Below are 115,343 nucleotides of genomic sequence, written 5' to 3'. Positions count from 1 at the left end.
ACTATAACGTAAAGCTATAGGACGTCATGCAGAACGGTTTCCCCAATATTCGCCACATGCGCGTTTTCCTCGAGGCTGCGGCTACTGGATCCGTGTCCCACGCCGCTGAGCGGTGCCACTTGTCCCAACCCGCGGCAACACAGGCCATCACCCGACTGGAATCCGACCTGGGTGCCGCGCTCTTGATACGCCGACGTCAACAGTTCTCACTCACCGAATGCGGGATTGCCTTCCAGAAACGGGCAACATCGGCTCTCGCGCACCTTGAAACCGGGGCCCGTGCTGCCCTGCGCGCAGCTGGTGCAACGCGCCGCCGTCGCCCTTCTTTTGAACGCGCCGTCACTGCGGCCCAACTGCGCACATTGATCGCCATCGCCAATAGCGGTAGCTTCACAGTTGCGGCGCGCAATCTGGATCTGTCACAACCAACCGTCCACCGCGCTGCCCGCAGCCTCGAAGCGCAAGCTGAAATGACGTTCTTCACCGCCCGCCCCTCCGGGGTCGCGCTCACTCCGGCCGCGGAATCATTTGTTCTGGGGGCCAAGCTGGCACAGGCCGAAATCAGGCAAGGGATTGAGGAGATCAGCCGCGCACAAGGCAAGGACAAAGGCACTTTCCTCCTTGGCAGCCTGCCGCTGGCCCGCACAACAATCGTGCCCCGTGCGATACACGCGATGGTCAGCGACAATGATGGCATCCAGATCCGCGTTATCGACGGTCGCTATCTGGAGCTTTTACGCTCTTTGCGAGAGGGCGACCTTGATTGCCTTATTGGCGCGCTGCGCGATCCACCTCCCGCCGACGACGTGCATCAGGAATTCCTTTTCCGCGATGCGCTCGCCATTGTCGCGCACCCTTCTCACCCCTTGGCGCAACGCCCATCCGCCACGCTTCAGGATACGCTGGCCTACCCATGGATTGCCCCTCCGCGTGAAACACCCGGCGGACAATTTCTGTTTGAAACGTTGCGTATTGAAGATCGCGAACAAACCCCTGTACGCATTGTATCTTCATCGATGGTCATGTTGCGCAGCATCCTGGCCGAAGGCCCATACGTGTCTGTCGTGTCACGCCACCAGATCAGCGTCGACGAAAACTTGGGCATGATCACCCCTCTGAACATCCCCTTGACCGGCCACCACCGCGACATTGGCCTAACTTATCGCAAGGGATGGCACCCCACAAAAACACAAGCCCAGTTCATTGAATTCCTGCAAAAATTCAGCACCGTTTCCGAAGAAGGTCCACACTGAAATCGCCACCAACATAGCTTTTTTCAATGCTGATCTGGTGAATTGAATTGGCACAACATGAACCCTCGGTGATAGGCTCGACCTGACCAACGGCAAGAAAATAGAACGTCGCCAACCAAGGAGAAGCGCCCATGGGCATGGACAAGGACTATGAGGACATACCCGGTACGTTCGTCTTCGATGCCGACCGGGGCCGCGAAGGGTATCACCTCAATCAATTCTGCATCTCGTTACGTCTGCAAGAGAACCGCGATACCTTCAACACAAACGAAGAGAGCTACCTTGACGCCTATCCAATGACCGCGGAACAGCGCGCCGCCGTGCTCAATCGCGAATGGAACCGTTTGCTCGAACTTGGCGGCAACATTTATTACACCAGCAAACTCGCCGCGAATGACGGGATCAATTTTCAGGACCTCGCGGGCATCATGACCGGTATGGGCCGCGAGGCATACAGAGACATGATGCTGCATGGCGGTCGCTCTCCCGAGGGCAACCGCTATCAAAGCGAATGGGACAAAAAGGAAAACGACTGATGGCACGTATCACAGCAGGAGTCGGGTGCAGCCATGTACCCGCCATTGGTGTCGCCATGGACAGCGGCATCACCGAACAGCCTTATTGGGAACCCGTCTTCGAAGGCTTTGAAAAGTCCCGCGAATGGATGAAGGACCAAAAGGCAGACGTGATTTTTCTGGTCTATAATGACCACTGCACAGTGTTTGATGCATCCTGCATCCCCACCTTCGCCTTGGGCTGTGCGGCAGAATTTGCCCCTGCCGACGAAGGATGGGGTCCGCGACCGGTACCCGTTGTCAAAAACCACCAGAAACTGGCCAGCCACATCGCCCAATCGCTGATCCTTGACGAATTTGACATCACCATCATGAACGAGATGGAGGTCGATCACGGCCTGACCGTGCCCATGTCGGTCATGTTTGGCGACAAGGGGCCAGACGATAAATGGCCCGTGCTGGTCGTGCCGCTTTGTGTGAACGTCGTGCAATACCCCGCCCCAACTGGTAATCGCTGTTACAACCTTGGCAAAGCTGTGCGCCGCGCGGTTGAGAGCTTTGACGAAGACCTGAACGTTGTGATCTTTGGCACCGGTGGCATGAGCCACCAACTGCAATACAAACGCGCTGGTCTCATTAACAAAGAATGGGACACCGATTTCCTGAACCGACTGACAACCGATCCTGTCAGCCTGTCGCAAATGCCCCACGTGGAATACCTGCGCGAGGCCGGTTCCGAGGGAGTCGAAATGGTCATGTGGCACGTTATGCGCGGCGCACTGGATGACGACGTGACCGAAGTGCATCGCCACTATCATGTGCCCGCCTCAAACACGGCTGTGGGACACATCATTCTTGAAAACAAAACAAGCTAACGGGGGCAATGATGAGACTTTGCGTAGCAGGCGCTTATGGTGCGTTCGGGTTGAAACATTTGGATGCGCTGGCCGCTATCGACGACGTATCGGTTACCTCGGTCATGGGGCCAACCCAATCCAAGATCGAAGCGCTCGCCAATGAACGCGGCATTGGACACGCTTCAACCTCGCTGGAAGACTGCCTTGCTCGCGACGATGTCGATGCCGTCATTCTCGCCACACCCACCCAGATCCACGCTGAGCAGGCCGTCGCCTGTATGCGCGCTGGCAAACCGGTGCTGATAGAAATCCCTATGGCGGATTCACTGGCCGACAGCCGGATGATCTGTGACGTGCAAAGAGAAACCGGCGTTTTGGCTATGGCCGGTCAGGTCCGCCGCTTTAACCCATCCCACCAATGGATACAGAACAAGATCGCAGCGGGTGAACTCAAAATCCAGCAGATGGACGTGCAAACTTATTTTTTCCGACGCTCCAACATGAATGCCAAGGGTGAGCCACGCAGCTGGACAGACCACCTGCTTTGGCACCATGCCTGCCACACTGTTGACCTGTTCCAATACCAAACCGGCGAAACCGCCTCGGAATGCTTCGGCCTTCAGGGGCCACCGCACCCGGAACTGGGCATCGCAATGGACATGGCGATTGGCATGAAAACTCCACAAGGCGCGATCTGTACCCTATCGCTCAGTTTTAACAATGACGGCCCGTTTGGGACGTTCTTCCGATACATTTGCGACAACGGCACATATATCGCCCGCTATGATGACCTTTACGACGGCTCGGAAAACCCGATCGACCTCAGCGACGTCGCCGTGTCCAACAATGGCATCGAGCTGATCGACCGCGAATTCATCACCGCTATCCAGGAAGGCCGCGAACCTAATGGCACAGTGCACGACGTGCTGGCCGCGATGGAAACGCTGGATCGCATCGAAAAAAGCTTTTCGTAGCCTTCCCCCATCCCCAAACCAAACCGCCATGTGCTCGCATGGCGGTTTTTGGCGTATCGACCGTGCTCACAGCACTGTTCATTGACCCGACTCAGGCTGGCTTCCTAAACTGAACCCATGGCTGCACCGGGTCAGCCCCACAATGATGGAGGCCAAAAAATGCACCCCGCTCTCAGAACGCGCCACCGTTTCGTGGTTCACGCAACTCTGGCATTTACCAAAGCTGACAATGCCCTGCGACTTGCCCAGCGCGAAACCCGCGCGCTTATGCCAGACATAACATCCGCAAAGGTGCGCCTGATTGGTCACCCCGGCTCTCGGATGCGCCGCCTATACGACGACCGGAACCGCGCACTGGAACGGATGCAGGTCGCCTATCTCAAGCTCGACCGTGCACGCAGCCGTCTAAACACCCAAAATGCGGATCTCTTTGCCTGAAAAAGCACCGGTTTTCACCCCATTACCTGGCTGCAACAGGCGCGCGCGCATAATCTTCTGCGCTCACATGCTCGAGCCAGTCAGCGGCCCGCCCATTAAGCTTTTCCTGCATCGCTAGATGCACCATACCCGTGTCTGGACCAGCCCCATGCCAATGTTCCTCACCGGGTGGAATCCAGACCGTATCGCCAGCCCGAATGACACGTGGTGCGGCACCGCGCGAACAAACTAGCCCAGCGCCCGATACCACATGTAATGTCTGCCCTAACGGATGCGTATGCCACGCCGTCCTCGCGCACGGCTCAAACGTCACCCACAATGCGTTCAGGCGGGCGGGCTCTGGTGCGTCCACAATAGGGTTCTGCCAGACACGACCGGCAAAATAATCGCTGTTTGCCAACTGACTCGCCCGGCTTCCCGCTTCAAAGATATCCATTGGCACCTCCCCCTCCGATGAATGCCCTCACATTCACTCTGCCATTCGTGCGGATGTAAACACTTCATTTTTGATCGCGACTGCAATTGGTTCCACGCAAATCTTAGACACAGCCACTTTGCGGAACAGGTTCCAGCATAAGTGATAAAGTGAAAGCACAGCGCGACTGGGACAGTTCAATCGAGATTGAGCACTCAGCCTATTGACCTTTCACTTCATTTCGTTAGAGAAGTCGCACATTCTCGAACTGGCCATTCCTTGGCCATCGAAAAAGGGAAGAAGGCCTCAATAGCTCAGCTGGTAGAGCAGGTCCTTCGTAAGGACAAGGTCGGGGGTTCGAGTCCCTCTTGAGGCACCATACTTCCCATCTAATATACTGAAATTGCTGCATAAAAACGAATTACTGTTTCGCGCATCCCCTGAATTGTCCCCCGAATATTCAACGCTACCATTAAAGCCTGTTAGTGCTGTTTGGTGCCGTATCGCCTGCAACCCCCGGTCACTGCCTTGCCGTGAAGTTGCACGGGCAATCTCTTAATATTTTCAAAATCATATTTATGAATATGTTTTCCTGTTAAGCGCTCCCTCAGAGTTCACGGTTTGGCAGGGGGTAGCGTGCTACACGTGCTACATGTGCTACATGGGTGGCGGCCCGTAGGTAAGGGAGGCACTTCAATCTTCACGGCCACAGACCAAGGACCGATGAAGGGCCAACATTTCAAATTTCCACAAAATGGGTTTTTGGGCTAGGCTCTGGACTCATAACCAAAACAACACCGCTGCCGCGAGGCTTGCAATTTTCCTTGGAAGTTTGAGGCTGCGCTAACCTTGAGGAGCAGACTTGCTTCGATCCAAATGGAAGGACCGAAAAGTCCCGCAACTCGGTCATAGCCGTTGGCAGTTCAAACGGCCAGCTCGAAGAAAAACGAAAATTAAAGCGGGCGCAAATCCGAAAGGCTCTTCTTCATTCAAATGCTATTGTGATTGGAATACTGCCAATGACTTCTTCTAGTCGTGTCGCTCGCTGGCTTCGATCAAACCGACTGTTGTCATTCAAGCCATTGCCAATCAATTTAACGATTTCCGGAGAGCCTGCAAACTTTGAATGGCTGCCGGAACTGGAGTTGCTGACCTTGGTTAGATCAATGGCGATGACCCCAAGCGTGGCGAGCTCGTCAATATTAGACGCACCCACGCGTGGCACTCCCCCAGCTATTTTTCGAGAAATGCTCAAAGCGCTGTCATCTCCAGATAACAGCACAAAAAATCGGTCGAATTTTGTGTCAATTTGCTCCAACTGTGAGCGGAACAAGTCCATATCAATATCAGGTGAAGCCAGGATAATGGTTTGAAGCCTACCTTGGGCATTGAACCTGCCCGTCTGGGCTGAGTCTTTCATCGCTTCCATGGTGAGAAACGCGCCCATAGAATGCGCAAAAATGTCGTATCCTTCCGCATTTGTTCGGGCCATGATCGAACTTATTTCGGGAAGCCTTGGCCGAGCGACCAAGGCGCTGTTCAAATCGTAGACGTATCGTGTAAGGCGCGCGGCTGATGCCCAATCAAACAGTACTGGCACACCCTGAAACCCGCTGTCCTCAACAAACTGCGCCAACCTAAGAACTGCGTCACTGGTTGTATTGTTGTAACCATGAACAAAGAAGAGGATATCCCTTTGCCCTCTGGGGATTTTGCGCAGCTCTCTGTTCACAGAGTCAATGAAGGCTTGCTCACTTGCGTAGATGGTGGGTTCGACAACGGCAAACTCCGTTCTTGGATCAGGCGGTAACCTTTTTGGGCGTTCCAACTCACCAACGACGTGCGTAGGTGGAATGGAAACCTGCACAGACGCCAACCCCAGTTCAGGGGCACGCCGATCCGAGTATAGGGCCCCAACGGTTTCTGTTTCTTGCCGCGTAGTCATCAGGAATACTTTTTGTTTTTTCGCGGCTTCAACCGAACCTACAGGCACATTGGGATTGTCCACTCCGATCAGCTCCGGTGGCGGCGAACACGCGACCAACAAAAGCGTCGTCGTCAAGCAAACGAAAAATCGAATGATTTTCATAGTATTCTTGTCCCTCGCTTGAACTAACCAAAGAGCTCGTATCGTTGTAAACAACGTACACAAATTAACAAATCTGGGCATGGCTACCTTGACATAGGGCAATGTCCGATAATCTCTTTGCGACCCTTACAGACATAACATCGTCGGAATTTAATGCCGCCTTGGGGCTCATCACGGTCATCTGACTCTTTTTATCGGATGACTGGATCGCGATGGATAGCGGCCCTTGCGATGGTCGATTCCATTCACCCATTTAACGTGATTCATGTGCGACAGGAGGATTGTCCATGTCGCATCTGTTTTGGCTCGACCAAGAGCGTCTCAACCGCATCAAGCACATGTTCCCAAAGCAACGTGGTGTTGCTCGTGCTGACGACCGAAAGGTTCTCAGTGGCATCATCCATGTCATTCGCAATGGCTTGCGCTGGCGAGACGCTCCATCAGACTATGGGCCACATAAGACGCTATACAACCGATGGGCGCGATGGTCCCAGATGGGCGTCTTTGCACGGATCCTGACCGAATTGGCCGCTAAAGGCGATGCTACAGGCACACTAATGATCGATGCGACCCACCTGAAAACCCATAGAACAGCGTCCAGCATGGGGCTTAAAAAAGGGGGCGTGGTCGCCTGATTGGCCGCACCAAGGGTGGGCTGAACTCGAAACTCCATGCCGTTACCGATGCGGTGGGTCGTCCCATCCAACTATTTCTGACTGCGGGGAATGTCAGCGATTACATCGGCGCACCGGCGCTCTTACCCTCACTGCCTGCTGCCGATTGGATGCTGGCGGATCGCGGCTATGACGCCGATTGGTTCCGTGAGGGCTTGAAAGAAAAGAGGATCAAACCCTGCATCCCATCTCGGCGGAACCGCAAAGACGCCATCCAACATGACACCAAGATTTATCGAAGCCGTCACCAGATTGAGAACATGTTCGGACGGCTGAAGGATTGGCGCAGGGTCGCGACCCGCTACGACAGATGCCCTATAATCTTCCTGTCTGCCATCGCCCTCGCGGCAGCGGTGTTGTTTTGGTTATGAGTCCAGAGCCTAACAAATTCTCAAAAGCTCAATAATAATTCTGGGACTTTTATTCGTTGTGATTTGGTGGCCATTTGGTTTTGCGCCGGAAGAGAGGTAACAAGCGCCAAGTGGATAACTGACCGATTGCGTTTGGCCGTTTCCAGTACAGCCACGATTGACGCCGGTTCTATCTGTGAGAACCCTTCAGAAACCATAAAGTCGGCATCAAACATGAAAGCTATTCCACAGTCCGGTTTGCAAAAATGAGCGGTTGAAACCCCGTTGCCAGCCGCCCATTGCAATTTCAAGCGGGAGAGCCTCATAGCTTAGAAGCGGTCCCCCCTAGATTTCTAAGAGGTTTTGATTGGCCTATAGTGTGTCTCAATCGGCTTTTGGCACCGCCTCATAATTGAATTCAAAACCCACGACAAAAGCAGATGAGGGACCCTCAAGGCGCACGAGCAATTCACACGGTGCAGATAACAAAAGACAATCCAAATAGCCGAGTTCAGTGCACCCGTCAGGCCATGACACTTTCAACTGATCATCAAGGCCAACAATTGCTGTATTGGCCCAAGGACAAAATACAGATGTCTCGCCTGTTCACTCGAGTCTAAAGACAATGTGATGCACAAAGTTTCGATTTGTCATTACATTTAGATCCAAGGTCCCACCGCTGATCAAAGTCGCATCGACATCGGCATCGGCGCGGAAACCAAGTAATGTGTCGCCATGTTTCAGCAACTTCTGATTTTTTGGGGAAAATGTAAGAGAAATTCCCGACCCATCCATAACGTGCAATGTGCGATCAACTTGGTCGAAAAGGGAAAACGGCCCATTTTCGTTTACCAAAGCAATGGACAAACGCCATTGGAATTAATCCAGACTAGCTTCAGGTGAAAAAATGGCGATTTGCCGCGATACTCCACCACCGTTTTTTCCACCGAGTCGTCTGACATTCTTTAGACCTCAGAATTTCGCTTTTCATCCAAGGATACCTGGAAGCCGCAGATTATGCTCTTTGGCGCATTCTATTGCGTCATCGTATCCTGCATCAGCGTGGCGCCAAACGCCGCTCGCCGGATCATTCCACAGGACGCGCTCTAGTCGCTTTGCGGCCTGCGGTGTACCGTCTGCACAAATTACCACACCAGAATGCTGTGAAAAGCCCATGCCAACTCCACCGCCATGATGCAGACTGACCCAAGTTGCACCGGAAGCCGTATTAACCAGCGCATTTAGAAGCGGCCAATCACTGACCGCATCGGAACCGTCCTTCATGGACTCGGTTTCTCGGTTTGGTGACGCGACAGAGCCGGAATCCAGATGGTCGCGGCCGATCACCACCGGGGCTTTCAATTCGTCATTGGCCACCATTTCGTTGAAAGCCAGACCGGCACGATGTCGGTCTCCCAAACCGATCCAGCAGATGCGGGCTGGCAAGCCTTGAAACGCAATACGTTCTTGCGCCATATCTAGCCAATTGTGCAGATGCTTGTTGTCGGGAAACAATTCTTTCATCTTGGTGTCTGTTTTGGCGATATCCTCGGGATCGCCAGACAATGCGGCCCATCGGAATGGACCTATGCCGCGACAAAACAACGGCCGAATATAGGCTGGCACAAACCCTGGGAAATCAAAAGCATTCTCCAGCCCTTCCTCCAGCGCCATCTGACGAATGTTATTACCATAATCCACTGTTGGAATACCCATCGCATGGAAGTTGCACATGGCCTCGACTTGTACTTTCATACTGCGCCGCGCCGCCGCCTCCACTTCTTTTGGCGCGCTCTCTCGCCTTTCCTTCCACTGCGCCATAGTCCACCCCTGAGGCAGGTAGCCATTTATGGGATCATGTGCACTGGTTTGGTCGGTCACGATGTCGGGTCGAATGCCGCCTTCTTCGGTGCGTTTTACCAATTCGGGAAATACATCCGCAGCATTGCCCAAAAGCCCCACAGATTTTGCTTCACCGGCCTTTGTCCAGCGCGCAATCATCTCAAGGGCTTCATCCAGTGTATCGGCCTTTTCATCAAGGTATTTGGTGCGCAGCCGGAACTCGATGCTCTCGGGATTACACTCAACAGCGAGACACGAGGCACCAGCGAAGACTGCTGCCAGTGGTTGAGCCCCACCCATTCCGCCAAGTCCGCCGGTGAGAATCCATTTCCCCGTCAGATTTCCGTTGTAGTGTTGACGGCCCGCTTCGGCAAATGTCTCATACGTGCCCTGCACGATTCCTTGGGTCCCAATATAAATCCAGGAACCTGCGGTCATTTGCCCGTACATCATCAGGCCCTTTTTATCGAGCTCGTTAAAGTGATCCCAATTCGCCCAGTTCGGAACGAGGTTTGAATTTGCGATCAATACGCGTGGTGCATCACTATGAGTTTTGACCACAGCAACCGGCTTGCCAGACTGGACAAGCAGAGTTTCATCGTCTTCCAAGTCTCTAAGCGTATCGACAATGAGGTCAAAATCTTTCCAAGTCCGCGCAGCACGGCCGATGCCGCCATAGACCACCAGTTCATGCGGATTTTCAGCGACATCTGGATGCAAATTGTTCATCAACATGCGCATCGGTGCCTCTGTCAGCCAGCTCTTAGCAGAGATTTCAGGACCGGTTGGTGGAAACACATCTCGAATATTGTGGCGCGGTTGATTCATCTCCATCTCCTCAGGCTTGTAATGCGCCGCTGAGCGCTATGTCTTTAATTTCATTTAGAATATCCCTGAGAACCACGCGAAGAGGTCCGGCAAGATCCTCGCGGTAGAGCCAAGGAGACGACTCGATCATGTAGGCGGATTGAGCCAATTCCATTTGGATGGCATGTTGGCCCGCTTCGGGGCGACCGTAATGCCGGGTGGTCCAGCCGCCTTTGAAACGGCCATTTAAAACTGTGTCAAATCCCTCCGCTGCGCCGCAACCCCGAGACACCGCATCTTCAATAGAACGTGCGCATGTGGTCCCATTGTTGGTGCCGATGCTGAACACAGGCAGAGTACCTTCAAATAGAAAGGGGATTTTTGAACGTATTGAATGACAGTCAAATAGTATGGCGACACCATGTTTTGCACGCACTCTGTCCAGTTCTGCTGCAAGAGCCATATGATATGGCACATGATACGCTTCGCGACGGTCCAGGATTTCTTCATCAGACGGCGCCTGCCCGCTTGCCCAGATAGACGCCCCATCAAAATCTGTCAGCGGGCATAGGTTCGTCGTGTTTTGTCCTGGGTAAAGCGACGCACCTTCCGGATCGCGGTTGGCGTCTATCACATAACGATGCACATTGGAGCGCACCACAGTAGCGCTCTCTAGCAGGCCTTCATAAAGACGCGTGATGTGCCAATCCGTGTCATCAAGCCCCTGCCCCAACGGATTTAACCGTGCAAAAATATGGTCAGGAACCCACGTTCCACCGTGAGGCTGACCAAGCACAATGGGGCCATCGCCGCGCTCGACTTCGAAGGTTTTCAAGTGTCCAACTCCGGCAAGGCAACACCACTGATCCAAGTCAATTCCACGGAACCAACAAGCCGCGCAGCGGCTTCGAGGTCGGGTGCCAAATACCGATCCTCTCCCAATGTATCGACACTCTGACGAAGCCGTTTCAGAACCAGCTGCAGTGGTTCGCTCGTGGTGAGCGGCATTCGAAATTCAACACCCTGTGCGCCACACAACAACTCGACGCCAAGGATGTAGTTCAGGTTCTCAACCATTCGCGTCAATCGACGCGCTCCATGTGCGGCCATCGAAACATGGTCTTCCTGGTTGGCGCTGGTTGGGGTGGAGTCCGTGACGCACGGGTTAGCAAGATGTTTGTTCTCACTCATCAATGCTGCCGTGGTTACTTCGGCGATCATCAATCCAGAGTTTAAGCCAGGATCACTTGCTAGGAATGGCGGGAGATCAAAGCTCAAGGCCGGGTCGACCATCAAGGCAATGCGCCTTTGACTGATCGCACCAATTTCCGAAAGCGCCAATGCGATCATGTCCGCTGCAAACCCGACGGGCTCTGCGTGGAAGTTGCCGCCAGAAACAATCAAATCTGAATCTGTCAGAACAAGGGGGTTATCCGTGGCTGCGTTGGCTTCAATCTGCAACGTGAATGCTGCCTGCCTGAGAACATCCATTGCGGCACCCGTCACCTGAGGCTGACAACGAATGCAATATGGATCCTGTACGCGGCTGTCGCCTTCGCGGTGGCTTTCACGAATGACCGAACCGTCGAGAACTGCGCGCATCGCGGAGGCGGCCTCAATTTGTCCGCGTTGACCACGCAATGCGTGAATCTCCGGGTGAAGTGGCGCTGTCGAACCCATGATCGCGTCGGTCGACATGGCGGAAATAACAAGTGCGTTTTGCGCAGCGCGCCATGCCTGAAACAACCCGGCCAGTCCGAAAGCTGTGGAAAACTGGGTACCATTGATAAACGCCAGACCTTCTTTTGGGCCCAATGCAATCGGCGTGAGACCAGCGCGATCCAAAGCTTGAGCACCGGGGAGTATCTCCCCTTCAAACTCAGCTTGACCCTCTCCGATTACGACTGCGGTCATATGCGCTAATGGCGCCAAATCCCCCGAAGCACCAACAGATCCCTGACTTGGAATGACCGGAATGACTCCCTTTGCAAGCATGTCTTGCAAAAGTTCAATGTATTCCCACCGTACTCCGGATGCACCCCGCCCAAAGCTCAGAAGCTTTAGAGTCATCATGAGGCGCACTAAATGCGTTGGAATTTTTGCACCGACTCCGCAGCAATGACTCAAGATCAAATTGCGCTGCAGAGTGGCCGTATCTTCCTTGGCGATTTTCATTGACGCAAGTTTTCCGAAGCCCGTGTTCACACCGTAAACCGGCGCCTCGCCCGATGCGGCAACCGCGATGCACTTAGCGGCGTCTTCGACTTGGGGTCGACAGTCCTTGTTCAGGCGAATGGGTGTTCCATCCCAATAGACTTCCGCCAAATGTGACAGGGTCACCGCGCCTGGAGTAAGGTCAAGCGTCGTCATGCGCGGCCTCCAAAAAAGCGTGTGAATAGAGAGTTAAACCCAATCCGATAAGACAGCTCAGCTGGATGGTCTACATCCCATACCGCAAGATCAGCCCGCATTCCGGCCGCAAGTGATCCACAGTCACTAAGACCAAGCGCCTTCGCCGCGTTTTTAGTGACCCCTGCTAAAGCTTCCTCCGGTGTCATTCGGAAAAGTGTGCAGCCCATGTTCATTGTCAAAAGCAAAGACGTAAGCGGCGAAGAACCCGGGTTTGAATCTGTGGCCAAGGCCATCGGAACACGGTTCAAGCGCAAAAGATCAATTGGCGGCTGCTGCGTCTCGCGAAGTGTGTAAAAGGCCCCCGGTAATATGACCGCAGTTGTTCCAGCCTTCGCCATGGCTTTCACGCCTTGTTCGTCCAGATATTCAATGTGATCCGCACTTAGCGCACCATAACTTGCAGCAAGCTTGGCACCGCCAAGATTGGAAAGCTGCTCTGCATGCAATTTAACTGGCAAGCCAAGTTTTTTTGCGGCATCAAATACACGTGCGATTTGGTTTGGTTGAAATGCGATGCCTTCGCAAAATCCATCGACAGCGTCCACCAGATCCTCGGCATGCGCTGCAAGAAGTGTGGGAATACAAACCTCATCGATATAGTGATCGCTTTGGTTTGCCATCTCAAGCGGAAGCGCATGGGCCCCTAGGAACGTTGTCACAACTTTGACTGGCCGTTCCTTTTCGATCTGGCGCGCTGCACGCAGCATGCGCAATTCTGTGTCCTTGTCCAACCCGTACCCTGATTTGATTTCAAGAACGCTAACTCCCTCCGCAATCAAAGCATCTACGCGCGGCAATGCCTCTGCGACCAGGTCACTCTCCGAAGCGGCACGTGTCGCGTTGACGGTCGAGACAATGCCACCCCCTGACCTTGCGATTTCTTCATAGGATGCTCCGTTCAAACGCATCTCAAATTCTTGGGCACGATTTCCACCTGCAACGATATGTGTGTGACAGTCGATGAAACCCGGTGTGATTAGTCGCCCTTCCAGATTCACCTCGCTGAGGTGAGAAAACTCAACTGGAATTTCATTATCGACGCCTACCCAAGAAATCCGGCTGCCATCAATCGCAATTGCCCCGTGCTCGATCAAACCGTACGGCGCAGTCCCAATTTGGGTCGCCAACTTCGCATTTCTAAGAAGCACCTGCGTTTACCCTTGTAAAAATTATACAAAAATGTTTTATGTCTGCTCATAATAATATGTCAAGCGGTAACTGAGATGACCACAACCATCTGGGCAGACCAAATTCTAACGGCGGAAGGGTGGCGCCACCACGTCAACATAGACATTGCTGATGACGGTCGTATCAATGGCATCCGTCCTGGCGCGCCTGAAAATAATAATCGTGTTTCGGTTCTACTTCCTGCTCCGGCCAACAGTCACAGCCACGCATTTCAGCGCGCAATGGCGGGTTTGACGGAACGGCGCGGAAAAAACTCAACCGACAGTTTCTGGACCTGGCGCAACCTAATGTACCAGTTCCTGGACAGAATTAACCCAGACCAGCTTCAATCGATTGCCGCGCTTGTCCAATTGGAAATGTTGGAAGCCGGGTTTGCGACCAACGTCGAATTTCACTACCTGCACCATCAGATCGGCGGCGCGCCTTATAACAGGATCAGTGAAATGGCGGATCGCATCATTGCCGCCGCAGCCCACAGCGGCATTGGTCTAACGCTCTTGCCCGTGCAGTATCAATATGGCGGCTGCGATCAGCGCCCTCTAAATCGAGGCCAACTTCGATTTGGAAACGACCCGGAAAGATACGCAAATCTCGTCACGACCGCGCGTGAAACTCTGGCGGAATTGCCTGCGGACTCCACAATCGGTGTCGCACCGCACAGCCTTAGGGCTGTTTCCCCTGATCAGCTTGTACAGACCGCGGCACTTTTGCCCGATAGTCCGATCCACATCCATATCGCAGAGCAAATTGCCGAAGTCGAAGAGGTCAAGGAAGCCCTGGGCGCGCGCCCTGTCGAATGGGCTTTGGCAAATCTCGACCTAAACAAACGTTGGTGCATGATTCATGCCACCCAAATGCTGCCTCACGAGACAACAGGGCTTGCCTCGACCGGAGTGGTTGCGGGCCTCTGCCCAATTACAGAAGCCTCGCTTGGTGACGGTATTTTTGATGGCGTGCGCTGGATGAACTCCCAAGGCAAAATATCCATTGGTTCTGACAGCAATATCATAATTTCTTTGGCGGAAGAAATGCGCGTCCTTGATACAACGCAACGCTTGCGTGACAAAACGCGCGCGGCTTTAGCCACAGATAACCACTCTACAGGACGCAGAATTTTTTCGAGTATCTGCGAAGGCGGCGCCCTGGCGGCAGGCCGCGGGTCTGGGCAAATTGCGGTTGGGCAATGGGCGGACCTGGTTGCTCTCGACATGCAGCACAGGAATCTATTTGGATTGCGGGAAGACACCATACTTGATGCATTCGCATTCACCGGTGACTCCAGCATGGTACAAGACGTGTGGTCAGCCGGGCGCCATATGGTCCGCGGCGGGCAACACATTCACCGTGACGAAATTATTGCGAGTTACAAAAAAGCAGTGTCAGAACTGCGGGATTTCTCATGATCAATACTTCGTGGTCATCCGATGACCACGTTGGAATGTCATTCGGACATATGTAATGGCATCGCCACGCCACCAGGTTGATCGTTCCGCCAAAAACAGTGGATCGCCCACCGCGCAATCCAAGTAGCTTGCCAGTTCCTTGTCAGCTGCGGTCGCTGAGAAGCTGATTTCTGCATCAGAATAAGGCACAGCTTCAATCAACCATTCATTTGGCCCAGTTTTTGTAAAATCAGCATCGGCCGCGTGCGGCAACGCTGCCAAGTTGATCCAGCGATCTTCGAATTGATATGGGTTGTTGTCTCCATAATGTACGCAAGTGACATGAAGGGCGAGTGCCCCAATGTCCAAATTCATCCGCGCGCGTAGCCAGTCCGGTGCTTTATTGACCTTTTGACCCACCACGGCATGACGGTATATTTGGCCCTGGCTTTCAATTTCCTTACGTACAATTGGAATTTCAAACTGCGCGCGCCGAACTGGCGACGCCAATACCCGCGTCCCGGCTTTGCGTCTGCGTTCCACCAGACCCTCTTCCGCGAGCTCCCGAACAGCCCTATTCACCGTCGCGCGAGCGCACCCGAATTCAACGGCGAGATCTATCTCGTTGGGGATCAATTCGCCGGGTTTCCAAACCCCTTCGACAATTCGATCACGTATGATCTCTTTGACTTCCCGAAACGCCGCTTTCAGCAAAATGCACAGTCCTCAGTCTTTTGATTTAACAGTATCATGTTTTCAATATGCATGATCATAATTCATGATCTGAAGGTTATGCACCAGCAGTGTCTTTGACTTTCGCAAAGAGGACAGCAGGGATTGGATTTTCAATCACTGGGTCAGCCCTCTTAATCCTAACAAGTAGCGTCTGCCGATGCTACGGTACCAGCTGCAAGGATTGGTCTGGTGATAGCCGTCCTCTCGGCAAAGTCAGCACGATTTTCATAGAATTGTTACTTTAGATACTTGTCCCGGGTATATCCAAACTAAGACATAGGAAAAGTCGTCCCTACCAGATCAACTTCCAGCTCATCCGTACGAAATTATGGCGTTCAAGTCGAAGCCGACGCAATTCCGAAAAATACAGCTGTTGCTGTCAGGTTGCCCATAAAGAATTGAGCGATTGGTATGTGCAGTGATTTTAGTTCAACCCGGCTGGTTGAAATCCTGCCCCTTTTTTAGCAAGTAATTTAGGACGATACACGTCATTCAAAGTATCGAGATTGATGAAACAGGTCTTCCTTTGGTTATTGCTCTCTGCCCGTCTTCACGGGCCTTCGGGTTGATGAACCGTTTTTGAATTGAAGGTTCTGTTTCGGTTTCTGTTCAAGATCATGTGGCGGCTTGATGATGCAAGCGCCGTTTCTGGATCGTCTGTTTTCTGACCTCCACTCCCCTCTTAATGAATTTTGGCACCTTGTGCTTGATACACATCTGAGGGCTTCAGATTGTTCTGGCCTCTTTTGTTGGATGAAACGCAAAGGGGCTTGTGGGTTTTCTTGCTGCGCGGTTTTCCAGTCCACCTCAATAGCTACCAGCGCAATAGCTTGAAGGCATCAGCCATCAGCCGTTCTATGGTCGTGCCCGCTCAATCGCAAAAACAAGGGCGACCCCGCAAGCCGCCCTCCATTTCAATTCACAACGCCAGTGACTTAGTAACTATATTCGCCGTAAATCCGGCTCAGGTCGCCACCCCAATCGCCGTGATAATGATCCAGCAACTCGTCCGCAGGTACTTTTCCGCTCTCCACGCTTTCCTTTAGCGCGTTCAGAAAATGTGTCTCATCCGGCACCAGCCCGCCGGCCCCGGCCTGACCGCGCGCTTTCAACCCCGCTTCAGAAATCGCCACAACCTCCCGTGCGAGATCATGCATATTGATATTACCAACCTGCGCCTGCAACGCCTGTTCTGACGCTGCCACCCGCAACGCCTCGCGCGTTTCAGCGTCCCAGCCTTTGGCCAGGTCCCACGCCGCATCCAGCGACGACTGATCATACATCAGCCCCACCCAGAATGCGGGTAGCGCACACAAACGCCGCCATGGGCCGCCATCAGCGCCGCGCATCTCCATGTATTTCTTGATCCGCGCCTCAGGGAAGGCCGTCGTCAGATGGTCCGCCCAGTCGCTCAGCGTTGGTGTCTCGCCGGGTAGCGCAGGCAATTCACCCTTCAGGAAATCGCGAAACGACATACCCAGCGCGTTAATGTATTTGCCATCGCGATAGACAAAATACATCGGCACATCGAGCGCATATTGTACCCATGCCTCAAACCCAAAGCCGTCTTCGAACACAAACGGCAACATGCCGGTGCGCGCATCGTCAAGATTGCGCCACACGAGCCCGCGTGTCGATTTCACCCCATTGGGCTTGCCATCCAGAAACGGTGAATTTGCAAACAGCGCATTGGCAACCGGCTGCAATGCCAACGCCACGCGCAGCTTTTGCACCATGTCCGCCTCGGACGCGAAATCAAGGTTCACCTGCACCGTACAGGTACGATACATCATGACTTTGCCCATGGTCCCAACCCGGTCCATGTATTCCGTCATCAGCTTGTAACGCCCCTTTGGCATCACCGGCATCTGCTCATGGCTCCACTCCGGTGCCGCGCCCAGGCCGATAAACTTCACACCGATCTTGTCGGCGATGTCCTTTACATCCGACAGGTGTTGATTCACTTCATCACAGGTCTGATGGATGTTTTCCAGCGGTGCGCCAGATAACTCCAGCTGCCCACCCGGTTCCAACGACACGTTCGCGCCGTCTTTTTCCAGCCCGATCAGCTTGCCGCCCTCTTCCAGCGGTGCCCAGCCGTGCCCATCGCGTAGCCCTTCAAGCACCGCAAGGATCGAGCGCTCGCCCTCATAAGGCAGTGGTTTGTGCGTGTCTTTGCAATAACCAAACTTCTCGTGCTCGGTGCCAATGCGCCAGTCTTCACGTGGTTTGCACCCGCTTTCGAGATATTCAGCCAACTGATCGTGATGTTCAATCGGTCCGCCGCCGGACTGTGGGATGGACATGCTTTTTGCTCCGATCCAAGGATGTCAAGTTTGGCAGTGGTGATCCCAATTCAGGTCCATGTCAATCCATGCCGCTTCAATGCAACAACATGCCCGGTTTCTGCCAGATCACAACCGAGTGATTGGGCCGGGCCTTGAGTTTGGCCAGCATGGCTTCTGTCTTTAACCCCGGCAAAGTGGCAAAGGCGTCAAACAGCCCGTCCGCACCTTCTGCATTAACGGGGATCTGCAAGGGTTGCACACCGGCCTGTGTCAGCACCCAAACCGCTGGGCGCGACCCGCCGTCCAGCTCCAGGCGCATCAGATCTGCCATCGCCACCGATCCGCCATTCAGCGGCCCGTAGTACGTTACTTCGCCCTCGTCCACCTGCACCACACCGGGTCCACCGCGCCCTGAACGGAACCGCCCCCGCTGGATGCCAGTCAAGATCAGCACCACCCCTACCGCGATCAGCGCAAAGCCCAGCCATTGCAGCAACCCAAATCCGCTGGCCCACCAAAACCCGAGCACAGCCACCGCGCCGCCAATCAGAACTTCGCGCCATTGCATCAGCGCCGCACGCGCTTCGGGCCGAATAAAACTCATCCCGCATTCCCCCTTATCTCCGGTAGCTGATCGTGCAAGACTTCCAGCCGCGTCAGCGCCGACTTCAACCCTTCGCCAGTGCGCCCCTCACTCTTCAGCCGCCGCAAAAACTGCTCCGCGACAAAGAACGCAAACAGCTCGGTTTGCTCATCGTCTGGCAAAATCTGACCAACATCAAACGCCATCACATCATCCGCATCCAACCCCAGCGGCCCCGGCGCGCCAGCGCGATACATGCTAGCTGCCACCAAAAACCGCGCCGCCATCCGCGCCAATGGCAACGAATGCCCGCCCTGTATGTCAAACGCCCAAACAGTGTCCTGATCGATGTTCAGATTGACCGGCGCAAAATCCCCATGCGCCTTGGCGTGGCTCTTTGACTGCCCTCTATGCCGCAAGCCAATCGCCATCATGCGATCCAGCGTTGATTGAAACAATTTCTCGCCGCCTTCGGGCACGCGCCCATCACCTTCCCCGGCCCGCCGCGCAATTTTGCGCCCCCAGAACGGGCGCATTTCCGTGCGCAACGGGGCCACCTTGGCCAGCCAATCGCCACAGCGAGCCATGACCCTTGATCGCTCAGACCGGTTATCTGTTTTCAAGGCAACGCTCACCTTTTGCCCAGGCGCATGGCCCAGTATTAGTGTCTTGGTCTGCGGCAACGCAGCCAAAAACGGAACAGCGCGCGCCGCACCACCCGGCAACGCCTCTGCCAAAAACGCCAATTCCGCCTCTGTATCGCTCAACTTCTGTGTCGCGTCATCGGTTAGCAACTGCTTAAAAACCGCCGCCTTTCCCTGAAATCGCCCCGCAAACACTCTCACCTCGCGCCCAGCCTTTAAAACATCGCCAACTTCACCTGCCCCCGGCCCAAAGCGCGCGTCCACCTCCTGAAAAATCTCCCGCGCTGCCGTGGCCGCGCTCAGCAAATCGCCAAGCTTCACGCCCGCACCTCTTGCTCTGTGTCAAAAAAAATCATGCCAAATGCGCCGCAATTCTCAAATCCAACAGCCCGATAGGCCGCCGCCGCCGCAGCGTTCGCGGCAAATAAAATCGCAAGAGACACGCCGCGCTTTCGCGCTTCACTCAGGTGCAACGCAACCGCTTTGCGTGCATATCCACGGCCTCTCAAATGAGCCGGGGTATAAACGCCGCCAATCTGAACCGCGCTGGCAGCCTGCGCATTGAACCCGGTCATTGCCACGGGCTCACCATTTGATGTCAAAACTCTGTGCGTATCACCCTCAATGTATCTGGTGATGTCATCGCGTGCCACATGCACCGGGTCGCCCGCTGGCAATCCCGGAACCTCCGCCAAATATTGCGCCCGCCACGCCTCTACGGTCTCCCGTGGTGCGTCACCAATAGGGATCAAGGAAACATCGTCGCAATCAGGCATTCGCAGGGCGTCCAGCGCCAGTTCGAACAGTGGTTCCCGAGCAATGGACGCATCGGCACGGCCGCTCAATCCGGTTGCCGATAGAAACGCCTCGACTTGTGTTGCATCACCACTGCACCCGGTCACATCACGCCCGTTCAAAATCGACTTGGCCGCGCGCCACTCTGCGTCGTTCAATCCCGGCGCTTGTAAAAGCACCATGCCGCCATTGGTGATCCCCAAAATGCCACGCAGTTCCCCCAACATCCACAGCGAGGTCGCCCTTGGTGCCACACCGCCAAGACCGTATTGCTCCAGATTTCCCAACAAAAACATCGATGTCTGAATGTGTGACCTCAGGAAAGCCAGCGCCGAGGCCAAATCACGCTCTTGAACCGGGCGCCACGTCATCGCCAATCCCCCAACGCCTGTTGCCACAGGGTCATCGCCGCCACAGCTGCCGTATCCGCACGCAGAATACGTGGCCCCAAACTCACAATATGCGCAAAGGGCAAAGCCTTCAGGCGCGCGCGCTCCTCTGGCGAAAACCCACCTTCCGGCCCGATCAATATCGCCCACGGCCCAGCTCCTTGGCCCTCACGGGCCGCCTCGCTCGCGAAGACGCCCGACAAGGCGGAGGAGCTGCCCACCTCCGCCTCATCACAAAACATCAGCTGCCGCCCCTCAGGCCAATCCGCCAAAACGCGATCCAGCTTTTGCAGCGCCGTGACCTCGGGAACATAAGTCCCGCCGCACTGCTCTGCCGCCTCGACGGCATGTGCCTGCAACCGATCCTGCCGGATACGCTCAGAATTGGTAAACACCGTCTGCACTGGCATAATTCGCGCGGCCCCCATCTCTGCGGCCTTCTCGACGATAAAGTCTGTGCGCGCCTTCTTGATCGGTGCAAACAACAGCCACAGGTCGGGCGGCATCTGCAACGGCTTGACCTGTGCCTCGCACGCCAACACGCCTGCACGTTTGCCCGCCTGCACCACTTCACAGCGCCACGCCCCATCGTGCCCGTTAAACAGCTCGACAAAATCTCCAACACCCAACCGCATGACCCCAAACAGGTAATGCGCCTGATCCCGCTCCAGAGGAATGGTTTGCCCTTCCCCCAGCGGGTGCTCTACAAACAGCCTGACTTTTGCATCTTTCATGGAACCCTACATATGTCCGGGACGCCCTCAACGCCAGAGCCGAACTCCACCCCAGCTGGTCAGGTTTCCGACGCCGTAAAAGGCAATTGGGTCGACCACCTCGCCCCCGCCGCCACGCGCCCCTACCTGCGCCTGTCCCGCGCCGACCGACCAATCGGCACATGGCTCCTGTTACTTCCATGTTGGATGGGCCTCGGCCTTGCGATGCTTTCAGATGGCCGCGCCTCGTGGCACGACCTATGGATCTTCATCGGCTGCGCTTTTGGCGCTTTCCTGATGCGCGGCGCAGGGTGCACTTGGAACGACATCACCGACCGCGACATTGACGCCAAAGTTGAACGCACGCGCTCACGGCCGATCCCCTCGGGCCAAGTGAGCACAAAACAAGCCGCTATATGGATGGGAGCACAAGCGTTTGTGGCCTTTGGCATCCTGCTCACCTTCAACTTCAATGCCATCCTGCTGGGGTTTCTGTCGCTCCTGCCCGTCGCAGTCTATCCTTTTGCCAAACGCTTTACGTGGTGGCCGCAGGTCTTTCTTGGTATCGCCTTCAACTGGGGCGCCCTGCTTGCTTGGACGGCCCATACTGGCGCGCTCTCCCTGCCCGCTGTCGTGCTATACGCCGCGGGCATCGCGTGGACGCTGTTCTATGACACAATCTATGCCCACCAGGATACCGAGGATGACGCTCTGATTGGGGTCAAATCCACCGCCCGACTCTTCGCCGACAAAACGTCGGACTGGCTTCAAATCTTCCTCATTGCCACAGTAGGCCTTATGGGGCTGGCCATTATCATGGCCACCCTGCACCGCAGCCCGCTGTCGCTTGGTGTCGCGCTCTTTGGCGCGATGGCCATGGGGTGGCACATGCAATGGCAATTGCGCCGTCTGGACATCACTATGCCCGGCATCTGCATGATGCTGTTTCGCGCCAATCGCGACACTGGCTTACTGCCCTTGCTGTTTTTCGCCACCGCGTGGTTCCTGTGATTGCAAGCCGCGCCCGCGCGTCGTATCAACCCTGAACCACTTGCCAGAGCTAAACCGACTGTATGCGACTATCCTCACTGCTCATCGTCTTTGCGACCTTCGCAACAGCCGCCCTCCTCAGCCTGGTCACCGCCAGCCTGTCTGCTGACCTGATTGAGGACAGCGCAGAGCGCTCGGTCAAACGTGACCTTGACGACAAGGGCATGCAATGGGCCGAAGTCTACGCCGAAGGTCTTCAGGTCTTTCTTGCGGGCATCGCCCCGTCCGAGGCTGAACGCTTTCGCGCCATCTCCAGCGCAGGGGGCATCGTAGATGCGGCCCGCGTGATCGACAATATGCAGGTCGAAGCCACCGCCGATATCGCACCCCCAAGGTTCTCAATTGAAATTCTGCGCAATGACGCTGGGATCTCCCTCATTGGCCTCATCCCCGAAACCTCGGACCGTGGCGCAATCGTAGACAAGATGATTGAAATCGCTGGACGGCCAAACGTAACCGATCTTTTGGAAACCGCCGAATATGACGCGCCAGATGGCTGGCCGGACGCGCTCACATTTGCACTACGGGCCCTTGATGATCTGCCTCGTGCCAAAATCTCTGTGCAATCCGGCGCGGTCAGCATCACCGCCATGGCTGACAGCCCCGAAGATCGGCGCGACCTCGAAAGCGCACTCTTGCGCGGCACTCCAAAGGACATGCGCCTGGACCTCAATATCTCAGCACCACGCCCGGTGATCACCCCGTTTACGTTACGCTTTGTCATCGATGATAACGGCCCCCGGTTTGATGCCTGCTCTGCGGATACCGAACGCACCCGCGTACGCATCTTGACCGCGGCAAACGCCGCAGGTCTCGAGGGTGGCGCTGTTTGCACGCTTGGGCTTGGCGTTCCCACGCCCCGCTGGGCTGACGCTGTTGAAATTGGCCTCAAGGGACTTGCCGAACTTGGCGGCGGCACCATCACCTTTTCAGATTCCGAAGTCACACTTGTCGCTCAACTCGGCACAGATCAAGCCCTGTTCGATAAAGTTGTAGGCGAACTCGAAAGTGGCCTGCCACAGGTGTTCGCCCTGCACTCGACACTGCCAGCGCCAATCGAAGAAGACGATACCGAATCCACTATTCCCGAGTTCATCGCAACCCTCAGCCCCGAAGGGCTTGTTCAATTACGGGGTCGACTGCCCAACGATCTGGCTCGCAACACTACCGCCAGCTATGCCCGTGCGCGCTTTGGGGGCAACGCTGTGCACATGGCCGCGCGGTTGGACGACACGTTGCCAGCTTCTTGGCCGGTTCGTGTGATGGCCGGGCTCGATGCGCTGGCTCGGCTGCACAACGGCGTCCTCAATATCACACCTGACAGCATGTCCATTGCCGGACGCACCGGCAACACCGACGCAAACGCAGAAATCGCACGACTGCTTTCTGAAAAACTGTCGCAAACCGATCAATACGCCATCGACGTGATCTATGTCGAAGAGCTTGATCCGTTGGCTGCCCTACCCACCCCCGAAGAATGCATCGCTGCCCTGCAAAGCATTCAGAACGATCAGAAAATCGTCTTCGAGCCGGGGTCTGGCACCCTCGACCCCAGCGCCAAACCCATCATCGATGCCATTGCCGCACGCCTACAGGAATGCCCAGACCTGCGCGTCGAAATCCAAGGGCACACCGACAGCCAGGGTCGCGAGTCGATGAACCAGGCCCTCAGCCAGACGCGTGCCCAAGCTGTTCTCAACGCCCTACAAGATCGCCGCATCCTGACCTCCGGCATCACCGCCACAGGCTATGGCGAAAGCCAACCCATAGCAGACAACGACACCGCGGATGGCCGCGAGGCTAACCGCCGGATCGAATTTGTGCTGATCGGACCGGAAAAGGGCCCGCAACAGGCCACTGAAGCGGCCACCGAGGGTGCCACAGACGCGACCGCCGATGACGCGGGTAGCGCGGAAGAGGCCGCCGCCGACCCCGACGCAACAACACCCGACACAGAAGAAGAGGCCGCCGCCTCCGATGCGGACGATGGCGACCAGCCCCAAGACAACGCCGAAACCACTGGCGAGGAGACAACCCCAAATGACACGAACTGAGTTCATCCTCACCACAGCCGTGATCCTCTTTGTTGCCTTCTGCATGGGCTGGTTTGCCAACTGGCTGGTGCACCGCTTTACTCGCGTGGCACAATCGGACGTCGACGAACTGGAACGCATGGGACAGGAATTACATGAGGCCGAAGAAACCCGCGATCAGGCCATCACCTACCTGCAACAGCGTGAGGCCGAGCTGACCAATCAACTCACCCAGACCGAGGCCGAACTCTCCGCCGCTATGGACGGCCTGCGCGATGCCCGCCACGAGGCCGAAGAACTGCGCGCCTATATCGAACGCGTGAACCAAGGTTAACCGGTGCTACTTGGACACAGCAATTTGATCGCGCGGTATATCTCAACAAATCTAGCAAGCCGCCCTTTGCCACAAGCCAGTTCAGAACTCGCCTGACGACAAAAAACTCTCCTTTGGGTCAGGCTGCCAACACCAATACACGTCCTTGCTCGCCAGGTATCTTTTCGACCATAGCGGTCAGTAATTCCAGACCGTCCCATCCTGCAATCGCACCACAGGATGGCTGCCGGGCTTGTAACTATAGCGGGCTGCTTCTCCCTCGTCGAAATCAACGCCTAGACCAGGCGCGTCACTGACGAAAAACATCCCACCGCGCATCTCATGCTCCGATGGAAAAAGAGCCGCGCATTCCGGTGTTCCCAAAACCAAGTATTCCTGAATGCCAAAATTGGGCGCCCAGACGTTCAAATGCGCTTGCGCCGCCATTGAAATTGGCGAATGGCTGGGCGCGCCGTGGAACCCTGTGCGAACGTGATGCAAACCTGCCAGATCCACGATGCGTTTAGAATGCGTAATCCCACCAGCATAGGTTACCGCGATCCGGATGAAGTCGATTAGCTCGTTTTCAATCAGCTTGTTGCAATCCCAGATGGAGTTAAAAACTTCACCAATTGCAATCGGCGTGGTCGAGTGCTGTCGGATCATTTTCAGCGCGTTCTGGTCTTCTGCCGGTGTTGGGTCCTCTAGCCAATACAACCCGACTGGCTCAACCGCCTTGGCAAAGCTTGCAGCCTCACGTGGGGACAGGCGGTGGTGCACGTCATGTAAGATATTGAGCTCTGGACCAAAATGTGCTCGGACCTCGGCCAACGCATCCGGCATAAATCGCATGTATCGTTCAGTCTCCCAGATTTCGGTTTTTGGCTTTATCCCGCTGAAGTCTGTGATGTATTCTTGGCCGGCACTGGGCTGCTCTGGAACAGCATAACTTGCCGACGGCATTCCCGGAATGCCGCACTGAACACGTACGGCTTTGTACCCTTGTTCAACGTAACTAGCGACAGATTCAATAAGGTCAGGCAAATCCGCGCCAGTTGCGTGTGCATACGTCAATGCGCCTTCGCGGCTCTTGCCTCCGAGCAATTGATAGACCGGCATACGCGCCAGTTTGCCCTTTATGTCCCAAAGCGCCATGTCGATGGCACCGAATGCGGCCATCGCAATGGGCCCTCTGCGAAAATAGGCACCGCGATAAAAGAACTGCCAAATATCCTCGCTGTTGCGCGGATCCATCCCGATCAGATTTGGTATCAAGTAATCTTTGAGGTACGCGGCGGGCAAAGTTTCACGATTGTTCAGCGTTGCGTCGCCCAAACCATAAACACCTTGATCCGTTTCGATCTTAAGCGTCACATAGTTTTTGCCTGGACCTCCAACAAATACTTTTGCATCAGTGATTTTCATGGCGCGACCTCCTGTGTCACGGGCGCTCGATATCCACCCAGGTGTCCGAACGGCGAATTACGTCGATGATATTTTGAAAGCGGCACCCTTGGGCAAATGTCGGATAACCGGGAACAGCTTCACCACAGATGTCGCGCGTAAAGAGGTTCGTAATTACGTGCCAGCACTGCTCCGTTTCGCCAAGTTCTGGCGGGACAGAGCTTGCCAAATCGGCTGGTACTGGCTTCATTTCCCAAGCGACCCCATCATGCAGGAAAAGCGCTCCGGACCCATAATGTCCTTTTAGAAAGATCGCGCCTTCCGTTCCATAAACGGCAATGTGGTCATCATGAAAACGCGGCACCAGCCCGCCGTGCTTGAACAGGACCGAGACCGGCTTCAGAGCTAGTTTGCTCTGCATGCGGGCCATAACGGTATATGACCATTCGACATTGCTCTCCCCCCAATCTAATGACGGATCATTCAAGTCTTCTGGTATGAAATCGCGCCGCGTCGTAAAGTCATGCACCCCTTCGACAATTGGGGCCTTGCCCATGTCATCGCGCACATCACCGCAAATCTGTATTGCGCCGCCTTGGATCAAAGTCTCAGCAATCGCAAGAGAATGTGTGAAATTGTTGTTTAGCCGTCCGCCGCCATCTTCGGCACGATGCGACCACCCGAATGGAATGCCCCGTTCAAGGTGGAAATGCGAGATGCTCTCAACTTCCGTCGGCGATCCGATCGCCCCTTGTGCAATCAATCTCTTGGCGTGCTGAACACTTGGTGTGTACTGAAAACTGGCGGCGTAGGCGGTTTTGATACCTCGTTCTTCTGCCATCTCCCGAAGTCTTGACGCCGAGCAGCCATCAATCGCCAATGGTTTGTCGCAAAAGACGTGGCAACCAGCCGCGATCGCTTGGCTGACTTGCTCAAAATGCGCGCCGCCCGGCGTTGCGATCGACACGACATCCGGTTTCAATTTGCTCAGTGCTTCCGCCCAATTTGTACCGCTGAATGGGATGCCGAGTCGCGCCGTGATATCCCGTGCGACATGCTCGTTGCGGCCGACCATGCCGACAACTTCGGCCCCCGCTGCCCGAAACGCTTGCGTGTGCCCTCGTCCGGCAAACCCGGTCCCGGCAACTAGAACCCTCAATCGTCTCATTGCAATTCCCTAACGAGCCAACCAGCCGCCATCCACGGGCAACGTAATGCCGGTGACATAGCGCGCTGCGGGCGAGGCAAGAAACGTCACCGCTCCGGCAATATCCGTGGGTTCAGCCCACCGCCCGACGGGAATACGTTCAAGGATGGCCCTGTTGCGTTCCGGATCAGCGCGCAAAGCGTCCGTATTGTTGCTAACGACATAGCCCGGCGCCACAGCGTTCACCGTGATCCCGCTCGCTGACCACTCGTTGGACAGCGTTTTGGTCAAGCCTGCCACACCACTTTTAGAAGCAGTATATGACGGGATGCGAATTCCGCCTTGAAACGACAACAACGAAGCGATGTTGATAATGCTGCCCCCTTGCTTTGCCTCCAATCGTGCCCTTGCAAAAGCTTGCGAGAGAAAGAATACAACTTTCAGATTGATATCCATGACTGCATCCCAGTCTTCTTCCGAAAAGTCGAGACTGTCCGCGCGCCGGATCACTCCGGCGTTATTGACCAGCGTGTCGATTGGACCATGCGCTGCTTCGGCCTCAGCAAACGCAGCGGTTGCTCCGGCAACGCTGCCCAAATCCACCTGAACTGCACTGCCGCTGCCGCCAACACCAGCAATCCGGGCCAATGTGTCATCCATTGATGACCGCCCAACGGCAATGACATGCGCGCCATGTTGCGCCAAATCCACGGCGATCGCCTGTCCGATCCCGGTGTTTGCACCGGTTACGAACGCACGCGATCCGGCCACCGAAAACCGGCTCATCTTAGATCCTCCATCGCGACCATGTCGACGTCGGTATAGTCAACATTGTCCCCCGCCATGGCCCATATGAAAGCATAAGAAGACGTCCCTGCCCCACAGTGAATAGACCACGGTGGCGACAAAACGGCCTGCTCGTTGCGGACGATCATGTGACGGGTTTCATCCGGTTCACCCATCAGATGTACGACGTTTTGGTCTTCAGGCAAATCGAGGTACAGATACGCCTCGCTGCGGCGCTCATGGTAGTGTGCCGGCATGGTGTTCCAAACGGAACCGGTGCCAAGCTTCGTCATGCCCATGACAATCTGACAACTTTCCATAACCGCCGGATGCACAAACTGATATATGATGCGCTCGTTGCTGGTGTCGCGCCCACCAAGCGGCACCAGAACAGCGTCTTCAATTGTGACCAAACGTGCAGGAATTTCCCGATGCGCCGGTGCGGAAATAATATAGAAATGCGCGTCCGCTCCACTCAACGTGACGGAACCTGACCCCATCCCGAGGTAGAGCATGTCGCAGCGCCCCATCTCATAGCTAGAGCCGCCAGCTTCAACAGTGCCTGATGTGCCCAGATTGACAAGAACTGCTTCGCGCCGATCCAACCAAGAGGGCGTCCCGGTCTGATCAACCGCGTCGATAACCAACGGTCCCGTTTTGGGCGTCGCCCCACCCACGATCATGCGATCATATTGCGAATATGTCAGGCACACTTCGTCGTCCTGAAACAGATCATCAATCAGGAACTCAGCACGCAGTTCGCTAGTGTTCATCGTCTTGGCATGGCGCGGATCAATGGCGCGCCTTAGGTTCGATTTTAGCATCATGTCCTCCTACGATGCGATTGCATTCAATCACAGCGGTCAAGCTGCGACATCCGCATGTTTCCATTCACCGCGCCACAGGCGCTTATGGAATGGCCAGAATTTCAAAAGTTCCTCGGCAAGTATGATCGACAGAACCCAGAGCGCTGAGACATCGAAAACCAGAACGGCAAGCGCAGTTGCCGGGACTCGGAATAGCCACTGGGACCAGACAAAAATGTGCATGACATAAATCGTGTCGCCGCTGGCCCGCAGAGTGTTCCCGCAGATTGCGTTAGTGGTGCGCGGAAACGTCGTCAGCAGCAGGATCGGCAAAAAGCTAAAAAGCGTCTGGCGCGTATCGTCCGAAAGTTCGGAATAGAGCGTGTCTACGGACAACGCCAAAGCGACAAATACGGCCGCCACCACTCCCGCCGCCACAAATGCGCCCCGCCAGGCATGCGACAGAAAACGATCCAACGTTTCCTCTGACGCGCGTTCCCCCAACAACTGGGCAACAATGATACCGGTGGCCTGTGTCCATTGTATACTGATTTGACCGATAACCATGCTCCACGGCGCGATCAATGTAAGCGCCGCAAAATCGTTCAGACGCATATTCGCGAAAATCAACGTGCAAACATGGGTGGCAACAGTTGCACTGATAAATGTGGCCGCGATTGGTAATGCAAAGACGATGTGCCTCCAGAGGGTCATGGACAGGCTGCCATTACGCCACCCATGCACTTTTCGCAGCCAACCGTCGATCACCTGTAACTTCACGACAAAAAACGCAACTTGCACCAGAATTGCGATGACACTTCCCATCGCCGCCCCAACAACACCCAATGCTGGCATGCCAAGATACCCATGAATCAGCACAACGCTTGCCAAAACGTTGATCGGCACGGACAAACAGTAGCCATACAGCGGTAGACGTGTGCGACCGCACCCGTTGAAATAGCTGGACAGACACTGACCAACAGTCTCGAGCAGTATGACGAGCGAAAACACAGCAAGATAGGACCAAGCCTCGGCCGCAATATCATCACTTGGCGCGAGTGCGATAATCAGGTTTTCGCCAAAAGCAAAAATGAAACCCAAACCGAAGATGCCAATTGAAAGGCTGACAAACAAACCTGAGACCAACACAGATTTTTGAAAGACAGGTTCATGCGCACCAAAGACTTGCGCGGTCCGAATTTGCATTGCATGGGAAAATGCAAAAATCACCCCTAACGCAATGCCTCCAATCGCCGCTGCAAGGCCCATTGCGGCAAGCGATTGCTCTCCCAAAGAGGATACCAACCAACCATCAATAACGATTGTTCCATGAAGGAACACCGCCTTTAGGGTCATCGGCCACGCAAGAAGCAGCACCTGACCAGCGCCCGGAACCGCACTGCGCTCGTCTTTCAGGGTAGATGCATGCATAAACTGGATTCCGGACGTTCCAAACGAACAACTTGACAATGACGCGCGTGAAAACCGCCCGCCGTGCTTTAGGTGGCTGAATTCTCGAAATAGTTGGCATTTGTCACCGAAATCCGCTCGATAGTCTCATCGAGCCGCGACAGATGAGCCATACCATGCCGGACTGCGCTCTCGCCATCATGCGCCTTCACCGCATCGGCAATCGCCCAGTGGTCGGCTACCAGGTCCGGCATTCGCTGTTCCTTTTCAAGCCCGAGCATACACAGACGGTCTATTTTGGCTTTTTCTTCCAGAATCACATCAAATGCATAATTTGCTTTGGCAATTTCACAGAGTGTCTTGTGAAATTGGTAATCCAGCTTACCAAAGGCATCCACATCCTTGGCGACTACCGCTTGATCTTGCAGCTTGAGCACCGCTTCTAGTTGCTTGGTGGCAGGCTCATCACACAAATCGGCTGCCCTAAGGAGCACCTCCTTTTCAATCGCAGCCCGTACGAACCGCGACTTCTCAATCTCCCGCATCGAAAATCGACGGACTTCTGTAGCACGCTGAGGGCGGATCAGCAAAAGGTCTAGGTTCGCAAGTCGACTAAATGCATCGCGCACGGGTTGGCGCGACACGCCAAAGCGCGCAGCAATTTCGGCCTCCGAAATCCGATCACCCGGCTTCAACTGAAGTGTCAAAATCTGATCATTCAAAAAATCAAACACATCATCGACGCTGGTGCGCCGCTCGCTTGGAACCGTTGCCTGTACCATCTCAAAACTCCTCTCGAGTCATTACTGGAATTATCGATACACGAATTCTAACTAGTATACCAGACTAGTATTCCAGTAAAGTTACTAGTATACCAGTTGCATCGCTGATTCGCCGACTGACTTTGGTCGGGCAGCAATTTGGTCATTGGGAGGGGACTATGTCCGGAGTGAATCTTAACGGAATTGTCAAAGCATACGGCACGTTACAGGTCGTCCACGGCATTGATCTAACAGTCAAAGAAAAGGAATTTGTCGTCCTTGTTGGACCGTCCGGATGTGGAAAATCGACCACGCTTCGTATGATTGCGGGGCTGGAAGATATCACTGCCGGCGAGCTTACTATCCATGACCGCGTTATGAATCGGGTCGCGCCCAAGGACAGGGATGTCGCGATGGTTTTTCAGAACTACGCGCTCTACCCCCACCTCAACGTGGCCGACAATATGGCGTTTGGCCTGCGCATTCGCAAAATGCCCAAGGACGAGATCAAGACAACTATTTCAGAAGTCGCCGAAATACTTGGTCTGACGGAATATCTAGAGCGTCGCCCCGCAGACCTTTCTGGCGGCCAACGACAGCGCGTCGCGATGGGCCGTGCCATTGTGCGCCACCCCAAAGTTTTTCTCTTCGATGAGCCTCTTTCCAATCTGGACGCAAAGCTGCGCACGCAGATGCGCGCTGAAATCAAACGGCTTCATAAACGCTTGGGCGTCACTTCAGTGTACGTCACCCACGATCAGGTCGAGGCAATGACTCTCGCAGACCGCATCGTCGTAATGAACGACGGCGCAATCGAGCAAGTCGGCACTCCAATGGAACTGTTCAACAATCCAGCCAACACCTTTGTAGCAGGCTTTCTCGGGTCCCCGCCAATGAACCAGATGAAGGGCACTCTCACCGAAACAGGTGCAAAAGTAGGTGACTCCGAAATCCGTCTAATCGGCGCCTCGGGTGCACAGGCCGGACGTGACGTGATTGTAGGCGTCCGCCCCGAGCATGTCAGCCTCACGGCGGGTGAACAGACGTCTTCTTTGCCAATTGCACTGGATCTGGTTGAACCCCTCGGTTCCGAAGCCCTGCTCCACGCGCGCCATGGCGACGAAAACCTAATTTTTAAAGCCGAAACCCACGGTGACATAGATGGCCTGTCTGGTGTCGGTGAAGTGCACGTTCCCGCGCATTTGGTCAAACTGTTTGACGCCGAAACCGGTCGCGCTCTGAATTTGGGGGCGTGAACAGATGGCAGACGAACACACTTCGGGTGGCCAGCCCATCGAAAACACCGTCATCGAGGCTCGCGAGGCACAGCGTCCAATACAGTCTGATGGCCGCTGGACCAGACTATACGATCACGTGAAACGCGAATGGCAGATTTATCTGATGCTGCTGCCCACGATCGTCTGGTTCCTCGTTTTCCTCTACAAGCCAATGTACGGGCTGCAAATCGCCTTTAAGGATTACTCGATCTTCCGCGGTGTTGCAGGCAGTCCATGGGTCGGACTGGAGCATTTCCAGACTCTATTTACCAACGATCAATTCCTGCGAGCCGTCTCGAACACAATCAAGATCAGCTTTCTGAACCTGATGTTTGGATTTCCGGCACCGATCATCCTTGCGCTTATGTTCAACGAGGTGCTGCATGCGTCCTACAAACGAACAGCACAAACCATCGTCTATCTGCCACACTTCATTTCTTCCGTGATCATCGCTGGTATCGTAATCACAGCCTTTTCGCCCACCGCTGGTATCGTCAATACGATCATGGGATGGTTCGGGCTCGATCCAGTGTACTTCCTGACCCAGCCTGAATGGTTCCGGCCCATCTTTGTGGGAACAGGTATCTGGCAGGAAGCAGGCTTTGGTTCGATTGTCTTTCTGGCTGCAATCGCCGGTGTGAACCCGTCGCTTTACGAAAGCGCTGTCGTTGATGGTGCCAATCGCTGGCAGATGATGTGGAAGATCACCGTTCCATCAATCCTTCCTACGATCCTGATCATGCTGATCATTCGCATCGGGAACGTGATGGAAGTGTCATTTGAACTGGTCATCCTGCTCTATCAACCGGCGACTTACGAAACCGCCGACGTGGTCAACACGTGGATCTATCGGCAGGGCCTTCAGTCTGGCCAGTACGACCTCGCCGCCGCGGGTGGCCTGTTCAATGCCGTGGTCGCCTTTGTCCTCGTTATGACCGCAAACACTCTGTCGCGCCGCTTCTCGCGCACGTCGCTCTGGTAGGGGGAGAAGACCCATGATGAATTGGAACCTCTATTCACGCGGCGACAAACTCTTCGCCATCGTTGTGTCCATCCTGATCGGCATGTTCACCATCGCCACACTCTACCCGTTTATCTATATCGCGGCGGTGTCGTTCAGTTCGGGCTTTGCGGCACAGGCAGGTAAGGTTGTTTTAACCCCCATTGATGCCACGCTTGAGGCATACGGTTACATCCTGGTCGACCCACAGTTCTGGGTCTCGTACCGCAACACGTTCATCTACACGATCGGCGGGACGATCATGAGCTTGCTGTTCATTATTCCGGGGGCCTACGCGCTGTCGCGTCCACAGCTCAAGGGACGGCGATACTTCAATCTCTTTATTGCCTTCACGATGTGGTTTAACGCAGGGCTGATCCCATTCTTCCTGAACATGCGGGACTTGAACTTGCTGGACAGCATGTTTGGCATTATCCTGGCATTCGCTGTCAACGCATTCAACATCATCCTGTTGCGCAACTTCTTCGAGGCCATCCCGCAGAGTTTCGAAGAAGCTGCTCGGATGGACGGCGCAAATGACTTCCAGGTTTTGTGGAAAGTTTTTGTGCCGCTCTCCAAGCCCGCAATTGCCACGATCACGCTGTTCTGCATCGTCTCTCGCTGGAATGGCTTCTTTTGGGCAATGGTTTTGCTGCAAAGCGAAGACAAGATCCCGCTTCAGGTCTTCCTGCGCCATACGATCTCAAACCTAAGCGACAATGACGAATTTGCCATGGTGCAGACCGATGCGGCGTTCAGCGCCGAAACCGTCACCGCCGCGATCATCGTCTGTTCGATTATCCCGGTGCTGATCGTCTACCCGTTCATCCAGAAATACTTCGAGAAGGGCATCCTTCTTGGTGGTGTCAAAGAATAATTACGAAATCGCAAAAGGGGAGGAGAACCAATGCGTAAACTAACTCTAACGGCGGCATTGCTTGCGGGGAGCGCAATCACGACGCCCGTCTTCGCAGACGGCCATCTCAAGATCGTCGAAGGCGATCCGCTGGAACTGACGATCCAAATGAATCACGCCCGCTATCCAGTTTACAAAGAAGACTGGCCCGTGGAACAACAAGCTCGGGAATGGACCAACATCCACCTTAAGGACGTGACCGTCGGCGCCAACATGCGCACGGATGAAAACACCGGCAAAACCGAGGCGCTCAACCTCATGCTTGCAGGTGGGAACATCCCTGACATCGTAGGGTCCAGCCGGATCAAGGATTTCGTGAACCAATATGGTCCAGAAGGCGCATTTCTGCCGCTCAATGATCTGATTGCGGAACATGCCCCAAACCTGCAGGCATATTTTGCGGAACGCCCTGAAATCGCCGCCGCGATTTCGGCTGCGGACGGCAACATGTATTACATCCCCTATCTGCCGGACGGAAAATATGGGCGGGCCTACTGGATCCGCACCGATTGGCTCGATGCTCTCGGTCTTGAAGTCCCTCAAACCGTTGAGGAATTTGAAGCTGCATTGCGCGCCTTCAAGACACAAGACCCCAATGGCAACGGCCTCGCCGACGAAGTTCCCTACTTCGCTCGCCAATGGCCCGAGCTCATCCGTCTGGTCACTCTTTGGGACGGTCGCTCGTCCGGTTCTGACACATATCACGACTTCTATGTCGACAATGGCGAGCTCCGTCACCCCTACGCGGGCGAAGGTTATCGCGAAGGTATCAAGAACCTTGCCCGCTGGTATGCAGACGGCTTGATTGACGCAGAGATCTTCACCCGGGGCAGCTCAGCGCGTGACTTTCTGTTGTCGGAAAACCTTGGTGGTGCAACCCATGACTGGTTTGCCTCAACGTCCGGCTACAACCGTCTTTCTTCAGAGATCGAAGGCTTCGAGTTCAAGGCAATGGCACCGCCAGCATCAGTCTCTGGTAAGCGCATCGAGGAACACCGGCGCATCCCGATCAAACCTGACGGATGGGCCATCGGGTACACCAACGAACACCCCGTCGAAACCATCAAATATTTCGACTTCTGGTTCACCGAAGAAGGGCGTCGACTGGCGAACTTTGGTGTCGAGGGCGAGCAGTATGAAATGGTCGACGGCAAAGCGATCTTCAAACAAGAATTCCTCGATGCGGGGCCTGTAAACCGGTCACTGTATCAGGTTGGGTCACAGCTTCAGGGTCGTGGGTATTTTCAGGACTATGGCTATGAAATCCAATGGTCGAACGAGTTCGCCCTCGAAGGTATCGCGCTCTATGACGAAGGCGATTACCTGATCGATCAGTTTCTGGGCGTAGCATTCGACGCCGAAGAGCAGAAAGTATACGACAAGTACTGGGGTACGATCCGCGACTACATGCTGGAACGCCAGCAAGGGTGGATTCTGGGCAACGGTGATGTCGAAGCCGATTGGGACGCGTACATGGCTCAGCTCGAGAAACTCGGTTTGAGCGACGTCTTGGCCGTGATGCAGTCAGCCTACAACCGCCAATACTCTAAGTAAGCCAACTCGTTCGGGGGCGGCTGCAAATACCGCCCCCGGCAATCCAGATATTCTCAGGGAAACAAAGAACCGATGCCGGCAACTGCACTTCCATTGCTTGATGAACCCAAAGCAGGCCGTCTGACCATCCAATATGGTCCGGATGCTGAAACGGAGGTCGTCGAGAATCCTCCTCGGTTTACGTGGATTCCCGTGATCGACGATGGCGCAACTTATGTGTTGCGCGTGTCAAGTGATCCTGACTTTCCCAAATCCAAGACGCAGATTTTCGAGGATCTGCCCTTAAACTTTTTCACCCCCGACAAAGTGCTACCCGCAGGAGAATACCACTGGTCCTACGCTACTTGGGACAAGGAGGTTGGAGCGCCCTCCAGCACTTGGAGCAGCACGCGTACATTCTCGGTCGCTGTCGGGCTGGCAGAAACCCCACTTCCATCACGCAACGACCGTCTCGCCAACGTCACAACTGATCATCCTCGCCTGTGGATGACACAGGATCGACTGGCAGGATTTTGTAAAGCCGTGAAAGAAAACCCCGAGCATTGTAGTTGGGCAAATTTTTACGAGAAATCGGTCCTGCCGTGGATGGACAGACCAATTACGACCGAACCTGCAGGTTACCCTGACCACAAGCGTACGGCTCCGGTCTGGCGGCAGACTTATATCGATCTGCAAGAAGTGTGGTATGCAATTCGCCACCTCGCCATCGGCGGCAAGGTCACAAACAACCCAGAAATGACGGCGCGTGCCAAAGATTGGCTTCTGGAAGTCGCGAGCTGGGATCCGATGGGCGTTACTTCACGTGCCTATACCGATGAGTGGGCCTATCGCGTCTGCAACGCGCTCGCATGGGGCTATGATTGGCTTTATGACGACTTAACTGAAGAGGAACGTGTCAAGGTGCGCGCGCCCCTTCTGGAACGCACACGCGACATCGCCGAACACGCCATTCTGAACGCCAAAATTCACTTATTCCCTTATGACAGCCACGCCGTGCGCTCAGTTTCGCTCTCAATCGTTCCGGCCTGTATTGCCCTCTTGGGCGACGACGAGGATGACGAGGCCCGCGACTGGCTCAATTACAGCATCGAATTCCTGTCCACGGTCTACTCCCCATGGGGCGACAGCGATGGCGGTTGGGCCGAGGGTACGAATTACTGGATGATGGGCATCGCCTATCTGATCGACACAGCGAACCGTTTGAAATCCTATACAGGAATCGACCTTTACGCGCGTCCCTTCTTGCAAAACACCGGAGATTTTCCGTTGTTCTGCAAGGCTCCGAATACACGTCGCGCAACATTTGGCGACGACAGTACTCAGGGCGATCTGCCCGGTATTAAAACCGGACTGAACATGCGTCAGTTCGCCGGTGCAACTGGTAAAGGCGAATACCAGTGGTATTGCGACGAAAACCTGCGCCTAAACCCCGGCACCGAGGGCGCATTCTACAATTGGGGTTGGTGGGACACGAATTTCGACGAACTTGTCTTTCAAACGGACTTCCCGGTTGTCGAAGCAACACCACCTGAAGGCGGAATGCGACACTTCGAAGGGATCGGGTGGGTCGGCGTTCAGCACGCAATGAACGACCCTGACAACCACATACAGTTCGTCTTCAAGTCGTCCAAATTTGGATCCGTTAGCCACAGCCACGGCGACCAAAATGCGTTTTGCCTCGCCGCCTATGGTGAGGATTTGGCGATCCAATCGGGGCACTATGTGGCATTCAATTCGACGATGCACCGTAAATGGCGGCGGCAGACCAGATCCAAAAACGCCATCCTGATCAATGGCAATGGCCAATACGCGGAAACGGACAAATCCAGGGCACTGTCTGCAACTGGCAGAATCCTCACTGCCGAACAGCGCGACGACCACGTTTTCATCCATGGCGATGCAACCCCAGCCTACCAAAGCCTGTCCCCCGAAGTCACCCGTGCAGAGCGCGAAGTGTATTTCGTTCGCAACTCCTATTTCGTGATCGTCGACAAGGTAGACGCCAAAACCCCGGTGACCGTTGAATGGCTGCTGCACGCCAACAATCGGTTTGAACTCGGCAAATCTTCGTTTCGATATACAGGCGAACGAGCTGGGTTTTATGGGCAAGTGGTTTGGTCAGAAGGTGGTAAACCAGACATCACACAGGAAACCGGTTTTCCAGATGTCGATCCGGCGGATTATGAAGGCCTGCCAGTCAGCACGTTTCTGACTGCAAAATACCCCGCAGCCACCCGCCACCGGATTGCCACGCTGCTGGTGCCCTACAAGCTCGACCAGCCCAAGCGCGTTTTCAACTTCATGGATGATCAGGGCTATGACGCCGATCTCTATTTCACCGACGCCGATGAGAACACCTTCAAAGTCGTACTCAAGAAACTGGCAAATACATAATCAGACCACGCTAAACGCGCGGCATTCAATATAGGAAGGACGACTATGAAACTAGCAGGAAAAACGGCCATCATCACTGGCGGTGGCCGGGATATCGGAGCGGCAGTTGCCATCAAACTGGCATCTGAAGGTGCCAATATTGCGATCAACTATTTTGCCAGCTCAACGGGTGCCGACGCGACCGTCGCCAAAATCGAGGCCGCAGGCGGACGTGCGATTGCCATCCAGGGAGACCTCAAAAAGGAAGAAGATGTAAACGCCTTGGTGGCAAAAACCGTCGAAACATTTGGCGGCGTCGACGTGCTTGTGAACAACGCGGGCGGGTTGGTTGCGCGTAAGACAGTTGCCGAAATGTCTCTGTCGCATTGGGAAGAGGTTATGACCCTCAATCTTACCAGCACCTTCCTGATGACCAAAGCATGCCTTGCCCACATGACCAGCGGTGCAATTGTCAACCTTGCCAGCCAAGCTGGACGCGATGGTGGCGGTCCGGGTGCAATTCCATACGCGACGTCCAAAGGCGCCGTGATGACCATGACCCGCGGCTTGGCCAAGGAGCTCGGCCCGGACATTCGCGTCAACGCGCTTTGCCCCGGCATGATCGACACCGATTTCCACAATATCCATACACCAGACGCCGGACGACGCGGCTTTGAAGCCAATGCACCACTCAAACGGCAAGGTCAGGTAGACGACGCGGCGAACCTCGTCCTTTTCCTCGCCTGTGATGACAGCGCGTTCATCACTGGTACAAATATCGACATCAACGGCGGGATGCTGTTCTCATAAACGGAGGGGCCAATGTCCGAATTTCCAATTGTTTCAAGCGGTGAGAAGGTCACACGTCAGGTTCTGTCCGATCATCCAGACCTGATGGTTGTTGCCTTTCGGTTTGACGCCAAAGGTGCCGAGGGTGCCTTGCACAATCATCCGCACGTGCAATCGACCTACGTCGAAAGTGGGCGGTTTCGCTTCACTTTGGGCGACGAAGAACGCGAGGTCGGCCCCGGAGACAGCTTTGTAATACCATCGGGGATGACCCACGGGTGCATCTGCCTTGAGGCAGGGATGCTGGTGGATTGCTTCACACCCCGCCGCGACGATTTCCTTTAGACTGGATTCTCAAAGATATGCGCATTCTTGCAATTGGCGAGTGTATGGCTGAACTGGCTCCAAACGACACCCCCGGAGAATTCCGGCTGGGGTTTGCAGGCGATACATTCAACACGGCTTGGTATTTGGCGCAATGTGCGCCCGATATTTCCGTGTCCTACCTTACGGCCGTTGGCCGCGACAGCATCTCTGCGGACCTGACACAGTTTCTGCGTGAAAGTGGGGTGAATGACAGCTTCGTGCAGACGGTTCCAGACCGCAGCATTGGCCTGTACCTGATCTCTCTAAACAACGGAGAGCGCAGCTTTTCCTACTGGCGCGACCAGTCTGCCGCGCGCACCTTGGCTGATGACCCGGTGAAACTCCGTGACGCAATGCTGGAAAATGACGTGATCTATTTTTCAGGCATTACTCTCGCAATACTTGATACCAAACCACGTGAGCACTTTTTTGCAGCTCTCCGCGAGGCGCGACAGTTGGGCAAGATCGTCATGTTTGACCCAAACTTGCGCCCACGCCTTTGGCCCTCCGAAAGCGTTATGACAGACACAATCATGATGGGGGCAAACGTCGCCGATATCGCGCTACCCTCGTTCGAAGATGAAAACAGTTTTTTTGGAGATGCGAGTCCACTCGAAACGGCTCAGCGGTATGCACGCGCAGGCGTCACAACCACCATTGTCAAAAATGGTGCCGAACCAGTGATCTTCCTGGAGGGCGAAACCAGTGGTGAAGTCAATGTGCAGCCTGTAAAAGAGCTGATCGATAGCACGGCCGCAGGCGATAGCTTCAACGCAGGGATCTTGGCTGGACATGTTTCTGGCTCCAGCTTGCCCGACGGTATCGCCTATGCGTGCCGTCTGTCGCGGCAAGTCGTTCAGCAAAGAGGCGCGCTCGTACCAATAGATTTTTCCCCCATCGCCATGACACAACGTTCCTAAGGACACACGGACATGCCCAACCCGCCAGACGCCAACACGATCGCCGTCTCACCAGACGCGATGGCACAGCTGAAAAACGCGAGTACGGCATCTGTTGCCACGCTGCTTTACAAGCGTGGCTTTCACAACGCCTATATTCAGGGGGTCGCACCACTGTCCACAGACACACCGACAATGGTCGGGCCCGCTTATACACTGCGCTATATTCCTGCACGACCAGACACTGACCCACTCGATGCCTTCCGAGAACCGGACCACCCTCAACGTGTTGCCGTCGAAGAGTGCCCGAGAGGATCAATCTTGGTCATGGATTGTCGCCAGGACGCGTCCGCCGCCTCAGCTGGTTCCATTCTCCTAACGAGGTGCCAGATGCGCGGCGTTGGAGGTGTCGTAACGGATGGAGGCATCCGCGACGCGCGTGGTGCTGCCGCACTGGAAATGCCAGTGTTTGCGGCCAAGGCGTCTGCCCCTACAAACCTAACCAAACATCATGCCGTCGACATCCAACTACCGATTTCCTGCGGCGGCGTAGCGATCTATCCTGGCGACATCATAATGGGCGACTCCGACGGTGTCATGGTCATCCCACGTTCTCTGGCTGATGAAGTGGCCCACGAAACAGTCGGAATGGAGCAATTCGAAGCGTTTGTCCTCGAAGAGGTCAATTCCGGCGCGTCTATCCGCGGCCTCTACCCGCCAACCGACCCGGAAACGCTCGTCCGCTTCGACGCGTGGAAGGCGAATCAATCAATCGAATGATCGTGTTGTGATTCCGGGCGAACTCTAGCGGTTAGAACAGCCTTCAACCCTGATTTGTAACGCCCGGCAGTTCAAACTTTGTTTCTACGCAACCGCAAAAATCGGCACCCCGTGATCAGGTAGTTGTATCCACCAAATTGCGCCATCGACGCGCATAGCTTGCAAGCTCACCGCGCGGGCTATGCACACGGGCGCCGGCAACGTCAGGCGCCTTCGCCTCCGTAAGCAGCATCGCTGCGCCTACGCTGGTTCCGGTTCTAGAACTCGCAATCGCTATTCCATCGGGCCGTATCTCCGCGAGCATATCCAAATAATCGGCATTCTGGGCAAAGGGGCCTTCGATGATGGTTTTTCCCTTACCACCGGCAAGCCGCAGGCAAACATCGGTCATCATCGCAAGATACAGAGACAACGCATATATGCGCTGGCCATCTGAGGCGGGCGGGCCGTTCCACCGCATATCCCGCCCTGAAAATGGCCCACTGCTTGTCACCACGGACGGGAGAAGCATAATCTCGTTTGCGAGCACTGTTGCCCGGTCCCCTGACGTTGGTGTGACCTCTGCCCCCGCCCGCATGACCTCGTATTCCCGCCCGCCCATGAAACGGGCAGAGGGAACCGGCGTACCATATGCGTTTACGTTCACCAAAGTGTCCCGGTCGCTGTCTAACTGCCTTGAAGTACCACCGACCGCCATACAAACGACCCATGTTCCGGTAGACACCACCGAAAAGGCCCCAACATTTTGATTAAGATGCGGCACAAGCGACGCGTTGCTATCATGGATCCCACAGGCCACGGGCGTGCCGGGCTGCATCCCCGTGACCTCGCAGATATCGGGTTTTAACCAGCCCAAAACGTCAGATGCGCTTTGAGCTGGTGCCAACTTCTCTGAAATTCCAAGGCGCGAAACAAGCGACGAGGGCCGACCCTCCCATGGGTTCCAAAGGTCAGTATGGCACCCAAGGGATGTCACGTCACAGGCCAGTTTCCCAGTCAACTGGTATCCCCAATACTGCGGGTAAGTAATGATGTGCTTGGTGCGCGCCATCAAAGTTGGATCGTTCTCAAACAACCAATGCAATTGTGCGCCAACGTTGAGACCACCAGCCAATCGGGGGGATCCTGTTTCGGCAAAATCGGGACGCAACCGATCATATTCTGCCACAAGGGAATCTGGGCCATCGTGCTCGTAGTCAAGCATGGCCGTGGCCAGTGAACCATCCTCCTGCAACAAGACAATCGAAGCACCGTGGGTTGTGACCGAGATGGCGTCTACGCCATATTCGGCGTGAAATACCTTTAGATTTCGCAGAAAAAACGCCCAATGGCCTTGAAGATCAAAATGTGGATAAGGCGGTGTTGACCTAACATCATTTGGACGTGTCACCACTGCGATTTCCGTCATGGACAGCCCATCAACCAATGCAAGCTTGGCGTTGGTCTTGCCAACATCAATCACCGCGATATTGTTTCGGGTCGCAACCGGGTGTGTCATGGCAAGTGAAACACTTGCTCTAAGTCGACCACAACCGGGCTGTTGTCGGGATTGGTGTCCATGATATCGGCCATATGTGCCCACCAGCGCTTGACGATCGGATGATCCGGCAATTCATACATAGAATGATTGCTTGTCCGCCTAAGGACTCCAAACAGCTGCCGCGTGTCGGCATGATAGTGGATCGAATAATCCTCTATCCCGGCATCCTTCAGCAGCGCACTTAGCTCTGGCCATATCTCATCGTGGCGCCTTTTATATTCGTCTAGTTTTCCTGCGTGCAGGGTCATGCAAAACGCAAACTTCTCCATTGGCCTACACCGTCCGTTTTCGCCAAATGGCCCAAAGACGCGGCAACGCGATTACACCGATCAGCAGCAGTCCAATAAAGATCGACATGACAATGCCTGGAACGTTCAGCAAGCCAAGCCCAAATGTCACAAGCCCCATGACAAAAGCAGCGATCACCACTCCGGGGATTGACCCAGAGCCGCCCAAAATATTGATCCCTCCCAATACAACCATTGTGACTATTTCAAGCTCCATGCCTGACGCAATTGAGGGACGCGTGGACCCCAGCCGTGATGTCAGGCACACCGCCGCAAGACCTGACATCAGGCCAGTCATCAGGAACAGTACAAATTTCACCCGATCCACACGAATGCCCGAGAACAATGCACCGGTCGCGTTGTTGCCAATGGCATAGACCATGCGGCCAAAATTGGTCTTATGCAGCAAGATGCCAAAGAAAATCGCCAACAGCACAAAAATAACGAATTCAACGGAAATCACCCAAAACGCGTAACCTTGACCGAACCACGCGAAACTGGCCGGGTATCTTGTAAATGCGCCGTCACCAAGAATGATATAGCTTACACCACGAAACAGGCTCATGGTGCCGATTGTCACAACGATGGATGGCAGGCCAAGTCGGGTAACTAACGCCCCATTAAATGCCCCACACAAAAGCCCGGTCGTCAACCCAACCAACACCAAAACAGGTGTTCCCGCCCCCATTTGCATGGCCAGCCCCATAACGGTAGAGCTGAGCGCAATGATTGACGCGACCGAAAGGTCGATCTCGCCCGCGATGATCAACATCGCCATGGCAAAGGCAATCATCGCCTTTTCAGTGAAATTGAACGTCGCGTCTGACAGGTTCCACGCGTCAAGAAAATAGGGCGACGCGAATGCGTTGAACACAAATACCGCGACCGCCACAGCGAGCAGAAGACTTTCCCAGCCAACTAGATGGGCATAAAGTGAAGGTCGCAGGCGATCAGGAACATGACGGGTTTGGGTGTCGGCATGGCTCATTGTGCGTGCTCCGCAGATTTCAGGATGACCCGGCCCTTTGAACGGCCTGATTTGGCATTAAATGCAACTGCTACGATTATGGCAGCTCCTGATATCGCGAGCTGCCAAAAAGGTGAAATATCAACCACCGGTAGAGCATTTTTGACAACGCCCAGAAACAGCGCGCCCAACAGCGTACCAAAAACCGTGCCCGCACCGCCTGCAATCGAGACACCGCCAATCACACAGGCCGCAACAACGTCGAGCTCAAAACCACCGGCAATGTCGACATAGGCCACTGAATACCGTGCGACCCACAAATACCCAGTAAGACCAGCCAACGTGCCGGATATCACAAAGGCGTAAAACTGCGTCTTACCCACGTCTATACCCGTATATACCGCAGCATGTGGGTTACCTCCGACGGCATAAATGGCCCGCCCCATGGTCGAGCGCGCCATGACCACCATCATTATCAAGGCGACAATAATCCCAATCCAGCCAAGCACCGGCATTCCTAAGATCTCGTTGCGCGGAAACCCGGTGAAATGCGGGCTCATTTCATGCGCATTGATCCACTTGCCTTCGGTCAACAGGAAAATAATGCCCCGGAAAATCGTCATCGTGCCCAGCGTCACGACAATTGGCGGAATGCTCAGTTTCCAAACAAGGATGCCGTTGATCGCGCCCAGCGCTGCGCCCAAAATCAACGCGACGACAAGGATAACAACCATCGGCAAGCCGGGCATAGCCACATTGATCATGGCGCAAACCATACCCGTCAATGCAAGGTTCGCGGCGACCGATAAGTCGATACAGCGGGTCAGAATGACAACCATCTGGCCCATAGCCAAAATCATCAATGGCGACGTATCAGTGAACACTGAAACAAGGTTGGTTGGGGTGACAAAACCCGGAAAACGGGTCGCAATCACGGTTGTCAGCGCTAAAATGGCGCCGAAAAGTATGGCTTCCCGCGATTTCAGAGCACTCATGCCAAGCCTCCTTCAACGTTTATGCCAACCGCATGTCGCACCAATGTCTCTGGGCTGAGCGCGTCATCTTGCAACTCGGCCACCATGCGCCCCTCGCGCATTACAATTACCCGATCCGACATTCCCAAAATTTCGGGGATTTCCGAACTAACCATAATCACGGACAACCCCTGAGCAGCCAATTCAGACATAAAATCATGCACTGCAGCCTTAGAGCCGATGTCGATGCCCTTTGTTGGTTCATCAAGTATGATCACACGCGGTTTCGTCGCCAACCACTTGGCGATAACCACCTTCTGCTGGTTTCCTCCAGACAGCGCTCCGACATGCGTGTCCAGCGAAGCGGCCCGCAAATCGAGCCGCTCTGTATACTCACGCGCAAGGGCAAACTCTTCAGCAAGACGGATGAAACCATCTCGCGACGTCTTTTTCAGGGACGGCAAGGTTACGTTTTGAAAAATGGGCATATCCAGAATCGTACCCTGCCTGCCTCGATCCTCGGGTACATAGACAATACCAGCCTCAACCGCCGCAGCCGGAGACCGAATGACAGATACTCTTCCATCAATACTAACTTTACCTTTCGACGGACGGGTGATCCCGATCAATGACTGCATGAACTCCGATCGCCCGGCACCAACAAGGCCATAAAACCCCAGAATCTCTCCTCGCCGCAGAGAAAAACTTATGTTCTCGAACTCGGTCGGATGACTATATTCCGCAACTGTCAGAACCTCTTCGCCAATCTCTGCACGGCGTTTTGGAAACAGCTGATCTACAGCGCGCCCCACCATCATCTGAACCAGGTCTGCCTCTTCGACGTTCGCCATTTTGCCCTCTCCGACAAATTGCCCATCTCTAAAAACCGTGTATCGGTCGGCAATGCGAAAAATTTCGTCAAACTTGTGCGATATGAACAGGATGGCCTTGCCTTGTGCTTTGAGCGTTTCGACAAGTTCATACAGTTCCTCGATTTCGGTCTGGCTGAGCGCGGCTGTTGGCTCATCCATAATGACAACGCGCGCGTCAACAGACAGGGCGCGTGCAATCGCCACCAGATGACGCGATGCGATCCCAAGATCCTTTAGCTTCGCGCCCGCACTGATCTTGGCGCCAATCGACTCTAGAATTTGTGCGGTCTTCTCGATCATCAATTTTGTGTCGATCAGACCAAACCGACCCTTGGGCGCGTGCCCGATAAATACATTCTCCGCGACCGACAGTTCGTCAAACAACACAGTTTCCTGATGTATCGCCGTCACACCAGCATCGGCAGCATCCTGTGGAGTGGAAAAAGAGATCGCCATACCATCTAGCAGGATTTGCCCGCCTTCGGGTTGGTAGATCCCTGTCAGCGTCTTGACCACCGTCGATTTGCCAGCGCCGTTTTCACCGATCAACGCAGTGACTTCACCAGCGTGAAGCTCTAGTCGAACGTTGTCCAATGCTTTGACACCCGGAAATGTCTTGATGATGCCATCCAGCCTTAGGACAACGCCTTGATCTGCGTTCACCGGATTTGTTGATTTGCGAGGTTCCATATGTGTTCCCTCTCGAGCACGCACGCCAGGTGTGATGGGTCCAGTCGGGCTCGGGGCGGCAACATTTTCGCCGCCCCATACGACGAGAGGTGTTTAAAAGATACTCTTGAAAGCGTCGATGTTGCTCGCGTCATAGACAAACGGGTCGGCCATCGCAGCAGAGTTCGTTTCGTCCAGCGTAATCGCACCCATGCGCCCAATTGAAATTTCGGCGCCCGGTTCTGCGGTCGCAGCTTCGGTTGCCAATTGATGGGCCAGCATCGTTGCTGAATACCCCAGATCAATCGGGTTCCAGATCGCAAAGGACTTGGACGCGCCGCTTTCAATGGCCCCCGCCATTTCCGAAGGCAAACCAAGCCCAGTTACATTAACTTGACCAATCTTGCCCGCATCAGCCACAGCCTGCGCAGCAGCAACGATACCAACCGACGTTGGCGCAATGATGGCGTCGAGCTCAGGGTGTGACTGCATAAGGCCGGTGGCTTCGCGATACGACTTGTCTGCCAGATCATCGCCATACACGGTCGAAACAACCTCTATGCCCGGGTAGTTGCCCATCACCTTGTTCATTTCGTCGATCCAGATGTTCTGGTTGGTTGATGTCGTTGTTGCCGACAAAACCGCAACCTCACCACCATCCGGAAGATGATCTGCGGCCAACTTGATAATCATGTTGCCGATCAAAGCGTTAGACGAAGGATTCAGGTGCGCCTGACGTCCCGCTTCGGCCACCCCAGAATCCCAGGAAATCACGGTGATGCCACGTTGCATTGCCTTTTTAAGCGTTGGAACCAGCGCGTCTGTGTCGTTGGCAGAAACGGCAATTGCATCAACACGCTGGGCGATCAACGAGTTAATCACTTCGATCTGACCCTCTGCTGTTGTGTCGGTTGGCCCGGTGTAAATGATCTCGACACCGCCTAGCTCCTTGGCCGCTTCTTCAGCACCTTCGGCGGCGGCCTCAAAGAACCCTATCCCCAGCGCCTTAACGACCAGTGCGATGCGCATGTCTTCGGCTGCTGCGGGTCCGGTGAACAATCCCGCAGCGACAGCCACGGATGTCATGAGTTTGGTAAATTTCATCGGGTTTCCTCCCTGGTTTCCCTAAATTCACGGCTCACCGTCCCCTATTGGATGACTACGATACCGCCTCTTGCTTCGAGGCGCCGACCGGCACCACGATAAGTTTGATATCCGCCGCTTCCACCATTGCGGCCGCGCGGTCGCTGATCCCTTCATCTGTGATCAAAACATCGATGTCCTTGAGCGGGCACAGCACGAGGCTAGAGCGCGCCTCGAATTTGCTGGAGTCGACCAGCAACACCAATTCGTCGGCCTGTCCGATCAACTTTTGCTCGGCTTGGATGATCAAGGGATCCCCCTCCATCACTCCCAGCGGCCCCACCCCTTGCGCGCCCATGAACATACGGCGGGCATAAAAATTGCGCGTAACGTCGTTGTCGAACGGCGAAAGCACAATATTTTGCTCGCGATAGATCACACCGCCCGAAATCAAAACGGTATTCTTCGAGTTCTTCAGCAGGTGCTCAGCAATTGGGAACGAATTTGTAAAAACCTGAAGCCGGTGAGCCGACAAAGGGTGCACCATCTGAAACGTCGTGGTGCCACCGTTAATGATGATCGGCTCGCCCTCTTCGCACATTTCAACCGCCTTGCGCGCAATTGCTTGCTTTTGAGGGTTATTGATCGCTTCATTCACCGCAAACGGACGTCCGGCGAGGCTTGGGAACTGATTGGGATGCAGAGCCTCCGCCCCACCGCGCACACGCCGTAGTTTATTGCTTTCGTGTAGTGCAGAGATATCCCGGCGAACCGTCGCTTCAGAGGCCCCTGTCATACTGCACAGCTCTACAACCGTCGCAACTGGACGGTCCTGAACTGCGGACAGAATGATCCTGTGGCGTTCCTTCTCGTGCATTACTTTCCTCCCGTTGATGTTGTTGATGCCGCATTAAAATGATCACTGTCAATCATTATTTGTCATTACCACTCATTTTCGCTCCCATTATGATTCATATTGACCGTTTATGATTGACATTCTGTCACACCTCATCCAGTCTCTGACCAAATCTGATTGAATTATCTGCGGATAGGGAGGAGATCTCAATGCTAACCGAAGCAAACCGTCTGGTTTCACTGTGGGACGAGGCCAAAGCAGCCGGAATGAGCGAACCCGAGAAGCTTTTGTACCGCTCGAATCTGCTTGGATCTGACAAGCGCGTGACCAACTACGGAGGTGGCAATACGTCTGCCAAAGTCCGGCAGGCGGATCCACTAACTGGAACTGACGTCGAAGTGCTTTGGGTCAAGGGCTCCGGCGGTGACGTCGGCTCGATTAAGATGGACGGTTTCTCAACGCTTTACATGGACAAACTGCGCGCCCTTAAAACCAAGTACCGAAGCGTTGGGTTCGAAGATGAGATGGTCGGATATCTCCCGCATTGCACATTCAACTTAAACCCACGCGCCGCATCTATCGACACACCGCTTCATGCTTATGTGCCCAAAGTACATGTCGACCACATGCACCCCGATGCCATCATTGCTATTGCAGCCTCCAAGGACAGCAAGGCCATGACCAAAGAGATTTTTGGCGGCGATATTGGCTGGCTTCCCTGGAAAAAGCCTGGCTACGAACTGGGTTTGTGGCTTGAGGAATTTTGCATTGCGAACCCAAATGCTAAGGGTGTCGTTCTCGAATCCCACGGGCTTTTCACTTGGCATGACGATGCACAGGCGTGTTACGAGTTAACACTTGAGATCATCAACAAGGCGATCAGTTACTTCGAGAAAAATTCGGTCGATCTCCCCGCGTTTGGCGGGCAGATTCATGAGAGCCTTTCTGCTGTTACCCGCCGCAATATCGCTGCGAAACTCATGCCCGCAATCCGTGGGTTTGTTTCGGGACAACAGCACATGGTTGGCAACTTTGTTGACTCCGATACCGTGCTCGAATTTGTGAACTCTCGGGAAATGCGTCCATTGGCGGCACTTGGCACTTCTTGTCCAGACCACTTCCTTCGCACCAAAATATGTCCCTTAGTCATCGATTTTGATCCGTCCAAGAACAACCTGGATGAGGTCTTAAGCGGCTTGGAGGCGCAGATCGCAACTTACCGAGATGGTTATGCGGCGTATTATGATCGCTGCAAACACGACGACAGCCCGGCCCTGCGTGATCCCAACGCGGTGGTCTACTTGGTCCCCGGTGTTGGAATGATCACATTTGCCGGGGATCGCGCAACGGCGCGTATCTCGGGCGAGTTCTACACTAATGCGATCAACGTTATGCGCGGCTCCTCGGCCGTGTCCGAGTATTGCGGCTTGCCTGAGCAGGAGGCATTCGACATCGAATACTGGCTCCTGGAAGAGGCAAAGTTGCAACGAATGCCAAAACCCAAAAGCCTTGCGGGACATGTGGCGCTAGTCACCGGCGGTGCCGGAGGAATAGGCGCAGCCACTGCTGAGCGTTACCTTGCAGAGGGGGCCTGTGTGATGCTCGCGGATATCAATGCCGAAGGTCTCGTTGCAACACACAATGATCTCGCGGATCGCTATGGCGTGGACGCCGTTCGCACCGTCCTGATGAATGTCACCGATGAAGCCGCTGTGGCAGCAGCATACGCGCATACCGCTGTTGAATTTGGCGGCGTTGACATCCTCGTCTCAAATGCTGGAATTGCTACTTCGGCCCCCATCGAAGACACATCTCTTGATCTTTGGAACCAGAACATGGACATCCTGTCCACCGGCTATTTCCTTGTATCACGCGAAGCATTCAAGCTGATGCGCATTCAAAAAATGGGAGGATCGGTCGTGTTCGTAGCCTCTAAGAATGGCCTTGCCGCATCGCCAAACGCAGCTGCGTACTGCACGGCCAAAGCTTCTGAGATCCACCTTGCGCGTTGTCTGGCTCTGGAGGGCGCCGAAGCCGGCATCCGCGTAAATGTAGTGAACCCTGACGCGGTATTACGCGGCTCGAAAATATGGGAAGGTGATTGGCTTGACCAACGAGCGGACACCTATGGTACCAACAAAGAGGGCCTCGAAGAAATGTATCGCAATCGTTCGATGTTGAAACGCTCCGTTTTCCCAGAAGACATCGCGGAGGCTGCCTACTTTTTTGCCTCCGACAAATCAGCAAAATCGACGGGCAACATTCTGAACGTCGATGCAGGTAACGTACAGGCGTTCACACGCTAGAGCTTGACCAACGTGCCCGCCGATTGCCGGCGCGGGTCACCGGGGAGGACAAAATGATTCATCAAACTGTAATCGAAGCTCACAACGCGAAGCACGCCAAGGACCTGGAAACCGACTTTGCTTGCCTTGCAGAGAAACTCGACCGACGGGGTGTCGATATCAATGAGCTCGTGAATCGTGCGCAAGGTTTCGGCGTCGCGATACCTTCATGGGGAACTGGCACGGGCGGCACACGTTTTGCACGGTTTCCCGGAGATGGCGAACCCGCCACGATCTTGGATAAGCTCGATGACTGTGGAGTCATCCACAAGCTGACACGGTCTGCTCCTTCCGTCTCTCTACACATTCCCTGGGACAAGGCCGACCCAACCGATTTGCTGGCCAAGGCAGAGCAGCACGAATTGTCCTTCGACGCGATGAACTCGAACACATTCCAAGATCAACCGGATCAGGCCTTCTCTTACAAGTTCGGCTCGCTTTCCCACACCGATGCCGCGACACGCGCACAGGCGGTGGAACACAATCTGGAGTGCATCGAGATCGGTCAGAAAATCGGCTCCAAGGCGCTGACGGTCTGGGTTGGGGATGGCGCCAACTTTCCCGGGCAGACCCACATGGGGCGACAATTCGAACGCTATCTTTCGTCGATGAAATCCATTTACGCGGGGCTCCCAGAGGACTGGCGGTTATTCTCGGAACACAAGATCTACGAACCAGCATTCTACTCGACAGTTGTTCAGGATTGGGGCACTTCGCTATTGACCGCGCAAGAACTCGGCGAAAAAGCCATGTGTCTGGTCGATCTCGGACACCATGCACCGAATGTGAATATCGAAATGATCGTGTCACGCCTTGTTCGCGCGAACAAGCTCGGTGGTTTCCACTTCAACGATAGCAAATATGGCGACGATGACCTCGACAGCGGCACCATTGACCCCTACCGCTTGTTCCTTGTCTGGAACGAGCTAGTCGACGCCGAAGACACGCCTGGGTTAGATTTGGCGCATATGATCGACCAGTCACACAACGTCACGGACCCGATCGAAAGCCTGATGGTGTCGGCTATCGAAATTCAACGCGCCTACATTCAGGCCAGCCTGGTCGATCGTATTGCATTGGCTGGATACCAAGATGAAAATGATGCGCTTATGGCATCGGCAACACTAAGGCATGCATTCCGAACAGACGTGGACCCGATCCTGGCCAAGGCACGTCAACGTTCAGGCGGGGCGATCTCTCCAATCGCCGCCTACCGCGCCTCGGGCTACCGGGCACAAATTGCCGCAAGCCGCCCCAAGTCAAGCGGCTCCGGCGGAGGAATAATCTAGGGGCGGAACACTTCCGTGCCTACAAAGCTATGCACTTCACAGTTCATCAACAGGATTGGTGACGTGTACGCTTTAGACTGGCTAAGAAGCGCGCAGATTACCAACTCTGGAACGCTCCTTTCCAAACGTTCCACCGCGCAACAGGTCTCTAGAACCTCCAACCTTACGGGCATTTGCATTAGCTACCGTCGGCATAGTCTGATTATGGAACCCGACGCAAAAACGCCTAATGAGTAGGAAACGGCCCCAGTTGTACCAACCGTTCGCTCTCACGCTCGCGTCCACAATGGCGAAAAATCGCAAGAATAGGGCTGGCCCGAGCTCGCCCAAGCGAACGAACCTAAGCACACGCTTAGCTTTGCGTAGTTTTCCCCACCGGAGGCTTTTTTGCCGCACCTCCGATCAGACTCGTGACCACACTGATTTTTCAACGCCGCAAAGTCGTCCCACTCGAAGGCGCATGGGTTGCAGCAACGTCAACATAAGTGTTTGCCGCGTGAGTTTCGGCAACGGATGCTCCGGTTGCAGTCCATTAAACAGCCATTGATGTACGAAACGTTTGAATGAATTTGTCCGCGAACCGCTCCGACGACCGGATGAACAGGCAGCGATGTGGTGTTATCTCAAAGGCTCTCGGCAGCCTTTCGTTGCCAACTGATCACCAACTCAGTGCACCGATATACGCAGCCACAAAATCAGCATAAGCTTGCACACAGAATAGCGATTGCGCCCGCCCCAATCGCCGGGTTTGCAGCTTTCGACTGCCTATACCTCGATTGCGAAACAAATACACGATACCACTGGCACCCTAATAACGGGTCACCAACAGGTTGCCTACCTACCACTCATCAAGCTCGGGCCAGTCGCGCTCAGCGTGACAAAGCCCGCACCTGCGCAAAGGACAAAAGCTTACGACTCTTCTCGTCCCACACATGCAACTTGGCATAGGCCAGGCTCTCGCGGATGGTCATGCGGTTGCTGTCTTCCAGCTCCACATGATCCTTCAACACCTCTGGCAGGCGGTAAAACGGGATACGGCTATACAGATGGTGCACGTGGTGAATGCCGATATTGGCGCTAAACCACTGCAACACCGACGGCATCACGTAATGTGAGCTGCCATGCAGCGCTGCGTCATGCACCTGCCAGTTTTCATCCTGATCCCACTGGGTATTCTCAAACTGATGCTGCACGTAAAACAACCACATCCCCAACGTCGCCGCGATCAACGTGCTGGGCACAAAGATCAGCAACAATGGCATCAATCCACCAAAGTACCAAACGGTGCCCAAAATCACGACCAGTGCGAGGTTGGTGCTCATCGCGCTCACCCAATAGCGTCGCTGCGACGTGAGCCCCAGCGGCAGGCGATTTTGAAGAAAGAACAGATATCCCGGCGCAAAACCAAATAGCATCAACGGGTGACGGTAAATGCGATATTGCAACCGCCCCATCGGTGTCAAAGCTTCATACTCCGCCACGGTTAGCGTCATAATATCGCCCATGCCCCGCCGGCTCAGATTACCCGCGCCGCTGTGATGCTCCGAATGAGTGCGGCGCCAGACATCATACGGCGTCAACGTCACCACACCCAGTACACGACCAACCCAGTCGCTGACCTTGCGGTTACTGAAAAACGATCCATGGCCGCAATCGTGCTGGATCGTGAACAAGCGAAGCAAAAATGCCGCGTTCAGGATCGACAGCCCCAGCGCCACCCAAGGGCTTAGCGACAATGACCACCACGCCAGCGCCCAAATTGCCAGAAACGGCCCCGCCGTAATCGCCAGCTCAAACACACTGCGCCAGATATCCGGCTCGCGGTACTTGGCCAAGACCACCACCCAATCCTTAGGCGCCATCGCGCGGGTCGCGTTCGGGATCGGGTCAATTTTAGGGATCATGCTCTGGCGCTCATTTTAGGGGTTGGCAATCCGGTTAAACGACCCCACCAGTTAAGCAAGCGAAATATTGAAATCGGGTGAAAACATTCGCGTGTGAACCCATTTTCGCACCCTATCGTGGCGTCACTTGGTCGTTCAGCGCGCGCAATCTCCATCCGGCCACCGCCAAACCCCGGCACTGATGGAATACCGACGTCATACCGGCGCGTTGCCGACATGCCGATTCCATCCAAAAATCAGCATTAAACTCATGCCCAAACCACCCCTACCAGCGGGTCAGCGCGTCTTCATCTTCGTCCTTGGCTGCAACCCAATCCGCGCCATCGCGACTGATTTCTTTCTTCCAGAAAGGCGCGCGCGATTTCAGATAGTCCATCAGATATTCGGCTGCTTCAAATGCATCTTTGCGATGCGGTGCGGCCGTGGCAACCATCATAATCATGTCTCCCGGCGCCAGCGGCCCGTGCCTGTGGATGACGAGAACATCACCCAGACTCCAACGTGCCAGCGCCTCGCGCGCGATCTTTTCCAGCGCCCGTTCGGTCATGCCCGGATAGTGCTCGATCTCCATACAATCGAGATCGCCTCGCGCCAGATCCCGCACTACTCCTGTAAAAGTAACAATCGCGCCCATGTTATTGTGGCCGCTTGCAAATTTCTTTGCCTCATCACCCAGATCAAACGGTTCGGACTGTACCAGAATGCGCATTCTACCCTCCGGTCATGGGCGGGAAAAAGGCCACTTCACGCGCGCCCCTGATCGACGCGTCAAAGTCGGTCAACTCCTGATCGACAGCCACCCGCAGTGCACTCAGATCGCCAAAAGCCACCGCATATCGCTCTTCGCGCGCCTTCAACTCTTCCACCAGCTCTGACACGGTTGCCGCCTCTGTCTCCACCGCTTCTTTAGGCAGTCCAATGCGTTCGCGCACCCAGGCAAAATACAGCACATCCATCGCCATCAATCCTTCAAATGCGGGCGGGCCTTAAGCAGATAGTCCACCCCTGTCACCGCCGTCAGCAGCGCCGCAACCCATAACAGCACTATCCCGACCCACCCGGTCCAGACCATGCCGGCGTGTTTCCAGATAAGCCCTTGGAAATCCTCAATTTCTCCCAACATCACTTGATCGACCATCGCCTGATCCATGCCCCATGCGGACATGCCCAGATAGTGTTCGAATACCCCTTGGGCGAACAAAAACGCGATCGCCACCATCTGTGTCGCGGTCTTCCATTTGGCGAGTTTTGTAACCTTCAGTGTGCCCGCTACGTCACCCAGAAACTCGCGCAATCCGGATACAAACACTTCGCGAAACAGGATCACCGTCGCCGGGAGCACCAACCAAGGCGACATCGACGAATAGCCCACGATCACCATCAGCGCGACCACAACCATGGCCTTATCCGCAATCGGATCGATCATGGCTCCCATGCGCGTCTCCTGTCCCCAGGCGCGCGCCAGATAGCCGTCAAACCAATCGGTCACAGCCGCCAACAGGAACAGACACAAAGCGAACCAATCCGCATAAGGCCTTGTGAAATAAAGAAACATCACGGCCACCATTGGTGCCGCAACCAACCGCAAAACAGAGAGTATATTGGGAATATTCCAGGTCATACCGCCTTCCTATCCGAACCCACCCGGCGAGGAAAGCCCGCAAGGGCTTGAGGAGCGCGCTTACTTACCCTCATGGAAATAATCATAAATCGTCTCGGCCAACGCACCTGATATTCCGTCCACCGCTTTGAGATCGGCAAGGTTGGCCCGCGATACCGCTTTGGCCGATCCAAAATGCGCCAACAGCGCCCGTTTTCGCGTTGCGCCCACGCCCGGCACATCATCAAGCGGCGTCGCGCCAATCGCTTTGGCCCGCTTGGCCCGGTGTGTACCAATCGCAAACCGGTGCGCCTCATCCCGCATCCGTTGCACAAAATACAGCACCGGATCATTGCGCCGCAGCGCCATAACCCGCTGCCCGACCCTGTGAAATTCTTCTTTACCGTGGTCCCGATCCACGCCCTTGGCCACGCCCACCATCGGGATATCCTCGACACCCCATTCACGCATAATCTCGGCCACCGCAGAAACCTGTCCGGCACCGCCGTCAATCAGCAACAGATCAGGCCACATACCCTGCTCGCGATCCGGATCTTCCTTCAACAGCCGCTTGAACCTTCTCGCAAGCACCTCCTTCATCATACCAAAGTCATCCCCCGGCGTCAGGTCATCCCCCTTGATGTTGAACTTGCGATAACTGTTTTTCATGAACCCCTCTGGCCCCGCAACAATCATCCCGCCAACAGCATTCGTTCCCTGAATGTGGCTGTTATCGTAGACCTCGATCCGCTTCGGTGGCGCGTCCAGATCAAACGCTTCTGCCAACCCTTTCAACAGCTTGGCCTGCGTCGCCGTCTCACTCATCTTTCGCGCTAGGCTTTCTCGCGCATTGCGCGCCGCCCCCGCCATCAACTCGGCCTTTTCGCCCCGCTGCGGCACCAGAATCTCCACCTTGCGCCCCAGCTTACCGCCCAACGCTTCGGCCATCAGATCGGCATTCTCGATTGGATGGCTCAAGATCAGCTGTCGCGCCGGGTCTTTGGTGTCGTAAAACTGCCCGATAAACGCCTCCAGCACCTCTGCTTCGTCAATCTCCGCCCCAACCCGTGGATAAAAATCGCGGTTGCCCCAGTTCTGGTGCGCCCGAATAAAAAACACCTGCACACAGGCTTGCCCCTTATCCATATGCAGCGCGATCACATCCGCCTCGGCCACCCCACGCGGGTTGATGCCCTGAGCCGTCTGCACACTGGTCAACGCCTTGATACGGTCCCGCAACGATGCCGCCTGCTCAAACTCCATCGCATCCGAAGCGGCTTGCATCTGTTTGGCCAACGTTTCCTGGATCTGGGTCGAACGCCCTGACAGGAACCTCTCAGCATCGCCCACACTCTCGGCATAGGCGTCTTCGGAAATCTTACCCACACAAGGCCCGGAACACCGCTTGATCTGATAAAGCAGGCACGGGCGCGACCGGCTCTCGAACATCGAATCCGAACAATTGCGCAGCAGGAAAACCTTCTGCAACTGGCTTAATGTCCGGTTCACCGCCCCCGCACTTGCAAACGGACCGTAATAGTGTCCCTTCTCCTTTTTCGCACCACGGTGTTTTTTGATTTGCGGAAATCCGTGGGTCCGGCTGACCAGAATATTGGGAAAGCTTTTGTCGTCCCGCAGAAGCACGTTGTATTTCGGCTTAAGCTGCTTGATTAGATTCTGCTCCAGCAACAGCGCTTCGGTTTCGGTCTTTGTCGTCAAAAACATCATCGAAGCGGTTTCCGAGATCATCCGTTCGATCCGCCCCGAATGCCCCCCCGGACGGGCATAGTTTGACACCCGTGCCCGCAGATTGCGTGCCTTACCGACGTACAAGACACGCGCCTGTTCATCCAGCATTCTGTAGACGCCGGGCGATCCGTCCAACGTCTTAAGATAGCTTTGAATACATGCGTAACCGGTTACGGTTTTGATGGCGTCTGGTTCATCTGCTGTCATGGTTATCCGAGATATGATTCTTTTGGCTTCGCTGCAATCTCCCGACAAAATTCGCAAGACAAAACAAATCCACGGAACATGTGGATAAGTCGGTAGATATCTTTGAGAGAACAGCGTTTTTCCGTTATTTTTGACCCACTTCGTTAATATGCCTAAATTTTAGGCGTAAATGTAATTCCTTGATTCTAAACTATATTTTATTATCTCGTCGACAAAGCGTTGAAAACATTAACAAAAACGCAACAGTTTGGTAACGGATTTGTTAAAGGTGCAAAACTTGCACGACATAGGTTGGTTTTGATTGGTTTTCTTTCCGTGACGGTAACCATGCATACCACCGCATGCCGGGAATTTGACCGTCACTCCACACCCTGAATATCTGGGGTTCTCCATCCCAAGTGTTGCCCGCCGTCGACACAAATCAACTGCCCTGTTACGGCCTTGGCATCCAACAAATACCCCAGCGCCGCAACAATATCGTCCGGGTCAGATCCGCGCCCCAGCACCGTATTGGTGCGCTGTCCGGCAAAATGCGCCGCGCTCTGGCGCGCGCCTATCAATGTTGGCCCCGGGCCAATCGCATTGACCCTGATATGTGGCGCCAATCCTTGCGCCGCGGTCTGGGTCAACGCCCACAGGCCCATTTTGGCAATCGTGTATGTCGAAAACTCTGGCGTCAGCTTGCGCACACGCTGATCCAGCATGTTCACGACCAATCCCACTGCCACCGGCTCGCCATTGGCATCAACCTCGGCCGTCAATCCCTGCTGCGCCATCGCCTGTGTCAGCACATATGGTGCGCGCAGGTTGCTGCCGATATGACGGTCCCAGCTTTCACGCGTTGCCGTCTCGATCCGGTCATACTCAAACACAGAGGCATTGTTTACCAGACAGGTAATTGGCCCGCCCAGCCCATCAACCGCCGCTCCAAACAACTCCTGACTGTCCGCTTCCTGCACCAGATCCGCTTGCACCGTAATTGCCTTACGCCCCAGCGCACGAATATCCTCGGCAGTTTGTTCGGCCTCGTCCTGTGATCCGGCATAATGCACCGCAACATCATGGCCACGCTCCGCGAGGTACAACGCCATCGCGCGCCCCAGCCGCTTGCTCGCTCCGGTCACCAGTGCACGCCGCATCAGCCGCCTCCTATGTCAGAACCACCAGAATATAGGTCAGGTACATCACTGTCAGTGCAATACCCCAACGCCGGGTAATATCCTGTTTCAGGAACACAAACGGCACGATCAGAATGGACGCGCCCAACATCACCCACAGATCAAATTCAAGAAACTCTGGATCAACCGGGATTGGATGCACCAACGACGTAATGCCGATAATGGCCAGCAGGTTGAACATGTTCGACCCGATCACATTGCCCAGTGCTACATCGGCCTGCCTGCGCAACGCCGCCATCACCGTCGTGGCCAGCTCTGGCAGCGACGTGCCCAGCGCAATCAGCGTCAGCCCGATCACCGTGTCTGACACGCCATACCTGCGCGCGATCACCTCGGCATTGTCGACCATCAGGTCCGCGCCCAATGGCAACCCGATCAACCCCAGCACCATGAACAACCCGATCCGCCACCACGGCATATCCGGGTCCGCGCCCTCGACTTCTTCTTCTTCCGCTGCCAATGCCTTGGCATCGCGCCGATGGCATCGCGCCTGATAGAACGCGTCTCCCAATACAATCGACAAGGCCGCCAACAGGATCACGCCCGACCAGAACGTAAACACCCCCTGAAACGCCAGCGCGATAAACAATAACGACGCGGCAATCATAAACAAATAAGTACGGCGCGAATTGCAATGGCTCGTGTGCAGCGTCGCCAGTATCGCCGGCACACCCAGCACCAGCAGAATATTGGCCGTGTTAGATCCAACGACATTGCCCATCGCAATGCCCGGCGCATCTTTCATCGCTGCTTGCAGAGAGATTAAAAGCTCAGGTGCAGACGTACCAAAGGCAACAATCGTCAGCGACACAATCAGTGCCGGAATACCAACGCGCAGCGACAGGTTTACCGCGCCGCGCACCAGCGCATCCCCTGCCAAAAGCAGAATGATCAGCCCCAAAGATACCAGAAGCCATTCCATGGCTACCCCTTGCCTTTCTGACAGGGACAAGGCCCTTTGCCGATCCGATACCGCCCGCAAGAGGGGCATTTCGCCGATTGCAACCGTTTCTGCCCCGGATAGCGCAGCTTGCCGAACATCGCCAGCACGGCCATACCGATCAGGAAAAAGGAGACAATCTTTACAATCACGTCAGAGGCCAAAACGCGCGTATTCCGCCCGTTCCTCAATTCCGGCAATTGCATCCTGCGCCAGCGTTGCACCAAATCGCTGCCAGACCGGGCGCTTCAAACCATAACGACGCAGCTTGACGTCCTTGCCGAACTTCTCTTTCAGCACAGGCGTTATATGGCCCAGCCCGTCAATCAGGCCCAGCTTTTCAGCTTCGCGCCCCACCCAGACTTCACCAGTAAAAAGCTCTGGCACCGTGTCCAGCTTGTCCCCGCGCCGCGCCTTCACATGCCGGATAAAACTTGCGTGGATCTGCTCCAGTAAAGCGGTCAATCGTTTCACATCTTCAGGCTTTTCAGGCTTGAACGGGTCCATCATCGACTTCGACTTGCCTGCGGTGTGAACACGGCGTTCCAGCCCCTGACGAGACAGGAAAACATGCGCGCCAAACCCGGCGGAAATCACGCCAATCGAGCCGACAATCGAACTGTCATCGGCGTAGATCTCATCCGCCGCCGCCGCCAGCCAATAGCCACCAGATGCCGCCACGTCTTCAACAAAGGCAAATACCGGCACATCGTTTTCCGCGGCCAGCCGTCTGATCCGTGCCCCAATCAGCGAGGATTGAACGGGGCTACCCCCCGGTGAATTGATCTCCAGCGCCACCGCCAAGGGTTTTCCCTTGCGAAAGGCGCGCTCCAGAACAGGGCCCAAGGCCTGATCACTCAACTGTCCGCGCGCTCCAGCACCGATCACGCCAGACAGGCGTACCACGGCCACCGTAGGCGGCGTTTTCATAAACGGGATCCATCGCTTCATGTTGACGCATGTAGAATGCCTGCCCCCCTTTAACAAGGCAGGCCCCTTAGGAAAGACATCAACTGTCAACAAAAACCCACAGGCGAGGACGCCCGCACGGGCGGAGGAGCCCGTCCGGCCAAGATCCTGTCCCTAGCCGCGAATGCGCCAACCGGTCCGGAAAATCCACCACACGGCCGCCAAACACAGCGCCGTGAAGCCCGCAATCGCCAACAGGCTCAGCGCAATTGGCACATCCGCCACCCCAAAAAACGACCACCGGAACCCCGAAATCAGATAGACCACTGGATTAAACAGCGTGATGCTCTGCCATATCGGTGGTAGCATCGAAATCGAATAGAACGACCCGCCCAAAAACACCAATGGCGTGACCACCAACAGCGGGATCAGCTGCAACTGCTCAAAGCTTTGTGCCCAGATGCCAATAATGAACCCGAACAACGAAAAGCTCAGACAAGTCAGCACCAGAAAAGAGATCATCGCCACAGGGTGCAAAATCTGAACGTCAACGAACAATGCCGCTGTGCCCAGAATGACCAATCCAATGAACAATGCTTTGGTGGCCGCCGCACCGACAAACCCCAGCACGATTTCCAGAAAGTTCACTGGCGCAGACAACAATTCATAGATCGTGCCGATAAACTTCGGAAAATATATCCCGAACGAGGCATTGGTTATCGCCTGCGTCATCACCGACAACATAATCAACCCCGGCACGATAAAAGCGCCATAGCTTACGCCTTCCACTTCGTTAATCCGGCTGCCAATCGCTGCGCCAAAAACCACAAAATAGAGCGACGTGGAAATCACCGGCGAAATGAAGCTTTGCGCGATGGTACGAAAGAAACGCGCCATTTCCGTAACATAGATTACCCGGATAGCAGCCCAATTCATGCCGCGCCCTCCTTGACCAGGCCGACGAAGATTTCTTCAAGGCTCGATTGTTCGGTTTGAATATCAGTCAATGTGATCCCTGCGGACGCCAAATCACCCAGTAACCGTGTGATCCCAGTGCGTTCGCCGCGCGTGTCATAGGTATATCTCAGAGCCTGCCCATCCTCGACAAGTTCCAAATTGTATTCCACCAATACATCAGGAACGGCAGACAGCTTGTCTTGCAGATCAATCTGCAAACGTTTCTGCCCCAGCCGCGCCATCAGCTCGGCTTTTTCTTCTACCAGCAACAGTTGCCCGCTGCTGATCACGCCAATCCGGTCGGCAATCGCCTCGGCCTCTTCGATATAGTGCGTGGTCAGAATAATCGTCGTGCCCAGCTCTTTCAGTTCGGCGACAATGTCCCACATGTCTTTGCGAAGTTCGACATCCACACCCGCCGTCGGCTCGTCCAGAAACAACACCTCTGGTTCATGGCTCAGCGCCTTGGCGATCAGAACCCTGCGTTTCATGCCGCCGGACAACTCAACGACCCGCGCATCCCGTTTTTCCCACAGCGACAGTTGGCGCAGAATGCGCTCAATCAGCGCAGGATTGCGCGGCTTTCCAAACAATCCGCGCGAAAAAGCAACCGTGTCTTTAACCTTGCTGAAGGGCTCCAGATTAATCTCTTGAGGCACCAATCCAATCAAACGGCGGGCATCCCGATATTGGGTAACAACATCATGACCGCCCACCAACACAGATCCCGAGCCGGGATTGGTAATGCCACAGATCGTTGAAATCAGCGTGGTCTTTCCTGCGCCATTGGGCCCCAAGAGAGCAAGAATCTCACCCTTTTTGATCGAAAGGTTCACGCCTTTCAGCGCTTCGAACCCGCCAGCATAGGTTTTCCGCAAATCGCGAATCTCGACAATGTTGTCCATAAGCGCCTCGTCTATTCGGAGGCCGCGAACCTAACAGCCTCGCTTGCAATGCCAAGGACATTTTCGAGAGTGTGCGCTGTGCATCTATGCACCGCGCCAGATCACCCCCCGGTCAGTCGCTTAAACAGCCCTTTCTTTTCGCCTTCCCTGGCGTTTTCGTCGGCAGCATCTGTCTCCGCTGGCCCCTCCAGCGTTTCTTGCAGATTTGCAAAAAACTGATCCGCCATTTTTTTGGAAAACCCATCAATCAACCGCGAACCCAACTGCGCAAGCTTACCGCCCACCTTGGCGTCCACTTCGTAACTCAATAGCGTACCCACTTCGCTTGGCGTCAGTGTCACGTCTGCGCCGCCCTTGGCAAAACCGGCAGCGCCGCCCTTACCTTCACCGCTCAGCGTCAGGCTCTCGCCCTCCACGATATTAGACAATGTCACCTGGCCTTTGAATGTGGCCTTTACCGGCCCGACCTTCTGGGTCACGGTGGCTTCGAACCCATCTTCTGCGTTACCGGTGACTGACTGCGCGCCGGGCACACAAGCCTTCAGGACATCCGCACTCAACAGCGCGGCCCACACCTCAGCGACGGGGGCCGCAATATCTTTCTGATCACTCATCTGCATCGCCGGGAACTCCTCTGACCTGAACTCGCGACACCTTAGTTTCACAGGTGTCTCAAAACAACCAGACCAATGTCGGACTGCCACCTTGACCTCGCCGCGCTCGCGGTTTCAATTCGTGCCACACTACTTCAGGAGTCGCCCCCATGTCCCTTATCACCCAATCTGACATCGACACGTTTCAGACCGACGGGGTCGTTCTGATCAAAGGCTTGTTCGCGGATCATGTGGACACCCTACGCGCCGGGATCGACCGGAACATGGCATCACCCGGCCCCTATGCCTCCAACAACGACAAAGCGGGCGAAACCGGACGTTTCTTTGACGATTATTGCAACTGGCAGGCCATCCCGGAATTCAAGGACGTCATCACCAATTCCCCCGCTGCCAAAGTCGCCGCCCAACTGATGCAATCGAAAACAGTCCAGCTTTTTCATGACCACGTTCTTGTAAAAGAGCCCGGCACCTCAATGGCCACGCCGTGGCACACGGATGGCCCCTATTACTTTGTCGAGGGCACCCAGACGGTCAGTTTCTGGTCCCCGCTTGATCCGGTCACAGACGCGGCCCTGCGTTGTGTCGCCGGGTCGCACCGCTGGGAAAAACCCGTCTTGCCCACACGCTGGGTCAGCGAAGAAAGCTTCTTTCCGAACGAAGACGAGTACATGCCTATCCCCGATCCCGACGCCGAAGGCATGCGTGTTGTTGAATGGGCGATGGAACCGGGCGATGCCGTTGCCTTCAATTACAACATCCTGCACGGCGCACGTGGCAACACGTCAACCACCCGGCGACGCGCCTTCTCGTTGCGCCTTTTGGGCGACGACGCGCGTTATGTCGAACGTCCGGGCCCGACATCTCCGCCTTTTCCGGGTCACGACATGACACCCGGACAAAGACTGCGCGAAGACTGGTTCCCTATGCTGTGACGCGATCGCGTCCGCGCATAAAAAAGCGCGCTTCACCAGAAGCGCGCTCAAATTCTTGCATCAAATCCAGTTCAGCCTTTGTTCAACTGGTCCTTGACCAGCGGGCCGACCTTGCCAAAATCCATCTGACCGGTGAATTTTGACTTCAGCGCACCCATCACCTTCCCCATATCACGGATCGAACTTGCGCCAACCTCGGCAATCGCATCTGCCACGGCCTTAACAACCTCGTCTTCAGACAACTGCTTGGGCAGGAATTCTTCGATCACGCCAATCTCTGAAATCTCGCGCTCAGCCAGGTCCAACCGCCCGCCTTCTTCATAGGTCCGCGCGCTTTCCTGTCGTTGCTTGACCATCTTTGCCAAGATACTCAGGATTTCCGCGTCATCCACTCCGGTGCGGTCCTCGCCATGCGAACGCGCCGCGATATCGCGGTCTTTGATTGCCGCCATAATCAGCCGCAACGTCGACAACCGATTAGCCGCCCTGTCGCGCATTGCCTGTTTCAACGCTGTATTGATTTCGTCTCGCAGTGTCATTTGCTCCACCATCCGCTGTGGCAATTATTGTCGAACACAAGGAACGGACCATAGTCTTACCTGCCCCCGTGCGCAACCGTTACCGTTACCATCAGTGAACCGACGAAACGACGTTCAAGCCGCGCAGCATGGCTTGACGCTGATCGCGGCTCGACATAGGTACCTTGCAATTTGTCAGCCGGAGAGTCGCCCCATGGCCCAAGAGCCCCAATCCCACCCAACAGCTTGTCTCGCCCTAGCCGATGGAACGCTGTTTTACGGCCGCGGATTTGGCGCAACCGGCGACACCGTCGCAGAGCTGTGTTTCAATACGGCCATGACCGGGTATCAGGAAATCATGACCGATCCGTCTTACGCCGGACAGGTTGTCACCTTCACCTTCCCCCATATCGGCAACACAGGCGTCACGCCCGAAGATGACGAAACGGGCGATCCCGTTGCCGAGGGCATGGTGGTCAAATGGGACCCGACCGAGCCCAGCAACTGGCGCTCGGTGGACACGCTCTCAAACTGGCTGGCCGCACGTGGTCGCATCGCGATCGGTGGCGTTGACACCCGCCGCCTGACCCGCGCAATCCGTCAACAGGGTGCCCCCCACGTAGCCCTTGCCCATGATCCTGACGGAAAATTTGATACCGAAGCCCTCGTGGCCAAGGCACGCGCCTTTTCCGGCCTCGAAGGTCTCGATCTGGCCAAGGACGTAACCTGTGCGCAGTCCTATCGCTGGGATGAAATGCGTTGGGCTTGGCCAGATGGCTACGCGCGTCAGGAAAACCCCAAACACAAGGTGGTCGCCGTCGATTTCGGTGCCAAGCGCAACATCCTGCGCTGCCTTGCGTCGGCAGGCTGTGACGTCACCGTGCTACCCGCCACGGCAACGGCCCAAGAGGTGCTGGCCCATAATCCCGACGGTGTGTTCCTCTCCAACGGTCCCGGTGATCCGGCGGCAACGGGCGAATACGCCGTTCCAATGATCAAAGATGTGCTCAAGGCTGATCTGCCCGTCTTTGGTATCTGCCTCGGACATCAGATGCTGGCCCTCGCTCTGGGCGGCAAGACTGTCAAAATGAACCACGGCCACCACGGGGCCAATCACCCTGTCAAAGATAACGAAACCGGCAAGGTTGAGATCACATCGATGAACCACGGGTTTGCCGTCGACAGCCAAACCCTGCCCGACGGCGTTCAGGAAACCCACGTTTCGCTGTTTGATGGGTCCAACTGTGGTATCCGCATTGCCGACAAACCGGTCTTTTCGGTACAACACCACCCCGAGGCAAGCCCCGGCCCGCAGGACAGCTTCTACCTGTTTGAAAAATTTGCGCGCTATATGGATGAACGCGCCGGATAAACGGCTAAAATTCACTAGCCCCGTAAACCTTTATTAACACGCCGTTAACTTACCCGCCCCATACTCTCTCTCACGAGACTTTGAGGCGGGTAAGTGGAATGAACGACCCGGTACTGCGCATTTCGCAAGCCGAGGCTGTTCCCCAGCCCGATGTTCCGGTCGATCTTGGCCGGGCGCTGATCGAACGTAACCTGATTACGCCGTGGCAACTCTTCTACGCGCTGCGCTGTAAACGCAGCTGGGACGCTACATTGCCCGAAATCCTGCTATCTCGTGGCTGGATTTCTGCTGAGGACCTGTCACGTGCCCTGTGCCAGCAATACAGTGCCCGCCCGATTGATCTACAGCTTGATCCTCCGAACCCGACACTGATCAACCTGTTATCTCCCGAATTTTGCCTCAAACATTCGATCCTGCCTTGGGCGCGCGTCAGCGACATGTTTGTGCTCGTCACGGCCCGCCCGGAACGCATGGAAACCGTGCGCCCGGCTTTGCCGCCGGAAATGCGCGACGCCCTGATTGTCGTTGCTTCCGAAGATCAATTGCGCGACTACATCACCAACACCTGCAAACCTCACCTGACCAAAATGGCAGAAACCCGCGTCGACCAAGTGTTCAGTTGCCGGGGCTGGGACCGTCGTAACCACACGCGTACGATCTGCGTCATTCTGCTGACTCTATCATTGCTTTTGGCTGGCATTTTTGCCCCGATGTCGCTGCTTGCTGCCTTGATGGTGTGGGCGCTGTTGTCGTTGTTTGTGGCAACATTGATGAAGGGCACTGCCTTTGTGCTGCACCTGCTGCACCGGCACGATCCGCCAACGCCCCCCATGCCGCCAAACAGCCGCCTGCCCCGAATCTCGGTTCTGGTACCGCTATACCGCGAAACCGAAATCGCTCAGGCGTTGATCCGGCGACTAACCCGCCTCACCTATCCGCGCGCCCTTCTGGATGTGGTACTTGTGCTTGAGGAGAAAGACACCCTAACCCGGCAAACCGTCGCGGAAACACGCCTTCCCAAATGGATGCGTGTGATCAAGGTACCTTCGGGCTCCGGGCTCACCACCAAACCACGCGCGCTGAACTATGCGCTCGATTATTGCAAAGGTGACATTATTGGCATCTGGGACGCCGAAGATGCCCCTGCCCGCGACCAGCTGGAACAGGTCGCGCGCCACTTTGCACACGCCGACCCCAATGTCGCCTGCGTTCAGGGCGTGCTCGATTACTACAACCCCTACACCAACTGGCTCTCGCGCTGCTTTACCATCGAATACTCCACCTGGTTCCGGATTGTCCTACCGGGCCTCGCGCGCCTCGGCCTTGCCATTCCGCTGGGCGGAACCACCCTGTTCCTGCGCCGCGCGGCCATTGAACATGTCGGGGGTTGGGATGCCCACAACGTTACCGAAGACGCCGATCTTGGATACCGGCTGGCGCGTTTCGGCTATCGCACCGAACTCATGCGCACCGTCACTCAGGAAGAGGCCAACTGCCATCCCATCGCATGGGTCCGCCAACGATCACGATGGCTCAAAGGGTTCATGGTCACCTACCTCGTCCACATGCGCCGCCCACGCCAGCTCTGGCGCGACCTCGGCCCGCGAAAATTCATCGGCTTTCACATGGTCTTCATGACCACCCTGACCCAATTTGTGCTGGCCCCCCTAATCTGGAGCTTTTGGGGCGCGGCCTTTGGGCTGCAACATCCGTTAACCAACCACGTTGGCCCGCACGCAATTGCCATTGCAGGTTTTCTTCTGATTTGCGCTGGCATCCTCAGTTCGGCCATCGCTCTCACCTCAGTCATGGGGCAAGGCCGCGAACGGCTATACCCGTGGGTACTGACCATGACCCTTTACTTTCCACTGGCAACAGTTGCCGCCTACAAAGCACTGATCGAACTGCTGGTTGCGCCGTATTACTGGGACAAACCCGCCCACGGCAAAACGGCAGAGGCGACTGAAACTGCTCCCTCAACGCCTGAAACCAACAGGCTGTCTTAGCTATCATTTTCCTGCTTCAATCGCGTCACAAATGCCTGACTGATGTGGTCCCTCAATGCGTTATAGGCCCCATCCTCGTCTCGCGCTGAAACGGCATCTACAATCGCCTGATGCTCCACCAATGTCACCGCGCCGCGCCCCTCTACGGCAATCGACGTTGTCGCCATCAGCGCCATAGAGCGATGCACCAGATCCAGCTGTTGCACCAAATAGCGGTTATGCGAGGCCAAATGGATCTGTTTGTGAAACCGCCGGTTGGTGCGCGCCAAAGCCACTGGGTCGTTAACCAGCTTCTGGTCATCATCCACCATATCCTGCAACACGCGCACCTCTTCGCGAGTCGCATGTCGCGCCGCCAATCGCGCCGCCAGCCCCTCCAGCTCGGTGCGCACCACATAAAGCTCTGCCATCTGGTTGTGATCCAGCGACGACACAATCAGGCTCCTCCCATCCCGCGCCAACAGGCTCTGTGTTTCCAGCCGTTGTAACGCCTCTCGGATGGGTGTGCGCGACACGCCAAACCGCTCCGCCAGATCGCTCTCCACCAGCCGATCACCGGGTTTGTAAACACCCACATCAATGGCTTCGAGGATCAGCGTATAGGCGTCCTTGTTGGTTGATTTCACTTGGGCCATATCCGGCGTCTCCCTGTCGCGATGCAGGCCAGCATTACGTGACGGCACCAATCATGCAACCCCATTGGACAACGCTTAAAGCGTAAATATCCTCCCAAACACCCCATTGTCCCCCCCGCGCACAGTCCCTAATGTGCGCCCATGCCAAAACAGTCCTTTGCACATGTCAAAACCTGGGTGTTCGACCTCGACAACACCCTTTACCCGCCCCACGCGCGCCTGTTTGACCAGATCGAAGTGCGCATGACCGATTATGTGATGCAGGCACTTGGCGTTTCCCGACCCGAGGCTGACCACCTGCGCCAGCACTATTGGCGCACCCACGGCACCACCCTCGCTGGATTAATGCGCGAACATGATGTGGATCCCACGCCTTACCTCGTGGATGTGCACGACATCTCGCTCGACCATCTTGAGCCTGACCCCCATCTCGCCGCGCAAATCCGCGCATTACCGGGTCGCGCCATCGTCTACACCAACGGAACCGCACCCTACGCCGAGCGGGTGCTGGCCGCGCGCGGGCTCTCAAACTTGTTTGACGCGGTTTACGGCGTCGAACACGCGGATTTCCTGCCCAAACCCGAACGCGCGGCGTTCGAGGCGATCTTTGCGCGCGACGGTGTTACCACCGAATCCGCTGCAATGTTCGAAGATGACCCGCGCAACCTCAAAGCGCCACACGACATGGGAATGCGCACCGTACACGTCGCCCCCGACCGGTTGGATGCGGATCACATCCACCACCACACCGACGACCTGCCGGATTTTCTGACCAAATTGACCTGACACTTGCCTCTTTACGTCTTTGGTTGCGACAACCTGCCCAATTAAAGATGTACGGCAAATACCTATTTAAAGTTTCAGGAACAGCAAACCGCTCTCCTATCTCCTGCAACCACCGTCCGCCACATCCCGGCGCGGCGCCGCAAAAGGTGCACAAAAATGAGCCTTGGCCAAGCCTCCACTTCCTCTGCCCCACCTGACACCGACGACTCGTCAACCGTGTTCTGGATCTATGCCGTGCTCGCCGCTGTTGTGGTCGCGTGGGGTTCAGCAATTTTTGTCTTTGGTGTTCCCGGTCTCTACATCCCTGCCGTCGCGCTGGTGCCCTTGATCTGGACTGTTCTGATCATCATCACCCGCGGCTGACATCCACTCAAGGGGCGACAAATCGCGCCCCTTCCAACCTCCCGCCAAGGCGACTAATGTCCCCAATCAGGAGGCACCGCCCTATGAACATCACTCATGTCGACATCCTGATTTCCGGCGGCGGCATTGCTGGCCTCACCGCCGCAGCGGCCTTTGCAGCAGCAGGGTTCAGCGTGCAATGTGTCGACCCCACGTCGCCTGTGACCGAGCGTGACACGGCCGGTGCAGACCTGCGCACCACCGCCTTTCTGCAACCCGCGCGTGCCCTGCTCGAAGAGGCCGGCCTCTGGTCCCGCCTCGCCAATCACGCCGCTCCGCTTCAGATCATGCGCATCGTCGATGCAGGCGGCGAGGTTCCCGAACCTCGGATCATCAAAGATTTCGAAGCCGCGGACATCTCCGACCAGCCCTTTGGCTGGAACCTGCCCAACTGGCTGCTGCGCCGCGAAATGCTGGCGCGGCTGGAATCCCTCGCCAATGTTGACCTGCGGCTGGGAGTTGCCACTAAATCCCTCTTCACCCGCACGAACGAGGCTCGTGTCACTCTGTCTGACGGCAGCCAGACTCGCGCCAAACTTGTCATTGCAGCCGATGGCCGGAATTCGCCCATGCGAGAGGCCGCCGGGATAAACGTGCAAACCACCCGCTACGGGCAAAAGGCGCTCGCGCTCGCCGTCACCCACCCAATCCCGCATTGCAATGTCTCAACCGAGATCCACCGCTCTGGCGGCCCATTCACATTGGTGCCCCTGCCCGACTACGAAGGCAAGCCGTCATCCGCACTGGTATGGATGGAGCGCGGACCGCGCGCCAAAGAGCTGTTCGAGATGGACGTCGCAGCATTTGAAGACGAAATGACAATACGCGGCTGTTCGCTTTTCGGCCCCCTCTCGCTGGCCTCGCGCCGCACGATCTGGCCGATCATCTCGCAATCCGCTGAACGCCTGTCCGGTGAACGCCTCGCCTTGGTGGCAGAGGCCGCCCATGTCGTGCCCCCCATTGGAGCCCAGGGACTCAATATGAGCTTGGGCGACATGCGTGTCCTGCTCGATCTGGCCAAGGCAAATCCCGCGCAGCTTGGCGATGCCGCAATGCTCGACAGCTACCATCGCAAACGCTTTACCGAGGTCAAACTCCGGGTCAAAGGCATCGACCTTTTGAACCGCACCTCGATGGTGTCCGCCCAACCTTTGCGCGACGCGCGCGCAATGGGCCTCAATGCGCTCTACTCGATGGCCCCGGTGCGCAAGACCCTCATGCAAATGGGACTCGGCGCGCGGTAACGCGTGGCTGGAAAAGATAACGCCCAGCCATTGGCCGGGCGTTATCCTTAACACTTTTTGTCTGACGTTAACCAAAGCATCCGCGCCAAAACCACACCGACGCAATACCGACAGAATACCGACGTAATACCGAAGTGCCATTTCAGGCGGCTTGGTGGATTAACTTTGGTTAATCCAGCACCTTATCCAACACAGTTTTCAACCGCCCAACGGTGCCTTCGACATCATAAAGCTTGTCCAACCCAAACAACCCAAGCCGAAACGTCATGAACCCTTCAGGCTCATCACAGGCCAGCGGCACACCTGCGGCAATCTGCATACCTTCGGCGGCAAACTTGCTGCCGTTCTGCACACCGGGATCAGCGGTATAGCTTACCACCACGCCCGGCGCGCCAAAACCATCCGCCGCGACCGATTGAATACCTTTTTCTTTCAAAAGGTTACGAACAGAATTGCCCAGCTCCCACTGTGCATCACGCAAGCGATCAAAGCCGTATTCCTTGGTCTCAACCATCGTGTCCCGGAACGCGCGCAGCGCATCCGTCGGCATCGTCGCGTGATATGCGTGGCCACCATTTTCATAGGCTTGCATGATCGAATGCCACTTTTTGAGGTCAATCGCAAAGCTGTCAGAACTGGTTTCTTCCAGCTTTTCCATTGCCTTGGCTGACAGCATTACTAACCCGGCACTGGGCGAGGCCGACCACCCCTTCTGAGGTGCGGAGCACAGCACATCCACACCCAGTTTTTTCATATCAATCCAGGCGCAACCGCTTGCAATGCAATCCAAAACCATCAGCGCACCAACTTCATGCGCCGCCTTTGCCATTGCAGCGATATACTCGTCTGGCAGAATCACACCAGCGCTGGTCTCTACATGCGGGGCGAAAACCACATCCGGCTTAACTTCCTGAATCTTAGCGACAACTTCCTCAATCGGAGCAGGCGCAAACGGAGCCGTAACGCCGTTTCCTGTCTGGCGCGCCTTCATCACGGTGCTCTCAGCAGCAAAGCTGCCCGCTTCAAAGATCTGGCTCCAGCGGTATGAGAACCACCCGTTGCGCACCACGAGCGACTTAGCGTCTCGCGCAAACTGACGGGCCACAGATTCCATACCATAGGTCCCGCCACCGGGCACCAAGACAACGGCATCCGCCTTGTAGACGTCTTTCAACATGCCCGAAATATCGCGCATAACCTCTTGAAATGCCTTAGACATATGGTTCAGGGATCGGTCAGTGAAGACAACCGAAAATTCATCCAACCCACCGGGGTCAATGCTGCTTACCATGGGTAACTCCTTGTTCACCGGCCAATGGCTAGCCCGAACCGTCACATAATGCAAAGCTCTAAGGTAGGTCGGACAAATTTGTCCGACTTACAAAGGTCCCGGTCGTCGCTCTTCACTCAGCAAAACATTCGCATCCACGTTACCGACACCCGGCAAAGTCATTATCCGTCGCCGCAACACCCGCTCGAAATCCGGAATATCCCGCGCCGTCACCCGCAATCGATAATCATACATACCAAGCACATGCTCCACCGTTTGCACCTCAGGAATCGCCGTCACCGCGCGCTCAAAATCTTCCAATGAAACCTGACCCTTAGTGGCCAGCTTCACCCCCAGAAACACCGTTACCCCAAAGCCCAGCTTCTCCGCATCCAGCTCCAAACGCTGCCCGGAGATGACGCCATTTTCATGCAACCGTTTGATGCGCCGCCAAGCCGCTGGCTGACTCAGCCCAAGACGCCGCCCCAACGTACCAGCATTCAATGTTGCATCCTCGCGAAGCGCCAGCAAAAGCCCGCGATCTTTTTCATCCAGCTCAATCATATTGGCAAAGTTTCATTCGATTTGATCCGCGCCACATGCATCAGCGCTTCAATATCGGCCATGTGTGGCAGGGTCAGGATTCGGCTGCGATAGATTTCCTGATAATGCGCCATGTCCCGAGCAATCACTGACAAACGCACGTCCACCTGACCCAGAAACGTTTGAATCTCCAGCACCTCAGGGATCTCGCGGGCCGCAGCAATAAAATCATCAAACGCCCGGCTCTGAGTTTTGTCCAATGTAATCCGCAGGCTAACCTCGACCGCATAACCCAGCTCCTGCCAGTCGACAACAATCCGCCGCCCCCGCAAAACGCCCTCGCTGCGCAATTTATCAACCCGCCGCGTCAGTCTGGACGACGTCAGGCCCAGCCGATCCGCCAAATCGGGAATCGACTGTTCCGGGTCGGCCTGCATGTGCCGTAGAATGCGTCTATCAAGATCATCAAGCATGAAGAGTTCAATAATACAACATTTCACGAATGAATAGCGCGGTTTTCATGAAATTTTCGCCCAGAACGCATCTCGCGTTTATACGACAGCTCACTATTATCGCGTCCAGACATTCCAAACGGAGGACCGCGACATGCGCGTTTACTACGATCGCGATTGCGACATCAACCTGATCAAAGACAAGAAAGTGGCCATCCTGGGCTACGGCTCCCAAGGCCACGCCCACGCTCTGAACCTGCGTGATTCCGGTGCCAAGAACCTCGTCGTCGCCCTGCGCGAAGGCTCAGCATCGGCCAAGAAAGCAGAAGGCGAGGGTCTTCAGGTCATGGGTATCGCCGAAGCGGCCGCGTGGTGTGACGTGATCATGTTCACCATGCCCGATGAGCTTCAGGCAGAAACCTACAAGAAATACGTACACGACAACATCAAGCCGGGTGCCGCCATCGCGTTTGCCCACGGCCTGAACGTACACTTTGGCCTGATTGAGCCCAAAGAAGGCGTTGACGTAATCATGATGGCGCCCAAAGGCCCTGGCCACACTGTGCGCGGTGAATACACCAAGGGCGGCGGCGTGCCCTGTCTCGTGGCTGTTGACAACGATGCCACTGGCAAGGCGCTGGAAATCGGCTTGTCCTATTGCTCCGCCATCGGTGGCGGACGTTCGGGTATTATCGAAACCAACTTCCGTGAAGAATGCGAAACCGACCTGTTCGGTGAACAGGCTGTGCTCTGCGGTGGTCTTGTTGAACTGATCCGCTGCGGCTTTGAAACGCTGGTCGAAGCAGGTTATGCACCTGAAATGGCCTATTTCGAGTGCCTGCACGAAGTGAAGCTCATCGTTGACCTGATCTATGAAGGCGGCATCGCCAACATGGATTACTCGATCTCGAACACTGCGGAATACGGCCAGTATGTCACCGGCCCACGAATCCTGAACTACGACGAAACCAAAGCCCGGATGAAAGACGTTCTGACCGACATCCAACAGGGTAAGTTCGTACGTGACTTCATGCTGGAAAACGCTGTTGGCCAGCCGACGATCAAAGCATCGCGTCGCGCCAATGACGAGCACATGATCGAAGAAACCGGTGCAAAACTGCGCGGCATGATGCCGTGGATTTCTGCCGGGAAAATGGTCGACAAAGAAAAGAACTAATCAGATTTTTATCTGTTATCTTTGAAAGGGCGCTCTAACTGGAGCGCCCTTATTTTATTGCGCAAACGCCCCGCAAAAACAGTCGCCCAGCACGTGATCCCAGCCGCTGGCATAATGCTCTGACATCGCCGCTGCCCGCTCCGCCAAAACTTCCCAGCCGCTATGGGTCAATGTCACAGTGCATCCATCATCTGCGGCCTCAAATGCCAGCGCAAGCCGCGTGGCCAATGCCGCGTCCTGGCCCGGATGCCACGTCATTTCAAATCCATATGGCGGCTGCCACTCCAGTATCTCCCCCCAAGACAGTCGGCTTCCATCCTGCAATATCTCGTAAATCGCCCCTCCCTTGCGTGGCTCCAGCCCGATCTCCAGCGGGACTTCGCCCTTTCCTGCCGACACGGAATGCTTGGCACCCGGCCACCACATCGCAATCTGCGATGTGAACACATCAAACGCCCGCTCTGGCGACACGTCCACCTGCACGGTCTTTACAATCGCATCGGTCATTTCTGTTCCTTCAGTTCTACATGTTCAGCAAACGCTGTCAGCACATCGCTCCAGAGACCGTCAAGATACCGCCGCAACACCTCCACACCTTCTCGTCGCGCGGCGTAAATGTTGCGCGTTCCCTCTTTGGTTACAGTCACTAACCCAGCATCTGACAATTGGCGAAGATGCTGAGAGACGGCCGGACGGCTGACCGGAACGGTTTGTGCCACCGCTGCAACCGACCGGGGTTTATGCACAAGAACCTCGAAGATCCGGCGCCGGGTCGGGTCTGCAAGGGCGATCAAAACCGCACCGCAGGGGTCCTGTGTGTCAAGCATTCGGTTAGTCATAACTTACCGTAAGTCAGAACTTACCTAAATTCAAGACCAACTGCTCAACATCCGGTGTGCACATGTGCATATTGTCGAAACTCCGACACGCCCCCACCTTTTACCGCATGATACAGACGCACATTCAGACAAGACAGGGGCTGCCCGAAGATATGCAGCTCTTGCTTCGGGATTATCCGCGCGAAACCTGGCCGGATCACCCGGACTTCACCGCCTCCATCCAGAACTGGATGGGGGCTCATCAAATGTTCCGCCAACTGACGGCCATCACGCAAACAGACACTGAAAAACTCATTGATGGCGGGATAGAGCAATATCGCTACACCCGGCGCCTCTCGCATTTTGGCAACCTGTTGGTGCGCAACCTGCACGGCCATCACGGCTGGGAGGATCATTCCTTCTTTCCCGAACTAAACCGCGCCGACCCCCGTTTCGAACACGGGCTCGATATGCTCGAAGGTGATCATGTGGTGCTTGACGACGTGCTGGACCGCTTTAAGCGACAGGGCAATCGTATCGTTCAGCTGGAATATCTTGATCCAAACGCTGTGTTGGAAGAAGCAAAACACTTGCACGGTTTGACAGAAGAGATAGGACAGTTTCTGACCCGCCACCTGAGCGATGAAGAAGATCTGGCTGTCCCCATTCTTTTGCATCACAAATTGCGTGGCTAACCAACGCGCCCCCAATTCACCGGGGGCGCCTTTCTCACCGAGATGCACATGCAAGACGCCCCAAATATCAAAGCCACGGATTGGCTCATGGTCTGTGCCCTTGGCCTGATCTGGGGCGGCACGTTCATGGTGCAAAAACTGGCGCTGGATCACCTGCCCCCTTTGTGGGTCGCCGCTGGGCGGATCAGCTTTGCTGCGCTCATCACGGCAGCTTTCTGGCAAATGCGCGGTGCGCGCATGTTTACCAGCCCCGAGCAAAACTGGCCTCGCCTCACATTTGTTGCTGTGTTCAGTGCGGCCGTGCCCTTTATGCTTCTGGCATGGGCCCAGCAATTCGTAACCTCTGGCTTTGTAGGCGTTTCCATGGCCGCCGTGGCCTTGATCGTCCTGCCATTGGCGCATTTTCTGGTCCCCGGCGAGCGCATGACGCTGCGCCGGACAGCCGGATTCGTCATTGGTTTTTTTGGCGTTCTACTCTTGCTGGGTCCCGGTGCGTTCACCAGCTCGGGCGCAGGCCTGGAAGGTATTGGCAGGCTGGCCTGTTTTGGCGCGGCGACGTGCTATGCGATTTCCTCAATCGCCATGCGGGGCTTGCCAGAGATTGATCCGTTTGGCCTCTCCACCGCAACACTTGGGTTTGGCGTATTGGTTGTGGTTCCAATGGCGCTATTTACCCATGGCCTGCCGCCCCTTCCGGGGCTGCAAGGGTTATTGCTTGTTATGTTGCTTGGCCTGGTCCCAACCGCCGGTGCAAACCTGTTGCGCATCATCCTGATCCGCAGCGCCGGGCCGGTGTTCATGAGCCTGACCAATTACCAAGTGCCCCTCTGGTCGGTCACACTTGGCGTGGTTCTGTTGGGCGAACCGCTGCAATCTTCACTGCTTTGGGCCGCGTTGTTGATCCTGATCGGCCTTGGCCTAAGTCAATATGGCGCGCTCAAGCGGTTGTTCGCGCGCGACTGATCAGGTTTTCACAGCTTCCTCGACCGCCTGAACCACGCTATCCACTGACTGCTCCAACACACCTGCGTCTTCGCTCTCAGCCATAACGCGGATCAATGGTTCGGTACCCGACTTACGGATCAACAATCGCCCGTTGCCCAACAGATCTGCCTCGGCTGCCGCAATCGCAGCCTGAACCGATGCCATCTCAAGCGGGGCTTGGCCGTCCGAATAGCGCACGTTCTTAAGCATCTGCGGAACCGTCTCGAACACCCGTGCCAGTTCCGACGCCTTGCGCCCGGTTTCAACCATAGCCGCCAGAAACTGCAACCCCGCCATCAGCCCGTCGCCGGTCGTGGCGAAATCCGTCATCACAATATGGCCAGACTGCTCACCACCAAGATTGTAGCCACCCTTGCGCATCGCTTCGACAACATAGCGATCACCAACCGCAGTGCGCTCCAATCGCACACCGCGATCCCCAAGGAACCGCTCCAGCCCGAGGTTTGACATCACAGTCGCCACAAGCGCACCACCGTTCAGGCGACCTTCTTCTGCCCAACGCGAGGCAAACAACCCCATAATCTGGTCACCATCCGCCACATTTCCTGCTTCGTCGATGATCATCACGCGGTCCGCATCACCATCAAGGCAAATCCCGACATCCGCGCCGTGTGCAACCACGGTTTCGCTTGCTACACGCGGTTTGGTAGACCCGCAATCGTGGTTGATGTTATCCCCATTTGGCGACACGCCCACAGGGATCACATCCGCACCAAGTTCCCACAACGCCTCAGGCGCTGCGCGATAGGCCGCGCCATTGGCACAATCCACAACCACCTTGATCCCGCGCAGCGGCAATGCACTGGGCAAAGAGCTTTTGACACGCTCGATATACCGGAAACGGCCGTCATCAATACGAGTTGCACGCCCGATATTGGCCGCTTTGGCCGGCTCCACGCCCGTTTCGACCAATCGCTCAATCTCGTGTTCCGCCTCATCAGAAAGCTTGAACCCATCTGGGCCAAAAAACTTGATCCCGTTGTCCTCGGCTGGATTGTGGCTGGCTGAGATCATTACGCCCAGATCGGCGCGCATTGAGGTAGTCAGCAGCCCGACCGCCGGGGTTGGCACAGGCCCCAACAAAAAAACGTTCATCCCAGTCGAGGTCAGCCCCGCCGTTAACGCGTTCTCGAACATATAACCTGACAGGCGGGTATCTTTGCCAATAACCACTCTGTGCTGATTATTTCCGTCATTACGGAAGTATCGCCCGACCGCTGCCCCCAACCGCAACGCCATCTCAGCCGTCATCGGTGCTGTGTTAGCCGTCCCTCGTACGCCATCGGTTCCAAACAATTTACGCGCCATAGTGTTCATCCATTGTTACCGCCTGCCATATTTGCAACGCCTGACGTGTCTCCGCAACGTCGTGGACGCGCACAACCTGTACACCCTGTGCAATCGCTTCGATCGCGATCGCAACCGAACCCGGCGCACGATCCGCTGCTACGGGGGCGTTACCAATCCTGCCAATAAAGCCTTTGCGTGAAGCACCGAGCAAGATCGGGCAACCTAACGAATGAAACAGGCTGATACGGCGCAACAGCGCCAAATTATGAGAGATAGTCTTGCCAAAACCGATGCCGGGATCGATCAGGATCTGATTTCTTTCAATTCCCAATTCGCACAACATGCTGACCTGAGCCGCCAGAAAATCGTATATATCCAACAGAACATTGTCGTAATGCGGACTGGCCTGCATGGTTCCAGGTTCTCCCTGCGCATGCATGACGCAAATCGGCACCTGACGGCGCGCGCACAATGGCGCCAATTCACTGTCATGGGTAAAGCCCGATACATCGTTAACAAGGAATGCACCCTCATCCAGTGCCGTCTTGGCCACCACAGCCTTGCGCGTATCAATGCTGATGGGCACATCCAGAACGTTCGAAATAGCCGCAATCACTGGGGCTGTTCGGGCGATCTCGGCCTCAGGCGGCACTTCGACGGCACCTGGTCGCGTGGATTCCCCGCCAACGTCAATCAAGCTCGCACCGGCGTCAACCATGATCCGTGCATGGGCGAGCCCACGTGCTGGTCCAACATGATCGCCTCCGTCCGAAAAACTATCCGGAGTGACGTTTAAAATCCCCATGATCTGAGGGCGATCCATGCGTACTCGTCCAAGTTTTGGTCGTTCACTACTCAATGCGTCCAAGGCTTGATGCGGTAGCTCAGACGCTGGCACCACGATGGGATCGCGCCCACGTTCCAACACTTCGACGTGGGAAAACCAAGACCACCCTCCGGCCAAAGTTACTGCTTCTCTGGGGCGAGCGGAATCCGACTGCGGGATAGCGCGAAAATACTGTGTCATAGTAGCTGATTGCGCAATTGCACTGTCAAAGGCAAGCCTTCAGAACTCAGATTGATCCACATTCATCAACCGAACACGGTCCTGAGCGCCTTCTGGCGATTTCGCGCCGATAATCCAAAATTTGCGCGCGGACATTTCCAGCGCAAACCAATCGGCCAGCGCAACGGCATCGCGTGGCTCTGCGGATGGGCCATCCACCGCATCCAAAACGATCTTTGACGGCGCCCAAACGCAGATTTGCCCATTTTTCATGGCCCAATCCAGCTCGGTCCGGGTACTAACCACCACGCATCGATGATCGCGCGCAGCAAGCACCCATGCATTTTGTTCAATGGTCAGCAAATCGACACGTCGCTGCGTCAACGCATGTCCGGTTTGTGGCGCTGGCATCTCGCCTGCGCCAACGCAAAAAATAACTGGCGCGTCATCGTTCTCCAGCTGATCAATCCAGCCCTTCAGATGCGGAGAAGCCACTGCCTCATTCGACAGAAAAACCACACGCGGATGCTCGGCTTCTTCCTCGACCGGATCCACGGGCACCACGGCGGCAACTTTGCGACTGCGGACAATTTCCACGCCCAGCGCGCCGGGACCCCGGTCCAGCTTCTCGATTCGCACAAAAACGCGCATCGCTTGCGGTTCTAACAGAATACGATCGGCCACGCGCGCGGCCAATGTTTCCAAAAGGTTCAGACGCTCCGCTGCTAGCTCAAATGCAATCGCTTCGGTCACACGGTCATATGACAATATGCGATCCACATCGTCTTCAACCGGGTCTTGGATAGGCCGCACTTCGACCACAACATTGAAACAGATGCGTTGCGTGGTTCCGCGCTCGGCCTGAAAGGCGCCAATATCAACTTCGACAATGTGATCTCGCAACGAGATCCGGTCCATCGGATCAGATCCTGATGTCGCCTCTGAGCGTTCAGAAGGATGGGCAAACGCCAATCGAATTTCATTAGTCATTGTGCCGCTCCCATGGGCTACCGGGTGATCGAAGAACTAACGCCCCGCGCCGCGCACATCATCGCTTTGCACGGCAATTAAGCGGCAAAACACGTCATGTACACAGTTTCTGCCGTGTCTTTTTAGTTTTTGGAGATTCGGGTCGGCATCCGATAAAAGTGATGCACACCAATCGTCGCCGTCCGCGTAAACTTACGCGACCAGGATGGGCTAACAGCCTTGGTGTGATAATGAGTTGCCCCCTCGGTTAGCGTCTTCGGGGCACCTTCAAGCAAAAAGCTGGCCACCTTGCCGACACGCTCATAGGCGCCTTTTTCGTGAATACGATTTGTGACGCCGTCACAATTATACGTAAACTGGCATCCATACTTGCGCCCGCTCGCAGTGCCTTGTTTGATCACACCACACACGCTTTCAGGAAAATTACCATGCTCGGCGCGGTTCAAGATCACTTCCGCAACGGCAAACTGCCCCATCACGCTTTCTCCGCGTGCTTCAAAATACAGCGCCTCAGAGAGACACTGCCATTGCTCGCCACGTTTTGCCTTGTCGACCGGAGGCTGCGCATCAATCCACGAACGACTGAACTGGATCTCTTTTGGCTTCACTTGATTGGGCGCAAAAAATTCACGGAGCTTCTTTCCGTCAAACAAAACCACACGCCGCTGTGTTTCGACGGCATCATCTGTTGTCGCAGGCGCTTCGGCATTTGCCACGCCAGCACTCAAAGTGATCGCCAAAACAGCACTAATGAAGTTACGCATCGCGTCCTCTATCGGTTGCCAGACAGCACAATTCCTGCCCCAAACTCGCGACGTCTTACCTCAATTGCTTAAAATCGTCTAGATAGGCGCTTTGTCACAGCGGCAGAACCGACACTAGCAAGCTCAAGACTTTCAGATAACGTGTTGATTCAGCTTATTTTGTCCCGAATAGCCAGTTGAGCCGCCGCCAACCGGGCAACCGGGACCCTGAATGGCGAGCACGACACATAGTCCAGCCCGATCTGGCGACAGAAGTCTATCGATTCGGGGCTACCCCCGTGTTCTCCGCATACAGACAGCTTCAGATCGGGCCGCGCTGCACGTCCTCGTTCCGATCCCAGTTTAAGCAATTCACCGACGCCCTCTCGGTCCAAAATGTGAAACGGGTCTTCGGGGAACACACCCTGATTGACATATGGCGACATGAATCGCCCGGCGTCATCGCGTGACAAACCATAAGTCATCTGTGTCAGATCGTTGGTGCCAAAACTGAAAAAGTCGCAATGCGGAGCGATGTCTTCTGCCCTTAGCGCGGCCCGTGGTGTTTCCACCATAACCCCAAGTAGATAGTCGAAATCCATCCCACTTTCTGTACGAACGGCGGCAGCGACTGCATCAATCTTGGTTTTGACCAACTCAACCTCGCGCTTGGCCGACACCAGCGGGATCATCACTTCGGGTGTGACCGGCGCACCATCTTTGGCCGCTAACAATGTTGCCTCAAAAATTGCACGCGCCTGCATTTCGTAAATCTCAGGTACCGTAATACCAAGGCGCACACCGCGCATCCCCAGCATCGGGTTATACTCACCGAGCGCCTCAACACGCCGCGTCACATCCGACAGCGGCAGATTAAGCGCCTCCGCTAGATCCCTCAGACCGGCACGGTCCGTTGGCAGAAACTCGTGCAAAGGCGGGTCAAACAAACGCACACAAACCGGCAAGCCCTTCATGGTCCGAAACAGTTCGGCAATACTGTCGCGCTGCAAGGGCAGTATCTGCTCCAACGCAGCGGCCCGGTCTTCTGGACCATCTGCAAAAATCATCTCACGAATGGCGATCAAGCGATCCGCCTGAAAGAACATGTGCTCTGTCCGGCACAGGCCAATCCCTTCGGCTTTGAAGTTCAATGCAGTCAACGCGTCATCCGGCGTGTCGGCATTTGCACGCACCCCGATGTCGCGCTCATCATCTGCCCAGCTCATCAGGGTTTTGAACTCATCATTCAATGCCGCCTCAACCATCGGCGCCTCTCCGGCCAGAATATCGCCGTTTGAGCCATCAACGGTGATCACATCACCTTCACGAAACTCGCGACCATCCGGCGTGACAAGCCGTTTCTTACGGGTCTGAAACCGCACCGATGACGCGCCCACGACGCAAGGCAACCCCAAGCCGCGCGCGATCACTGCAGCATGACTGGTGATACCGCCACGTTCCGTCAGCGCTGCACTAGCGGCGTGCATACCGCGAATATCCTCTGGATTCGTCTCCCGACGCACCAGCACACAGGCCTCTCCGCGTGCCGCACTGGCCTGTGCTTCTGCCGCTGAGAATACAATCCGACCACTCGCAGCTCCGGGGCTGGCGGCGACACCCGTCCCGACCACGTCACGCTCAGCTGCGGCATCAACCTGTCGGTGCAACAATTCGTTTAAGGCGCGCGGCTTTATGCGCATCAGCGCCTCTTCCCGCGGAATAATCTTGTCATTGGCCAGCGAAACAACAATTCGCACCGCGGCGCGCGCGGTCCTCTGAATACGCATACCGTCCAAGATATGAACTTGACCATTATCCAGCGCAAATTCGCACTGCATCTCTTCGCGCAGTTTGCTCCGCATCACTGCGGCATGCACCTTAAGTTGTTCGAACGCCTCGGGTGCTCTCTCTTCTAGCGACGGCCCCCGCGCGTCTTTCTCCAGGAATTGCGCACCGACACCACTGTGCAACGCGTCGCGCCCCTGCCCTTGGCTCAGATACCGGCCCGTCACCTGCGGCAACCCGGTGTCGCTGCTCACCAACTGCAACACTCCAGAGCCACACTCACCCGGTCCAACGCCCAAAACCAGCGACTGAACCACCAGCCCCAGCCCGGCATCCGCTGGCGCCCCTTTGGCCTGTCGCAGCAATCTGGCGGTTGTCCCTTCCCATGCCCGCGCCATGGAACGTAAAACACCACGCAACTGATCCCCGCGCGCTTGTGGAAAAGGCTCCTCAGCCTCGTCTTCATACGCGCTCAGGAATTGTGCGACCAAGTCCGACGCATCCATATCCAGATCATCAAATATATCAGGATCCAGCCGCGCCACATGGGTCGAGTAGCTCTGAATGAACCGCACATAAAGCTGTGCTGCCGTTCTGGCGCCAATGCGATCGCTTAACGATTTCATCCGCGCATCATTCATCCCGATGTTCAGCACAGCCCCCGGCCCGCCCCAATCAGGATCTTCAGAGGACGGACGGACGCATAGCAGTTGATCATCAGCAAAATGTTCAAGAATGCGCGACACGTCGGGCGCGTCGCCCGCAGCAATCCGATGCACCTCGTCAAAGCTAAGCGCGACGGTGTCCGGAACCGGCAGATCCAAACGCACAAGGCGCTGCATGCATTTCGCACGGCCTCCATGTGTATGCGCCGTAATCGGCGCATCCGTGGTGATCAAACAGATATCAGATGTGTATTGCTGCACTGCGGCATCCTTCTTTGACACCGCAGCATAGCCTCACAGATGTGTGAAGCAAGGGAAAGCTTCGCCCACCTAACGCGACAGAATTACCCCTCGACGCGCTCTAACTCCGCAACCCCGGAACAGATGGTACGAATGCGCGACAACAGGTTCAAACGGTTGCGGCGCACAACCTCGTTTTCACTATTGACCTGCACCGCTTCAAAGAACCCGTCTATCGGTGCGCGCAGAGAGGCCATGGTTCCCATGGCCGACGCGAAATCTTCGGCCTCGATGGCCGAAGAGATCGCCCCCTCCGCGGAATCCAGCGCCGCAAACAGGGCCTTTTCGCTGTCATCTTCGGCAAACTTGACGTCCGCGCCATAAGAATACTCGACCCCATCTTTCAGCTCGGCCTGGCTCAAAATATTGTTGGCCCGCTTAAACCCCTGCAGCAGGTTTTCGCCGTCATCCGTGCTCATGAAATCCTGCAACGCCCGCGCGCGTTTCACCAACAGACTCAGATCATCATTACCCGGCATCGCGATACAGGCGTCGATCACATCATGACGAATGCCCTGATCGCGCAGGTAGACTTTGAGGCGGTCGTGGAAAAAGGAAAGGAGATCGCTGGAAGTATCCGGCACTCGTAGCCGCACTGCGTCCAGCGCCTTGGGCAAATCACCGTCAAATGCGTCTTGAACCGTGCGCACTGCTGCACCAAGCACGCCGTGGTCGCTAATCTCAGACAACATGTCGCGCATCAACTTAGCGGCGATGTCATCATCCTTATTTTGCGCAATTTCATGGCGCAGCAACTGTCCATCGAAATATCGATCCAATGACAGACGCAACCCATTTTCCAACACCAACCGAATAACACCCAGCGCTGCCCGACGCAGCGCAAATGGGTCTTTCGACCCGGTCGGTTTCTCATCAATCGCCCAGAACCCGGTCAATGTGTCCAGCTTATCTGCCAGCGCGACAGTCACCGACACCGGTGCATTTGGCACGTCATCGGACGGGCCCAACGGTGAATAATGCTCTTCCGCCGCCGCAGCCACATCCGCGCTCAACCCGGCCTTTTCGGCGTAATAACGCCCCATCAGCCCCTGCAACTCCGGGAACTCATAAACCATTTCCGAACTCAGATCGGCCTTGGCAAACCGCGCTGCCGCCGCAACGGACTCAGCTTCCGCCCCAGTCACAGCAGCCAGTTCACCCGCCAGCGCCGCAATCCGCGCAATGCGCTCGCCCTGACTTCCCAGCTTGTTGTGGAAGGTCACGTTGCTCAGGCTATCCAACCAATCCTGCGCCCCAGCCGCGGCCACGCGCAGATCGTTTTCCCAAAAGAATTTCGCATCAGATAGACGTGCAAACAGAACCTTCTGGTTGCCCGCCAAAATCGTTGCACCATTGTCCGCCGTCTCACGGTTCGCCACCGTAACAAACTTCTCGATCCGACCCGTCTTAGGGTTCTTCACCGAGAAAAACTTCTGATGCTCCTTCATCGACGTTTGCAGCACCTCTGGCGGCAACCCCAGGAAATCTTCCGCAATGTCGCCCATCAGCACAACCGGCCATTCCACCAGCCCTGCAACCTCGGCCAACAGCCCTTTGTCCTCAACCACCTCCAGCCCTTGGGCAAAGGCCATATTGGTCGCATCGTTCCAGATATGATCTGCCCGCTCGCCCGCGTTCAGCACCACATGATTGCGTTTCAGCTTGGCTTCATAATCTTCAAACCCGGTGACAGAGAAACGGTCCCCGCCCATAAATCTGTGCCCTTCGGTGCTGTCACCTGCTTTGATCCCATCAATGTCCAGCGGCACCACCGAATGCCCGTCTTCGGCGCTCAGGATGCACAGGATCGAATGCAACGGACGAACCCAACGCAACGACCCCGCTCCCCAGCGCATGGATTTGGGCCAAGGGAAGTTACGGATGGTGTCTTCCAGCACCTCCGCCACGATCTCCGCTGCCCCGCGACCCGGCTTGGTGATCGTCGCGAAATAAACGGCCCCTTTAGGTGTTTCGCGCTCCTCCAGATCCTCGCGCGCCACTCCGGCCCCGCGCAGAAAACCCTCAATCGCCTTGTCTGGCGCACCGACTTTGGGCCCTTTGCGCTCTTCACGCACCGTCGGGCTTTCGGCCAACAACCCTTCCAGCGCCAATGTCAAACGGCGCGGCGTCGACAGCGCCTGCGCCCCGGCATAGGTCAATCCTGCCTCGACCAAACCATCAGTCACCCGCTTTTTCAGGTCTTCTGCTGCGCGCGCCTGCATGCGGGCGGGGATTTCCTCAGAGAAAAGTTCGATCAAGAGATCAGGCATGACGGGTCCTTAGAAGTTCACGATTGTCTGTATGACAATCGCATTGGCGATATCCACGAAAAAAGCCGACACAAGCGGCAAAACGACAAAAGCGATGGGCGACGGGCCGTAACGTTTGGTCACAGCCGTCATGTTGGCGATGGCGGTTGGCGTCGCGCCCAGCGAAAAACCGGCAAACCCGGCGGCCAGCACCGCCGCGCGATAGCCCCGGCCCAAGACCGGAAACAGCACATAAACCACGAACAGCACAGTCACCACCGTCTGCAAGGCAATCGTGACAGCAATCGCGCTGCCCAGTCCGGCAAGCGAGCCAAAATCAAGTGTCATCAACGATATCGCCAGAAACGCACCCAGCGCGAAATCTGAAATGACAGCCAGGGATGGCGTCCGCGAGATTGGTTTTGACTTGGGAAACAGCACGGTTTGCAGATTGCCCAGCGCAATCCCCACGATCAGACAGGGCACAAACAGCGGCAGCTTGAGCCCCGCTTCGCTCAACACCCCGTGCAGCACATAGCCGCCCAGAATCGCGAGGTTCAGCGCCAGAAACGTGCGCATCAGGCTCACATGCGTGATCTCACCCGCCTGATCTTCGTCTTTATACGGCACACCAATCGTGTTGCCCTCATCTGGACGATCCGGCGTCAAATCATATCGCTCCACCAGATATTTGGCGATCGGTCCACCAACCACAGCCGCGAGCACCAACCCCAAGGTCGCCACAGCTACACCCAGCTCGGCCGCACTCTCAAGCCCGGTTGCGGCCTGCACATTTGGCGCCCAGGCAATCGCCGTGCCATGCCCGCCAATCAATGCGGCAGAGCCAAACAGCACACCCGATTGCGCTGGAAACCCGAACAAGACCGCCCCAAAAACACCGATCCCGCTCTGCAACACAATGGTCACAAACGTCAGTATCAAAAGTAAAATCAACGGCTTGCCGCCCGCGATCAAATCCCCCAGCCGCGCATTCAACCCAATTCCGGCGAAAAACAACACTAGAAAGAAATCTCGCACAGTCATTTCAAAGCTAATCGAATTGCCCGACAGCGCCGCGTAAATCCCAAAACATGCCGCCGCGATCAGCCCGCCAGTCACAGGTTCAGGAATATTAAACTCGCGCAGAAATGCCACTTTACGTGTCAGCCGTGCCCCAAGCAGAAAAACCGCAAGGCCAAGCGTTGCAGTGATGAACTCGGGTATGACTATAACCTGTGCCATAAAACGTCACTCCCCCGGTTTGGGCGGACAGCCCTCAGGTGCACGTTTGCCATCAAAGACAACTTCGCCGCACTTGTTGATCTGGTGCCAAACAAACCCGCGCCCGTCAGGCAAAACGGCAACAACACGATCGATGCCATAGAGCACGTTTTCCGTCCCCATGAATGCCAACGCTTCGCCCTCTTCTAGCGCAAAGCCAACTTCCTTGGCATCAAAGCAATCGAACCATTTTGGCGCAACAAGAGGCTCTGGGTTTTCATAAGTCACATATGTTTCAGTCATCATGCCGACGCTCATCGACGTCGTGAAACACGCGCGATAGCGGATCGGCGAGCTGTCAGAGTCGATCGCCTGAAAAGCCTCATATGAAACGGCCTCTGGCCGCTTAGTGGCCTGCGACGTCATCTGCACATCATCGGTACCAGTCACCGGAACCTCGTCGTAATACGCATAGACCTGCAACCAATACATGGCAATTCCGGCCACAATGGCGGTCACAACCACAAAGCTCGCGAAAATCTTGCCGCTCATGCGCACCCCCAACTGGCATAATTGCCGAATTCCTTGCAGGCGCTGATTGCGCGCCCCATAGTCGACCTCACCAACAATTCACAGAGATCCTTTTCCCCATGACCGATAGCTTTGTCATTTCCATGTTCGGCGCCTTGTTTGCCGTCATGAATCCGTTTGTAAACCTGCCGATTTTCCTCGGACTGACGGATGGCATGGATCCCGCGGCGCAACGACGCACGGCGCTCCAGATGGTACTCTACACCGCCGTGACATGTGCCATCGTTGCAGTCGCCGGTTCGGCCATTCTCAACTTTTTTGGCATCTCGATTGACGCCTTCCGCGTCGCCGGCGGCCTCGTTCTTTTGCAAATCGGCTTTCATATGCTTAACGGAAGTGAAAGCCCCGCCCATCATGGGTCCGAAGGCGAAAAGCGCCAGCCTGCGTCCAACGACAGCATCGCCTTTTACCCCATGACGTTCCCTATGTTGGTGGGCCCCGGCACCATCACGACTTTGATCCTCTTCGCCGGTCAAGCCAAAGGCATCAGCGGTTGGACAGAGTATGGCGCTTGTGTCGCGCTGGTTCTCCTTATCCTTGCTGTCGTGCTCTATTTTGCAGGAAACATTGGCCATCACCTCACCCGAACGGCGCGCACGATCATGACCCGCCTGATGGGGATGATCCTGCTCGCCATTGCCATCGGCATGATCGCCGACGGTGCAAAAGTGTTGTTGCCCGGCCTGTCCTGACACGTCGATCACGCGGCATCGCCCGCGACAAAACCACCGGCATCGGTCAACACAAACGCATCCGCGCACTGCTTGGCCAGCGCGCGCACGCGCCCGATATAGGCTTGCCGTTCGGTCACAGAGATCACGCCGCGCGCATCCAACAAGTTAAAAAGGTGAGACGCCTTGATGCACTGGTCATAGGCCGGGTGCACCATGATAATGCGCTTGCCAGTCTTCGGGTCGACATGCTCTTGCGCCAAAATCGCCTCGCATTCGGCCTCAGCCTCTTCAAAGTGCTTTAGCAACACATCCGTGTTGGCCACGTCAAAATTCCAGCGGCTATATTCCTGCTCCGTCTGGCCGAAAACATCCCCATAGCTCAGCGCAATTGGCCCCTGCGGATCATTAAACGGCATGTCCATCACATGATCCACACCCAAGACATACATCGCCAAACGCTCCAAGCCATAGGTCAGCTCGCCTGACACCGGATGGCAATCATGCCCACCAACCTGCTGGAAATAGGTAAATTGGCTGACCTCCATGCCATCACACCACACTTCCCAGCCAAGACCCCACGCACCCAGCGTCGGGCTTTCCCAGTCGTCCTCAACAAAGCGAATGTCATGCATCTCCATGTCGATGCCAATTGCCTCAAGGCTGCCCAGATACAGCGCCTGCAAACCTGGGGGGCTGGGTTTTATCAGGACCTGATACTGATAATAATGCTGTAACCGGTTCGGGTTCTCGCCATAACGCCCATCTGTTGGTCGGCGCGACGGCTGCACATAGGCGGCTGCCCATGATTTTGTGCCCAGCGACCGCAGCGTCGTGGCCGGGTGGAACGTACCCGCGCCAACTTCCATGTCGTATGGCTGCATAATCGCACAGCCCTTTTCAGCCCAGTAATTTTGAAGCCGCAGGATAATCTCCTGAAAGCTGCGGGGTTTGCTATCGGTTTGTGCCATGGCCATGCCTCTTGGAAACGCGGGTCTTGCTTATGCGCCTGCGCACGTGGGGTCAATTGCACGATCACGCAAATTAGAGATGCAACACGCTACCAAACTGTTAAACAGGACACACCAAAACATCTTTACGAATTCCAGAGGCCCATTATCACTATGTTGCGCGTATTTCTGTCGCTATTCGCCACCCTCATCTTCTGCGTCTCAGCAGCATTTGCCCAAACCGCCAGCGAAGACGTTGTTTTTGTTCAGCTTGAAGCTCAGCCCAGCCTGACCGTCGCCGAACAACGCATCCGATCCTACAGCGACCGGATGCAAGATGTGAATGGGTTTTCACTGGGCGGAGGCTGGTATGCCATCGCCCTTGGTCCATACCGTCGCGCAGACGCAGAATCAGTCCTGCGAGTATATCGCTCCGAAGGTCTGATCCCGCTGGATGCCTATATTTCCGGCTCCGATGCGTATCGCAGTCAATTTTGGCCTGTCGGGGCCAATGCCCTGAATGATCAGCCAGCATCCTCTCCCGAAGCCGCGCCAGAAGTCGAAAGCGTTGTTCCCGCCGGGCCGCGACCCTCCGATGAAACTGTGCGCGAGGCCCGCGCGTCCGAGGCGCGCCTGACCCGTGCCGAGCGTATGGAGCTGCAATCATGGTTAAAATGGGCAGGTTTCTATGGCGCCGCAATCGACGGTGCCTTTGGTCGCGGCACGCGTGGCTCTATGGCGGCGTGGCAACGAGCCAATAACTTCGAAGAAACAGGTGTTCTTACCACGCTCCAGCGCGACACTTTGCGCAACCAGTTTTTTGCGGTTCTAGAAGGTATGAACCTGCAACTGGTAACAGATCTGGACGCCGGGATTGAAATGCAAATCCCGCTGGGCGCAGTGCGCAAAACCATCACGGAATACCCGTTCGTGCAATATGATACGACCGGCAGCGTCCCAGCGGCCAAAGTCTTGCTGATCAGCCAAGAAGGAAATCAATCCACTCTCTTTGGCCTCTACGACATCATGCAAACGCTCGAAATCGTACCGCTTGAGGGACGTCGCGAGCGCAAAGACCGTGGTTTCATCCTGATTGGTGAAAACAGTAAAATTGTCTCTCACACCGAGGTTGTCCTGAAAGATGGCGAAGTAAAGGGCTTCACGCTCGTCTGGCCCGCGGGAGATGAGGAACGCCGCACGCGCATCTTGGGCGAGATGCAAAACAGCCTGACCCGTATTGACGGCTCGCTGGACCCCGCCGCTGGTAATAATCCGGCACAGGACATCGATCTTTTGGCCGGTTTGCAAGTGCGCCGCCCCAGCCTGTCGCGCTCTGGTTTTTTCATTGACCGTACTGGACGTGTTGTCACCACCGCCGAGGCTGTGCGCGGTTGCACCAAAGTCACGCTAGAAGGGGATTACGACGCCGATGTCACCTCTGTTGATGAGGCGCTTGGTATCGCCATCCTAACACCCAGCACCGCTTTGGCCCCGATCAGCGTCGCCACGCTGCGCCGCGGTGCCCCACGTCTGCAATCGGACATCGCTGTGTCAGGGTATTCCTACGAAGGCCAACTTGGAGCGCCAACGATGACCTTTGGCCAGCTGGCTGACGTTAAAGGTTTGGGCGGTGAACAGGAACTCGCTCGTCTTGCCCTCGCCCCGCAACCCGGTGATGCCGGGGGCCCAGTGTTTGACGCGGGCGGGTCAGTCTTTGGGATGCTCCTTCCACGCGCCAATGGCGGAGGCCAGCAACTGCCCGGTCAGGTCAGTTTTGCCGTCAACGCAGACGCGATCCGTGCGCTTCTGGAACAAGAAGGTATCCGCGCCGCTACATCTGAAGGTGCGGGCCTAATGGCGCCCGAAGATCTCACACGCCACGCAAGCGGCATGACCGTCTTGGTCAGCTGCTGGCAGTAATCTTACCCCTGAAGCTTTAACCCTGATGGCCTCACCCGAGGCCATCAGGGTTGGGTTCCCTAGGCCAAGCCCGGCGTCATGCGAATAACCGTCGGGCGGTCTTTTTCAAACGCTGCCAGCAATGCCGCCTGCAATTCAGTGATATTGCCCGGTGCCTCTGCGTCGCAACCATATGCCTCGGCCAGTTTCCCGAAATCCGGATTGACCGCTTCAACCGCATTTGGCGCAATCTGACTGGCGACCATGCTGTCCTCGATTTCCTTAAGCTTAGCATTGTCCCATAACAGCACCGGTATCCCCAGTTTCATCTCAACAGCCGCACCCAGCTCTTGGATTGTGTACTGGAATCCGTAATCCCCGGCGATGCAAACCGTCGGCTTACCCGGTCGCGCCATTGCACCCCCAATGGCAGCCGGCAGCGCATACCCCAATGTGCCAAAACCCGTCGGATGGTGCCAGTGCCCCGATTTGGGCATGTTCCACATTTCCTTGGCGACATAGGCAAACTGCGTCATATCAGAGAAGATCATCGCGTCTTCAGGCATGACCTCTCGCAACGCGTCGCATAGCGGTACAATCCCGGGCCGCGCCGCGTCGACCTCGGCGCGGAAACGCTGTTTGGCGACGTAAATGTCATCTGCATTCCATTTTGTGGCGGTTTCATTGGGCAAATGCCCCAGAAGCTCTTGCACAAAATCCTGCCCATCCGCCTGAATGCACACATCCGCGCAATGCCGATCCGCCAGCACCTCTGGATCAATATCTACGCGTACCAACGGACAGTTATGTCCCAGCTGATCACGCCAGAGATCATTCTCAGATAGCTCTGTGCCAATGGCGACCACCAGATCGGCCTCGCCAATGATCCGTTCACTTTCAGGGCGCCCCAGAAAACAGCCAAAGCTCATCGGATCATCCGCCGCCAGCAAGCCACCACCGGCATATGTTGTAAACGCTGCTGCACCGCTGCGCTGGAGCAGATCACGCACATTGCGCTCAACCGGCGGTGTGTCGGTTTCCGCATTGCTCACAAGTCCGCCGCCAAAAATGAAAAGTGGTTTCTTGGCGGCCAGAATATCCTCAGCCAACACTTGCTGAGATCCCGCCTGCATGGCCCCACCGCTGCGCCCATCTGCACCCGGACGTTCGGCGCGCGCGGGTTTGGACAGTGACCCTGCCAACGCAATCGGCACCTGTATGTGTTTTGCGCGCGCACGCCGACGGTCAAACTCTTCCAGCGCGCGATCCACGAGGCGGAACACCTCCTCGGCGCTTCCCGCCTCCTCGGACCAGTCGCACACCGTTGCGGCCGCGCCTCTCTGATCGCGCATCTGGTGCAATTGCCCTCGTCGTCCCGCGGTTTCATCCAGACAGGACGAAATCACCAGAATCGGCACGCTGTCCGAATAAGCCTGCCCCATCGGTGTCATGATATTGCACAACCCCGGCCCGGTGATCACATAGGCCACGCCAGGCTTGCCGCTCGCGCGTGCATAACCATCGGCCATAAACCCGGCGCCTTGTTCATGACGCGCCAGCACGTGCTTGATCCCGGCCTCCTCGATACCGCGATACATCTCGACATTGTGCACCCCCGGAATGCCAAAAATCACGTCGACACCACGTGCCTTTAGCATATGGGAAATCTGCGCACCCAATGGCCGCAGCCCCTCGTTTTCACCCGCCATCATGCTCTCCAGAATTGAACGGTAAAGAGTACATAGACCGCCAGAAGCTCCAGCCGCCCAATCAACATGCCAACGGTCAGCAGCCATTTGGCCGCGTCGTTGAGCGTTGCAAAGTTACCCGAGGGGCCAATGATATCACCCATCCCCGGCCCGATATTGGCTAACGCCGCCGCCGCACCCGACACGGATGTCGTCAGATCCAGCCCGGTCATGCTCAGCAGCACCGCCAGCCCCCCCAGCGTCACTGTGAAGAACACGAAGAACGACATGACCGACCCCAGCACGTCCTCCTCGATCTTGCGTCCCTGATAGCGGGCAGTGAAAACACCGCTTGGATGCTGGATCTTGAGCAGCTGTGCCTTGATAGACGCGAATAACAGCTGATATCGGAACACTTTGATCGAGCAGGCTGTCGATCCCGCGCACCCGCCGATCAATCCGGTAAAGAACAGTACCGCCACCGGAAAACCGCCCCAAATCATATAGTCCGTGCTTGCGTACCCCGTTCCTGTCAACAGCGAGACACTGTTGAACATGACTTTACGCAGGCTCTCTTCATCGCGCATTCCGTTCACCAGAAACTGCCACGCCGCCAGCATCACAACGATCACCAACGCTGTTGCCAGAAAGGCCCGAATCTGAGTGTCCTTCACCAATGGTTTCGCGGTTCCTGCGGTCAATTGCACAAACCGCACAAATGGCAGCGCCGCCAGCAACATGAACACAACCGCGACATATTCAGTGCCTTGCGAAAACGCGCCAAAGGACGCGTCATAATTTGCGAACCCACCCGTAGCCAGCGTGGTCATTGCGTGCACCACCGCATCAAACGCGCTCATACCTGTCGCAACATAACAAATTGCACAAGCAATCGTCAGCGCCAGGTAAATCACTGAGATCCTCGAGCTGATTTCCGTCGCGCGTGGCAGAATTTTCCCAAAGGTATCAAACCCTTCCGAGCGGAAGATTTGCATCCCACCCACCCGTAGTTCTGGTAGGAAAACCATCGCAACAACAATAATCCCGATCCCGCCCAGCCATTGCAGCAACCCGCGCCACAACAATATACCCCGTGGCAATTCTTCAAGGTTCGAGAAAACGGTCGAACCCGTCGTTGTCAAACCCGACATCGCCTCAAACACGGCGTCGACAAATCGCGCCTCGGTTTCGCCCACCATAAATGGCAACGCACCAAAAAACGGCAATGCTAGCCAGACACCGGTTGTCAAAAGAAAGGTCTGTTGCAGGCTCAGCCGGTCGCCACGCCCGTTGTGACAAGACAGCGAAACCAAACCACCAACAAGGATCGTCACAACTGCGCTCAGAAAAAAAACTGACCAATGTTCGGTGCCATCTAACAGATCGATAGCCATCGGAAGAAACATGGTCAAACCAAGCATAGCCACAAGCAGGCCAATCACGTATCCGACAGGGCGCAAATCAAACATTGCCGCAGCGTTGTCCTGTGCTCGCCGCACTGTCAAGCGGGATGCAGCCAGCGCGCAGAAATCGCCCTGTCTGTGTTGGCATTCAACCTACGTGGAACAGTGTCTTGAACAGTTTTGGATCGATGCTGTCGGTTGCGAACAACGTACCGTCCGTCAGAACCGACACCGCGTCATGGCTGTGCAAGCTTTCCTGATGGCTGGCAATAACGCGAAAATCGCCGATACGTGGGTCGTTCTTGAGCTGTTCGCAAAACAGACGCGCCGCATCTTCTACAAAGATCGGATTCGCTGCGTTTAGCTCTGCAAACGCTTGCTCATCTTCGCGCTTGACCATTACTTGCGTTTCACTGGGTACGGCAGTGCGCGCCAGCTCAATAAGGTCTTCAAACCACAGGCAATCTTCACCCAGAGTTTCCACCGAAATCCGCGCCACGGATCGCTGCGAATGAGGGGTCGCCAACTGCCCACGCGAGATGCGGGCATGTTCGCTCAATTCAAGAGAACACGGGCAAGTCGACGAATACACATAGTCCAAATGCATGATTTTATGCAGTTTCTCGCCGCGCTGCACCTTCTCCAGCGCGATATCGTAGTACTGAAACCCAGACAGACCGGAACGCAGGGATTCGATCTTCATCGGATAGCTAAAACGCATCTGCAAACGCGCATCAAAGCTCTCCAGGTCTGTGATGTAATCCGCCAGCGCCGCTTCCATCACCTCAAAGCTAAAGGTTTTTTCGGCATGCTTGTAAAACGAGCGCATAATCCGGGACATGTTGATGCCCTTTTTGTCCGCCTCAAGGCTCACCGTGCCCGTTACGCTGGTTTCCAGCGTAATGTCACCGTTGTCGCGGGTGCGAAACCGGATCGGCAGACGGAAGTTGGAAATGCCAACGTGCTGAATTTGCTGCTTTTCCCCTTTGATCAGGCTGCTAGGGCCATTTTGCAGGTCGGGCAATGTGGCGCGATACGCCTCATCCGCCACAAAATCCTCGGGATAGTTACGCAACAAATCGGGGTAATTGGTCATTGGCCGCTCGGGTAGCAACCTCGCAATCGCCGGATCCAGCTCCGCAATCTCCGTGACCGACGCGCTGGTGGCCCATGTGCGCAGCCGCTCCAGCGCATCGCGCGCTTCATCGAATGACATATTGTCCGAGCCTTTGGGCGTCTGCATGTTCATTGCGGGCCTGCCTTTGCTTAACCGTATAGCCTTACTAACTTAGTGAAATTGGCTTTGAATTGCCATTCTCGAAAAAGTGTACGCCAAATGCGACGCCGCGGATCATCCTTTGATGTCCGCGGCGCGATAAACTGACCAGTCAGAAAACTGCAAGCGTCTCACTTCACGCTTGCGAAGCCGCCAACGCCTGCGTGATATCCGCGATCAGGTCGTCGGCGTCTTCTAACCCTACCGAGAACCGGACCAGTCCGGGCGTGATACCCAATGTCTCGCGCTGTTCTTCGCTCAGGCGCTGGTGCGTTGTTGTGGCGGGGTGGGTTGCAATCGACTTTGCATCGCCCAGATTATTCGAAATTACCGCGACTTGCATTGCATTCAAAAACTTGAACGCCGCCTCCTGACCGCCTTTCAGATCAAGCGAAAACACTGTGCCGCCCTTACCATCGAGCTGGGTTTGAACCAAAGCGTTCTGCGCGTGGTCCTTTAGACCGGGGTAAATCACCCGATCCAAAGCGCCGTTGCCCTGCAACGCTTCTGCAATCGCCAGCGCACAGGTGACTTGTGCACGCACCCGCAGATCGATTGTCTCCAACCCTTTGAGCATGACCCAAGCGTTAAACGGCGACATGCTGCCGCCGGTGTGTTTCATATAAGGTTCAAGCGTCTTGCGGATGTATTCTTTGCTGCCCAGCACAACCCCGCCCAGCGTACGCCCCTGCCCGTCAATGTGCTTGGTCGCAGAATAAACCACCACGTCCGCGCCCTCTGCAATGGCATTGGAAAACACAGGGGTCGAAAACACGTTGTCCACGACAACTTTGGAACCGACCGAATGGGCAATCTTGGCAACGCTGGCAATGTCGATCACTTCTAGCGTTGGGTTCGACATGCTCTCAAAGAACACCACCTTAGTGTCCGGGCGCATCGCATTTTGCCATGCGTCCAGATCAGTGCCATCAACAAACGTAACCTCAACCCCGAAACGCGCCAGAATGTCTTCAAGAATATAGAGGCATGACCCAAACAAGGCCCGCGCCGAAACGACGTGGTCGCCCGCCTTGACCATCGACGTCAACGCGCCGCTGACCGCTGCCATACCGCTCGCGGTGGCAAATGCGTCTTCCGCACCTTCCAGCATCGCGATGCGTTCCTCGAACATGGCGACTGTCGGGTTGCCATAGCGGGCATAGATGAACTGATCCGGGCCGCTCTCGATAAACCGCGCCTGCGCCTGCTCTGCGCTGTCGTAAACAAAGCCCTGCGTCAGGAAAATTGCTTCGCTCACTTCGTTATACTGGCTCCTGCGGGTGCCACCATGAACTAACTTAGTTCGTTTGTTCAATTCACTCATTTTCGTCTCCTGGGCCATGTCCTGTGCCCAATAAAAAAACCCCGTCTCGGCCAAGCGAAAGGGGGTTCCTTCTTCCTGACCTTTTAGCGGAATATTTTACGTGGCCCGCAATCCGGTAACAAATCGCCACGCCGCTCGATTACCGCCTAGCGTGTTGCAGGTCAACACCGTCGCGACGCTATAACCAGAATTTCATCTTACGCCGGTAGTTTCAGGCCAACCTCACACAACATGTAGTGGGAACCTTGAAATGGCACTCATTCGGATCAATGCGCACCTCGACAAACCAGTTCTGCACGCCTCACCGCAGCCTTTGGTCCCGGTGTTGCGCAGTCTTCGTCGCTCGGAAGGCCCGATCACGATCATGATCCATGGCTATACGTTCCAACCAGAAAGCCAAAACCACTGTCCGCACCGCCACATCTTCTCGATGCAGGAAACAGAACACCCAAAAGTACCAAGCTGGCCCAGACATCTTGGGCTTCACTCCGCTGGCATTGGCATCGCCTTTGGCTGGTCGGCGCGTGGAACGCTCAAAACCGCGCTCCGATCCGCCGCTCAGGCCTGTCACGCACTCGCCACCCTCATCACCCTGTTGCGCCAAATCGCGCCGAAAAACCCGATACATCTGATGGGGCATTCAATGGGTTCCTACCTGGCGCTTGAAACCCTGCCTCGCCTCAAGGCCGGGGATATTGGCCACATCGTGATGCTAAACGCCGCCGCCTTTCAATCCGATGCGCTCAAAGCCCTTCAATCCCCCGCAGGTGCCCGCGCCCATGTTTTTAACGTCACTAGCCGCGAAAACAATTTGATTGATCGCACCTACGCCTATGCGCTTGGCCGCACCGACGCAACGCTCTGCCATGGACTGCCGGCCGCAAACGCCCTGACAATCCCCCTTGATAACACCGCCACACTCGACGCGCTGGCGTCCATTGGATTCCCAATTGCGCCACCGCGCCATCGGGTGTGCCATTGGTCAACCTATCTGCGCCCCGGCGTCTTTCCTCTTTATAAATCCCTTTTGAATGATTCTTCACCCATCACGCTGCACCAGCTCAAACAACGGCTCCCGGTCACGGCCCCGCGACCAAAGCCGCGCCTGCGCGCCTTTTCCTTGCCACTGAGCTCAAATCCCGCATCATGAACGCTCAAACGGAGCGCAGCATGACCAACCCAATCGACCTTTATTACTGGCCCACCCCCAACGGCTGGAAAATCTCCATCGCACTCGAGGAAATGGGGCTCACCTATCAGACCCACCTGATTAATATCGGCAAAGGTGACCAGTTTGCGCCTGATTTCCTGAAAATCGCGCCCAACAATCGTATGCCCGCCATTGTCGATGCCGATGGCCCCGGCGGTGAACCAATTTCAGTGTTCGAAAGCGGCGCCATCCTGATTTACCTCGCCCGCAAAACCGGTGCGTATTACGGCGAAACCGAACGAGATCGCGTCGCTGTCGAAGAATGGCTGAACTGGCAAATGGGTGGCGTTGGGCCGATGGCCGGTCAAACCCACCATTTCCTGAAATACGCCCCCGAAAATATCGCCTACGCCAAGGATCGCTACCGCTCCGAAACCGCCCGCCTTTATGGCGTGCTCGACCGGCGCCTTGCTGAAAACGAATATCTGGCGGGTGATTTCTACTCCATTGCCGACATGGCAACATGGGGTTGGGCGTCGCTTTGGCAGGGTCAGGAACAGACTTTGGATGACAAACCGCACATGGCGCGCTGGCTCAAAACACTTTGGAATCGCCCTGCCTTGCGCCGCGGGCGAGCACTACACGCTGACATACGCGGCGATCGCTCAGACACGTGGGTTCAGGCGGATCTGTTCCCAGACCCCGCCTGATCCAGACTTAGCTCGGCGTGTCTTCTTCCTTGGCGTATTTCTGAAAAACCCCGCCTTGGGTCATGAAAAACACAAATATCGCCGCCGTCAGGCCAAAGGTCTTGAAATAGACCCAAGTGTCCGTGCTCTGCGTACGCCAGATCGCTTCGTTTAATACCGCCAGACCAAGGAAAAACATCATCAAACGACGGGTCAGTATCATCCAACCCGCGTCTTCCAGCGGCAACATGCTGTCCATGACGTATTTCAAATAGCTCTGCCCGCGCAGCAACCCAAACCCAAGGATGCCGCCGAACAGCACGTAAATCATCGTCGGCTTCATCTTAAAGAACCGATCATCGTTCAACCAAACCGACAATCCGCCAAACACGACTACCAGAACCAGGGTCGCAACCTGCATCTTTGACAAATGCCCTGTCAGCTTCCACAACGCCAGCGATGATACAATCATCAGCGGCACAAACCCGGCGGTGACGATGATAAACCCTTCATACTCGACCCCGCCAATCACAAATGTCTTTTCGCGCAGCCAAAGGTACGCGACAAAGAAAATCACGATCGGGCCCATTTCCAATAGGGTCTTCAATTTCGGGTTTACCTGTTTCTCAGCCATTTGGGTTCCTCGTCAGCCTCCCATCTCCACTATCACAGCCCCCGCAGCAATCAATGCCATCAACGCCACTCGGCGCGGTCCAACCGTCTCTTTCAGAAAAACCCAGCCGATGATTGCTGCAAAAACCGTCGATGTCTCGCGCAACACGGCCGCCTCACCCACCTTGTCCAACCGCGTCGCTAGCATGACAGAACCGAAACTGGCAAAGGCCACCAGCCCGCCGATAACCCCCCGTGCCATCAACGGCCCAGGTGCGGGTGGCGCGGTCATCGACCGCCATCGCAGAAACGCCAGCACCGGAAAAAACAATCCATCGATTAAGAAAAACCATGCCAAAAACGTGAACGGGTCCGCCGTCGCTCGGATGCCATAGGCGTCATAGGTCGTGTAGAGCGCCACGAATAATCCTGTTATCAAGGCCAGAACCATTGCAATGCCCAGTGTGTCACGCCCAGAGGTCATAAAGACCATATTGTAGACAGCCAGCCCCAGAATACCGGCCATCAATACCAGAACGCCAAGCCACTGCATGCCGGTGAAAGACTCACCAAACACCAGATAGGCCCCGATTACGGTGAAAAACGGCCCGGTGCCGCGTACAACAGGGTAAACAACTGTAAATGCGCCCTTTGTATAGGCCCAGCTCTGCATGAGTTTGTATCCGACATGGATCACAAAAGCGCCGCCAAGGATCGGCCACATATGTGGCTCAGGCCACGGCACAACAAAAAACGCGAACGGCGCCGCCATCGCGCCATACGAGAAATCAATCGCACCCCGCGTCAGCCACGGATCATGTCGACCCTTTTGAAGCGCTCCAAAAACTGCGTGCAATACCGCCGCCAGCAACGCTAACACCATGGCAAGCTGATGCCCCGCATGGGTGCCTTCCAGCGAAATCAGCCATTCACTCATGGTGTGCTCCAGCTTTGGATCAGGAAACCCCCAGCCCCGTCAACGCCGCTGCAAACTCTTCGGGGTCAAACGGCGCAAGGTCGTCGATCTGCTCGCCAACGCCAATCGCATGGATTGGCAGTCCGAACTTGTCCGCCAAAGACAAGAGGATACCGCCCTTGGCCGTGCCATCCAATTTGGTCATCACAAGGCCCGATACATCCGCCAGCTTTTGGAATGTCTGAACTTGGTTGATCGCGTTTTGCCCTGTTGTCGCATCCAGCACCAACAGCGTGTTATGCGGCGCGTCCGGGTCTTTCTTGCGGATCACCCGCACGATCTTGGCCAGCTCTTCCATCAGATCCTGCCGGTTCTGCAACCGTCCGGCTGTGTCGATCATCAACAGGTCCGCACCATCCGCCTCGGCCCGCGTCATCGCGTCAAAGGCCAGGCTGGCCGGATCCGACCCCTCAGGCGCGGTCAACACCGGTACCCCGGCGCGCTCGCCCCAGACCTGCAACTGTTCCACCGCCGCTGCGCGGAACGTGTCTCCAGCGGCGATTACCACCTTCTTGCCAGCGCCGCGGAATTGGCTCGCCAACTTGCCTATGGTCGTGGTCTTGCCCGATCCATTCACACCAACAACCAAAACCACCTGCGGTTTTGATGGATAAAGCGGCATAGGACGCGCCACAGGCTCCATAACCCGCGCCACTTCGCCCGCCAGCAACTCTTTTATCTCACGTGTCGAAACTTTCTTGCCAAACCGCCCTTCGGCGATATTGGCCGTCACACGCAATGCTGTATCCACCCCCATGTCCGAGGCGATCAGCAATTCCTCAAGACTTTCAAGCAGATCATCATCCAGTTCGCGCCGTACTTCGGTCGGGGCCACGCTACGCCCGGTCAGGCGGGCAAGAAACCCCGGCTTTGGCGCTGGTTCTGCCGGTTTGGCCTCCGGCGCCGTAGGTATCGGAGCAGACTCGGAAGTCTTCACCGGCGTGGGTGTCGGCTTGGGCTCTGCCTCAACCGGCATTTCTTCAATCGCCGGCTCAGGCGCCGGCGGTTCTTCAGCGGCCTCAACCGCCTCGGTCACAGGTGATTCCTCTGCTACGATATCCGGCGCTTGGGCTGTCTCAACAACCTCTTCCGCACCACCATCTTCGATAATCGCGTCCAGCCCCTCTTCCAGCTTGGAAGATGACTTGAACAACCTGTCCTTGAGCTTTGAAAAAAACGCCATGGGGCCTCCGGGAATACTCCCCCTCACCTAGAGCGAATTTACCCGATTTGAAAGAGCGGCGTTGACCACCCCACCCCGGCAAGGATCAGGAACTGCCCACTCGCGTAAAACAACCACAGCGCCATCGACATCGGGCGTTGCCAGCGCGATGCATCGTTCATTCGAAAAAGCAGCACCGCCAATAACGTGTCCGAGGCGATAAACAGCATCGCGCCAATTGTAGCCAAAGGTGCCGAAGGGAGCGATAACGCGGTGATCCCCATCGCCGCGATCAGCACAACATACCCCCGCACGGGCCATCTCAACCCGCCCGTATGCGGCGTCAGCCACACCTCTGTCGACGCCGCCAACACCAGCACAACCGCCACCGAAAGCGTAAAGCCCGGAAACACCCCGCCAGAAAGTTCAATGAAATGCGCGATATAGGCCAAATGCGCGCAGGCAAACGCCACCAGACCGATCAGAAACCAACGATCCCTCTTGCGCGTTAGCGCGACGTCGCCCACTGCCGACAAGGCCAGCCCCCAGATCACCAACGGATTGCCAAAACTGACAACCGCCGCCCCGGCAAAGGCAGGCATGGGTATGACCTTGAACAGCACCCGCGCCCATCCCCTCTCGCGATGGCAAAAGAATAGCAGGTAAACCAACGCACCCAGCGCCCCGACAACCAATAACACCAACCTCACCGATTGGCGCAGCGCAATTTCTTCGACAAATGTCATGATGCCTCCTGCTCTCTCGCTCAGCCTACCGCGACACACGCATTACTGTCAGCATCGTCGCCGCGTCAAAAGCAGGTATTTGCGCAGAGGACCTGTAAGCCGGATTTTGTCACCACAGGTTGCCCCGTGGCCGATGACCATTCATCTTGAGCGCCTGTTACCAGACGCCCTCTAGCTGCCAACCCGGACCTGCTCGGGGCAAGACGCCCCTGTGATTGCTCACGCGCGGTCCCTATTTGGCATTGCTCCTGGTGGGGCTTGCCGTGCCACCCCTGTTGCCAGGGGCGCGGTGGTCTCTTACTCCACCGTTTCACCCTTACCTCGGCGCCCCTTGCGGGTGGCCAAAGGCGGTCTGTTCTCTGTGGCGCTTTCCCTCGGGTTGCCCCGGCCGGGCGTTACCCGGCACCATTGCCTTGTGGAGTCCGGACTTTCCTCGGAGTTGCCCCCGCGGCCATCCAGCCCTCTGCGCTCGGTCGGGATAAGCAGTTGTGACTGCTGCGTCAATCACTCAGATCAGTCGCGCCGCTTAAGGCGTAAACAAAAAAAGTGACGGCGGGGCCAGGCCCCGCCGCCGAACTTCTTTCTTCAACGGATCAATCGATCGGCTTGATCCGCGATCCTTCGACCGCCGCACTCGCCATCAAACCCTTTTCGTCGAATACAAAGGCAACAGTGTCCGTAGTGATATTCGTCGTATCGATTTCTGCCGTGACCCCAGCTTCGACCACGGCGATGGATCCATCCACGCCCAGCTCATAGCCACGCTTGGATTTGAACCGCTCTAGCGCCTCAGCTGTCATGAACATGATCGCATAGCCATAGGTCTGAACCCCGGCCTGTGCGCCAACAGATACCGAACTCGTTCGGTAGAACCCCGCAACCTGATCACCTTCGAACAGCACACCATTGCCGCGCTCACCCCCGACACCCAGTCCGAATTTGGCGACTTCCGGGAACACCAGCGCTGCGCTGGCCTTCGTCGCCAACTCCGCTGCGCGCCCATTTTGGGACAACAACGAACCCCATGCCGCCTGTGATGCCGCCACCAGCTCGCCGCGTTTGCCGTCATCCCCAACACTGGCCGCCGCCGCGCTGGCCGCCTCACAATCATTCACGGCCTCCATGGCCTTAAACGTCCCGTCCAGACTGATGGCAAACGGCTCATCCGTGTCGGGGTTCACTGTCATCACGTATTTTCGCGCCAAGGCTTCCGAGAAGGCCGGGTCTTCTGTTTTGACGTACATGCCACGATACCCGTCATCGCGAAAATCACCCACTGCCCGCGATGGGAATCGCAGGCCGTCCATGTCGATCACGACGTCTTCGGCCACGTTGCCATAGATCCGAACGCTTTCATCCTTGGTATAAACGGCCACATATTCAAACCGCCCGCCAACTTCGGTTTTGCCCACCCGGAACAGATAACCATCCTCGTTGACCTTCTCCATCACGCAAGCACCAGTTTCCTGGTGCCGCAGTATTGTCCAGCCTTCGACCATCTGATCCTGTGCTGCAGATTGCGCGGCTGACATTGTGGCCATCATCGACAGGCCAACACCACCCAAAAACACACGTGCACGACTAATTCGACGCATTTGTCGTCTCCCCTAGAAAAAATTCAAAAAATATCCAAGTGAGAAACCGCTATTGTGCTGTGCGAAATACGTCAATTCCACGAAAGTACTGGTACCTCGTGATCTCCTTTAAGATGCAAACGCTCGGGTGGCAACGAACGCGGTCAGGCCCTTATCGCAACCCTTCATTTATACTGTCCAATACTTTGCTGCCGGGGCACAGTTCATCCTTGCCCAGTTCATTCAGCGGGCGGGTCGCCAGACTGATATTCTGGTTCAAATCCTGCGTATCGGGGTCCAGATACAAAAGGCCGGTCAAAATCCGTCCCTCGTCTTTGGCTTTTTGCACTGCTGCCATGGCCCCGTTGCGATCATCGGTTTTATAGCTCGAGTCAGCCTTGTGCAAATGAATGACCGACCCGTCATGCAAGGTCACATTCTGGGTGGTGCCCTCATCATACTGGGTGCGAATTTCTTCTCGCATCGGCACAAAATCCAACGGCATTGCATCCAGATGGTCCCGTGTTTCCGAATAGCTCTTGGTTGATCCATTGTGGTTGTTGAACGTGACACAGGGGCTGACCACGTCGATAAAGGCAAACCCCTTATGCGCCATCGCCGCCCGAATAAGCGGCTCAAGCTGCGCCTTGTCCCCGGAAAACGACCGCGCCACAAAACTCGCGCCTTGCAGCACCGCCAACGATCCAAGGTCGATCCCGTCAAACGGGTTCACCGCCCCGCCCTTGGCCACCGACCCAAGGTCAGCCGTGGCGCTGTCCTGTCCTTTGGTCAGGCCATAACAGCCGTTATTGGCCACGATATAGGTCATGTTCACATTGCGCCGGATCAAATGCACAAACTGCCCCATGCCAATCGACGCGGTATCCCCGTCACCCGACACGCCGATATAGGTCAGATTGCGATTGCCCAGACTGGCCCCCGTCGCCACCGACGGCATCCGCCCATGCACCGAATTGAACCCGTGGCTTTTGCCCAGAAAATACGTCGGCATCTTCGACGAACACCCAATGCCGGAAATCTTGGCAATTCGATGTGGCGGAATGGCGCTTTCGAAACAGGCGTTGCGAATGGCGGCAGAAATGCTGTCATGCCCGCACCCGGCGCATAGCGTCGAAATCGACCCGTCATAATCAGCAACCGTATAACCCAGCCGGTTCGTCGGCAGGCGCGGGTGGCGGAATGTTGGCTTGATATAAGACATCAGGCGGTCTCCTTGTGCAGCGGCACAATATCGGCGCTTCTCGTGTCCAGCGCTTCTCTGATCTGTTGTGCGATATGGCGCGCGGTGATCGGCGTGCCCGAGTAATTCAGAACCGACGTCAAATGGCTCGGCGCGATCTGACACTCGTTCATGATCAACTGCCGCATCTGCCCGTCGCGGTTCTGCTCAATCACAAACACCATGTCATGGTCGTGAATGAACTGATCAAGGCTTTCATGAAAGGGAAACGCCCGGATCCGCATCGTATCAATCGGATAGCCCTCTTCTGCCAGAATCTCGACCGCTTCATAGGACGGCGACGCCGACGTTCCAAAGAACAACGCCCCCAGCTTTAGGTCCGTCTTCGGCCTTTTTACCTCAATCGGTGGGTGTGTCTTTGGTTTGGGCACATATCCCTTTGCCGTCTCGAACTTGCGCAGCAACCGGTCGACATTCTGCACATAGTCGTCGCCACTCTCAGAATAGATCGCCATTTCATCCTTGGAGGACCCGCGCGTAAAATACGCCCCTTTGCTCGGATGCGCGCCCGGCAATGTACGATAGCAAATCCCGTCGCCATCCACGTCCAGATAACGGCCCCATGTCTCGACACTGTCCAGCCCTTCGCCATCCAGCACCTTGCCGCGTTTCATCTCGTAATTGTCGTCCCACTCCAGAGGTGGCGACATCCAGTCGTTCATCCCCAGATCAAGATCACTCATCATAATCACCGGCGTCTGCAACTGCTCGGACAGGTCAAACGCATCAACCGTCATGTCAAAACATTCGCGCGGCGTGGCCGGGAAAAGCAGAACCTGCTTTGTATCGCCGTGGCTAGCATAAGCCGCCGCCAGAATATCCGACTGCTGACTACGCGTCGGCATCCCCGTCGACGGTCCAGACCGCTGAACGTCGATCAACACCACTGGCACCTCGGCAAAATAGGCCAGCCCCAGAAACTCGCTCATCAGCGACAAACCCGGCCCGGACGTCGCGGTAAAGGATCGCGCCCCGTTCCAGCTCGCCCCGACAACCATTCCCATCGCCGCCAGCTCATCTTCGGCCTGCACAATGGCAAAGTTCTTTTTGCCGCTGCCCGGATCAATCCGCATCCTCTCGGCATATTTGGCAAAGGCATCCACCACCGACGTGGATGGCGTAATTGGATACCACGCGGCCACCGTGGCCCCGCCATAAATCGCCCCCAGCGCCGCCGCTGTGTTCCCATTCATCAGGATATGCGGCGTCTCAAGGATATGCGGCGCAACATTGCCACCCTTTTCCAACCGGATCGGCAACGGGCATTGAAAGTTTTCCTTGGCAAACTGATACCCCATCTCCAACGCCTGAACGTTTGACGAAATCAGCTTTTCCTTGCCCTTGAACTGATCATTGAGCAGATCCTTGAGCACCGGAAAATGAATATCCAACAATGCCGCCATCGCGCCCACATAAACCACGTTTTTTAGCAGCTGTTGCAGGCGTGGCACTGAATATTCACGCATACACATCTCGGTCAGCGGAACACCCAGATAGGTGACGTCATCGCGTTTCAGATGACTGGCCAGCGGCTTGGTCGAGTCATAAAGGAAATACCCCCCCGGTTCGACACTCGCGACATCCTTTTCCATGCTCTGTGGATTGACACAGACCATCATGTCCACGCCACCACGCCGCCCGAGATACCCGTTCTTGCTCACACGGACTTCGTACCACGTGGGCAGACCCTGAATATTACTGGGAAAGATGTTACGCGGACTCACCGGAATACCCATCCGGAAAATCGCCTTGGCAAACAAATGGTTGGCCGACGCCGATCCGGTGCCGTTCACATTGGCGAATTTGACGACAAAATCGTTGATACCTTCAATCTGTTTCATTCCGCCGCCTCCACCAGCAAGTCGGGCGTGGCCTTGGCCATCGAATAATAGAACTTCTGCATGTCCCACGCCGCGGTCGGACACCGCTCGGCACACAGTCCGCAATGCAGACACACGTCCTCGTCTTTGACCATCACCTTGCCCGTCGGCAACGTGTCAGACACGTAAAGGTCTTGCTCTTCGTTGGTCGCAGGCACCAACAGCCGCGCGCGAAGGTCGCCTTCCTCGCCATTTTCGACAAAGCTGATACAGCTCGTCGGGCAAATATCGGTGCAGGCGTCGCACTCGATACAGGTTTCCTCCATGAACACCGTCTGTGCATCACAGTTCAGACACCGCTCCGCCTGCACAAATGCCATGTCCGCATCAAAGCCCAGCTCAACCTCAAGGGTTTTGCTCTTCAACGCCTCCTTCAGATCAACCAGCGGCACGGCCTCGCGCTTGTCATCCACCGGGATGCTGTCATAGCTCCATTCGTGAATGCCCATCTTCTGGCTGACCAGCGTGACATGCGGTGGTGGGCGCTGGCTCAGATCCTTGCCCTGACAATACAGGTCAATCGACACCGCCGCCTTATGCCCATGCGCAACCGCCGTGATGATGTTGGACGGCCCAAAAGCGGAATCCCCTCCGAAAAACACCTCTTTGCGCGTCGACTGGAAGGTTTCGTCATCATTGATGATCGGCGTGCCCCAGCTCGTGAACCGCACCCCAGTTGACTTCTCAATCCACGGAAACGCGTTTTCCTGCCCGATGGCGATCAGCACATCGTCACATTCCACAAACACCGGCTCCTCGCCCGTCGACACCAGCTTGCGCTGACCAGTGTCATCATAAACCGCCTCAACCTTGTCGAACCGCATCCCAACCAGCTTGCCTTTTTCAACAACAAATTCTTTGGGCACATGGTTGTCGATGATCGGAATGCCCTCGTGTATCGCGTCTTCTTTCTCCCATGGGCTTGCCTTCATGTCCTCAAATGGCGAGCGCACAATCACCTTCACCTCTTCGCCGCCCAACCGGCGCGAAGTCCGGCAACAATCCATTGCGGTATTTCCCCCGCCCAGCACGATCACACGCTTGCCAATTTTCTTGGTATGCTCAAACGCCACGCTAGAGAGCCAATCAATCCCAATATGGATATTCTTGTCCGCGTCACCCCGCCCCGGCAGATCAGGCAAATCGCGACCGCGCGGCGCGCCCGACCCGACAAATACGGCGTCGTAATTCTTGTCCAAAATACTCTGCAAACTGTCCACATAGGTGTCAAAATGCGCATCGACCCCCATGTCCAGAACATAGCCCACTTCCTCGTCCAGCACCTCTTCGGGCAGGCGAAAACTTGGGATCTGGCTGCGCATAAACCCGCCGCCCTTGCTCTGCGCGTCAAACAGATGCAGCTCATAGCCCAAAGGCGCCAAATCGCGCGCCACGGTCAGCGACGCTGGGCCACCCCCGATCAAGGCGATCTTCTTGCCGTTCTTCTGCCCCGCCTTGGGCATCAACCCTTTGACGTCATCCTTGAAATCCGCCGCCACCCGTTTCAGTCGACAAATCGCCACCGGCTCTTCTTCAACGCGCCCCCGTCGACAGGCCGGTTCGCACGGTCGGTCACACGTGCGCCCCAACACGCCGGGAAACACATTGCTTTCCCAGTTGATCATATAAGCATCGGTGTAACGTTGGTGGGCGATCAGGCGAATATACTCTGGCACAGGCGTGTGTGCAGGACAGGCAAATTGGCAATCAACAACTTTATGGAAATATTCTGGATCGCTGGTATCGGTCGGTTTCAACTGGCGTCTCCTTGGCTGACCCGTCTTGGATCTGGCTGGGAATGTCGTGCAGTACACGACAGTACACACATGAAAACGCCGACTCTCATCACCTGTAAAGAGCGTAAATCAATTTAGACATAATTTTGTTACAATAAGACCAGACATACTGAATCGTTGCCGACCAGCGCCTAAACTGGGGGGGAAGAGACCGTTGATTGAAAAAACGGCCCCTTGAAAATGATCAGGTTCGCGCGATACAGACACCACCGCGCAAGATTGTTACTCCGCAACCAGCGACTGTCTCGCCCTCAATCTCCACCGAATGATCGCTGTAGTTCACCAGAAATTCGAGATCACCAACTTCGCGCCGCCGTGCTCCAACCGGAACAGGACGCACCGTTAAGCCAACATGGCCCGCCGCCATCCCAATCACGCGATCCCACAAGTTTTCGTCAGGAACACCGCCCAGATACCACGCCTGTTGATCTCCCACCAAAACCGATGCACCGGTCTCAAGTTTCAACAACGCATCAGCGCCACCGCTCAGTTCTTCAAGCCAGTGACACACCGCGCCGCCACCCGCGACGGCTTCGGTCTGGCCCGGTGGCAAGCTTTCAACCCGATCCACATAGACATCCAGCCCCTCAACATCGGGCCGTCCCCGCGGCGGGAGGCTGTATTCCTCTGTTATCGCACCGGTTCTGGGCCCCAATACCATCAACGTGCCTGCGTCTTTGGCCCCTTGGATCAACGCCTCGGGAATGGTCGCCAATCCCGGTGCCATGGCAAGTTTGTATCCGCTCAAATCCTGTGCTGAAGCTGGCACGATATCCACCGAAAACCCAGCCCGACGCAGTGCCTTGTAGGTCGCAAATGTCAGGTGGAAATAGTCAAAGTCCGCGCCCTGTGGCTGCGTGTGCCACGCCCAGGCTGACGGATAATCAAACACCAACGCAATTGGCGCGCGCGCGTCCGCATCAATGTCCAGCCCCCGTGCGATCTCGGCAACCTTCTGTGCTTCCGCCAGACCCGGCGCATCGCGGTCATCCGCATACAGCAACCCGGCATGGTACTGCTCTTGCCCAAACGGCGCCTGCCGCCAGCGGAAATAGCTCACCACTTCCGCCCCGTGCGCAATTGCCTCCAGCCCCCAAAGCGCCACCATCCCCGGCAACGGTGCAGGGTTATATGGCGCCCAGTTCACCGGCCCCGGTTGTTGCTCCATGACCCACCAGCGCCCCCGCCCAACCGCACGATACAGATCATGGTGAAACGCCTGATTGTCCGGATCACCCTGCCGCAGATAAGCGCTCTTTTGCGCCTCGCTCGCGTCCAGCCGATCCGACAGGAACCCAATCGGGTAACTGTCCCAGCTAGCCACATCCAGATCCGCGCCGACATCAAAATGGTCAAACCCCAGCTCGCGCCCCATGTAGTTATGGATCAGCGGCGTATCAGTATGTTTTCGCAAAATCTCGGTCTGAACCCGGTTAAATGCCGCCACCTCGTCCGATGCAAACCGACGAAACGCCAGCACATGCGCCGGGTTCGGCTCGGTCACGGTCAGGTTGGGCAATTCGATCTGATCAAAGCTGTTATACCCCATCGACCAAAAAATATTGCCCCACGCATCGTTCAACACATCAACCGAGCCATATCGCACCGCCAGCCACTCGCGAAACCGCGTCTGCGCCGCGTCCGAATAGCTCAGTGTCGTGTCGTGACAGCCATATTCGTTATCCGTCTGCCACGCCGCGACAAAGGGGTTCTTACTATAGCGCACACCAAGCAATTCAACAACGCGCGCGCATTCTTCGCGATACCCCATATGGCTAAAGCAATAATGCCGCCGCGATCCGAACTTGCGCGCATTGCCATTGGCATCCACTGCCAACATGTCGGGATGCTTGTCGATCATCCACCGCGGTGGTGTCGCCGTCGGCGTACCCATGATCACCTTGAGCCCAGCACGCCCCAAAACGTCAATGGCCCGATCCAGCCAGTCCAGCGTCCAGACGCCCGGCGTAGCCTCCATTCGGGACCACGCGAATTCTCCGATCCGCACCCATTCAATCCCCGCCTCAACCATGCGACGGGCATCTTCGTGCCAGATATCCTCCGGCCAATGCTCCGGATAATAGCACACGCCAACTGTTGGCTTCATAGTATAACCCTGTGTTCTCGCTGCCCTTGCGCCACCCCTGGGCAGGCAAAGGTCATTCCATTGCTCGGCTGTTCGGCAATCATGTTGTCGGACACGCCGTCACGCGCCGTCGTACAGAAAAGCGTACTTAGGTCCACGCCACCAAACGCCGGACAAGACGTGTGCTGCCCCTCAAACGAAACCGTCCGCACAAACGCGCCATCTCCATCATAAGCCGCAACCCGCGCCGCGCCCCATTGCGCCACCCAGAGCAACCCACTGGCATCCACAACCGCGCCATCCGGGTTCAACCCGTCTTCCGTTAGGTCCAGAAAAACACCAGCCTCGCCTGTCGGCCAGCCCGTCTCTGTATCCAGAGTCCAGCGCATGATCTGTTTCGTGACCGTATCCGTGTAAAACGCACTCGCACCGTCCGGCGCAAAACAGATCGCGTTTGAAATCGTCACATCCGCCACCAGCTTGCGCAGCCCGCCACGATAATACCGATAGATTGCCCCTGCACCCGCCTCGGCAGATTTGCCCATTGTCCCGATCCAGAATCCGCCCTGCGGGTCTGCGCGCCCGTCATTGCTGCGTGTGACTGGGTTGTCCGCCTCCAACGCAACCAGCAACTTACGCGTGCCAGTCTCCAAATCAAACCGCCAAAGCCCGGTTTCCGACGCCATGATCAGCGTCGTTTGATCCACCCAGCCCGCCGCCGAAACATGCTCGTCAAACTGCCAACTCTTCTGCGCATCACCCTCGCGGGTCAACAGCTGTTTGGAGAGGATATCAAACCAAAACAACTGCTTGCGTTCGGGATGCCATAACGGCCCCTCCCCCAACGCGCAGACGCGGTTGTCAAACACCTCGCTCATGCACACGCCTCGTCATAGGCCCGCACAATCGCTGCCGCGCGCCCTGAGATTTCCCCGACACTTATGCCCGATTTATACAATGCCGATCCAATGCCAAACCCGTCAGCGCTGGCCTCAAACCATTCACCAAAGTTCTCCGGCCCTGCACCGCCAACCGCGTAAACCTGCGTCCCTTTTGGCAGCACTGCCCGCAGCGCCTTCAAACCACCCGGCCCCGCCATATTGCCAGGGAAAAGCTTCAATCCACTTGCGCCTGCTCCCAGCGCTGCAAACGCTTCGGTCGGCGTGAACACACCCGGCCAGCTTTCCAGCCCCAGCGCGCGCGACCGCGCGATCACGTCAGTATCCGCATTGGGCGACACAATCAGCTTTCCACCCGCGTCCGCCACCGCGTCGACCTGTTCTACAGACAATACTGTCCCGGCACCAATCAGCGCTGTGTCGCCGAATGCCTCAACCATCGCCGCGATGCTTTTCAGTGGCTCGGGCGAGTTCAAAGGCACTTCGATCCGGTCAATCCCGGCGTCGATCAGCGCCTCACAGCATGGCACAGCCTCTTCGGGCGAAATGCCCCGCAAAATCGCGATTATCGCTCGGCTCATGCCTCAATCTCCGTCAGTGTCCGCGCTGCCATCAGCCCGGCAATTGTCATATCCTGCGCATCCTGCTGTGCCACTGGCACACCCTGCACACCCAAGGCTTCTGCATAATTTTCTGCAACGCGTCCCGCACCAATCACGGCCACGTTTTGACCTAGCCAATAGGGGCGCGCCGCCGCCAATTCCGCCCCAATCAACAGCCCCGACAGACGCGACGCCGCCACAGCGCCGTTTTCACCCTCCAGCAAATCACGTGCCCGAATGCCAAACAACCGCGCCGCCAGCGATTCCGGGCGCGACAGCGTTGCGTCCAGCCCGTCCCGAAACGCTTCTGCATCCCAGCCTTCGCCAACCGAATGCCGCAGTACCGATTTTTCAGCGCATAACGCGAAAAACTCGCCTGTCATAAAGGTCTGAAAACTCACCACCTCACCGGCGCTAATGTGCGCCCACTTGGTGTGCGTTCCCGGCAGGCAGATAACGCCGTCCCAATTGTCATTTTGCGCCAGAAACCCGGCAATCTGGGTTTCTTCTCCGCGCATCACATCGGCGGCTTTGACCTGTTTCAACCCCGGCACGATATAGACACGCAGCCGCGGATCGGTGTTCTCCACACGCACCGGGCTTTTGGGCAATGGATCGGCTGGTACAGCCGTATACGGCGCCTCGGCCCACCCCTGACGTGCGCCAACCATGCCGCACGCAAAAACATCCGTAGTGCCTTCACTCAGCCACGGTGTGACCAGCTCCAACAACGCTGCCTCAAACGCCCCGGTTTGCGAAACGCGCGACATACCGTTTTCCGAGTCGGCCTGCGCAACAACAGCGCCATCGACCACGTGATACGCCCTCAGCCGGGACGTACCCCAATCCACCGCAATCCAATTGTCCGATGTGCTCATGTTCTACCCCGATACGACAACGCCACCATCCACGGCCATACATTGCCCCGTCATCATTGCACTAGCCTGTGAGGCCAGGAAAAGAACGGGATCAACCATGTCCTTTGGCGTCAGATGTTCTTTCAGACACTGCCGCTCCAGATGTGCCGCCAAATCCGTTGGGTTGGCCCACATGTCAAGCTGCTTTTGCGTCAGAACCCACCCCGGTGCCAACGCATTCACTCGAATACCATTCGGCCCTAATTCGCGGGCAAGGCTGCGTGTCATTCCAGTGATACCCGCATTTGCGGTGGTATAAATCGAATACCCGGCATTCCCCATGATATAGCTGATTGAGCTCATGTTAATTATAGCACCACCATCGGCCATCTGCCGCGCGGCTTCCTGACAGGCGAAATAATACGCCTTCAAGTTGACACCTTGCATCTGGTCCCAGAACTCTTCGGTTACTTCATCCAATGAATGGCGCTGGTCATTGGCCGCGTTGTTGACCAGCACGTTAATTGACCCATGCGCCTTTGCGGCCGATTGCATCGTGGCGCGCAACGTGGCCACATCCGAGATATCCCCTTGGTAAAACGCCGGTTCCACACCGTGTTTGACCTTCATCTCGGCCAAAAATTCAGACGCATCCGACCGACCAATAATGGCCACCTTCGCGCCCTGCGACAGGAACCCGTCGGTCAACGCCGCCCCAATCCCCGAAGCACCGCCCGTAATGTAAACGGATTTGCCTTCCAAATCCCGAAAGGTCGTGTTCACCGTCATACCGTCATCTCCATGTCGGCTGTTTTGCGCGGGTTGCGCGCTGCCAGCCCGTTTTTCTTGTTTTGTGAACAGCCCAAAAGACGTCCCGAGCGGTCACTTACGCCGCCTTTGCGCTTCTGCACCAGGACGGCATCCAGTCGCCATGTGCGTCCAACAAATCATCCACCAGCCTGCGAATCTGACGCAAGTCCAGCTCGGCCGCCGTATGCGGATCCATCATCGCCGCGTGATAAACATGCTCGCGGTTTTCGTCCAGCAGTGCCCGAACCGTCAGCTCCTGAACATTGATCTGCGAGCGCATCAGCGCCACTAATTGCGGCGGGATGTCATTCACCACGCTGGGCTGCACCCCGTTCGCATCCACAAGGCAGGGTGTTTCCACCACAGCCCCCATTGGCAATTGCGGGATCTGGCCGGTGTTTGGCAAGTTGCCATAGGCCATATAGGGCGTGTCCGTCACAATCGCGTCCATCAGTTCGGCTGCAAATTCATGGCTCTTGGTCACTTTCAGAGACCCTTCCGCCTTAAGTGCCTTGGCCTGCTCTTTCCAACTTGCCACCTGCTCGATACAGCGCTTGGGATACTCATCCAACGGAATCCCAAACTGGTCGATCAGATCATCGCGCCCCTCTTTGATGAACCAAGGTACATATTCTGCCAGATGCTCCGAGCTCTCGGTGCAGAAATACCCGAGCTGTTCCATCACCTCATACCGAACTTTATTGGCACAGCGTGGCATCAACAGCGGCGGCTTTGGCAATGAACCGGCGCGATACCCCGCGCGTAACGCTGGATACAAATCCTTGCCACCCGCTTCCAGCTTCAGGAAAAAGGCAACGTGGTTCACCCCCGCAACTTTATAGCGGATTTCGTCTTGGGGAATCTCCAGATCATGCGCCATCTCTTCGAGCGTATTCTGCACCGAATGGCACAGGCCCACTGTCTTGATCTGCGGAAACCGTTCGGCCATGGCCCAAGTGTTGATCGCCATCGGATTGACGTATTGCAACAGGGTCGCGTCCGGGCACAGCTCAACCATGTCCTGCCCGATGCCCCACAAAACCGGCACCGTGCGCAGCCCGCGCATAATCCCGCCCACACCCAATGTGTCGGCAATAGTTTGACGCAGGCCATATTGCTTGGGGATCTCAAAATCGGTCACCGTACAAGGCTCGTATCCACCAACTTGAAACGCGGTGACAACAAAATCGGCCCCGTCCAACGCGGCGCGCCGATCAGTGTGTGTCGATACAGTCGCCCCCGTGGATTGTCCGGCGATCATTGCGCGCACAACAGTGGCGCTCTCTTCCAAACGGGCGATATCAATATCCATCAGCGCAAAATGCGCATTTTCCAGCGATGGTGTCAGCAACGCGTCGCCGACAATATTCTTCATGAATATTGTCGAACCGGCGCCAATGAAAGTTATTTTGGTCATTATTTGACGGCTCCGAGAGTTAGTCCAGCGATGAAGTGTTTTTGCATTAGGAAGAACATTGCGACGGG

107 protein-coding genes, 1 tRNA gene, 1 other RNA gene and 1 riboswitch are annotated in these 115,343 nt (G+C 55.9%); of the genes, 35 read left to right on the top strand and 74 right to left on the bottom strand.

The window, feature by feature from the left end:
• Positions 1–26: 26 nt before the first annotated feature.
• The 5 genes from CLV88_RS13435 (at position 27) to CLV88_RS13415 (ending at position 4,037) form a co-directional block, all read left to right on the top strand.
• On the top strand, positions 27–1,253 hold the full coding sequence (locus tag CLV88_RS13435) for a LysR family transcriptional regulator (RefSeq protein WP_106608920.1): 1,227 nt from the start codon (positions 27–29) through the stop codon (positions 1,251–1,253).
• A gap of 131 nt (positions 1,254–1,384) precedes the next feature.
• Positions 1,385–1,789: a protocatechuate 4,5-dioxygenase subunit alpha gene (ligA, locus tag CLV88_RS13430; RefSeq protein WP_106608919.1), complete on the top strand. Its 405-nt coding sequence runs from the start codon at positions 1,385–1,387 to the stop codon at positions 1,787–1,789.
• The gene (locus tag CLV88_RS13425; protein WP_106608918.1) at positions 1,789–2,643 is read left to right on the top strand and encodes a class III extradiol dioxygenase subunit beta; all 855 of its coding nucleotides are present in this window, start codon (positions 1,789–1,791) and stop codon (positions 2,641–2,643) included. Before ligA ends, CLV88_RS13425 begins: the two co-directional genes overlap by 1 nt.
• An 11-nt stretch (positions 2,644–2,654) precedes the next feature.
• A complete protein-coding gene (locus CLV88_RS13420) occupies positions 2,655–3,599 on the top strand; it encodes a Gfo/Idh/MocA family oxidoreductase (protein ID WP_106608993.1) in 945 nt (314 codons plus the stop codon).
• 159 nt (positions 3,600–3,758) lie between these two features.
• The gene (locus CLV88_RS13415; protein WP_133169965.1) at positions 3,759–4,037 is read left to right on the top strand and encodes a hypothetical protein; all 279 of its coding nucleotides are present in this window, start codon (positions 3,759–3,761) and stop codon (positions 4,035–4,037) included.
• Between the two features lie 22 nt (positions 4,038–4,059).
• Here the strand turns inward: CLV88_RS13415 and CLV88_RS13410 are convergent, their stop codons facing one another.
• Positions 4,060–4,473, bottom strand: coding sequence for a (R)-mandelonitrile lyase (locus CLV88_RS13410; protein WP_106608916.1), 414 nt, complete (start codon positions 4,471–4,473; stop codon positions 4,060–4,062).
• Between the two features lie 282 nt (positions 4,474–4,755).
• On the opposite strand from CLV88_RS13410, the gene CLV88_RS13405 reads away from it, so the two are divergent.
• Positions 4,756–4,831: transfer RNA gene (locus CLV88_RS13405), tRNA-Thr, on the top strand.
• A 606-nt stretch (positions 4,832–5,437) separates the two neighbouring features.
• On the opposite strand, the gene CLV88_RS13400 is transcribed toward CLV88_RS13405, so the two are convergent.
• The gene (locus CLV88_RS13400) at positions 5,438–6,541 is read right to left on the bottom strand and encodes an alpha/beta hydrolase (RefSeq protein WP_106608915.1); all 1,104 of its coding nucleotides are present in this window, start codon (positions 6,539–6,541) and stop codon (positions 5,438–5,440) included.
• Positions 6,542–6,828: 287 nt separating this feature from the next.
• On the opposite strand from CLV88_RS13400, the gene CLV88_RS13395 reads away from it, so the two are divergent.
• Positions 6,829–7,586 (top strand): IS5 family transposase gene (locus CLV88_RS13395; protein ID WP_106608914.1). Its coding sequence is split into 2 segments (ribosomal slippage): positions 6,829–7,165 and positions 7,165–7,586, totalling 759 coding nucleotides; the frame shifts between segments, so codons are not numbered across the junction.
• A gap of 20 nt (positions 7,587–7,606) precedes the next feature.
• Here CLV88_RS13395 and CLV88_RS13390 read toward each other — a convergent pair.
• The 6 genes from CLV88_RS13390 to hutI form a co-directional block, all read right to left on the bottom strand.
• Positions 7,607–7,801 carry a hypothetical protein gene (locus CLV88_RS13390; protein WP_106608913.1) on the bottom strand — a complete coding sequence of 65 codons (195 nt, stop codon included), beginning with the start codon at positions 7,799–7,801 and terminating at the stop codon, positions 7,607–7,609.
• 370 nt (positions 7,802–8,171) lie between these two features.
• Positions 8,172–8,432, bottom strand: a complete 261-nt coding sequence (locus tag CLV88_RS23780; RefSeq protein ID WP_106608912.1) for a HutD family protein — start codon at positions 8,430–8,432, stop codon at positions 8,172–8,174.
• 120 nt (positions 8,433–8,552) lie between these two features.
• On the bottom strand, positions 8,553–10,235 hold the full coding sequence (gene hutU / locus CLV88_RS13380) for a urocanate hydratase (RefSeq protein WP_106608992.1): 1,683 nt from the start codon (positions 10,233–10,235) through the stop codon (positions 8,553–8,555).
• A gap of 10 nt (positions 10,236–10,245) precedes the next feature.
• A complete protein-coding gene (hutG, locus tag CLV88_RS13375; protein ID WP_106608911.1) occupies positions 10,246–11,049 on the bottom strand; it encodes an N-formylglutamate deformylase in 804 nt (267 codons plus the stop codon).
• Complete coding sequence (gene hutH / locus CLV88_RS13370; RefSeq protein WP_106608910.1) at positions 11,046–12,584, bottom strand: histidine ammonia-lyase; 1,539 nt, start codon at positions 12,582–12,584, stop codon at positions 11,046–11,048. Before hutH ends, hutG begins: the two co-directional genes overlap by 4 nt.
• Positions 12,581–13,753 (bottom strand): imidazolonepropionase, encoded by a 1,173-nt coding sequence (hutI, locus tag CLV88_RS13365; RefSeq protein WP_243403664.1) that lies wholly within the window; start codon positions 13,751–13,753, stop codon positions 12,581–12,583. The genes hutH and hutI overlap by 4 nt, the downstream gene beginning before the upstream one ends.
• Positions 13,754–13,849: 96 nt before the next feature.
• On the opposite strand from hutI, the gene CLV88_RS13360 reads away from it, so the two are divergent.
• A complete protein-coding gene (locus tag CLV88_RS13360) occupies positions 13,850–15,217 on the top strand; it encodes a formimidoylglutamate deiminase (protein ID WP_106608908.1) in 1,368 nt (455 codons plus the stop codon).
• On the opposite strand, the gene CLV88_RS13355 is transcribed toward CLV88_RS13360, so the two are convergent.
• The 6 genes from CLV88_RS13355 to CLV88_RS13330 all read right to left on the bottom strand — a co-directional run bounded on the left by CLV88_RS13355 (position 15,218) and on the right by CLV88_RS13330 (position 21,364).
• Positions 15,218–15,910 (bottom strand): GntR family transcriptional regulator, encoded by a 693-nt coding sequence (locus CLV88_RS13355; RefSeq protein WP_341477161.1) that lies wholly within the window; start codon positions 15,908–15,910, stop codon positions 15,218–15,220.
• 956 nt (positions 15,911–16,866) lie between these two features.
• Positions 16,867–18,237: a glutamate--cysteine ligase gene (locus CLV88_RS13350; RefSeq protein WP_106608907.1), complete on the bottom strand. Its 1,371-nt coding sequence runs from the start codon at positions 18,235–18,237 to the stop codon at positions 16,867–16,869.
• A 76-nt stretch (positions 18,238–18,313) separates the two neighbouring features.
• Positions 18,314–18,823 carry a hypothetical protein gene (locus CLV88_RS13345; RefSeq protein WP_106608906.1) on the bottom strand — a complete coding sequence of 170 codons (510 nt, stop codon included), beginning with the start codon at positions 18,821–18,823 and terminating at the stop codon, positions 18,314–18,316.
• Positions 18,820–19,767, bottom strand: coding sequence for a hypothetical protein (locus CLV88_RS13340; protein ID WP_106608905.1), 948 nt, complete (start codon positions 19,765–19,767; stop codon positions 18,820–18,822). The genes CLV88_RS13345 and CLV88_RS13340 overlap by 4 nt, the downstream gene beginning before the upstream one ends.
• Positions 19,764–20,612 carry a GNAT family N-acetyltransferase gene (locus CLV88_RS13335; RefSeq protein ID WP_133169964.1) on the bottom strand — a complete coding sequence of 283 codons (849 nt, stop codon included), beginning with the start codon at positions 20,610–20,612 and terminating at the stop codon, positions 19,764–19,766. Before CLV88_RS13335 ends, CLV88_RS13340 begins: the two co-directional genes overlap by 4 nt.
• Complete coding sequence (locus tag CLV88_RS13330) at positions 20,609–21,364, bottom strand: 16S rRNA (uracil(1498)-N(3))-methyltransferase (protein WP_106608990.1); 756 nt, start codon at positions 21,362–21,364, stop codon at positions 20,609–20,611. Before CLV88_RS13330 ends, CLV88_RS13335 begins: the two co-directional genes overlap by 4 nt.
• 12 nt (positions 21,365–21,376) lie before the next feature.
• On the opposite strand from CLV88_RS13330, the gene ubiA reads away from it, so the two are divergent.
• The 3 genes from ubiA (at position 21,377) to CLV88_RS13315 (ending at position 24,760) form a co-directional block, all read left to right on the top strand.
• Entirely contained in the window at positions 21,377–22,354 is a 978-nt protein-coding gene (ubiA, locus tag CLV88_RS13325) for a 4-hydroxybenzoate octaprenyltransferase (protein ID WP_243403663.1), read from the top strand.
• Positions 22,355–22,416: 62 nt separating this feature from the next.
• Entirely contained in the window at positions 22,417–24,447 is a 2,031-nt protein-coding gene (locus CLV88_RS13320; protein ID WP_106608903.1) for an OmpA family protein, read from the top strand.
• Entirely contained in the window at positions 24,434–24,760 is a 327-nt protein-coding gene (locus CLV88_RS13315; RefSeq protein WP_106608902.1) for a hypothetical protein, read from the top strand. Before CLV88_RS13320 ends, CLV88_RS13315 begins: the two co-directional genes overlap by 14 nt.
• A 177-nt stretch (positions 24,761–24,937) precedes the next feature.
• Here CLV88_RS13315 and manD read toward each other — a convergent pair whose 3' ends face one another.
• The 6 genes from manD to CLV88_RS13285 all read right to left on the bottom strand — a co-directional run bounded on the left by manD (position 24,938) and on the right by CLV88_RS13285 (position 31,074).
• Complete coding sequence (gene manD, locus CLV88_RS13310; RefSeq protein WP_106608901.1) at positions 24,938–26,164, bottom strand: D-mannonate dehydratase ManD; 1,227 nt, start codon at positions 26,162–26,164, stop codon at positions 24,938–24,940.
• Between the two features lie 16 nt (positions 26,165–26,180).
• Positions 26,181–27,311, bottom strand: coding sequence for a Gfo/Idh/MocA family protein (locus CLV88_RS13305; RefSeq protein WP_106608900.1), 1,131 nt, complete (start codon positions 27,309–27,311; stop codon positions 26,181–26,183).
• Between the two features lie 9 nt (positions 27,312–27,320).
• The gene (gene kduD / locus CLV88_RS13300; protein WP_106608899.1) at positions 27,321–28,076 is read right to left on the bottom strand and encodes a 2-dehydro-3-deoxy-D-gluconate 5-dehydrogenase KduD; all 756 of its coding nucleotides are present in this window, start codon (positions 28,074–28,076) and stop codon (positions 27,321–27,323) included.
• Positions 28,073–28,900 (bottom strand): 5-dehydro-4-deoxy-D-glucuronate isomerase, encoded by an 828-nt coding sequence (gene kduI / locus CLV88_RS13295; protein WP_106608898.1) that lies wholly within the window; start codon positions 28,898–28,900, stop codon positions 28,073–28,075. Before kduI ends, kduD begins: the two co-directional genes overlap by 4 nt.
• 39 nt (positions 28,901–28,939) lie before the next feature.
• A complete protein-coding gene (locus CLV88_RS13290) occupies positions 28,940–30,313 on the bottom strand; it encodes an MATE family efflux transporter (RefSeq protein WP_106608897.1) in 1,374 nt (457 codons plus the stop codon).
• A 68-nt stretch (positions 30,314–30,381) separates the two neighbouring features.
• On the bottom strand, positions 30,382–31,074 hold the full coding sequence (locus CLV88_RS13285) for a GntR family transcriptional regulator (RefSeq protein ID WP_106608896.1): 693 nt from the start codon (positions 31,072–31,074) through the stop codon (positions 30,382–30,384).
• Positions 31,075–31,232: 158 nt separating this feature from the next.
• Between CLV88_RS13285 and CLV88_RS13280 the strand changes: the two genes are divergently transcribed.
• From CLV88_RS13280 to CLV88_RS13240, 9 genes are all read left to right on the top strand, one after another.
• On the top strand, positions 31,233–32,309 hold the full coding sequence (locus CLV88_RS13280; protein WP_106608895.1) for an ABC transporter ATP-binding protein: 1,077 nt from the start codon (positions 31,233–31,235) through the stop codon (positions 32,307–32,309).
• A gap of 4 nt (positions 32,310–32,313) precedes the next feature.
• Positions 32,314–33,312 (top strand): ABC transporter permease, encoded by a 999-nt coding sequence (locus CLV88_RS13275; protein ID WP_106608894.1) that lies wholly within the window; start codon positions 32,314–32,316, stop codon positions 33,310–33,312.
• A gap of 13 nt (positions 33,313–33,325) precedes the next feature.
• Entirely contained in the window at positions 33,326–34,207 is an 882-nt protein-coding gene (locus CLV88_RS13270; protein ID WP_106608893.1) for a carbohydrate ABC transporter permease, read from the top strand.
• A 30-nt stretch (positions 34,208–34,237) separates the two neighbouring features.
• Positions 34,238–35,800 carry an extracellular solute-binding protein gene (locus CLV88_RS13265; protein WP_106608892.1) on the top strand — a complete coding sequence of 521 codons (1,563 nt, stop codon included), beginning with the start codon at positions 34,238–34,240 and terminating at the stop codon, positions 35,798–35,800.
• A 72-nt stretch (positions 35,801–35,872) separates the two neighbouring features.
• The gene (locus CLV88_RS13260; RefSeq protein ID WP_106608891.1) at positions 35,873–38,194 is read left to right on the top strand and encodes a DUF4962 domain-containing protein; all 2,322 of its coding nucleotides are present in this window, start codon (positions 35,873–35,875) and stop codon (positions 38,192–38,194) included.
• A gap of 45 nt (positions 38,195–38,239) precedes the next feature.
• Entirely contained in the window at positions 38,240–38,983 is a 744-nt protein-coding gene (locus tag CLV88_RS13255; RefSeq protein ID WP_106608890.1) for an SDR family NAD(P)-dependent oxidoreductase, read from the top strand.
• Between the two features lie 12 nt (positions 38,984–38,995).
• Positions 38,996–39,307 carry a cupin domain-containing protein gene (locus CLV88_RS13250; protein WP_106608889.1) on the top strand — a complete coding sequence of 104 codons (312 nt, stop codon included), beginning with the start codon at positions 38,996–38,998 and terminating at the stop codon, positions 39,305–39,307.
• Positions 39,308–39,324: 17 nt separating this feature from the next.
• Positions 39,325–40,248, top strand: coding sequence for a sugar kinase (locus CLV88_RS13245; protein WP_106608888.1), 924 nt, complete (start codon positions 39,325–39,327; stop codon positions 40,246–40,248).
• 12 nt (positions 40,249–40,260) lie between these two features.
• Positions 40,261–41,007: a ribonuclease activity regulator RraA gene (locus CLV88_RS13240; RefSeq protein ID WP_106608887.1), complete on the top strand. Its 747-nt coding sequence runs from the start codon at positions 40,261–40,263 to the stop codon at positions 41,005–41,007.
• A 115-nt stretch (positions 41,008–41,122) separates the two neighbouring features.
• On the opposite strand, the gene CLV88_RS13235 is transcribed toward CLV88_RS13240, so the two are convergent.
• The 7 genes from CLV88_RS13235 to CLV88_RS13205 all read right to left on the bottom strand — a co-directional run bounded on the left by CLV88_RS13235 (position 41,123) and on the right by CLV88_RS13205 (position 48,276).
• Positions 41,123–42,505, bottom strand: a complete 1,383-nt coding sequence (locus tag CLV88_RS13235; RefSeq protein WP_106608886.1) for an FGGY-family carbohydrate kinase — start codon at positions 42,503–42,505, stop codon at positions 41,123–41,125.
• On the bottom strand, positions 42,502–42,816 hold the full coding sequence (gene rhaM, locus CLV88_RS13230) for an L-rhamnose mutarotase (protein WP_106608885.1): 315 nt from the start codon (positions 42,814–42,816) through the stop codon (positions 42,502–42,504). Before rhaM ends, CLV88_RS13235 begins: the two co-directional genes overlap by 4 nt.
• A gap of 4 nt (positions 42,817–42,820) precedes the next feature.
• A complete protein-coding gene (locus CLV88_RS13225; RefSeq protein ID WP_106608884.1) occupies positions 42,821–43,822 on the bottom strand; it encodes an ABC transporter permease in 1,002 nt (333 codons plus the stop codon).
• The gene (locus tag CLV88_RS13220; protein ID WP_106608883.1) at positions 43,819–44,796 is read right to left on the bottom strand and encodes an ABC transporter permease; all 978 of its coding nucleotides are present in this window, start codon (positions 44,794–44,796) and stop codon (positions 43,819–43,821) included. The genes CLV88_RS13225 and CLV88_RS13220 overlap by 4 nt, the downstream gene beginning before the upstream one ends.
• A complete protein-coding gene (locus CLV88_RS13215) occupies positions 44,793–46,337 on the bottom strand; it encodes a sugar ABC transporter ATP-binding protein (RefSeq protein WP_106608882.1) in 1,545 nt (514 codons plus the stop codon). Before CLV88_RS13215 ends, CLV88_RS13220 begins: the two co-directional genes overlap by 4 nt.
• Positions 46,338–46,430: 93 nt before the next feature.
• Positions 46,431–47,420: a rhamnose ABC transporter substrate-binding protein gene (rhaS, locus tag CLV88_RS13210; protein WP_106608881.1), complete on the bottom strand. Its 990-nt coding sequence runs from the start codon at positions 47,418–47,420 to the stop codon at positions 46,431–46,433.
• A gap of 55 nt (positions 47,421–47,475) precedes the next feature.
• Positions 47,476–48,276 (bottom strand): DeoR/GlpR family DNA-binding transcription regulator, encoded by an 801-nt coding sequence (locus CLV88_RS13205; protein WP_106608880.1) that lies wholly within the window; start codon positions 48,274–48,276, stop codon positions 47,476–47,478.
• A gap of 188 nt (positions 48,277–48,464) precedes the next feature.
• Here CLV88_RS13205 and CLV88_RS13200 point away from each other — a divergent pair, with 188 nt between their 5' ends.
• Together CLV88_RS13200 and rhaI are read left to right on the top strand one after the other, a co-directional pair.
• Entirely contained in the window at positions 48,465–50,561 is a 2,097-nt protein-coding gene (locus tag CLV88_RS13200; RefSeq protein WP_106608879.1) for a bifunctional rhamnulose-1-phosphate aldolase/short-chain dehydrogenase, read from the top strand.
• 53 nt (positions 50,562–50,614) lie between these two features.
• Positions 50,615–51,889, top strand: coding sequence for an L-rhamnose catabolism isomerase (gene rhaI, locus CLV88_RS13195; RefSeq protein WP_106608878.1), 1,275 nt, complete (start codon positions 50,615–50,617; stop codon positions 51,887–51,889).
• A gap of 869 nt (positions 51,890–52,758) precedes the next feature.
• Here the strand turns inward: rhaI and CLV88_RS13190 are convergent.
• The 12 genes from CLV88_RS13190 to CLV88_RS13135 all read right to left on the bottom strand — a co-directional run bounded on the left by CLV88_RS13190 (position 52,759) and on the right by CLV88_RS13135 (position 62,858).
• Positions 52,759–53,793 (bottom strand): fatty acid desaturase, encoded by a 1,035-nt coding sequence (locus CLV88_RS13190; protein WP_207797062.1) that lies wholly within the window; start codon positions 53,791–53,793, stop codon positions 52,759–52,761.
• A 265-nt stretch (positions 53,794–54,058) separates the two neighbouring features.
• Positions 54,059–54,502 carry a molybdenum cofactor biosynthesis protein MoaE gene (locus CLV88_RS13185; RefSeq protein ID WP_106608877.1) on the bottom strand — a complete coding sequence of 148 codons (444 nt, stop codon included), beginning with the start codon at positions 54,500–54,502 and terminating at the stop codon, positions 54,059–54,061.
• A gap of 1 nt (position 54,503) precedes the next feature.
• Positions 54,504–54,749 (bottom strand): molybdopterin converting factor subunit 1, encoded by a 246-nt coding sequence (gene moaD, locus CLV88_RS13180; RefSeq protein WP_106608987.1) that lies wholly within the window; start codon positions 54,747–54,749, stop codon positions 54,504–54,506.
• Positions 54,750–54,754: 5 nt separating this feature from the next.
• Positions 54,755–55,414 (bottom strand): CDP-diacylglycerol--glycerol-3-phosphate 3-phosphatidyltransferase, encoded by a 660-nt coding sequence (gene pgsA / locus CLV88_RS13175; RefSeq protein WP_106608876.1) that lies wholly within the window; start codon positions 55,412–55,414, stop codon positions 54,755–54,757.
• A 60-nt stretch (positions 55,415–55,474) separates the two neighbouring features.
• Positions 55,475–57,349 carry an excinuclease ABC subunit UvrC gene (gene uvrC / locus CLV88_RS13170; RefSeq protein ID WP_106608875.1) on the bottom strand — a complete coding sequence of 625 codons (1,875 nt, stop codon included), beginning with the start codon at positions 57,347–57,349 and terminating at the stop codon, positions 55,475–55,477.
• A gap of 359 nt (positions 57,350–57,708) precedes the next feature.
• A complete protein-coding gene (locus tag CLV88_RS13165) occupies positions 57,709–58,488 on the bottom strand; it encodes an SDR family oxidoreductase (RefSeq protein WP_106608874.1) in 780 nt (259 codons plus the stop codon).
• A gap of 10 nt (positions 58,489–58,498) precedes the next feature.
• Positions 58,499–59,449, bottom strand: a complete 951-nt coding sequence (locus CLV88_RS13160) for a calcium/sodium antiporter (protein WP_106608873.1) — start codon at positions 59,447–59,449, stop codon at positions 58,499–58,501.
• A 2-nt stretch (positions 59,450–59,451) separates the two neighbouring features.
• Positions 59,452–59,619: a hypothetical protein gene (locus CLV88_RS13155; RefSeq protein WP_207797061.1), complete on the bottom strand. Its 168-nt coding sequence runs from the start codon at positions 59,617–59,619 to the stop codon at positions 59,452–59,454.
• Between the two features lies 1 nt (position 59,620).
• Positions 59,621–60,418, bottom strand: a complete 798-nt coding sequence (locus CLV88_RS13150; protein ID WP_106608871.1) for a S49 family peptidase — start codon at positions 60,416–60,418, stop codon at positions 59,621–59,623.
• A gap of 132 nt (positions 60,419–60,550) precedes the next feature.
• Positions 60,551–61,312 (bottom strand): ABC transporter permease, encoded by a 762-nt coding sequence (locus CLV88_RS13145; protein WP_106608870.1) that lies wholly within the window; start codon positions 61,310–61,312, stop codon positions 60,551–60,553.
• Complete coding sequence (locus tag CLV88_RS13140) at positions 61,309–62,238, bottom strand: ABC transporter ATP-binding protein (protein ID WP_106608869.1); 930 nt, start codon at positions 62,236–62,238, stop codon at positions 61,309–61,311. The genes CLV88_RS13145 and CLV88_RS13140 overlap by 4 nt, the downstream gene beginning before the upstream one ends.
• A gap of 101 nt (positions 62,239–62,339) precedes the next feature.
• Positions 62,340–62,858, bottom strand: coding sequence for an SRPBCC family protein (locus CLV88_RS13135; protein WP_106608868.1), 519 nt, complete (start codon positions 62,856–62,858; stop codon positions 62,340–62,342).
• 143 nt (positions 62,859–63,001) lie between these two features.
• On the opposite strand from CLV88_RS13135, the gene CLV88_RS13130 reads away from it, so the two are divergent.
• Positions 63,002–63,784 (top strand): phytanoyl-CoA dioxygenase family protein, encoded by a 783-nt coding sequence (locus tag CLV88_RS13130; RefSeq protein ID WP_106608867.1) that lies wholly within the window; start codon positions 63,002–63,004, stop codon positions 63,782–63,784.
• 71 nt (positions 63,785–63,855) lie between these two features.
• Here CLV88_RS13130 and CLV88_RS13125 read toward each other — a convergent pair whose 3' ends face one another.
• On the bottom strand, positions 63,856–64,323 hold the full coding sequence (locus CLV88_RS13125; protein ID WP_106608986.1) for a GatB/YqeY domain-containing protein: 468 nt from the start codon (positions 64,321–64,323) through the stop codon (positions 63,856–63,858).
• A gap of 193 nt (positions 64,324–64,516) precedes the next feature.
• Between CLV88_RS13125 and carA the strand changes: the two genes are divergently transcribed.
• Together carA and CLV88_RS13115 are read left to right on the top strand one after the other, a co-directional pair.
• Positions 64,517–65,674, top strand: coding sequence for a glutamine-hydrolyzing carbamoyl-phosphate synthase small subunit (gene carA, locus CLV88_RS13120; RefSeq protein WP_106608866.1), 1,158 nt, complete (start codon positions 64,517–64,519; stop codon positions 65,672–65,674).
• Between the two features lie 98 nt (positions 65,675–65,772).
• Positions 65,773–67,680, top strand: coding sequence for a glycosyltransferase (locus CLV88_RS13115; protein ID WP_106608865.1), 1,908 nt, complete (start codon positions 65,773–65,775; stop codon positions 67,678–67,680).
• Here CLV88_RS13115 and CLV88_RS13110 read toward each other — a convergent pair.
• Positions 67,677–68,315: a GntR family transcriptional regulator gene (locus CLV88_RS13110; protein ID WP_106608864.1), complete on the bottom strand. Its 639-nt coding sequence runs from the start codon at positions 68,313–68,315 to the stop codon at positions 67,677–67,679. The genes CLV88_RS13115 and CLV88_RS13110 overlap by 4 nt on opposite strands.
• A gap of 141 nt (positions 68,316–68,456) precedes the next feature.
• Between CLV88_RS13110 and CLV88_RS13105 the strand changes: the two genes are divergently transcribed.
• From CLV88_RS13105 to CLV88_RS13095, 3 genes are all read left to right on the top strand, one after another.
• Positions 68,457–69,101 carry a pyrimidine 5'-nucleotidase gene (locus CLV88_RS13105; protein WP_106608863.1) on the top strand — a complete coding sequence of 215 codons (645 nt, stop codon included), beginning with the start codon at positions 68,457–68,459 and terminating at the stop codon, positions 69,099–69,101.
• A gap of 156 nt (positions 69,102–69,257) precedes the next feature.
• A complete protein-coding gene (locus tag CLV88_RS13100; RefSeq protein WP_106608862.1) occupies positions 69,258–69,464 on the top strand; it encodes a hypothetical protein in 207 nt (68 codons plus the stop codon).
• A gap of 83 nt (positions 69,465–69,547) precedes the next feature.
• A complete protein-coding gene (locus CLV88_RS13095) occupies positions 69,548–70,747 on the top strand; it encodes a UbiH/UbiF family hydroxylase (RefSeq protein ID WP_106608861.1) in 1,200 nt (399 codons plus the stop codon).
• 169 nt (positions 70,748–70,916) lie between these two features.
• Here the strand turns inward: CLV88_RS13095 and CLV88_RS13090 are convergent, their stop codons facing one another.
• The 3 genes from CLV88_RS13090 to CLV88_RS13080 all read right to left on the bottom strand — a co-directional run bounded on the left by CLV88_RS13090 (position 70,917) and on the right by CLV88_RS13080 (position 73,033).
• A complete protein-coding gene (locus tag CLV88_RS13090; RefSeq protein ID WP_106608860.1) occupies positions 70,917–72,038 on the bottom strand; it encodes an aminotransferase class V-fold PLP-dependent enzyme in 1,122 nt (373 codons plus the stop codon).
• Positions 72,039–72,125: 87 nt separating this feature from the next.
• Positions 72,126–72,581 (bottom strand): Lrp/AsnC family transcriptional regulator, encoded by a 456-nt coding sequence (locus tag CLV88_RS13085; RefSeq protein WP_106608859.1) that lies wholly within the window; start codon positions 72,579–72,581, stop codon positions 72,126–72,128.
• The gene (locus CLV88_RS13080; RefSeq protein WP_106608858.1) at positions 72,578–73,033 is read right to left on the bottom strand and encodes an Lrp/AsnC family transcriptional regulator; all 456 of its coding nucleotides are present in this window, start codon (positions 73,031–73,033) and stop codon (positions 72,578–72,580) included. The genes CLV88_RS13085 and CLV88_RS13080 overlap by 4 nt, the downstream gene beginning before the upstream one ends.
• A gap of 52 nt (positions 73,034–73,085) precedes the next feature.
• Between CLV88_RS13080 and ilvC the strand changes: the two genes are divergently transcribed.
• Positions 73,086–74,189 (top strand): ketol-acid reductoisomerase, encoded by a 1,104-nt coding sequence (gene ilvC, locus CLV88_RS13075; RefSeq protein ID WP_279338351.1) that lies wholly within the window; start codon positions 73,086–73,088, stop codon positions 74,187–74,189.
• A gap of 54 nt (positions 74,190–74,243) precedes the next feature.
• Here the strand turns inward: ilvC and CLV88_RS13070 are convergent, their stop codons facing one another.
• Positions 74,244–74,696, bottom strand: coding sequence for an SRPBCC domain-containing protein (locus tag CLV88_RS13070; protein ID WP_106608856.1), 453 nt, complete (start codon positions 74,694–74,696; stop codon positions 74,244–74,246).
• The gene (locus CLV88_RS13065) at positions 74,693–75,016 is read right to left on the bottom strand and encodes an ArsR/SmtB family transcription factor (RefSeq protein WP_106608855.1); all 324 of its coding nucleotides are present in this window, start codon (positions 75,014–75,016) and stop codon (positions 74,693–74,695) included. The genes CLV88_RS13070 and CLV88_RS13065 overlap by 4 nt, the downstream gene beginning before the upstream one ends.
• Before the next feature lie 164 nt (positions 75,017–75,180).
• On the opposite strand from CLV88_RS13065, the gene CLV88_RS13060 reads away from it, so the two are divergent.
• Together CLV88_RS13060 and CLV88_RS13055 are read left to right on the top strand one after the other, a co-directional pair.
• Positions 75,181–75,702: a hemerythrin domain-containing protein gene (locus tag CLV88_RS13060; RefSeq protein WP_106608985.1), complete on the top strand. Its 522-nt coding sequence runs from the start codon at positions 75,181–75,183 to the stop codon at positions 75,700–75,702.
• 48 nt (positions 75,703–75,750) lie between these two features.
• The gene (locus CLV88_RS13055; protein WP_106608984.1) at positions 75,751–76,665 is read left to right on the top strand and encodes a DMT family transporter; all 915 of its coding nucleotides are present in this window, start codon (positions 75,751–75,753) and stop codon (positions 76,663–76,665) included.
• Here CLV88_RS13055 and glmM read toward each other — a convergent pair whose 3' ends face one another.
• From glmM to CLV88_RS13015, 8 genes are all read right to left on the bottom strand, one after another.
• Positions 76,666–78,015 carry a phosphoglucosamine mutase gene (gene glmM, locus CLV88_RS13050; RefSeq protein ID WP_106608854.1) on the bottom strand — a complete coding sequence of 450 codons (1,350 nt, stop codon included), beginning with the start codon at positions 78,013–78,015 and terminating at the stop codon, positions 76,666–76,668. It abuts the gene before it with no gap.
• Entirely contained in the window at positions 78,005–79,024 is a 1,020-nt protein-coding gene (gene folP, locus CLV88_RS13045; RefSeq protein ID WP_106608853.1) for a dihydropteroate synthase, read from the bottom strand. The genes glmM and folP overlap by 11 nt, the downstream gene beginning before the upstream one ends.
• A 39-nt stretch (positions 79,025–79,063) precedes the next feature.
• Positions 79,064–79,993 carry a dihydroneopterin aldolase gene (locus CLV88_RS13040; RefSeq protein WP_106608852.1) on the bottom strand — a complete coding sequence of 310 codons (930 nt, stop codon included), beginning with the start codon at positions 79,991–79,993 and terminating at the stop codon, positions 79,064–79,066.
• A 122-nt stretch (positions 79,994–80,115) separates the two neighbouring features.
• Complete coding sequence (locus CLV88_RS13035; protein WP_106608851.1) at positions 80,116–80,757, bottom strand: cell wall hydrolase; 642 nt, start codon at positions 80,755–80,757, stop codon at positions 80,116–80,118.
• A gap of 149 nt (positions 80,758–80,906) precedes the next feature.
• Positions 80,907–83,447, bottom strand: coding sequence for a putative PEP-binding protein (locus tag CLV88_RS13030; protein ID WP_106608983.1), 2,541 nt, complete (start codon positions 83,445–83,447; stop codon positions 80,907–80,909).
• Between the two features lie 83 nt (positions 83,448–83,530).
• A complete protein-coding gene (glyS, locus tag CLV88_RS13025) occupies positions 83,531–85,756 on the bottom strand; it encodes a glycine--tRNA ligase subunit beta (RefSeq protein ID WP_106608850.1) in 2,226 nt (741 codons plus the stop codon).
• A gap of 9 nt (positions 85,757–85,765) precedes the next feature.
• The gene (gene gltS / locus CLV88_RS13020; protein WP_106608849.1) at positions 85,766–86,977 is read right to left on the bottom strand and encodes a sodium/glutamate symporter; all 1,212 of its coding nucleotides are present in this window, start codon (positions 86,975–86,977) and stop codon (positions 85,766–85,768) included.
• 6 nt (positions 86,978–86,983) lie between these two features.
• Positions 86,984–87,508: a DUF6446 family protein gene (locus CLV88_RS13015; protein WP_106608848.1), complete on the bottom strand. Its 525-nt coding sequence runs from the start codon at positions 87,506–87,508 to the stop codon at positions 86,984–86,986.
• 98 nt (positions 87,509–87,606) lie between these two features.
• Here CLV88_RS13015 and CLV88_RS13010 point away from each other — a divergent pair, with 98 nt between their 5' ends.
• A complete protein-coding gene (locus CLV88_RS13010; RefSeq protein ID WP_106608847.1) occupies positions 87,607–88,239 on the top strand; it encodes a MarC family protein in 633 nt (210 codons plus the stop codon).
• 8 nt (positions 88,240–88,247) lie between these two features.
• On the opposite strand, the gene CLV88_RS13005 is transcribed toward CLV88_RS13010, so the two are convergent.
• Complete coding sequence (locus CLV88_RS13005) at positions 88,248–89,189, bottom strand: glycine--tRNA ligase subunit alpha (protein WP_106608982.1); 942 nt, start codon at positions 89,187–89,189, stop codon at positions 88,248–88,250.
• 153 nt (positions 89,190–89,342) lie between these two features.
• Between CLV88_RS13005 and CLV88_RS13000 the strand changes: the two genes are divergently transcribed.
• Positions 89,343–91,088, top strand: coding sequence for a serine protease (locus tag CLV88_RS13000; protein WP_106608846.1), 1,746 nt, complete (start codon positions 89,343–89,345; stop codon positions 91,086–91,088).
• A gap of 59 nt (positions 91,089–91,147) precedes the next feature.
• Here the strand turns inward: CLV88_RS13000 and CLV88_RS12995 are convergent, their stop codons facing one another.
• From CLV88_RS12995 to metZ, 4 genes are all read right to left on the bottom strand, one after another.
• Positions 91,148–92,776 carry a 5-guanidino-2-oxopentanoate decarboxylase gene (locus CLV88_RS12995; RefSeq protein WP_106608845.1) on the bottom strand — a complete coding sequence of 543 codons (1,629 nt, stop codon included), beginning with the start codon at positions 92,774–92,776 and terminating at the stop codon, positions 91,148–91,150.
• Entirely contained in the window at positions 92,776–94,224 is a 1,449-nt protein-coding gene (locus CLV88_RS12990) for a TrkH family potassium uptake protein (protein ID WP_106608844.1), read from the bottom strand. Before CLV88_RS12990 ends, CLV88_RS12995 begins: the two co-directional genes overlap by 1 nt.
• Before the next feature lie 82 nt (positions 94,225–94,306).
• On the bottom strand, positions 94,307–95,407 hold the full coding sequence (gene folE2, locus CLV88_RS12985; protein ID WP_106608843.1) for a GTP cyclohydrolase FolE2: 1,101 nt from the start codon (positions 95,405–95,407) through the stop codon (positions 94,307–94,309).
• Between the two features lie 163 nt (positions 95,408–95,570).
• Positions 95,571–96,758, bottom strand: coding sequence for an O-succinylhomoserine sulfhydrylase (gene metZ, locus CLV88_RS12980; protein WP_106608981.1), 1,188 nt, complete (start codon positions 96,756–96,758; stop codon positions 95,571–95,573).
• 63 nt (positions 96,759–96,821) lie between these two features.
• Positions 96,822–96,898: riboswitch (SAM riboswitch) on the bottom strand.
• 110 nt (positions 96,899–97,008) lie between these two features.
• On the opposite strand from metZ, the gene CLV88_RS12975 reads away from it, so the two are divergent.
• Together CLV88_RS12975 and CLV88_RS12970 are read left to right on the top strand one after the other, a co-directional pair.
• Positions 97,009–97,908 (top strand): alpha/beta fold hydrolase, encoded by a 900-nt coding sequence (locus CLV88_RS12975; RefSeq protein WP_106608842.1) that lies wholly within the window; start codon positions 97,009–97,011, stop codon positions 97,906–97,908.
• A 20-nt stretch (positions 97,909–97,928) separates the two neighbouring features.
• Positions 97,929–98,618, top strand: a complete 690-nt coding sequence (locus CLV88_RS12970) for a glutathione binding-like protein (protein WP_106608980.1) — start codon at positions 97,929–97,931, stop codon at positions 98,616–98,618.
• A gap of 7 nt (positions 98,619–98,625) precedes the next feature.
• Here the strand turns inward: CLV88_RS12970 and CLV88_RS12965 are convergent, their stop codons facing one another.
• From CLV88_RS12965 to melA, 15 genes are all read right to left on the bottom strand, one after another.
• A complete protein-coding gene (locus CLV88_RS12965; protein WP_106608841.1) occupies positions 98,626–99,231 on the bottom strand; it encodes an inner membrane-spanning protein YciB in 606 nt (201 codons plus the stop codon).
• 12 nt (positions 99,232–99,243) lie between these two features.
• Positions 99,244–100,146, bottom strand: coding sequence for an EamA family transporter (locus CLV88_RS12960; RefSeq protein ID WP_106608840.1), 903 nt, complete (start codon positions 100,144–100,146; stop codon positions 99,244–99,246).
• 19 nt (positions 100,147–100,165) lie between these two features.
• Positions 100,166–101,368: a signal recognition particle-docking protein FtsY gene (gene ftsY / locus CLV88_RS12955; protein ID WP_106608839.1), complete on the bottom strand. Its 1,203-nt coding sequence runs from the start codon at positions 101,366–101,368 to the stop codon at positions 100,166–100,168.
• Positions 101,369–101,406: 38 nt separating this feature from the next.
• Positions 101,407–102,093 carry a lysoplasmalogenase gene (locus tag CLV88_RS12950; protein ID WP_106608838.1) on the bottom strand — a complete coding sequence of 229 codons (687 nt, stop codon included), beginning with the start codon at positions 102,091–102,093 and terminating at the stop codon, positions 101,407–101,409.
• 79 nt (positions 102,094–102,172) lie between these two features.
• Positions 102,173–102,560, bottom strand: an RNA gene (rnpB, locus tag CLV88_RS12945) — RNase P RNA component class A.
• 126 nt (positions 102,561–102,686) lie between these two features.
• Positions 102,687–103,688, bottom strand: coding sequence for a lipid-binding SYLF domain-containing protein (locus CLV88_RS12940; protein WP_106608837.1), 1,002 nt, complete (start codon positions 103,686–103,688; stop codon positions 102,687–102,689).
• A gap of 151 nt (positions 103,689–103,839) precedes the next feature.
• A complete protein-coding gene (locus CLV88_RS12935; RefSeq protein ID WP_106608836.1) occupies positions 103,840–104,889 on the bottom strand; it encodes a 2-oxoacid:ferredoxin oxidoreductase subunit beta in 1,050 nt (349 codons plus the stop codon).
• Positions 104,889–106,769, bottom strand: coding sequence for a 2-oxoacid:acceptor oxidoreductase subunit alpha (locus CLV88_RS12930; RefSeq protein ID WP_106608835.1), 1,881 nt, complete (start codon positions 106,767–106,769; stop codon positions 104,889–104,891). Before CLV88_RS12930 ends, CLV88_RS12935 begins: the two co-directional genes overlap by 1 nt.
• A complete protein-coding gene (locus CLV88_RS12925; protein WP_106608834.1) occupies positions 106,766–108,565 on the bottom strand; it encodes an FAD-dependent oxidoreductase in 1,800 nt (599 codons plus the stop codon). The genes CLV88_RS12930 and CLV88_RS12925 overlap by 4 nt, the downstream gene beginning before the upstream one ends.
• 223 nt (positions 108,566–108,788) lie before the next feature.
• Positions 108,789–110,711: a beta-galactosidase gene (locus CLV88_RS12920; RefSeq protein ID WP_106608833.1), complete on the bottom strand. Its 1,923-nt coding sequence runs from the start codon at positions 110,709–110,711 to the stop codon at positions 108,789–108,791.
• Entirely contained in the window at positions 110,708–111,568 is an 861-nt protein-coding gene (locus tag CLV88_RS12915; protein WP_106608832.1) for an SMP-30/gluconolactonase/LRE family protein, read from the bottom strand. Before CLV88_RS12915 ends, CLV88_RS12920 begins: the two co-directional genes overlap by 4 nt.
• Positions 111,565–112,170: a 2-dehydro-3-deoxy-6-phosphogalactonate aldolase gene (locus CLV88_RS12910; protein ID WP_106608831.1), complete on the bottom strand. Its 606-nt coding sequence runs from the start codon at positions 112,168–112,170 to the stop codon at positions 111,565–111,567. The genes CLV88_RS12915 and CLV88_RS12910 overlap by 4 nt, the downstream gene beginning before the upstream one ends.
• Positions 112,167–113,069, bottom strand: a complete 903-nt coding sequence (locus CLV88_RS12905; protein WP_106608830.1) for a 2-dehydro-3-deoxygalactonokinase — start codon at positions 113,067–113,069, stop codon at positions 112,167–112,169. Before CLV88_RS12905 ends, CLV88_RS12910 begins: the two co-directional genes overlap by 4 nt.
• A gap of 3 nt (positions 113,070–113,072) precedes the next feature.
• Entirely contained in the window at positions 113,073–113,837 is a 765-nt protein-coding gene (locus CLV88_RS12900) for an SDR family NAD(P)-dependent oxidoreductase (protein WP_106608829.1), read from the bottom strand.
• A 97-nt stretch (positions 113,838–113,934) separates the two neighbouring features.
• Positions 113,935–115,275, bottom strand: a complete 1,341-nt coding sequence (melA, locus tag CLV88_RS12895) for an alpha-glucosidase/alpha-galactosidase (protein ID WP_106608828.1) — start codon at positions 115,273–115,275, stop codon at positions 113,935–113,937.
• Positions 115,276–115,343 lie beyond the last annotated feature (68 nt).

Origin of the sequence: Shimia abyssi, from assembly GCF_003014475.1 — a bacterium.
Lineage (GTDB): Bacteria > Pseudomonadota > Alphaproteobacteria > Rhodobacterales > Rhodobacteraceae > Shimia > Shimia abyssi.
This window is presented reverse-complemented; position numbering and strand designations above follow the sequence as displayed.

What these genes read in the sequence shown, in the direction of transcription:
- CLV88_RS13435 (WP_106608920.1), top strand. Translation starts at nt 27, where the DNA reads ATGCAGAACGGTTTCCCCAATATTCGCCACATGCGCGTTTTCCTCGAG.
- ligA (WP_106608919.1), top strand. Translation starts at nt 1,385, where the DNA reads ATGGGCATGGACAAGGACTATGAGGACATACCCGGTACGTTCGTCTTC.
- CLV88_RS13425 (WP_106608918.1), top strand. Translation starts at nt 1,789, where the DNA reads ATGGCACGTATCACAGCAGGAGTCGGGTGCAGCCATGTACCCGCCATT.
- CLV88_RS13420 (WP_106608993.1), top strand. Translation starts at nt 2,655, where the DNA reads ATGAGACTTTGCGTAGCAGGCGCTTATGGTGCGTTCGGGTTGAAACAT.
- CLV88_RS13415 (WP_133169965.1), top strand. Translation starts at nt 3,759, where the DNA reads ATGCACCCCGCTCTCAGAACGCGCCACCGTTTCGTGGTTCACGCAACT.
- CLV88_RS13410 (WP_106608916.1), bottom strand. Translation starts at nt 4,473, where the DNA reads ATGGATATCTTTGAAGCGGGAAGCCGGGCGAGTCAGTTGGCAAACAGC.
- CLV88_RS13400 (WP_106608915.1), bottom strand. Translation starts at nt 6,541, where the DNA reads ATGAAAATCATTCGATTTTTCGTTTGCTTGACGACGACGCTTTTGTTG.
- CLV88_RS13390 (WP_106608913.1), bottom strand. Translation starts at nt 7,801, where the DNA reads ATGTTTGATGCCGACTTTATGGTTTCTGAAGGGTTCTCACAGATAGAA.
- hutU (WP_106608992.1), bottom strand. Translation starts at nt 10,235, where the DNA reads ATGAATCAACCGCGCCACAATATTCGAGATGTGTTTCCACCAACCGGT.
- hutH (WP_106608910.1), bottom strand. Translation starts at nt 12,584, where the DNA reads ATGACGACGCTTGACCTTACTCCAGGCGCGGTGACCCTGTCACATTTG.
- CLV88_RS13360 (WP_106608908.1), top strand. Translation starts at nt 13,850, where the DNA reads ATGACCACAACCATCTGGGCAGACCAAATTCTAACGGCGGAAGGGTGG.
- CLV88_RS13350 (WP_106608907.1), bottom strand. Translation starts at nt 18,237, where the DNA reads ATGTCCATCCCACAGTCCGGCGGCGGACCGATTGAACATCACGATCAG.
- CLV88_RS13345 (WP_106608906.1), bottom strand. Translation starts at nt 18,823, where the DNA reads ATGAGTTTTATTCGGCCCGAAGCGCGTGCGGCGCTGATGCAATGGCGC.
- CLV88_RS13335 (WP_133169964.1), bottom strand. Translation starts at nt 20,612, where the DNA reads ATGACGTGGCGCCCGGTTCAAGAGCGTGATTTGGCCTCGGCGCTGGCT.
- CLV88_RS13330 (WP_106608990.1), bottom strand. Translation starts at nt 21,364, where the DNA reads ATGAAAGATGCAAAAGTCAGGCTGTTTGTAGAGCACCCGCTGGGGGAA.
- ubiA (WP_243403663.1), top strand. Translation starts at nt 21,377, where the DNA reads ATGTCCGGGACGCCCTCAACGCCAGAGCCGAACTCCACCCCAGCTGGT.
- CLV88_RS13320 (WP_106608903.1), top strand. Translation starts at nt 22,417, where the DNA reads ATGCGACTATCCTCACTGCTCATCGTCTTTGCGACCTTCGCAACAGCC.
- CLV88_RS13315 (WP_106608902.1), top strand. Translation starts at nt 24,434, where the DNA reads ATGACACGAACTGAGTTCATCCTCACCACAGCCGTGATCCTCTTTGTT.
- manD (WP_106608901.1), bottom strand. Translation starts at nt 26,164, where the DNA reads ATGAAAATCACTGATGCAAAAGTATTTGTTGGAGGTCCAGGCAAAAAC.
- CLV88_RS13305 (WP_106608900.1), bottom strand. Translation starts at nt 27,311, where the DNA reads ATGAGACGATTGAGGGTTCTAGTTGCCGGGACCGGGTTTGCCGGACGA.
- kduD (WP_106608899.1), bottom strand. Translation starts at nt 28,076, where the DNA reads ATGAGCCGGTTTTCGGTGGCCGGATCGCGTGCGTTCGTAACCGGTGCA.
- kduI (WP_106608898.1), bottom strand. Translation starts at nt 28,900, where the DNA reads ATGCTAAAATCGAACCTAAGGCGCGCCATTGATCCGCGCCATGCCAAG.
- CLV88_RS13290 (WP_106608897.1), bottom strand. Translation starts at nt 30,313, where the DNA reads ATGCATGCATCTACCCTGAAAGACGAGCGCAGTGCGGTTCCGGGCGCT.
- CLV88_RS13285 (WP_106608896.1), bottom strand. Translation starts at nt 31,074, where the DNA reads ATGGTACAGGCAACGGTTCCAAGCGAGCGGCGCACCAGCGTCGATGAT.
- CLV88_RS13280 (WP_106608895.1), top strand. Translation starts at nt 31,233, where the DNA reads ATGTCCGGAGTGAATCTTAACGGAATTGTCAAAGCATACGGCACGTTA.
- CLV88_RS13275 (WP_106608894.1), top strand. Translation starts at nt 32,314, where the DNA reads ATGGCAGACGAACACACTTCGGGTGGCCAGCCCATCGAAAACACCGTC.
- CLV88_RS13270 (WP_106608893.1), top strand. Translation starts at nt 33,326, where the DNA reads ATGATGAATTGGAACCTCTATTCACGCGGCGACAAACTCTTCGCCATC.
- CLV88_RS13265 (WP_106608892.1), top strand. Translation starts at nt 34,238, where the DNA reads ATGCGTAAACTAACTCTAACGGCGGCATTGCTTGCGGGGAGCGCAATC.
- CLV88_RS13260 (WP_106608891.1), top strand. Translation starts at nt 35,873, where the DNA reads ATGCCGGCAACTGCACTTCCATTGCTTGATGAACCCAAAGCAGGCCGT.
- CLV88_RS13255 (WP_106608890.1), top strand. Translation starts at nt 38,240, where the DNA reads ATGAAACTAGCAGGAAAAACGGCCATCATCACTGGCGGTGGCCGGGAT.
- CLV88_RS13250 (WP_106608889.1), top strand. Translation starts at nt 38,996, where the DNA reads ATGTCCGAATTTCCAATTGTTTCAAGCGGTGAGAAGGTCACACGTCAG.
- CLV88_RS13245 (WP_106608888.1), top strand. Translation starts at nt 39,325, where the DNA reads ATGCGCATTCTTGCAATTGGCGAGTGTATGGCTGAACTGGCTCCAAAC.
- CLV88_RS13240 (WP_106608887.1), top strand. Translation starts at nt 40,261, where the DNA reads ATGCCCAACCCGCCAGACGCCAACACGATCGCCGTCTCACCAGACGCG.
- CLV88_RS13235 (WP_106608886.1), bottom strand. Translation starts at nt 42,505, where the DNA reads ATGACACACCCGGTTGCGACCCGAAACAATATCGCGGTGATTGATGTT.
- rhaM (WP_106608885.1), bottom strand. Translation starts at nt 42,816, where the DNA reads ATGGAGAAGTTTGCGTTTTGCATGACCCTGCACGCAGGAAAACTAGAC.
- CLV88_RS13225 (WP_106608884.1), bottom strand. Translation starts at nt 43,822, where the DNA reads ATGAGCCATGCCGACACCCAAACCCGTCATGTTCCTGATCGCCTGCGA.
- CLV88_RS13220 (WP_106608883.1), bottom strand. Translation starts at nt 44,796, where the DNA reads ATGAGTGCTCTGAAATCGCGGGAAGCCATACTTTTCGGCGCCATTTTA.
- CLV88_RS13215 (WP_106608882.1), bottom strand. Translation starts at nt 46,337, where the DNA reads ATGGAACCTCGCAAATCAACAAATCCGGTGAACGCAGATCAAGGCGTT.
- rhaS (WP_106608881.1), bottom strand. Translation starts at nt 47,420, where the DNA reads ATGAAATTTACCAAACTCATGACATCCGTGGCTGTCGCTGCGGGATTG.
- CLV88_RS13205 (WP_106608880.1), bottom strand. Translation starts at nt 48,276, where the DNA reads ATGCACGAGAAGGAACGCCACAGGATCATTCTGTCCGCAGTTCAGGAC.
- CLV88_RS13200 (WP_106608879.1), top strand. Translation starts at nt 48,465, where the DNA reads ATGCTAACCGAAGCAAACCGTCTGGTTTCACTGTGGGACGAGGCCAAA.
- rhaI (WP_106608878.1), top strand. Translation starts at nt 50,615, where the DNA reads ATGATTCATCAAACTGTAATCGAAGCTCACAACGCGAAGCACGCCAAG.
- CLV88_RS13190 (WP_207797062.1), bottom strand. Translation starts at nt 53,793, where the DNA reads ATGATCCCTAAAATTGACCCGATCCCGAACGCGACCCGCGCGATGGCG.
- CLV88_RS13185 (WP_106608877.1), bottom strand. Translation starts at nt 54,502, where the DNA reads ATGCGCATTCTGGTACAGTCCGAACCGTTTGATCTGGGTGATGAGGCA.
- moaD (WP_106608987.1), bottom strand. Translation starts at nt 54,749, where the DNA reads ATGGATGTGCTGTATTTTGCCTGGGTGCGCGAACGCATTGGACTGCCT.
- pgsA (WP_106608876.1), bottom strand. Translation starts at nt 55,414, where the DNA reads ATGACCTGGAATATTCCCAATATACTCTCTGTTTTGCGGTTGGTTGCG.
- uvrC (WP_106608875.1), bottom strand. Translation starts at nt 57,349, where the DNA reads ATGACAGCAGATGAACCAGACGCCATCAAAACCGTAACCGGTTACGCA.
- CLV88_RS13165 (WP_106608874.1), bottom strand. Translation starts at nt 58,488, where the DNA reads ATGCGGCGTGCACTGGTGACCGGAGCGAGCAAGCGGCTGGGGCGCGCG.
- CLV88_RS13160 (WP_106608873.1), bottom strand. Translation starts at nt 59,449, where the DNA reads ATGGAATGGCTTCTGGTATCTTTGGGGCTGATCATTCTGCTTTTGGCA.
- CLV88_RS13150 (WP_106608871.1), bottom strand. Translation starts at nt 60,418, where the DNA reads ATGAAGCGATGGATCCCGTTTATGAAAACGCCGCCTACGGTGGCCGTG.
- CLV88_RS13145 (WP_106608870.1), bottom strand. Translation starts at nt 61,312, where the DNA reads ATGAATTGGGCTGCTATCCGGGTAATCTATGTTACGGAAATGGCGCGT.
- CLV88_RS13140 (WP_106608869.1), bottom strand. Translation starts at nt 62,238, where the DNA reads ATGGACAACATTGTCGAGATTCGCGATTTGCGGAAAACCTATGCTGGC.
- CLV88_RS13135 (WP_106608868.1), bottom strand. Translation starts at nt 62,858, where the DNA reads ATGCAGATGAGTGATCAGAAAGATATTGCGGCCCCCGTCGCTGAGGTG.
- CLV88_RS13130 (WP_106608867.1), top strand. Translation starts at nt 63,002, where the DNA reads ATGTCCCTTATCACCCAATCTGACATCGACACGTTTCAGACCGACGGG.
- CLV88_RS13125 (WP_106608986.1), bottom strand. Translation starts at nt 64,323, where the DNA reads ATGACACTGCGAGACGAAATCAATACAGCGTTGAAACAGGCAATGCGC.
- carA (WP_106608866.1), top strand. Translation starts at nt 64,517, where the DNA reads ATGGCCCAAGAGCCCCAATCCCACCCAACAGCTTGTCTCGCCCTAGCC.
- CLV88_RS13115 (WP_106608865.1), top strand. Translation starts at nt 65,773, where the DNA reads ATGAACGACCCGGTACTGCGCATTTCGCAAGCCGAGGCTGTTCCCCAG.
- CLV88_RS13110 (WP_106608864.1), bottom strand. Translation starts at nt 68,315, where the DNA reads ATGGCCCAAGTGAAATCAACCAACAAGGACGCCTATACGCTGATCCTC.
- CLV88_RS13105 (WP_106608863.1), top strand. Translation starts at nt 68,457, where the DNA reads ATGCCAAAACAGTCCTTTGCACATGTCAAAACCTGGGTGTTCGACCTC.
- CLV88_RS13100 (WP_106608862.1), top strand. Translation starts at nt 69,258, where the DNA reads ATGAGCCTTGGCCAAGCCTCCACTTCCTCTGCCCCACCTGACACCGAC.
- CLV88_RS13095 (WP_106608861.1), top strand. Translation starts at nt 69,548, where the DNA reads ATGAACATCACTCATGTCGACATCCTGATTTCCGGCGGCGGCATTGCT.
- CLV88_RS13090 (WP_106608860.1), bottom strand. Translation starts at nt 72,038, where the DNA reads ATGGTAAGCAGCATTGACCCCGGTGGGTTGGATGAATTTTCGGTTGTC.
- CLV88_RS13085 (WP_106608859.1), bottom strand. Translation starts at nt 72,581, where the DNA reads ATGATTGAGCTGGATGAAAAAGATCGCGGGCTTTTGCTGGCGCTTCGC.
- CLV88_RS13080 (WP_106608858.1), bottom strand. Translation starts at nt 73,033, where the DNA reads ATGCTTGATGATCTTGATAGACGCATTCTACGGCACATGCAGGCCGAC.
- CLV88_RS13070 (WP_106608856.1), bottom strand. Translation starts at nt 74,696, where the DNA reads ATGACCGATGCGATTGTAAAGACCGTGCAGGTGGACGTGTCGCCAGAG.
- CLV88_RS13065 (WP_106608855.1), bottom strand. Translation starts at nt 75,016, where the DNA reads ATGCTTGACACACAGGACCCCTGCGGTGCGGTTTTGATCGCCCTTGCA.
- CLV88_RS13060 (WP_106608985.1), top strand. Translation starts at nt 75,181, where the DNA reads ATGCAGCTCTTGCTTCGGGATTATCCGCGCGAAACCTGGCCGGATCAC.
- CLV88_RS13055 (WP_106608984.1), top strand. Translation starts at nt 75,751, where the DNA reads ATGCAAGACGCCCCAAATATCAAAGCCACGGATTGGCTCATGGTCTGT.
- glmM (WP_106608854.1), bottom strand. Translation starts at nt 78,015, where the DNA reads ATGGCGCGTAAATTGTTTGGAACCGATGGCGTACGAGGGACGGCTAAC.
- folP (WP_106608853.1), bottom strand. Translation starts at nt 79,024, where the DNA reads ATGACACAGTATTTTCGCGCTATCCCGCAGTCGGATTCCGCTCGCCCC.
- CLV88_RS13040 (WP_106608852.1), bottom strand. Translation starts at nt 79,993, where the DNA reads ATGACTAATGAAATTCGATTGGCGTTTGCCCATCCTTCTGAACGCTCA.
- CLV88_RS13035 (WP_106608851.1), bottom strand. Translation starts at nt 80,757, where the DNA reads ATGCGTAACTTCATTAGTGCTGTTTTGGCGATCACTTTGAGTGCTGGC.
- glyS (WP_106608850.1), bottom strand. Translation starts at nt 85,756, where the DNA reads ATGCCTGATCTCTTGATCGAACTTTTCTCTGAGGAAATCCCCGCCCGC.
- gltS (WP_106608849.1), bottom strand. Translation starts at nt 86,977, where the DNA reads ATGGCACAGGTTATAGTCATACCCGAGTTCATCACTGCAACGCTTGGC.
- CLV88_RS13015 (WP_106608848.1), bottom strand. Translation starts at nt 87,508, where the DNA reads ATGAGCGGCAAGATTTTCGCGAGCTTTGTGGTTGTGACCGCCATTGTG.
- CLV88_RS13010 (WP_106608847.1), top strand. Translation starts at nt 87,607, where the DNA reads ATGACCGATAGCTTTGTCATTTCCATGTTCGGCGCCTTGTTTGCCGTC.
- CLV88_RS13005 (WP_106608982.1), bottom strand. Translation starts at nt 89,189, where the DNA reads ATGGCACAAACCGATAGCAAACCCCGCAGCTTTCAGGAGATTATCCTG.
- CLV88_RS13000 (WP_106608846.1), top strand. Translation starts at nt 89,343, where the DNA reads ATGTTGCGCGTATTTCTGTCGCTATTCGCCACCCTCATCTTCTGCGTC.
- CLV88_RS12995 (WP_106608845.1), bottom strand. Translation starts at nt 92,776, where the DNA reads ATGGCGGGTGAAAACGAGGGGCTGCGGCCATTGGGTGCGCAGATTTCC.
- CLV88_RS12990 (WP_106608844.1), bottom strand. Translation starts at nt 94,224, where the DNA reads ATGTTTGATTTGCGCCCTGTCGGATACGTGATTGGCCTGCTTGTGGCT.
- folE2 (WP_106608843.1), bottom strand. Translation starts at nt 95,407, where the DNA reads ATGAACATGCAGACGCCCAAAGGCTCGGACAATATGTCATTCGATGAA.
- metZ (WP_106608981.1), bottom strand. Translation starts at nt 96,758, where the DNA reads ATGAGTGAATTGAACAAACGAACTAAGTTAGTTCATGGTGGCACCCGC.
- CLV88_RS12975 (WP_106608842.1), top strand. Translation starts at nt 97,009, where the DNA reads ATGGCACTCATTCGGATCAATGCGCACCTCGACAAACCAGTTCTGCAC.
- CLV88_RS12970 (WP_106608980.1), top strand. Translation starts at nt 97,929, where the DNA reads ATGACCAACCCAATCGACCTTTATTACTGGCCCACCCCCAACGGCTGG.
- CLV88_RS12965 (WP_106608841.1), bottom strand. Translation starts at nt 99,231, where the DNA reads ATGGCTGAGAAACAGGTAAACCCGAAATTGAAGACCCTATTGGAAATG.
- CLV88_RS12960 (WP_106608840.1), bottom strand. Translation starts at nt 100,146, where the DNA reads ATGAGTGAATGGCTGATTTCGCTGGAAGGCACCCATGCGGGGCATCAG.
- ftsY (WP_106608839.1), bottom strand. Translation starts at nt 101,368, where the DNA reads ATGGCGTTTTTTTCAAAGCTCAAGGACAGGTTGTTCAAGTCATCTTCC.
- CLV88_RS12950 (WP_106608838.1), bottom strand. Translation starts at nt 102,093, where the DNA reads ATGACATTTGTCGAAGAAATTGCGCTGCGCCAATCGGTGAGGTTGGTG.
- CLV88_RS12940 (WP_106608837.1), bottom strand. Translation starts at nt 103,688, where the DNA reads ATGCGTCGAATTAGTCGTGCACGTGTGTTTTTGGGTGGTGTTGGCCTG.
- CLV88_RS12935 (WP_106608836.1), bottom strand. Translation starts at nt 104,889, where the DNA reads ATGTCTTATATCAAGCCAACATTCCGCCACCCGCGCCTGCCGACGAAC.
- CLV88_RS12930 (WP_106608835.1), bottom strand. Translation starts at nt 106,769, where the DNA reads ATGAAACAGATTGAAGGTATCAACGATTTTGTCGTCAAATTCGCCAAT.
- CLV88_RS12920 (WP_106608833.1), bottom strand. Translation starts at nt 110,711, where the DNA reads ATGAAGCCAACAGTTGGCGTGTGCTATTATCCGGAGCATTGGCCGGAG.
- CLV88_RS12915 (WP_106608832.1), bottom strand. Translation starts at nt 111,568, where the DNA reads ATGAGCGAGGTGTTTGACAACCGCGTCTGCGCGTTGGGGGAGGGGCCG.
- CLV88_RS12910 (WP_106608831.1), bottom strand. Translation starts at nt 112,170, where the DNA reads ATGAGCCGAGCGATAATCGCGATTTTGCGGGGCATTTCGCCCGAAGAG.
- CLV88_RS12905 (WP_106608830.1), bottom strand. Translation starts at nt 113,069, where the DNA reads ATGAGCACATCGGACAATTGGATTGCGGTGGATTGGGGTACGTCCCGG.
- CLV88_RS12900 (WP_106608829.1), bottom strand. Translation starts at nt 113,837, where the DNA reads ATGACGGTGAACACGACCTTTCGGGATTTGGAAGGCAAATCCGTTTAC.
- melA (WP_106608828.1), bottom strand. Translation starts at nt 115,275, where the DNA reads ATGACCAAAATAACTTTCATTGGCGCCGGTTCGACAATATTCATGAAG.